At 59.6% G+C, this 115,343-nt stretch carries 94 protein-coding genes, 3 tRNA genes and 1 pseudogene (1 of these 98 only partly in view); 20 read left to right on the top strand and 78 right to left on the bottom strand.

Annotation, left to right across the window (positions count from 1 at the left end; genetic code table 11):
- The 3 genes from RVM27_RS13205 to dctP all read right to left on the bottom strand — a co-directional run.
- On the bottom strand, nt 1-1,232 hold the 5' portion of the coding sequence (locus tag RVM27_RS13205) for a TRAP transporter large permease (protein WP_498274562.1). Its footprint begins 79 nt before the window's first position; 1,232 of the gene's 1,311 nt are visible here — the first part of the coding sequence; the start codon lies at nt 1,230-1,232; its stop codon lies off the left edge, out of view.
- On the bottom strand, nt 1,225-1,725 hold the full coding sequence (locus RVM27_RS13200; RefSeq protein ID WP_498274563.1) for a TRAP transporter small permease: 501 nt from the start codon (nt 1,723-1,725) through the stop codon (nt 1,225-1,227). The genes RVM27_RS13205 and RVM27_RS13200 overlap by 8 nt, the downstream gene beginning before the upstream one ends.
- A gap of 72 nt (nt 1,726-1,797) precedes the next feature.
- Nucleotides 1,798-2,400, bottom strand: coding sequence for a TRAP transporter substrate-binding protein DctP (gene dctP, locus RVM27_RS13195; RefSeq protein ID WP_498957779.1), 603 nt, complete (start codon nt 2,398-2,400; stop codon nt 1,798-1,800).
- 218 nt (nt 2,401-2,618) lie between these two features.
- On the opposite strand from dctP, the gene RVM27_RS13190 reads away from it, so the two are divergent.
- A complete protein-coding gene (locus RVM27_RS13190) occupies nt 2,619-3,980 on the top strand; it encodes an IS1380 family transposase (RefSeq protein WP_498956793.1) in 1,362 nt (453 codons plus the stop codon).
- A 171-nt stretch (nt 3,981-4,151) separates the two neighbouring features.
- Here RVM27_RS13190 and RVM27_RS13185 read toward each other — a convergent pair whose 3' ends face one another.
- The 10 genes and pseudogenes from RVM27_RS13185 to RVM27_RS13140 form a co-directional block, all read right to left on the bottom strand.
- Nucleotides 4,152-4,586 (bottom strand): type 2 periplasmic-binding domain-containing protein, encoded by a 435-nt coding sequence (locus RVM27_RS13185; RefSeq protein WP_498956792.1) that lies wholly within the window; start codon nt 4,584-4,586, stop codon nt 4,152-4,154.
- Nucleotides 4,587-4,938: 352 nt separating this feature from the next.
- Nucleotides 4,939-6,298: pseudogene (locus RVM27_RS13180) on the bottom strand (IS1380 family transposase).
- 159 nt (nt 6,299-6,457) lie between these two features.
- Nucleotides 6,458-7,024 (bottom strand): LuxR C-terminal-related transcriptional regulator, encoded by a 567-nt coding sequence (locus RVM27_RS13175; RefSeq protein ID WP_193460866.1) that lies wholly within the window; start codon nt 7,022-7,024, stop codon nt 6,458-6,460.
- Nucleotides 7,025-7,075: 51 nt separating this feature from the next.
- Nucleotides 7,076-7,879: a Rossmann-fold NAD(P)-binding domain-containing protein gene (locus tag RVM27_RS13170; protein WP_498956791.1), complete on the bottom strand. Its 804-nt coding sequence runs from the start codon at nt 7,877-7,879 to the stop codon at nt 7,076-7,078.
- Nucleotides 7,872-8,975, bottom strand: coding sequence for a thiolase domain-containing protein (locus RVM27_RS13165; protein WP_498956790.1), 1,104 nt, complete (start codon nt 8,973-8,975; stop codon nt 7,872-7,874). Before RVM27_RS13165 ends, RVM27_RS13170 begins: the two co-directional genes overlap by 8 nt.
- A gap of 71 nt (nt 8,976-9,046) precedes the next feature.
- Nucleotides 9,047-10,603 (bottom strand): acyl-CoA synthetase family protein, encoded by a 1,557-nt coding sequence (locus RVM27_RS13160; protein WP_498956789.1) that lies wholly within the window; start codon nt 10,601-10,603, stop codon nt 9,047-9,049.
- A gap of 159 nt (nt 10,604-10,762) precedes the next feature.
- A complete protein-coding gene (locus RVM27_RS13155) occupies nt 10,763-12,217 on the bottom strand; it encodes an NAD-dependent succinate-semialdehyde dehydrogenase (protein ID WP_081137385.1) in 1,455 nt (484 codons plus the stop codon).
- Between the two features lie 80 nt (nt 12,218-12,297).
- Nucleotides 12,298-13,920: a sigma 54-interacting transcriptional regulator gene (locus RVM27_RS13150; RefSeq protein WP_081137383.1), complete on the bottom strand. Its 1,623-nt coding sequence runs from the start codon at nt 13,918-13,920 to the stop codon at nt 12,298-12,300.
- A 123-nt stretch (nt 13,921-14,043) separates the two neighbouring features.
- Nucleotides 14,044-15,465, bottom strand: coding sequence for a hypothetical protein (locus tag RVM27_RS13145; RefSeq protein WP_498956788.1), 1,422 nt, complete (start codon nt 15,463-15,465; stop codon nt 14,044-14,046).
- 52 nt (nt 15,466-15,517) lie between these two features.
- Complete coding sequence (locus RVM27_RS13140; RefSeq protein WP_498938646.1) at nt 15,518-16,681, bottom strand: iron-containing alcohol dehydrogenase; 1,164 nt, start codon at nt 16,679-16,681, stop codon at nt 15,518-15,520.
- Between the two features lie 540 nt (nt 16,682-17,221).
- Between RVM27_RS13140 and cml the strand changes: the two genes are divergently transcribed.
- A complete protein-coding gene (gene cml / locus RVM27_RS13135; protein ID WP_498957778.1) occupies nt 17,222-18,415 on the top strand; it encodes a CmlA/FloR family chloramphenicol efflux MFS transporter in 1,194 nt (397 codons plus the stop codon).
- Between the two features lie 276 nt (nt 18,416-18,691).
- On the opposite strand, the gene RVM27_RS13130 is transcribed toward cml, so the two are convergent.
- From RVM27_RS13130 to RVM27_RS13080, 11 genes are all read right to left on the bottom strand, one after another.
- Nucleotides 18,692-19,555 carry a GIY-YIG nuclease family protein gene (locus RVM27_RS13130; RefSeq protein WP_498956787.1) on the bottom strand — a complete coding sequence of 288 codons (864 nt, stop codon included), beginning with the start codon at nt 19,553-19,555 and terminating at the stop codon, nt 18,692-18,694.
- A gap of 18 nt (nt 19,556-19,573) precedes the next feature.
- Nucleotides 19,574-21,181, bottom strand: a complete 1,608-nt coding sequence (locus RVM27_RS13125) for a type I restriction-modification system subunit M (RefSeq protein WP_498956786.1) — start codon at nt 21,179-21,181, stop codon at nt 19,574-19,576.
- Complete coding sequence (locus RVM27_RS13120; protein ID WP_498956785.1) at nt 21,178-22,299, bottom strand: AAA family ATPase; 1,122 nt, start codon at nt 22,297-22,299, stop codon at nt 21,178-21,180. Before RVM27_RS13120 ends, RVM27_RS13125 begins: the two co-directional genes overlap by 4 nt.
- A 135-nt stretch (nt 22,300-22,434) precedes the next feature.
- Complete coding sequence (locus RVM27_RS13115; RefSeq protein WP_498956784.1) at nt 22,435-24,087, bottom strand: TIGR02391 family protein; 1,653 nt, start codon at nt 24,085-24,087, stop codon at nt 22,435-22,437.
- Complete coding sequence (locus RVM27_RS13110) at nt 24,084-25,133, bottom strand: DNA cytosine methyltransferase (protein WP_498956783.1); 1,050 nt, start codon at nt 25,131-25,133, stop codon at nt 24,084-24,086. Before RVM27_RS13110 ends, RVM27_RS13115 begins: the two co-directional genes overlap by 4 nt.
- A 114-nt stretch (nt 25,134-25,247) precedes the next feature.
- A complete protein-coding gene (locus RVM27_RS13105; protein ID WP_498956782.1) occupies nt 25,248-26,459 on the bottom strand; it encodes a restriction endonuclease subunit S in 1,212 nt (403 codons plus the stop codon).
- A gap of 4 nt (nt 26,460-26,463) precedes the next feature.
- Entirely contained in the window at nt 26,464-29,520 is a 3,057-nt protein-coding gene (locus RVM27_RS13100) for a type I restriction endonuclease subunit R (RefSeq protein WP_498956781.1), read from the bottom strand.
- Nucleotides 29,521-29,689: 169 nt separating this feature from the next.
- Nucleotides 29,690-31,267, bottom strand: coding sequence for a glutamine-hydrolyzing GMP synthase (gene guaA, locus RVM27_RS13095; protein WP_498956780.1), 1,578 nt, complete (start codon nt 31,265-31,267; stop codon nt 29,690-29,692).
- Between the two features lie 88 nt (nt 31,268-31,355).
- Complete coding sequence (guaB, locus tag RVM27_RS13090; protein ID WP_039183498.1) at nt 31,356-32,825, bottom strand: IMP dehydrogenase; 1,470 nt, start codon at nt 32,823-32,825, stop codon at nt 31,356-31,358.
- 162 nt (nt 32,826-32,987) lie between these two features.
- On the bottom strand, nt 32,988-33,674 hold the full coding sequence (locus RVM27_RS13085; RefSeq protein ID WP_498956779.1) for a phosphate signaling complex PhoU family protein: 687 nt from the start codon (nt 33,672-33,674) through the stop codon (nt 32,988-32,990).
- Between the two features lie 26 nt (nt 33,675-33,700).
- On the bottom strand, nt 33,701-34,900 hold the full coding sequence (locus RVM27_RS13080) for a Na/Pi cotransporter family protein (protein ID WP_498956778.1): 1,200 nt from the start codon (nt 34,898-34,900) through the stop codon (nt 33,701-33,703).
- A gap of 228 nt (nt 34,901-35,128) precedes the next feature.
- On the opposite strand from RVM27_RS13080, the gene xseA reads away from it, so the two are divergent.
- The gene (xseA, locus tag RVM27_RS13075) at nt 35,129-36,472 is read left to right on the top strand and encodes an exodeoxyribonuclease VII large subunit (protein WP_498938684.1); all 1,344 of its coding nucleotides are present in this window, start codon (nt 35,129-35,131) and stop codon (nt 36,470-36,472) included.
- Nucleotides 36,473-36,486: 14 nt separating this feature from the next.
- On the opposite strand, the gene RVM27_RS13070 is transcribed toward xseA, so the two are convergent.
- The 8 genes from RVM27_RS13070 to RVM27_RS13035 all read right to left on the bottom strand — a co-directional run bounded on the left by RVM27_RS13070 (nt 36,487) and on the right by RVM27_RS13035 (nt 40,866).
- Nucleotides 36,487-36,621 (bottom strand): hypothetical protein, encoded by a 135-nt coding sequence (locus RVM27_RS13070; protein WP_254893829.1) that lies wholly within the window; start codon nt 36,619-36,621, stop codon nt 36,487-36,489.
- 348 nt (nt 36,622-36,969) lie between these two features.
- The gene (locus RVM27_RS13065; RefSeq protein WP_498956777.1) at nt 36,970-37,605 is read right to left on the bottom strand and encodes an RNA-guided endonuclease InsQ/TnpB family protein; all 636 of its coding nucleotides are present in this window, start codon (nt 37,603-37,605) and stop codon (nt 36,970-36,972) included.
- Entirely contained in the window at nt 37,551-37,868 is a 318-nt protein-coding gene (locus tag RVM27_RS13060) for a helix-turn-helix domain-containing protein (protein ID WP_498956776.1), read from the bottom strand. The genes RVM27_RS13065 and RVM27_RS13060 overlap by 55 nt, the downstream gene beginning before the upstream one ends.
- A gap of 65 nt (nt 37,869-37,933) precedes the next feature.
- Entirely contained in the window at nt 37,934-38,311 is a 378-nt protein-coding gene (locus RVM27_RS13055; protein ID WP_287804294.1) for a DUF2335 domain-containing protein, read from the bottom strand.
- Entirely contained in the window at nt 38,280-38,477 is a 198-nt protein-coding gene (locus RVM27_RS13050; RefSeq protein WP_218313749.1) for a hypothetical protein, read from the bottom strand. Before RVM27_RS13050 ends, RVM27_RS13055 begins: the two co-directional genes overlap by 32 nt.
- 89 nt (nt 38,478-38,566) lie before the next feature.
- Nucleotides 38,567-39,883, bottom strand: coding sequence for an N-acetylglutamate synthase (argA, locus tag RVM27_RS13045; protein WP_498938688.1), 1,317 nt, complete (start codon nt 39,881-39,883; stop codon nt 38,567-38,569).
- Nucleotides 39,884-40,020: 137 nt separating this feature from the next.
- Nucleotides 40,021-40,176 carry a hypothetical protein gene (locus tag RVM27_RS13040; protein ID WP_287804300.1) on the bottom strand — a complete coding sequence of 52 codons (156 nt, stop codon included), beginning with the start codon at nt 40,174-40,176 and terminating at the stop codon, nt 40,021-40,023.
- A gap of 9 nt (nt 40,177-40,185) precedes the next feature.
- Entirely contained in the window at nt 40,186-40,866 is a 681-nt protein-coding gene (locus RVM27_RS13035; protein WP_039183511.1) for a TIGR00153 family protein, read from the bottom strand.
- Between the two features lie 131 nt (nt 40,867-40,997).
- Between RVM27_RS13035 and RVM27_RS13030 the strand changes: the two genes are divergently transcribed.
- Complete coding sequence (locus RVM27_RS13030; protein ID WP_498938690.1) at nt 40,998-41,894, top strand: CYTH domain-containing protein; 897 nt, start codon at nt 40,998-41,000, stop codon at nt 41,892-41,894.
- A gap of 38 nt (nt 41,895-41,932) precedes the next feature.
- The gene (locus RVM27_RS13025; protein ID WP_498938692.1) at nt 41,933-42,835 is read left to right on the top strand and encodes an ion transporter; all 903 of its coding nucleotides are present in this window, start codon (nt 41,933-41,935) and stop codon (nt 42,833-42,835) included.
- Nucleotides 42,836-42,897: 62 nt separating this feature from the next.
- Here RVM27_RS13025 and RVM27_RS13020 read toward each other — a convergent pair whose 3' ends face one another.
- Together RVM27_RS13020 and RVM27_RS13015 are read right to left on the bottom strand one after the other, a co-directional pair.
- Complete coding sequence (locus RVM27_RS13020; protein ID WP_498938693.1) at nt 42,898-43,521, bottom strand: L-threonylcarbamoyladenylate synthase; 624 nt, start codon at nt 43,519-43,521, stop codon at nt 42,898-42,900.
- A gap of 81 nt (nt 43,522-43,602) precedes the next feature.
- The gene (locus RVM27_RS13015) at nt 43,603-44,541 is read right to left on the bottom strand and encodes a PHP domain-containing protein (protein WP_096922384.1); all 939 of its coding nucleotides are present in this window, start codon (nt 44,539-44,541) and stop codon (nt 43,603-43,605) included.
- 145 nt (nt 44,542-44,686) lie between these two features.
- On the opposite strand from RVM27_RS13015, the gene RVM27_RS13010 reads away from it, so the two are divergent.
- Together RVM27_RS13010 and mnmC are read left to right on the top strand one after the other, a co-directional pair.
- Nucleotides 44,687-44,986, top strand: a complete 300-nt coding sequence (locus RVM27_RS13010) for a YciI family protein (RefSeq protein ID WP_016914815.1) — start codon at nt 44,687-44,689, stop codon at nt 44,984-44,986.
- Nucleotides 44,987-45,193: 207 nt separating this feature from the next.
- A complete protein-coding gene (mnmC, locus tag RVM27_RS13005) occupies nt 45,194-47,164 on the top strand; it encodes a bifunctional tRNA (5-methylaminomethyl-2-thiouridine)(34)-methyltransferase MnmD/FAD-dependent 5-carboxymethylaminomethyl-2-thiouridine(34) oxidoreductase MnmC (RefSeq protein ID WP_498941743.1) in 1,971 nt (656 codons plus the stop codon).
- On the opposite strand, the gene RVM27_RS13000 is transcribed toward mnmC, so the two are convergent.
- The 4 genes from RVM27_RS13000 to RVM27_RS12985 form a co-directional block, all read right to left on the bottom strand.
- Nucleotides 47,158-47,430 carry a YheU family protein gene (locus RVM27_RS13000; RefSeq protein WP_016914817.1) on the bottom strand — a complete coding sequence of 91 codons (273 nt, stop codon included), beginning with the start codon at nt 47,428-47,430 and terminating at the stop codon, nt 47,158-47,160. The two genes, mnmC and RVM27_RS13000, sit on opposite strands and share 7 nt — an antisense overlap.
- A complete protein-coding gene (gene ligA / locus RVM27_RS12995) occupies nt 47,427-49,463 on the bottom strand; it encodes an NAD-dependent DNA ligase LigA (protein ID WP_498938697.1) in 2,037 nt (678 codons plus the stop codon). The genes RVM27_RS13000 and ligA overlap by 4 nt, the downstream gene beginning before the upstream one ends.
- Nucleotides 49,464-49,603: 140 nt before the next feature.
- Nucleotides 49,604-51,685, bottom strand: a complete 2,082-nt coding sequence (gene zipA / locus RVM27_RS12990; RefSeq protein WP_498956775.1) for a cell division protein ZipA — start codon at nt 51,683-51,685, stop codon at nt 49,604-49,606.
- 212 nt (nt 51,686-51,897) lie between these two features.
- Entirely contained in the window at nt 51,898-52,806 is a 909-nt protein-coding gene (locus RVM27_RS12985; RefSeq protein ID WP_498938701.1) for a LysR family transcriptional regulator, read from the bottom strand.
- Nucleotides 52,807-52,908: 102 nt separating this feature from the next.
- Between RVM27_RS12985 and RVM27_RS12980 the strand changes: the two genes are divergently transcribed.
- Nucleotides 52,909-54,078 carry a mandelate racemase/muconate lactonizing enzyme family protein gene (locus tag RVM27_RS12980; RefSeq protein WP_498956774.1) on the top strand — a complete coding sequence of 390 codons (1,170 nt, stop codon included), beginning with the start codon at nt 52,909-52,911 and terminating at the stop codon, nt 54,076-54,078.
- Here RVM27_RS12980 and smc read toward each other — a convergent pair.
- Genes smc through ccmA form a run of 10 tightly spaced genes read right to left on the bottom strand, consistent with a single transcriptional unit; the run spans nt 54,075 to nt 64,791 of the window.
- Nucleotides 54,075-57,572 carry a chromosome segregation protein SMC gene (gene smc / locus RVM27_RS12975; protein WP_498956773.1) on the bottom strand — a complete coding sequence of 1,166 codons (3,498 nt, stop codon included), beginning with the start codon at nt 57,570-57,572 and terminating at the stop codon, nt 54,075-54,077. The genes RVM27_RS12980 and smc overlap by 4 nt on opposite strands.
- Before the next feature lie 33 nt (nt 57,573-57,605).
- The gene (ccmI, locus tag RVM27_RS12970; RefSeq protein WP_498956772.1) at nt 57,606-58,853 is read right to left on the bottom strand and encodes a c-type cytochrome biogenesis protein CcmI; all 1,248 of its coding nucleotides are present in this window, start codon (nt 58,851-58,853) and stop codon (nt 57,606-57,608) included.
- On the bottom strand, nt 58,850-59,320 hold the full coding sequence (locus tag RVM27_RS12965) for a cytochrome c-type biogenesis protein (RefSeq protein ID WP_081137339.1): 471 nt from the start codon (nt 59,318-59,320) through the stop codon (nt 58,850-58,852). Before RVM27_RS12965 ends, ccmI begins: the two co-directional genes overlap by 4 nt.
- Entirely contained in the window at nt 59,311-59,838 is a 528-nt protein-coding gene (locus RVM27_RS12960; protein WP_189462789.1) for a DsbE family thiol:disulfide interchange protein, read from the bottom strand. Before RVM27_RS12960 ends, RVM27_RS12965 begins: the two co-directional genes overlap by 10 nt.
- On the bottom strand, nt 59,835-61,841 hold the full coding sequence (locus RVM27_RS12955) for a heme lyase CcmF/NrfE family subunit (RefSeq protein ID WP_498275676.1): 2,007 nt from the start codon (nt 61,839-61,841) through the stop codon (nt 59,835-59,837). The genes RVM27_RS12960 and RVM27_RS12955 overlap by 4 nt, the downstream gene beginning before the upstream one ends.
- 58 nt (nt 61,842-61,899) lie before the next feature.
- The gene (ccmE, locus tag RVM27_RS12950) at nt 61,900-62,409 is read right to left on the bottom strand and encodes a cytochrome c maturation protein CcmE (protein WP_287804210.1); all 510 of its coding nucleotides are present in this window, start codon (nt 62,407-62,409) and stop codon (nt 61,900-61,902) included.
- Complete coding sequence (gene ccmD / locus RVM27_RS12945; protein WP_153842159.1) at nt 62,399-62,653, bottom strand: heme exporter protein CcmD; 255 nt, start codon at nt 62,651-62,653, stop codon at nt 62,399-62,401. The genes ccmE and ccmD overlap by 11 nt, the downstream gene beginning before the upstream one ends.
- Entirely contained in the window at nt 62,653-63,393 is a 741-nt protein-coding gene (locus tag RVM27_RS12940) for a heme ABC transporter permease (protein WP_498956771.1), read from the bottom strand. The genes ccmD and RVM27_RS12940 overlap by 1 nt, the downstream gene beginning before the upstream one ends.
- Nucleotides 63,394-63,407: 14 nt before the next feature.
- Entirely contained in the window at nt 63,408-64,124 is a 717-nt protein-coding gene (gene ccmB, locus RVM27_RS12935) for a heme exporter protein CcmB (RefSeq protein WP_189462842.1), read from the bottom strand.
- Nucleotides 64,125-64,170: 46 nt separating this feature from the next.
- Nucleotides 64,171-64,791 carry a cytochrome c biogenesis heme-transporting ATPase CcmA gene (gene ccmA, locus RVM27_RS12930; protein ID WP_498957777.1) on the bottom strand — a complete coding sequence of 207 codons (621 nt, stop codon included), beginning with the start codon at nt 64,789-64,791 and terminating at the stop codon, nt 64,171-64,173.
- Nucleotides 64,792-65,047: 256 nt separating this feature from the next.
- Between ccmA and RVM27_RS12925 the strand changes: the two genes are divergently transcribed.
- Together RVM27_RS12925 and RVM27_RS12920 are read left to right on the top strand one after the other, a co-directional pair.
- Nucleotides 65,048-65,467 (top strand): S24 family peptidase, encoded by a 420-nt coding sequence (locus RVM27_RS12925; RefSeq protein WP_230478354.1) that lies wholly within the window; start codon nt 65,048-65,050, stop codon nt 65,465-65,467.
- A 29-nt stretch (nt 65,468-65,496) separates the two neighbouring features.
- On the top strand, nt 65,497-66,114 hold the full coding sequence (locus RVM27_RS12920) for an IMPACT family protein (protein WP_144982184.1): 618 nt from the start codon (nt 65,497-65,499) through the stop codon (nt 66,112-66,114).
- Between the two features lie 89 nt (nt 66,115-66,203).
- Here the strand turns inward: RVM27_RS12920 and RVM27_RS12915 are convergent, their stop codons facing one another.
- The 3 genes from RVM27_RS12915 to RVM27_RS12905 form a co-directional block, all read right to left on the bottom strand.
- Nucleotides 66,204-67,526 (bottom strand): sodium ion-translocating decarboxylase subunit beta, encoded by a 1,323-nt coding sequence (locus tag RVM27_RS12915; RefSeq protein WP_193460890.1) that lies wholly within the window; start codon nt 67,524-67,526, stop codon nt 66,204-66,206.
- 10 nt (nt 67,527-67,536) lie between these two features.
- Entirely contained in the window at nt 67,537-69,363 is a 1,827-nt protein-coding gene (gene oadA, locus RVM27_RS12910) for an oxaloacetate decarboxylase subunit alpha (protein WP_498956770.1), read from the bottom strand.
- 92 nt (nt 69,364-69,455) lie between these two features.
- Nucleotides 69,456-69,713 carry an OadG family protein gene (locus RVM27_RS12905; RefSeq protein WP_498956769.1) on the bottom strand — a complete coding sequence of 86 codons (258 nt, stop codon included), beginning with the start codon at nt 69,711-69,713 and terminating at the stop codon, nt 69,456-69,458.
- A gap of 127 nt (nt 69,714-69,840) precedes the next feature.
- Between RVM27_RS12905 and RVM27_RS12900 the strand changes: the two genes are divergently transcribed.
- A complete protein-coding gene (locus RVM27_RS12900) occupies nt 69,841-70,812 on the top strand; it encodes a tRNA dihydrouridine synthase (RefSeq protein ID WP_498956768.1) in 972 nt (323 codons plus the stop codon).
- A 194-nt stretch (nt 70,813-71,006) separates the two neighbouring features.
- Here the strand turns inward: RVM27_RS12900 and RVM27_RS12895 are convergent.
- The 9 genes from RVM27_RS12895 to RVM27_RS12855 form a co-directional block, all read right to left on the bottom strand.
- A tRNA-Arg gene (locus RVM27_RS12895) sits at nt 71,007-71,083 on the bottom strand.
- 67 nt (nt 71,084-71,150) lie between these two features.
- Nucleotides 71,151-71,227, bottom strand: a tRNA-Arg gene (locus RVM27_RS12890).
- A 44-nt stretch (nt 71,228-71,271) separates the two neighbouring features.
- Nucleotides 71,272-71,364 (bottom strand) — tRNA-Ser (locus RVM27_RS12885).
- 126 nt (nt 71,365-71,490) lie between these two features.
- Nucleotides 71,491-71,679, bottom strand: a complete 189-nt coding sequence (gene csrA, locus RVM27_RS12880; RefSeq protein WP_039180068.1) for a carbon storage regulator CsrA — start codon at nt 71,677-71,679, stop codon at nt 71,491-71,493.
- Between the two features lie 192 nt (nt 71,680-71,871).
- A complete protein-coding gene (locus RVM27_RS12875; protein WP_287804218.1) occupies nt 71,872-73,122 on the bottom strand; it encodes an aspartate kinase in 1,251 nt (416 codons plus the stop codon).
- A 106-nt stretch (nt 73,123-73,228) separates the two neighbouring features.
- Entirely contained in the window at nt 73,229-75,841 is a 2,613-nt protein-coding gene (alaS, locus tag RVM27_RS12870) for an alanine--tRNA ligase (RefSeq protein ID WP_498956767.1), read from the bottom strand.
- 267 nt (nt 75,842-76,108) lie between these two features.
- Entirely contained in the window at nt 76,109-76,582 is a 474-nt protein-coding gene (locus RVM27_RS12865; RefSeq protein WP_498938722.1) for a regulatory protein RecX, read from the bottom strand.
- Between the two features lie 35 nt (nt 76,583-76,617).
- Nucleotides 76,618-77,679, bottom strand: a complete 1,062-nt coding sequence (gene recA / locus RVM27_RS12860) for a recombinase RecA (RefSeq protein WP_287804220.1) — start codon at nt 77,677-77,679, stop codon at nt 76,618-76,620.
- An 89-nt stretch (nt 77,680-77,768) separates the two neighbouring features.
- Nucleotides 77,769-78,293, bottom strand: a complete 525-nt coding sequence (locus tag RVM27_RS12855) for a CinA family protein (protein ID WP_498956766.1) — start codon at nt 78,291-78,293, stop codon at nt 77,769-77,771.
- A 123-nt stretch (nt 78,294-78,416) separates the two neighbouring features.
- Here RVM27_RS12855 and mutS point away from each other — a divergent pair, with 123 nt between their 5' ends.
- Nucleotides 78,417-80,984 carry a DNA mismatch repair protein MutS gene (gene mutS / locus RVM27_RS12850; protein ID WP_498956765.1) on the top strand — a complete coding sequence of 856 codons (2,568 nt, stop codon included), beginning with the start codon at nt 78,417-78,419 and terminating at the stop codon, nt 80,982-80,984.
- Nucleotides 80,985-81,135: 151 nt separating this feature from the next.
- Nucleotides 81,136-81,459: a ferredoxin FdxA gene (gene fdxA / locus RVM27_RS12845; protein WP_039180081.1), complete on the top strand. Its 324-nt coding sequence runs from the start codon at nt 81,136-81,138 to the stop codon at nt 81,457-81,459.
- 474 nt (nt 81,460-81,933) lie between these two features.
- Here fdxA and eno read toward each other — a convergent pair whose 3' ends face one another.
- From eno to pilM, 12 genes are all read right to left on the bottom strand, one after another.
- Entirely contained in the window at nt 81,934-83,223 is a 1,290-nt protein-coding gene (gene eno / locus RVM27_RS12840) for a phosphopyruvate hydratase (protein ID WP_287807666.1), read from the bottom strand.
- A 68-nt stretch (nt 83,224-83,291) separates the two neighbouring features.
- Complete coding sequence (kdsA, locus tag RVM27_RS12835; RefSeq protein WP_039180085.1) at nt 83,292-84,155, bottom strand: 3-deoxy-8-phosphooctulonate synthase; 864 nt, start codon at nt 84,153-84,155, stop codon at nt 83,292-83,294.
- 10 nt (nt 84,156-84,165) lie between these two features.
- Nucleotides 84,166-85,821 (bottom strand): CTP synthase, encoded by a 1,656-nt coding sequence (gene pyrG / locus RVM27_RS12830; protein ID WP_039180087.1) that lies wholly within the window; start codon nt 85,819-85,821, stop codon nt 84,166-84,168.
- Nucleotides 85,822-86,055: 234 nt separating this feature from the next.
- Entirely contained in the window at nt 86,056-87,474 is a 1,419-nt protein-coding gene (locus tag RVM27_RS12825; RefSeq protein WP_498956764.1) for an FAD-dependent oxidoreductase, read from the bottom strand.
- 32 nt (nt 87,475-87,506) lie between these two features.
- Complete coding sequence (gltB, locus tag RVM27_RS12820) at nt 87,507-91,949, bottom strand: glutamate synthase large subunit (protein ID WP_498956763.1); 4,443 nt, start codon at nt 91,947-91,949, stop codon at nt 87,507-87,509.
- A gap of 453 nt (nt 91,950-92,402) precedes the next feature.
- Nucleotides 92,403-93,509 carry a 3-dehydroquinate synthase family protein gene (aroB, locus tag RVM27_RS12815; protein WP_498956762.1) on the bottom strand — a complete coding sequence of 369 codons (1,107 nt, stop codon included), beginning with the start codon at nt 93,507-93,509 and terminating at the stop codon, nt 92,403-92,405.
- A complete protein-coding gene (gene aroK / locus RVM27_RS12810) occupies nt 93,506-94,072 on the bottom strand; it encodes a shikimate kinase (protein WP_498956761.1) in 567 nt (188 codons plus the stop codon). Before aroK ends, aroB begins: the two co-directional genes overlap by 4 nt.
- Nucleotides 94,072-96,087: a type IV pilus secretin PilQ gene (locus tag RVM27_RS12805; RefSeq protein WP_498956760.1), complete on the bottom strand. Its 2,016-nt coding sequence runs from the start codon at nt 96,085-96,087 to the stop codon at nt 94,072-94,074. Before RVM27_RS12805 ends, aroK begins: the two co-directional genes overlap by 1 nt.
- 60 nt (nt 96,088-96,147) lie before the next feature.
- Entirely contained in the window at nt 96,148-96,666 is a 519-nt protein-coding gene (locus tag RVM27_RS12800; protein ID WP_167385710.1) for a pilus assembly protein PilP, read from the bottom strand.
- Entirely contained in the window at nt 96,663-97,307 is a 645-nt protein-coding gene (locus RVM27_RS12795; RefSeq protein WP_039180103.1) for a type IV pilus inner membrane component PilO, read from the bottom strand. The genes RVM27_RS12800 and RVM27_RS12795 overlap by 4 nt, the downstream gene beginning before the upstream one ends.
- Entirely contained in the window at nt 97,304-97,864 is a 561-nt protein-coding gene (locus tag RVM27_RS12790; RefSeq protein WP_287807686.1) for a PilN domain-containing protein, read from the bottom strand. The genes RVM27_RS12795 and RVM27_RS12790 overlap by 4 nt, the downstream gene beginning before the upstream one ends.
- Nucleotides 97,861-98,922, bottom strand: coding sequence for a type IV pilus assembly protein PilM (gene pilM, locus RVM27_RS12785; protein WP_498956759.1), 1,062 nt, complete (start codon nt 98,920-98,922; stop codon nt 97,861-97,863). Before pilM ends, RVM27_RS12790 begins: the two co-directional genes overlap by 4 nt.
- Before the next feature lie 191 nt (nt 98,923-99,113).
- Between pilM and RVM27_RS12780 the strand changes: the two genes are divergently transcribed.
- The gene (locus tag RVM27_RS12780) at nt 99,114-101,642 is read left to right on the top strand and encodes a penicillin-binding protein 1A (RefSeq protein WP_498956758.1); all 2,529 of its coding nucleotides are present in this window, start codon (nt 99,114-99,116) and stop codon (nt 101,640-101,642) included.
- A gap of 103 nt (nt 101,643-101,745) precedes the next feature.
- Here RVM27_RS12780 and RVM27_RS12775 read toward each other — a convergent pair whose 3' ends face one another.
- From RVM27_RS12775 to lhgO, 4 genes are all read right to left on the bottom strand, one after another.
- Nucleotides 101,746-103,758: a TRAP transporter permease gene (locus RVM27_RS12775; protein ID WP_498956757.1), complete on the bottom strand. Its 2,013-nt coding sequence runs from the start codon at nt 103,756-103,758 to the stop codon at nt 101,746-101,748.
- A 92-nt stretch (nt 103,759-103,850) separates the two neighbouring features.
- Nucleotides 103,851-104,372, bottom strand: a complete 522-nt coding sequence (locus RVM27_RS12770) for a DUF1850 domain-containing protein (RefSeq protein ID WP_498956755.1) — start codon at nt 104,370-104,372, stop codon at nt 103,851-103,853.
- 13 nt (nt 104,373-104,385) lie between these two features.
- The gene (locus tag RVM27_RS12765; RefSeq protein WP_287807696.1) at nt 104,386-105,345 is read right to left on the bottom strand and encodes a TAXI family TRAP transporter solute-binding subunit; all 960 of its coding nucleotides are present in this window, start codon (nt 105,343-105,345) and stop codon (nt 104,386-104,388) included.
- 132 nt (nt 105,346-105,477) lie between these two features.
- Nucleotides 105,478-106,671: an L-2-hydroxyglutarate dehydrogenase gene (lhgO, locus tag RVM27_RS12760; protein ID WP_287807697.1), complete on the bottom strand. Its 1,194-nt coding sequence runs from the start codon at nt 106,669-106,671 to the stop codon at nt 105,478-105,480.
- A 111-nt stretch (nt 106,672-106,782) separates the two neighbouring features.
- Between lhgO and csiR the strand changes: the two genes are divergently transcribed.
- The 5 genes from csiR (at nt 106,783) to gabT (ending at nt 111,531) form a co-directional block, all read left to right on the top strand.
- Nucleotides 106,783-107,472: a DNA-binding transcriptional regulator CsiR gene (gene csiR / locus RVM27_RS12755; RefSeq protein WP_287807700.1), complete on the top strand. Its 690-nt coding sequence runs from the start codon at nt 106,783-106,785 to the stop codon at nt 107,470-107,472.
- A gap of 99 nt (nt 107,473-107,571) precedes the next feature.
- Entirely contained in the window at nt 107,572-108,750 is a 1,179-nt protein-coding gene (locus RVM27_RS12750) for an acyl-CoA dehydrogenase (RefSeq protein WP_287807702.1), read from the top strand.
- Between the two features lie 27 nt (nt 108,751-108,777).
- Nucleotides 108,778-109,992, top strand: coding sequence for a CaiB/BaiF CoA transferase family protein (locus RVM27_RS12745; RefSeq protein WP_498956754.1), 1,215 nt, complete (start codon nt 108,778-108,780; stop codon nt 109,990-109,992).
- 73 nt (nt 109,993-110,065) lie between these two features.
- Nucleotides 110,066-110,200 carry a diguanylate cyclase domain-containing protein gene (locus RVM27_RS12740; RefSeq protein ID WP_230834512.1) on the top strand — a complete coding sequence of 45 codons (135 nt, stop codon included), beginning with the start codon at nt 110,066-110,068 and terminating at the stop codon, nt 110,198-110,200.
- Between the two features lie 56 nt (nt 110,201-110,256).
- A complete protein-coding gene (gabT, locus tag RVM27_RS12735) occupies nt 110,257-111,531 on the top strand; it encodes an aspartate aminotransferase family protein (protein ID WP_498938750.1) in 1,275 nt (424 codons plus the stop codon).
- Between the two features lie 62 nt (nt 111,532-111,593).
- On the opposite strand, the gene RVM27_RS12730 is transcribed toward gabT, so the two are convergent.
- Both RVM27_RS12730 and ccoG read right to left on the bottom strand, forming a co-directional pair.
- On the bottom strand, nt 111,594-112,241 hold the full coding sequence (locus tag RVM27_RS12730; protein ID WP_498938752.1) for a hypothetical protein: 648 nt from the start codon (nt 112,239-112,241) through the stop codon (nt 111,594-111,596).
- A gap of 32 nt (nt 112,242-112,273) precedes the next feature.
- Nucleotides 112,274-113,704: a CcoG/RdxA/FixG family protein gene (gene ccoG, locus RVM27_RS12725; protein WP_498938754.1), complete on the bottom strand. Its 1,431-nt coding sequence runs from the start codon at nt 113,702-113,704 to the stop codon at nt 112,274-112,276.
- Between the two features lie 206 nt (nt 113,705-113,910).
- On the opposite strand from ccoG, the gene mapR reads away from it, so the two are divergent.
- A complete protein-coding gene (gene mapR / locus RVM27_RS12720; RefSeq protein ID WP_498956753.1) occupies nt 113,911-115,320 on the top strand; it encodes an aminotransferase-like domain-containing protein in 1,410 nt (469 codons plus the stop codon).
- Nucleotides 115,321-115,343: the final 23 nt, after the last annotated feature.

Here is a 115,343-nt window from a genome sequence, read left to right as displayed (position 1 = left end):
AACCAGTTGGCTCCCGCGAAAACATCCGTCAAGGTCGTATCCTTATCCAACCCAGCAATCACATACACATTCAAACCGATTGGGGGAGAAATCAGCCCGATCTCACACATCTTGATGGCCAGAATGCCAAACCAGATAGGATCAAACCCAAGGCTTGTCACCACTGGAAAAAGGATAGGGAGCGTAATGACCAACATAGAAAACGCATCCAAAAACATCCCCATTGGCACATAAAGCAGTAAAATCAGGGCAATAATGACAATAGCAGGCAAGGGCAGATCGATCACCCAGCCGGACACCAGTTGCGGCACACGAATCAGGCTAAGAAAAAAACTATAAATACCGGCTCCGAGCATGGTCATCATGATCATCACGGTAGTATTAACGGCATCTCTTGAAGAGATACCAATTGCTTTTACTTTGCTCGCCCGATCCTGGCGAGAAAAAAGCAAGAATAAAACAGCGGCCATTGCCCCCAAAGACGCGGCTTCAGTCGGCGTGGCCCAGCCAGTATAAATACTCCCCAAGACCACCACGATCAGTAGCATGAGCTGCCAAGCCTTGCGCAATGAAGTAAAACGCTTCTTCCAACCAATGCGCTCACCTTTGGGACACATCTCTGGTTTGATCAGCGCAATGATCGAAACACCCGCAACAAAGACGCCCACGGAAAGAATGCCAGGCAGTATGCCGGCCATCAGCATTTTGCCCGCCGAAACCTCTGTCAAGGCAGCATAGAAAACCAGCAAGACACTAGGGGGGATCAACACCCCCAACACTCCTCCCGCAGCCACACACCCAGCCGAAAGACGTTTATCGTAGCCAGCTTGCTTCATTTCGGGTAACGAAATGGAACCCACGGTTGCCGCCGTGGCCACACTTGAGCCCGAGGTGGCAGAAAAACCAGCACATGTAAAAATCGTCGAGATAGCTAGCCCGCCGGGCAAATGCCCACACCATCGTTTGGCCACATGGAAAAGCGATTTCCCCACTCCAGCATGAAGCGCGAAATTACCCATAATGATGAAGAGTGGAATCACTGTCAGCAAGTAAGCCGCTGTTTTATTAAACGCAAAGTTCTGCAATACATTATAAATATAGGTCACATCTTGCACTAACAAGATACCGACCATCCCAGACAGACCCAGCGCCGCAAAAACGGGCACCCCTAATCCCATCAATACGAATATCAACCCAACGGACAACAAACCTAGCCATACGGGATCAGTCATGAGCGCCACCAAAAGCAGAGTAAACAGAAATGACAAAATGCAAAAACATTTGAATGAATGCCAACAACAAGCTTACCGCCACGATGATTTTCACCCACCAAATTGGCATTTGCATGATCCCCCAGCGAAACTCCCGGTCCATCGTTGACACATAGGCGCCTTCAATACTTGGAAGGGCAATCGCAATCAAAAAGACGGCACCAAACAACCACGCCACACTTTCCCAAGCTAGCCGTACACGGGGCGAGCAACGCTCACTTATCAAGGTAACGCGTATATGCTTACGGTCATGTTGCGCCCATAACAAGCCAAGATACACAATGATTGCCATGGACACTTCCGAGAACTCATAAACGCCTGGAAGGGGAAAATTGAAAAAGCTACGAGAAGTTGCATCCAGTGCCGTTGACACCATCATGAACAACAGTGCCATTGAAGCACCACATCCCATCAAAAATGCCAACCCGGATTCCATTTTTTTTAAACCACGCATTCAGATACCCTCACATCAGGCATTATTTAAAGGGCTGCCGAGCAGCAGCCCAAACCGTCATGTGCAATGACGTCATGAAATGCGTTGATAAATCTCATAGGGTGTTTCCAGGTCCCCACTGGCATCATGCTCTGCGATGGCATCATCGATGACTTGTTGCATTTCATCGCCATCAATACCCGCATTCCTGGCCACGGTATTCACCCATTGATTTACCTGTTCAGGCTGGACCATATCTCTAGCGGTTTCGATTTGTTGCTGATCCCAGGTAGAGAACTGAGCGCCTTCCGCCATCGCTTTACGCACCCGATCCTCCGCTATGGAGGCATAGATTTCACGGTACTTGCCTGAATAGATTTCATCTGCCAATGTTTGCATGACCTGCTTGATATCATCCGGCAGACGGTTCCAGACATCGATACCGATGACCGTTGCAGACGGGCCATGAGGTCCAGCGCCAATCTCGGTGATATAAGGAGCCGCCTCATGTAGTGCATAGCTGATGGCAGTGATGAAATCAAAGCCATAAGCCCCATCCAGCACACCACGCTCCAATGCTGAATAAACTTCTGGCGCCGCCATGGGAATAGCTCTTCCCCCCAGGCTTTCAACCACATCCGTCCCCACGCCATATCCCCGGATCCGCTTGCCACGCAAATCTTCAATCGATTGAATAGGCTCTCGCGTTATCAGAGGGCAATAGTACCAATTGGTCCAATAGAGAACTTTGGATTTATGACGACTTTCCCATTCCTGCCGTAGTGGCTCATAACGCTGGTAGACGTCTCGGCATACTTTTAACCTGAATCCGTGAGACCGGCCCCCGGAAGCACTTCTAACCCACTGACCTGCATGGCAATATAGCCATTATCGCCATTCACCCAGACAGTGCCATGCCCAACATAAAGTTCCGCGCCAGTTGCCGCACCCTCACCAGCCACGCCGGGCTGTCCATCATCGGGCAATGCTTCGAGATCGCTGGCGTCGACAGCATCGACAGCCGCTTCCCCACCACGCTGGGCATGCGCACCAGTGACGTGATCAAGAGCTACCTGGGCCTGCTGTGTCTGGGCATGAGCGACTATGACGCTGTCGAGAACTTCCGCCGCGACAAGCCCTTCCAACAACTGCTGACCCTGCAGAAGGTGCCGAGCGCGGCGACACTGCGACAGCGGCTGGAAAAACTTGCCGCCAACGACCTGCAGGCGCGCACCGCCACCTGGTCCACGACCCTGCTGTCACTGATCGAAGCACCGATCACCGCCGAGACGACGCACGTCTGCCTGGACATCGACACCTTCGTCATGGACAACAGCAACTCGAAGAAGGAAGGCGTCTCGCGGACCTACCAGAAGGTCGATGGCTACACCCCGATCGCCGCCTATCTGGGCAACGAAGGGTGGTGCCTGGGTCTGGAACTGCGGCCTGGCAAGCAGCACACCATGAAGGAGAGCAACGCCTTCCTGGAGCGGGTACTGCCTCGCGCCCAATGCTTGACCAAGCAACCGATCCTGTTACGCGAGGACAGCGGCTTCGACAGCCAGGCGCACCTGGCGCTTCTCGAACAGCAACGCCAGGTCTTTGCCGACGAGGGGCGCCGGCTCGACTATGTCGTCAAATGGAACCCGCGTGGCTCGGCCACGGCTGATCGAGATACCTGGCTGGCGGTGGCGGCGGACTACTGGGAAGAGCTGCGTCCTGGCAAGCGCCAGGCGCTGTGGTCGCAGACCGTCTCGATCCACGACGACAACAAGACCGAATACGTCGTCCAACGCGTGATGCGCCTGGTAGAGCGCACCGCCGATCGCGATGGCCAGTTGCTGCTCGAACCGGACTATGAGTTGGAAGGCTGGTGGACCAGCCTGGACGAGGCGCCGGAGGCGGTGATCAAACGCTACCAGGCGCATGCCACCCATGAGCAGTTTCACAGCGAGATCAAGACCGATCTCGACCTGGAGCGCTTGCCGTCCGGCAAGTTCGCCACCAACGATCTGATCCTGCATCTCGCCCAGTTGGCCTACAACATCCTGCGCCTGATGGGACAGCTGGGCATGACCGGCGAGCTGAGCCCGGTTCGCCACCCGGCCAAGCGGCGCCGGCTGCGCACCGTGCTACAAGAGCTGGTGCACCGTGCGGCTCTCGTGATTCACAAGGCACGGCAGATCATCCTCGACTTCGGGCAGGATATCGGGCGCATGACGGTGCTCAAGACGCTGCGGAGCCGAGTGCGTTATCCACGAGGAACGCCATGCTGACCGTCAATCGGCGACACTCTATCCACAAGCAGTTCCAAGCGACACGCGATCGCCAGATATGTCGTGCCTGGCGGGTGGAAAGGCATGACAAAACGGGCCGTCAGCACCGATCAGCACGGTGGGTTTTGGCAATAACGGGCTTGCGAAAGCCAACTTGCACGGGGCGAATGATCAAAAAGTGCTCGCTGGCGGTGATAGGGAAAGTGTCGGCGCCGGCTTCACGGATTCAGGTTTTAACAGAGCATCCGCTCTATTCATTTTGTAATACCACTCCAGTCCTCGTGTCACGGGCAGGTCACTTTGATAGTATCCTGGGGAAATCAGCGACACTTCTGAAATGCCATTTCTGATCGCATTCAAATGAGCTCCCGCCTGGTTCAAAGATTGTGCCCAGTAGAAATCAACTTCAATGGCTCCGTTGGTTCGCTTCACCAGCTCATCTAAAAACCATTTATCCAACACGGATGGAGAAGCATGTTCCGTTACATATGAGTCATATTTCAACCGTACAGGCGACTGACCCAAAGCCATGCCAGGCAGGGTGGTCAGGGTAAGAGTTCCACCGACGGAAATGGCACTCAACTTCAGAAAATCTCTTCTTTTCATCATTAACTCCTCGCACTGTCAACGCTTATTGGCTTTATTATAACTGTCGTCATCTGACTCAGCTATTGAGGACACTAATCTGATAATTATTGTTTAAAAAGCATGCTATCCTGACTATCTACCTGAATCCGTGAAGCCGGCGCCGACACTTTCCCTATCACCGCCAGCGAGCACTTTTTGATCATTCGCCCCGTGCAAGTTGGCTTTCGCAAGCCCGTTATTGCCAAAACCCACCGTGCTGATCGGTGCTGACGGCCCGTTTTGTCATGCCTTTCCACCCGCCAGGCACGACATATCTGGCGATCGCGTGTCGCTTGGAACTGCTTGTGGATAGAGTGTCGCCGATTGACGGTCAGCATGGCGTTCCTCGTGGATAACGCACTCGGCTCCGCAGCGTCTTGAGCACCGTCATGCGCCCGATATCCTGCCCGAAGTCGAGGATGATCTGCCGTGCCTTGTGAATCACGAGAGCCGCACGGTGCACCAGCTCTTGTAGCACGGTGCGCAGCCGGCGCCGCTTGGCGGTGGCGAACCGGGCTCAGCTCGCCGGTCATGCCCAGCTGTCCCATCAGGCGCAGGATGTTGTAGGCCAACTGGGCGAGATGCAGGATCAGATCGTTGGTGGCGAACTTGCCGGACGGCAAGCGCTCCAGGTCGAGATCGGTCTTGATCTCGCTGTGAAACTGCTCATGGGTGGCATGCGCCTGGTAGCGTTTGATCACCGCCTCCGGCGCCTCGTCCAGGCTGGTCCACCAGCCTTCCAACTCATAGTCCGGTTCGAGCAGCAACTGGCCATCGCGATCGGCGGTGCGCTCTACCAGGCGCATCACGCGTTGGACGACGTATTCGGTCTTGTTGTCGTCGTGGATCGAGACGGTCTGCGACCACAGCGCCTGGCGCTTGCCAGGACGCAGCTCTTCCCAGTAGTCCGCCGCCACCGCCAGCCAGGTATCTCGATCAGCCGTGGCCGAGCCACGCGGGTTCCATTTGACGACATAGTCGAGCCGGCGCCCCTCGTCGGCAAAGACCTGGCGTTGCTGTTCGAGAAGCGCCAGGTGCGCCTGGCTGTCGAAGCCGCTGTCCTCGCGTAACAGGATCGGTTGCTTGGTCAAGCATTGGGCGCGAGGCAGTACCCGCTCCAGGAAGGCGTTGCTCTCCTTCATGGTGTGCTGCTTGCCAGGCCGCAGTTCCAGACCCAGGCACCACCCTTCGTTGCCCAGATAGGCGGCGATCGGGGTGTAGCCATCGACCTTCTGGTAGGTCCGCGAGACGCCTTCCTTCTTCGAGTTGCTGTTGTCCATGACGAAGGTGTCGATGTCCAGGCAGACGTGCGTCGTCTCGGCGGTGATCGGTGCTTCGATCAGTGACAGCAGGGTCGTGGACCAGGTGGCGGTGCGCGCCTGCAGGTCGTTGGCGGCAAGTTTTTCCAGCCGCTGTCGCAGTGTCGCCGCGCTCGGCACCTTCTGCAGGGTCAGCAGTTGTTGGAAGGGCTTGTCGCGGCGGAAGTTCTCGACAGCGTCATAGTCGCTCATGCCCAGACACAGCAGGCCCAGGTAGCTCTTGATCACGTCACTGGTGCGCATGCCCAGCGTGGTGGGGAAGCGGCTGTCGATGCTGTCGACGCCAGCGATCTCGAAGCATTGCCCGATGATGGACAGCCCGGCGTGGCTGGTGAGGGTGCGGCAACTGGCGCGGAACTTTATGTTGGGCATGGCACTGTCTGGGTGAATGGCGATAATGGCTATATTGCCATGCAGGTCAGTGGGTTAGAAGTGCTTCCGGGGGCCGGTCTCACGGATTCAGGTATCTACGTAGCGGTATACGTACAACTACGTATACCCATAGGGCACCTCCTTTACCTTTCACCAAGGCTAATCCTCTAACTGAATAATTTTGGAAACCAGTTCAGCAGTATTCCGACATCCTAGCTTTTTCATGATTTTGGCGCGATGCGCTTCAACCGTCCTATGTGATATTTGCAGCAGCCTACCTATTTCCTTGCACGTATGACCATTCGCGATGTAGCCCGATATCTCCAACTCTCGCATGGTAAGGTGATTAGATTTATCCTGGCCAACTTTGATTTTTGTAAAAGACCATACCGCCAGTTCAAAAGGGGCGGAGGGTGTCAATGTTTTTCCGACTGTTTTTGTCCAAAACACCTCTCCTCGACTGTTACACATGAACCGCTCATCAATACACTTATGGTTTTTCAAAAGATCTTGATAGCGCAGTTCACCAATTGACTTGAAATCGGCATAAGAGGGGTACATTTTCAACATGAGCTGGCCAATCAGGGTACTGCGCTCGTAACCAAACAGTTCACAAAACGCTCGATTACACTCAAGCACACGACGATTTTTAGTCACCACGATGGCACATGGCGCATGCTCGAACGCTATAAAAAGCAGATCATTCCCGATGACGCTGGCGTTCATAGTTCCCCCCTAAAAGCATTCAATGTCTACAGAGGTTTTACCGGAAAACACTTATTGGCATGTCCAGCCACCATCCATGGGTATTACGGTACCGGTCATTGATGCCGCCTCCGAACTAGAGAGAAAGCCCACCAAGGCAGCGACCTGCTCTGGGAGTACAAACGCTTTGGTGGGCTGCTTCTCACCCACCAGATGGCGAATGGCCTCGTCACGCCCACGGTTCAACGCTTGCATACGCTGTGCGATTTGCGGCTCCAGGATGGGCGTTTCCGTCCAGCCTGGGGCAATCGCATTGACAGTAATACGTTGCTCGGCCGTTTCCAGCGCCAGCACTTTTGTCAGGCCTACCACCCCATGCTTGGCTGCCACATAAGCTGACTTGTATGGCGAACCTACCAAACCGTGGACAGAGGCAAGATTGACAATACGTCCCCCACCTTGCCTGCGCATGTCCGCCAGAGCCAATTGGCTGCACCGATATACCGCGGTCAAATTAATGGCGATGATATCGTTCCAGTCCGTCAGCTCGAAGTTTTCGACCGGAGCAGTGAGCTGGATACCCGCGTTATTGACCAATACATCCAAGGACACGCCTGCTTCCCGAAGGGCAGCAAATAGACCATCGATTTGCTCGGTAGAACGAAGGTCTGCCTGAAAATAGCGTGTCGATGCCGCTCCCTTTTCTCTGAGCATGTCCTGGCAAGCCTGTACGTTAGCCTGTTCGGGAGGCAAACGATCATGCAACACGATATGAGCCCCTTCTCCAGCGAAATGCTGGCAAACCGCTCGCCCAATCCCACCTAGTGCCCCTGTTACCAATACGCTACGAGGAGCCCGGCTGCCAGCGTTAGTCATGATCGGCCACCCTTTGAAGTACACTGGCATAGTTGGCAACGGCCAAACCGCCCATATTGAATACGGCAGCCGTGTGTGCATCACTGACCTGACACCCTTCTGCCAACCCCATTAGCTGACGTGCCGCCATGACATGCATGGACACCCCCGTCGCACCAACCGGATGCCCTTTTGCCTTCAAGCCACCAGAAGGGTTGATGGGCAGTCTGCCGTCTTTCATCACCCACCCTTCATGTATGGCGCGAGCCCCTTCGCCTAAAGCAGTCAGGCCGATACTTTCATAAATCATCAGCTCTGCGATGGTAAAGCAGTCATGCACTTCGGCGAGCGACAGGTCAGCCAGCGTCATCCCCGCCTGGGTCAAGGCATCGTTCCAGGCGTGAGTCACTCCCTCAAAGACCAAAGGATCACGTTTTGCCATCGGCATGAAATCCGTGGACTGGGCACAAGACAAGAACTTCACCGAGTACGGTGACCCCCGCGCCACATCCGCACTGGAGAGAATCAAAGCGGCCGCACCATCAGAGACTGGAGAGCAATCAGTCCTTTTCAGAGGGCCTGCGACGACCGGATTGCGGTCTGATTCATGAAAGCAAAAATCGACATCGACAGCCTTGCGAAGATGGGCCAGAGGGTTATGCATACCATTACCATGGTTTTTAGCCGCAATACGTGCCAACGCCTCAGAGTGGTCACCATAAGCCTCGAAATACCGAGTGGCCACATCGGCAAACACCCCCGCAAAACCAGCGCGCTGGCCAGCAGTTTCAGGTTGGTAGCTGGCCCCCAGCAGGCCTTTGCCAACCCTGGCAGCATCTGCATCGGTCATCTTTTCAGTACCGATGACCAGCACATTCCGCGCCAGCTTACCCTCGATCAGATTGATGCCCTGATGCAAGGCCGCCGAGCCACTGGCACACGCATTCTCCACTCGTGTGGTGGGTTTAAAGCGCAAGTCAGGAAAACCATTCAATACCAGCGACGCAGGAAACTCCTGGTCACACATACCGCTGTTAAAGTTACCGACATAGACGGCATCGATATCGCTGGCGCACATCTCGGCAGTTTCCAGCGCCTCTGTCACGGCCTCCGTCATCAACTGCTCCAGAGACCCTTCCAGCTTGCCAAAACGAGTATGTCCACCTCTACCGATCATGTACGTGCGCATCAGCGTTGCTCCTCTAATTCGCTCGATACCAGCATCGAACGCAAGGTTGTTTTTAGAATTTTCCCATAGGCATTCTTCGGCAAATCATCCAGCAAATGATACGTTTTCGGGCGCTTAAAACGTGCCATGTGGTTCAGGCAAAACGTATCCAGTGCCTGAATATCCAAAGGAGCGCTGCATGCAACGAACGCCACCACGATCTCTCCCCACTCGCTGTCAGGCTGGCCTACCACCGACACCTCCCTGACACCGGGATACTGCAGTAACACCTCCTCCACCTCGCGGGGATAGATATTGCTGCCACCACTGATGATTACATCCTTCAAGCGGTCCGTGAGATACAGATAGCCCTGCACATCGAGATACCCCACATCGCCGGTTCTCAGCCAGCCTTCACGCAAGGTTTCTCGGCTGGCATCCGGGTTAGCCCAATAACCACTCATGACAGTATCCCCCCTAACGCAGACCTCCCCTTCACTACCCACAGGCATGCAACTGCCGTATTGATCCTGAATAGCAATTTCAAGTTGCGGGTGAGACTGCCCCACCGGCACCAGCCGAGTCTTGTCCGTCAACCCCTGTTGCTGGTAAAGCTCATATAACTGTTGATGCTGCTGCTTATCCAGAAAGGTAATGGTCATGGGGCTTTCCCCCTGACCGTATATTTGAACCAGTCGGAACCCCATGACCTCCAACGCTTCCAATAGGTCGCGCGCGTACATGGGGCTGCCGCCATAGGTAATGGTGTGAATATCTGCAGGATTGAACGGGCCGGGGTAAGTCGCCAGGAAGTCCAGCACGCGGCGTATCATGGTAGGTGCCAGAAACATAGAAGCATGGCCATGCGCGCCAAGCGTTTCAACGAACAGTTCGCCCGAAAACTTACTTGATGACGGAATCACCTGTGCCCCACCGACCATCAGATAAGGCACCATATACAGCCCTGACCCATGCGACATGGGTGCAAAGTGAACCAAACGATTATGAGGGCCGATGGTTTCAATGTTGGCCACATAGCATGCCGACATGGTGGCCAGGCACAGATGCGTGAGTGTCGCCCCTTTCGGCTTACCCGTGGTACCGCTGGTATAAAAAATCCAGGCCGGTTCATGGCTCGCCCGAAACACTGGCTGGCTCACTCGCCCACTCGGTAATGCAAAGCCACTCGGAGCGATCAAGGGTACCGACACCCAAGACACCATGTCATCGTGCTCAGTGAACAGTACCCGGCAATCAGCATCGTCAACGATATAAGCGACTTCTGCCGCCGTTAATTTTGCATTGATCGGCACCACGACCAGCCCGGCATACCAAGCGCCACAAAGCAGCTCGATATAACAGACCGAATTAGCCAAGAAGAGCGCAACTCGCTCACCCTCAGCCAGCCCAACCTCATCGGTCAGATACGTTGCCCACCGACTGGCAGCCTGGGCCAACCCCGCATAACTGAGCGCCGGATGCTCGCCTGCAAATATCGCCGTCCGTTCGGGAAAGCGCTGCGCATTGACTGCTAGATAATTAGCCACATTCAAAGTGGGTAGTCTCCATGTTGTCATTGTTGTCACCTAATCAGGCTAGGCGGAGAAGCTACTGATACCTATACGTAGTAATACGCAGCTCACTAACCTAAACGTCTAGTAAGGGCCAAAAAAAACCCCGCAGTGAGAGCACTCACCCGGGGCCTTGGAACTAAAAACAGGCTGCTAAAGTGAAGGCTACTCCGCCTGCTTGATACCCAGGCAGAGGTACTTCATCTCGGTATATTCATCGATCCCGTAACGCGAGCCTTCGCGGCCGATGCCTGAAGACTTGACCCCACCGAACGGAGCTGCCGCCGTTGAAATCAAACCGGTATTGATGCCCACCATGCCGTACTCCAGCGCCTCGGAAACGCGCCAGATGCGCGAGACACTTTCAGCATAGAAATAGGCCGCCAGCCCGAACTCCGTATCGTTTGCCAGGCGAATTACTTCAGCCTCGTCTTCGAAGCGGAATACCGGTGCCAGAGGGCCGAATGTCTCCTCGCGGGCACATGCCATGTCCGCTGTCGCCTCGGCCACCACCGTGGGTGCGTACCAGGTCCCCCCTAGCGCATGGCGCTGCCCTCCAGCCAGCACTCGCCCTCCTTTGGCCAAGGCATCCTGAAGGTGCTCTTCCACCTTGGCCACCGCCTTCTCGGAAATCAGCGGCCCGATATCCACCCCCTCCTCGCTGCCAGCGCCCACCTTCAAGGCCTGAGTTCGCTGCGCCAGCCGCTCCACAAAGGTGTCGTAAACACCACTTTGCACATAGATACGGTTCGCGCATACGCAAGTCTGCCCGGCATTGCGGAACTTGCTATCGATTGCCCCGGCCACCGCCTCGTCGATATCGGCATCATCGAACACAATGAACGGGGCATTGCCTCCCAGCTCCAGCGACACTTTCTTCACCGTCGGCGCACAGGCTGCCATCAGCTTGGCACCCACCGCCGTAGAACCGGTGAAACTCAGCTTGCGCACTACTGGGCTTTCGGTCAGCACCTGGCCAATGGTCTGTGCATCCCCAGTGACGATATTGATCACCCCGGCAGGTACTCCCGCCTGCTCGGCCAGTGCCGCCAAGGCCAGCGCGGTCAGCGGCGTCTCCATGGCAGGTTTCACCACGATGGTACAGCCTGCGGCCAGCGCAGGAGCCACCTTGCGAGTAATCATCGCCGCCGGAAAATTCCACGGCGTAATGGCCGCACAGACCCCCACCGGCTCACGGGTGACAATGATGCGCTTATCTGCCGCGTGGCCCGGAATGGTATCGCCATAAATCCGCTTGGCCTCCTCGGCAAACCACTCGATAAAACTGGCGGCATAGCCGATTTCACCCCGCGCCTCCCTCAGCGGCTTGCCCTGTTCCAGCGTCATCAGCTCGCCCAGCACCGCCTCGTTCTCCATGATCAGCGCATGCCAGCGGCTCAAAACAGCCGCCCGCTGCGCAGCGGTTTTGCTCTTCCAGGCGGGCAGCGCCACGTTGGCCGCCTCGATGGCACTTGCCACTTGCTGGGCGCTCAGGGCAGGCACATGCCCAAGCGTCGCACCGTCTGCCGGGTTGGTCACCGCCACCTGCTCGCCACTCTCCGACGTCACCCACTCGCCGTTGATATAAGCCGCCTCATGAATCCACGACTGAATCTGCATCACCTACTCCTGTATTGTCATTGATAGAATTGAAACCGTGGGATAGGACCTGGCGTAGAACCTGGCGTGTCAGCGCTGCCTTACCCCAACGGTGAATCGCGCCAGCGGCGCTGCTTTTTCACTAACGTGGATTGGTCCACGCCCAATACTGCCGCTGCCGCGCGAGTAGACCCGTGCAAGGCCAGCGCATGCTCGATCACTTGCCGCTCGAATCGGCTCACCTGATGGCGCAAGGAATGTTGCTCGCAAAGTGCACGCGGCCCTTCCGGTGCCGCGGCTTGGCCGGGGCTGGGAAATAGCTCACGGGGCAAATCTGCCGAGGTCACCTCTTCCTGTTCCAGGGTCACGACCAGGCGCTCGGTGAGGTTCATCAGCTCGCGTATATTGCCCGGCCACGCATACCCCGCCAGCAGCTCCAACGCCTCGGGTGACCAGCGGTGCGACATACCGTGCAACTGATTGAAGTGCACTAAATAATGCTGCAGCAAAGGAATCACTTCCTCGCGCCGCTCCCGCAACGGTGGCAACCGCAGCGGCACCACACTCAGCCGATAGAAGAGATCCTCTCGAAAAGCCCCTTGTTGTACACGCTCCAACAACTCCTGATGCGTCGCCGTAATCAACCGCACGTTGGCTTGCCGAAACGCGGTATCACCCACAGGCAAATAGCGGTTTTCTTCCACCACCTTCAATAGCTTTACCTGCAAGGCCATGGGCAAGTCACCGATCTCATCCAGAAACAGCGTTCCCCCATGGGCCACATCCAGCAGCCCCTGCTTACCCTTGGGCGCAGCACCGGTAAATGCCCCGGCGGCATAGCCAAACAGCTCGGCCTCCAGTAGCCCTTCCGGAAACGCCGTACAGTTCAACTCCATGAACGGGCCATCCGAACGGTCACTGTGCTGATGGATATAACGCGCCAACAAGGTCTTTCCGGTACCGGTTTCGCCCTGAATCAGAACCTTGGCCGTCGATTTTGCCACCCGGCGCGCCAGGTCGAAGCAAGGCTCCGTGCTCGGGCTGGTAATCACCCCGGGAGCACTCAGCGCCGATACTTCTCGCACCTGATACGCCTCACGGATACGCTCGATCTGCTCAAGCTGCTCCTGGGCATGCTTGGCCAGCAGCAGCTCCGTGATATCGCGAACGCTGGTCACCACATAGGCTAACCTGCCGTCCTGACCAAACAGCGGGGTCCCCGTGACCACAATCTTGCGGCTACCATGGATCGTCTGCGCCAGCGTGATCGGGCGCAGCTCACGAATCACCTCCAGCGACGCCGATTTGGAAATGAACCCCGCCTTGACCAGATCCGCCATGTGGAAGCCCACCACCTCCTCCCGCTGAATACCGGTGATGCGCTCATAAGCCTGATTGATTGTCACCGTGATACCGTTGGCATCGGTGATATAGACCCCATCGTGCAAGGCATCCAGCAAAGAACGCATGGGCTCCTCATCGAACCCGAACGCCTCCACCTCTGCCGCCTCAAGGGCTGGCTTCGCACCGGTGACCCGGTAGCGCAAATGTGCCTCCACCGGCTGGTCGAGTGCCCCTTCCCGCTGAGCCTGCTCGATATCGGTACGGGTCAACACCCCAATCACCTGGCCCTGGCGATGAAACACCTCCACCGCATCCGTACCGTGCTGCTCAAACAAGGGCAATGCCGCCGCCAATGAAAGGCACGCCTCTATTCGCTGCATGATCTCCCTCCAGGGATAACTGCGAACCATCCCGCCATGGCTGGCCGAACCGCACGATTGGCCAGCACACGGCGCCGAACCCCAGCGTAACCCGGCGGCTCGGCCTGCACAGCGTCATGTCGACTACTTTTGCAGCGGGACCCGAGGTTCAGGGTCAGCAGAAGGCACGGACGCTTCCTCCCAATCCTTCACGAAGGTCTTGTCCACCTCGCCCGAGAAGAAACGGCGACCGTAAATCAGCGCGCACAGCAGAATCCCCACGGCAAAGGCCCAGGTAGCGCCCTTGATGACCAGCATTGCCGCAATAATTCCGGCAATGCCCAGATCACGCTGGCTACGCGCCTCCATGATGCCGATGCGTACGCTGACATAGCCCTGAATCAATAGCGTCAGCGCCAGCGCAATGCCCAGAATAGGCTCTACCAGACTCACGATGGGCAGCAGCAGCAACCCCGTGTTGGTTCCCCAACGGAACGACCCAGAACCCCCGAAGATAGAGTTCATCGCCGCCTTGCCCTGCTTGTAACGCTCAACCGTGACCACATGCATTGCCGCCCACAGCGGGCCACACATCACCACGTCCGGACCAAAAATACTCATGCCGAAATTACGGCCACCAAAGATCATGTGGGCACGGTTGGGGTTATAGTCGATCTTCTCGTCGCGGCGCTTCTCATCGGCCTCCTCCAGCAGCGCCTTGCTCTGCAACACATCGCCAAACAACACGATATACGCCGCCAACACCGTAGGAATCGCCGTCAGAAACATCATCAGCGGCGGCATGCCCACGCCGAACACCGTGTACTCGCTGAACATCAACGCGAAGTCAGGCTGGCTGAACCCCCATTCCACATCGGGCCATGGCGCTTCCCCAAACAGCGGAGCCACCACGATAGCCAGCACGATGATCGGAAAGATCCCCAGTTTGCCTACCGCCCCCCACACACCACCCTGGGCTTTCAGCTTATTGAAATGGCGGGAAAAAATAAGATAAAAGGCCACACCCACGGCAATCGTGATGGTAAAGGGGTACTGCTCGAAGCGGCCACCCTCATCGAATACCACCACGACGGCCGCCAGACCAGCGCCCATGATCACCCCCGCCTTGATGGCCGAAGGAATCAGCCGCACCACCTTGCTGGCCATGCCCGTGACCCCCAGGCCGATGGCCAGCACCCCCAGCATCATCTGGAAAGCAATCAACGCATGCACCCTATCGACCCCCTCGGGGAAGGTCGCCACATACGCCATCAACAGCGGAATGGCCGGCGTAATCCAGCCAGGGATCACCGGGTCCCCCAGCAGATGGTGCAGCAGATACAGCAAACCGTTCAAAATCACGATGGCCAGCGCCGCCTCGAAAGGCATCCCCAGCAACTGCATCATGAGCGGAATCGCCGCCAGATCGACGGCACACATCAATAGCCCCTGCAAATAGTCAGGCAGCTCGAAGCGATAGTGATAGAAAGGCAAGCGAAGCTTGAACGGACCTAACGGCGTGTACGGGCTCTCCTCACCGTCAACGCGATGTTTCCAAGCGCTCATGGCATGAACTCCTGATCGATTTTATTGGTATTGTTAGTAACGCGTCACCGCGTCAGTAGGCGGCACGATAGATGGCTTCGATATCCTCCAGGCTCAAGACCCTGGGATTATTGCGCAGCAGCCGCTCCACCTTGATAGCCTCGGCAGCCAGCTCGGGAATCGCTGACTCGGGGATATCGAACGAGCGCAAGCCAGACGGAATTTCCACCTCGGCACACAAGCGATGCATACGCGCAATCACGGCATCGGCCACCGCATGGTCGGAAAGCCCCGCCACCGGCTCGCCAAAAGCCTCGGCGATGCCCCGGAAACGCTCCACACACGCCAGCTTGTTCCACTCCATCACGAAGGGCAGCAGCAGCGCATTGGTCACCCCATGGGCCAACTGATAACGCCCGCCCAACGGATACGCCAACGCATGCACTGCCCCGACCCCCGCATTGCCGAACGCCAGCCCCGCCAGCAGGCTACCGGTCGCCATGTCCTCGCGGGCCTGAAGATGCTGAGGATTGGCAAACGCCTTCGGCAACGCCGAAACGATCAACCCCATGGCCTTGACCGCCAAGGCGTCCGTGATAGGCGTCGCAAAATTGGAAAGATACGCCTCCACCGCGTGCACCAGCGCGTCCACACCGCTGGCAGCCGTAACGCTGCGCGGGCAGCTCAGCGTCAGCTCGGGCGCCACGATCGCCACATCCGGCAGCAGGCAATCGCTCACGATGCCCTTCTTCATCTGCTGGACCTTGTCGGACAGAATGGCGATGTTAGTCACCTCCGACCCAGTCCCTGCGGTAGTGGGCATGGCAATCAAGGGCACCTCACGCTGGCGCACCTGCTGCTCGCCAAACAGCGCTTCCAGCGGCCCCTCATGGCGCGCATACACCGCCACGCATTTGGCGATATCCATGGCACTGCCGCCGCCCACGGCAATCACGCTATCGTGCTGGCCCGACACGAACACCTCCGTGCAGGTTTCCACGATAGCCACTTCCGGCTCTGGGGTTACACCATCGAACACACCACAGGAAAGCCCCAAGGCCTGCAACTGCCTGGTAACCCCCTCCAGCGTGCCCGAGGCCACCACCCCGGCATCCGTCACGATCAAGGGATTCTGCATGCCCAGTGCCTGCACATGCAGGCCCAACTGTTCACTGGCCCCCTGCCCGGTAATCAACTTACCCGCACTCTTGAAACTGCTCACCCGATTCAACTGCATAACGTGCTTCCTATTCTCTATTGTTAATTGTTGGAACGCGCCAAAGCGCCTTGGCTATCGTTTACGCATTGGCACGCTATCTTTAGCGCACTACTTGTAGCTAACCACGCTTACGGCAGAACACTTGTAGCAAACCATGTAGCAAACCGCGTGCCAACAACAAAAAACCCCGCAAGCACATGAATTAAAAGGGATATAGAAAACCTAAAGAAGACCAACGTTCGTTTTTAGCAAAGTCGCCAGGAAAAAAATCATCGCCATACAGCTAGCACGATGAATTTTGTCATCGAGAAAAATCCAACACCAATATCCGATACACAACGGGCATGGCCTGGTCTGCGCTTTTTGTCTCTGATACGCTGACAACGCCAAAGGCACCGCAACGTCACCTCCCGGAAAGCACCCATGGGTTCCAAAAAAGCAGACCGCTAGGCCGCAACAACCCTGCTTCACTCGTTGTTGCGGCAGCCTGACCATCACATCGATGCCCAGCAGGCCGCCGTCGAATACGCTGATTCGTACGGAGCTTTTCCTGTGCCTATTCAAAACCCAAGCCCTTGGGCTTATCGCCTCCCCCTGGCGCTGGCGTTGCTGGCCCCTTTCAACTTGCTTGCCTCACTCGGCATGGATATCTACCTGCCGGTGGTGCCCGCCATGCCGGGCATTCTCGATACCACGCCCGAGGTCGTTCAGCTTACGCTGACGCTCTACATGATCATGCTGGGCGTGGGCCAGATCCTCTTTGGCCCGCTTTCGGACCGCCTGGGCCGTCGCCCCATCCTGACCGGCGGCACCCTCGTTTTTGCGGCGGCCTCCTTCTTCCTGGCGTTCACCACGGAAGCCTGGCTATTCGTGGGGCTCAGGCTGGTGCAAGCCATGGGGGCCGCCGCCATGCTGGTCGCGATGTTCGCCACGGTGCGCGATGTGTACGCCAACACGCCGGAAAGCGCGGTCATCTACAGCCTGATGAATGCCATGCTGGCGGTGGTGCCTGCGCTGGGGCCCACCGCGGGCGCGCTGATAGCCCGCTACCTGGGCTGGAGCGCCCTGTTCATCACCCTGGGCATTCTGGCTCTGCTGACCCTCGGCTACGCCTTCCCGAGATGGCATGAAACACGCAAGGCATACGCCCCCACCCGCCTGGCGGATATGGGGCGCGTGCTCAACAGCGCGCATTTCTGGGTTTATACGGTCGCGTTCGGGACCGCCATGGGGGCGTTTTTCGTGTTCTTCTCGACGGCCCCCCGAGTGCTCATCGAAGGGGCGGGCTTTAGCGAGTTGGGGTTCAGCGTGGCCTTTGCGACGGTGGCCCTGGTCATGATCGTGACGGCGCGCTTTGCCAAACGTTTCGTCACGCGCTGGGGCATTCCCGGCTGCGCCCTGCGTGGCGCGCTGATTCTGCTGGCCAGCGCAGGCCTGCTGGGGCTGGGGGAAGTGCTCTTCACGCCAAGCCTGTGGTCGTTTGTCTTACCGATGTGGCTCGCTGCCGTGGGCATCGTGTTGATCACCTCCGTGACCGCCAACGGCGCGCTGCACGCCTTCAGCGATATGGCTGGCACCGCCGTGGCGCTGCACTTCTGTGTGCAGAGCCTGATCGTGGGTGGCGTGGGCACTGCGGTGGTGGTCATGCTGGATGGCAGCACGGCCTGGCCGCTGATCGCCTACACCGGCGGCATGGCAGCGCTCACGTTGGGGCTGCTCACCGGCTTAGCCCAGCGGAGGCGGCAACGATAGGGTAATGCGTGTGCAGGGGGTGGCTGCGCTCAATCGCGCGTCGTAAAGCGCTGGGCCCTTCTCCGCCGAGTGGCCACCACGGCCACAATCGCGACGCAAAGCACGGCGCCCCCCCTGCCAACACCACATGGGAAAGGCTGCTCAGGCGCTCAAACAGTGGCGCGAGCGCCTGACCAAACAGATAACCGAGCGTGACCCAGGCGGCCGACCAGATCAGCGCCGACAGCGCATTGAGCACGATGAAACGGGGCCAGGGAAATTTGGTCGTGCCAATGGTCACCGCACCGGCCATGCGCAGCCCGTAAAGGAACCGCAAGGAGAACGCGAACGTATTCGGGAAAAGCGAAAGTCCTGGGTGAATATCAACCTTCCACTTTGTGGTGCTAATACGCCACGCGCTTGCAGAAGTTGGCGCTGCTCGCGCATGTAGTCATGGATGGAAAGCGTCTCCTCAGCACGTGCCAATGAGCCTTTGAGTACCACAAAGCCATCGGCCACTTCTCTACCCGTGCCTTCGGCCCCACGTTCGTTGAGATAAAGCGTCAGCGGCGGCACGATTTGCTCGGTAGATGGCGCAGCGGCTTGATGGCTCGCTGCTTCGAATGCATCGATACCCAACAGCGGAAAAATCACCAACATCTCGGCTAAAAACCACTCGGCGTCGGCACGGTCAGCTTCATTGAGCGGAGGTGCGGAGGGATACGCCGTATTATCCACCGCCCACTGATTAGCCGTCTTCGCCATGTCCAGCAGCCGCGACTCTAGGTAGCGCACGTTGGCCTTATTCAACCCTTCGTTGGTGCTGGTAAAGGCGATGGCCCGCGTCCAAAACTCCTTACCCGACACATGCTGCTTGATACGGTCTCCGAGCGAATCGGCTTCGCCTACATACAACTTGGCCGCACCCTCTTCCGTTTGCCCCGTGAGCACATACACGCCCGGCTGCGCCATTTCGCTTCTGGCCAGTGCACGCTCAAGCTGTGAGCGGTTAGCCACCACCGCCCTGCCCGTCCAGTTAGATTTCTCCACGATGCGCAGGCCCTCGGGCGTGCCGTCGGCGAGGAAGATGCGGATGGAGGTTGGGCGACTGTTTTCATTCATCACATTTAATTTAGCATCACGCACTTTACTTTTCTTCAAAACGATGTCACTCGAAAGTTACGACAATTCCTTAAGCCCTATATCCTTCAAGTAACGGTTATGCTTATCACGCGCATCTTTAATTCTGCTCTCAATCTGATCTAACTGTAAGCTAACCAACCCAAGGTCGACTTCTGCTTCAGGTTTCATTGTACTTACATAACGGGAGATATTAAGGTTGTAATCATTCTCCTCAATCTCCTCCATTCCCACCCGGCGGGCGTAGCGTTCTTCTTCCCGGCGGTGCTGGTAAGTCTCGACAATTTTGTCGATATGTTCGGGCAATAACTGGTTCTGACGTTTTCCCTTTTCAAAATACTCGGCGGCGTTGATGAAGAGAACATCATCGGGCTTTTTGCACTTTTTCAGTACCAAGATGCACACCGGGATGCCGGTGGAGAAGAACAGGTTACTCGGCAGGCCAATGACCGTGTCGATATGGCCGTCCTTGAGCAGCTTAGTACGGATACGGCTCTCCACGCCGCCCCGGAACAGCACGCCGTGGGGTAGAATGATGGCCATGGTGCCTTCGTCGCCCAGGAAGTGGAATCCGTGCAGCAGAAAGGCGAAATCCGCAGCTGACTTGGGCGCCAGGCCATAGTTCTTGAAACGAAAGTCCTCGCCCAGCGCTTCGTTGGGCTGCCAGCGATAACTGAAGGGTGGGTTGGCCACCACGGCATCGCACTGGAGTTTTTTGGCCGGGTTCATCTCGTTGAGCAGCTCCCAATCATTGGTCAGGGAGTCGCCGTGGTGAATCTCGAACTCACTATCCTTGACCCCGTGCAGCAGCATGTTCATGCGCGCTAGGTTGTAGGTAGTGATGTTCTTTTCCTGGCCGTAGATCTTGCCGATGCCGTGCGGCCCCATCTGATTGCGCACATTTAGCAGCAGGGAGCCGGAGCCGCAGGCGAAGTCCAGCACATTGTTGAGCTTTTTCTTCTTGCCGGTGGCAGGCTCCTGACTGTCCAGCGTGACGATGCGCGACAGGATGGTGGAGACGGTCTGCGGGGTGTAGAACTCCCCGGCCTTCTTGCCGGAGCCGGCAGCAAACTGTCCAATCAGGTACTCGTAGGCATCGCCCAAAATGTCGCTGTCGGTGGAGAACTGTGCGATTCCCTCAGCGATCTTGGTGATGATGGCGCAAAGCTTATCGTTGCGCGCCTTGTGTGTCCGGCCTAGCTTTTCCGAGTTGAGGTTGATCTCGGAAAACAGCCCTTGGAAGGTGCTGGCGAAAGACTCGTTCTCGATGTAATCGAATCCCCGCTCCAAGATTTGCAGCAACTCGGCGCCCTGGGTACGGGCGCGTTCGTAAATGCTGCTCCACAGGTAATCCGGGTGAATCACATAGTGCATCTTGCGCCGCATCTGCTTCTCAAAAGCAGGCACATCCCCGGCGTTATCCGAGTACCAGACCGCGAGTGGCGGGCGGCGGTCGTCCGCGTCTAGCTTGGGATAGTCCGGCCCCAGCTCCTTTTTTGCCGCCGCTTCGAAGTTATCAGAGAGGTAGCGCAAAAACAGGAACGACAGCATATAGTCGCGGAAGTCGTCGGCGTTCATCGCCCCGCGCAGATCGTCGGCGATGGCCCAGAGGGTCTTGCCCAGTTGGCTGAGTTGCTCTTTGGTCATGCGTTGGCGCTCTCTTGCGTGGGTTCCGGAAATAGTTCCGGGTTAAAACGGTAGTTGTTCATAAAGTCCCACAGGATCTTACGGAAATACTCTTTGTTCTCCGGCAACATTTCCTGTGGCTCATACAGGGAGTAGTTGCCGTGACTGAGGACATTCACAAGCCGGGCGTGGAGGATGCCGTCAGGGTCGTCGCTATCCTGCTTGATGCAAGCGGAGAAATTGCGAAACCCGTGGAAGGTGGCCGTCTTTTCCAGTATGTTGCGCAGGATATTGAAGTGGTAAGTGTAGACCTCGCCCGACTCCGCCACCTCGTGCAGATGTTTCAGCAGGGCCACATGGTGGTATCGCGGTGTTTCGCCGGTATCCGCCAGCCGGAAATGGTCGGCCTCCTTGCTCAGGAAGCCTTTGACCGCGTTGCTTAGCTCGTTGCACATCACATTGAAAAACAGATGATGGTGCGTGGAGATCACTGTTCTGATCTTCCCATTAGCATCTTTCAGCAGTTGCGCCAGGTGGCTGGCCACGGCGATGGCGTTGTTGTCATCTAACGATGAGATGGGATCGTCGATATACAGGTACTTCACCCAGGCATAGGGCGATCCTTCTTCCTGATCCACTGCCAACTCAGCGACGGCAAGGAAAAAACACCAGACAAAGATATTCTCCTCGCCACGCGAGACCTTGATGGGGATGGGCGCGCCCTCGGCATCTTTGTCCCGGAAAAAGGTGATCTCCCAAGTCTCGTAGTCAATCAGGAAGTCGAAGTCCGCATAGCGGGCCAGCAGCGGGCCGATGCGGTTTTCCATCTCCAGCTCTTGCAAGCCGTCGAAGAAATGGGAATCACGGTTCAGGCGAAGCACCCGCTTGGCGTCATTCTCTAGATCGTTATCCCAGTAGAATAAATCTTCGGTGAAAGCATTGAAATAGAGAGTGTCTCGTGTTTCTTCTTTGCTTTCGCTTTCGACTTGTTTGCCTAGCTCCTTGAATGCCATGGACAGGCGCGTCTTGCCTGTGCCATTGAAGGCGAACAGTAGGATGTACTTCTTCTGCTCTAGCCTTTCGCGCAGATGGGATGCAACACTGTTAGGGCTGTCGAAAGAGCAGGCAGTATTATTCATGTGTCCACCACCTCCACGTCTGCATCGACTTCACTCCCCACAGCATAGCTTCAGGGCTCACCATGCGTTTTTCACGCTCACTTTCGATGGTGCAGTGGTCGAGCACAGGAATAAGGTTGATCGGAATTTTTAGGTTCATTCTATATCTTCAGAGTCAGCCTCAGCACCTCTATCTACATAATCCAACCTAGTTGTTAAATATGAAACAAGGCTAAGTATATTAAGACAATCCAGACGAGAGAAAGTGCCAGGAACAAGGATATCGAAAGGCTGATGATTCATCGGATTCCTGAATCCAGCCATGAGCCCTCTTGTCATATGGCCTTGGCCTTCTTGTATATTCCACCCACTATCTGTACTTATATCTGCAACCTGAATACAGGGAGCAGCAGGATTCTGTTTGCTACCTGCTGAAAAAATATTTGCTAAAGCAGTTCCATCTTCCTGTCTACCACTAAGCTCACGAATAACTTGAGCATAAATCTTTGTCCCTTGGTCTGCGGCCTCTGCAAACTGCTCATTCTCGTAATAGCTTTTAATTCTTTCTTTAACTTTCTCATGTAGGTGTCGCCAATGAAGCTCCGGGTATTCCGGGATTATTTCATGTAGCGCCATGACCACAGGATTGAAAGATTCATCAACCCCTTCATCCTTAGATAGGGTTCCAATAATTTTTTCAGCTGCGCCTTTGACCTCTTTGGGAAGAGTTGCCATCCATTTTTCTTTGTCTATCCCAGTTCTGTCTTCAAAGTCTTTGTCTTTCTTTTCCTTCCTCTTTCTGCTCCAATCGGATTTCACCTTGGCAATCAAATCCTGAAGCCATGCTCTAAACGCAAGCATTTCTTCATGCTCCCAGTTAAGAGATTGCCTGTTAGTAGAAATAACATCTTCATCTAGAAGATCAATGAAATCGGCCTTAATCCAACCCGTAAGGTACTGAAAAACGTGGCTAGACGTACTATCTGAAAAGAACTCAGGGGCGTTAACCAGCTTCCCCCTTGAGAAAATGGTTATCCCACGCAGACCCGAGTTTGGCTTTATCGGCTTTTCACTGGTAATAAACTGAAATTCAACATCTTCAGAATGCTCATAGCCACCAACTTCTAGGTCAGCTTTTTCCCAAGAAAACTGTTTATCTATCTGCCCATAACGGCGACTGCTATCAACATCGATGACTTCATTTTCTAGCCCTCCCGTTTTAACCAGTCGTATTTTGAAATTATCCTCTGTAATAAAAATTCTCGCCAAGCCATCAGCTATTGACTCTATATCAAATTTAGTTTTTCTTTTTAGCTTTTTGAGCTGAATAACCGTCCCATCACCCCTGCCGGCAATCTCATTCGCAACCTCGACCCTGGGGTTATATTGGCCTTCAGATGAATACAAAGTATCCCAGTCCAAAATAAAGCGATTTCTCTTACCGTCCTTAACAGTATCAATCGTGATTTCTCTAGCAATACCGAAGAGAGCGAGCTTCCCCAACCCTTTTTTTCCTGTAGGAAGTCTGCCGTATTTAGGGGATGGTATATCACCATCCTTTTCCCTCCGATCCCGCCCAATGGAAAGAAACTTATTTTGAATATCTTCAAAGCTCATCCCGCAGCCGTTATCCTTAACGGTAATTGAAACAGGAGCCCCAGCTTGCTCGTGAAATTTTACCTCAACTTGGCTTGCATCGGCGTCGTAAGAATTTGAAATAAGCTCCGCCAATGCAGGAGGAAGGGTTGAATACATCTTGACACCAAGATGTTCAATAGTTTTTGGCTCAAACTTTAAGACCAACGTCATTGCTTACTCCCCATTTCCCTCAAGTGCTTAATTAGCACAGCTGCTTGACTTTTAATAAATTTAGGCGGCAAGGCATTTCCAATCATAAGGGCAATTGCATCCTTGCCTTTTAATGTCGAAAATTTATAATTTTTTGGGAATGTTTGAAGTATAGCAGCTTCTCTCAGGGTGATTGCACGATCTAGTTCGGGGTGGACAAAGCGTCCTTTTGACGGATTGTGACAGCCGCCCGTAATGGTTGGAGCAACATCATCCCATGACATGCGACCGTATACATCTTTGTAGCTTCCAGGATTCCTTTTATGACAATCCAACCAGTACTCTTCTGGTATATCAGAACGAGAGCCACCATCTTTAGGCACTAAGGAAATAATTTTCTGAACTTTTTCGCTTCGCCTGGTTTCCCAATCATGAAGAATGTCACCACTCTTTCCTACTTCCGGAAGATTTTCAAGAACGTCTCGGACTTTTTTGATGGAACTAGATTTCTTAGGCTCATCAATAGAGCCGAGCCTTGATGCCATCATTATCATTCGACTTCTTCTTTGGGGAACTCCGTAATCAGCGGCATTACGGATAGCCAAAGAGTGCTCTTCAAAAACATATCCCAGGACTTTCAGACTCTCAACAACCTTTTGAATTCTTTCATCTTTATAGAGACCAGGAACATTCTCCATCATAATAGTTTTTGGCAGCATCGCCTCAACAAACCGCACGAACTCAAAAACCAAATCATTTCTTCCATCTTCAACTGAAACACTTTTATTCCTTGTTCTATGTGTAGAAAACCCTTGGCATGGCGGACAACCTGCCAACAAATCAAGGCCACCTTTTTTAATACCTAAGTCACTCATGACCTTTTTCGGCGACAGGCTTCTAATATCGCCATCATAGAGCTGATGATTTTCATGGTTCAGCCTATAGGTCTCAATAGCCACAGGATTTAATTCAACCCCAGCAATTACCTCAAACCCTGCTTTTTGCAGCCCTACCGTCAAACCGCCAGCACCGCAAAACAAATCAATAGCTTTGAACTTATCTTTCATTCTCTACCCTTTCCCCAAATAACGTCTCCCTAATGGGAATGCCGTCAGCATATTTTCGAAAACGATATTTAGTCAAATTTGATTGTCTTTTTATCTTCTCCAAAAACTTCATTTTCACGTCGCCTCCGGGCAGGGGAAAAGCTTTTGCATCAAGCCTTTCTTAAGTTCCTTAAGCGCATCAAGCTTTTCCGTGTAGGCGGCGATCAGCGCATCGAGGGATGAGAGGCACTCGGCGATTTTTTGTTGTTCTTTCTCATCTCTTGGGATTGAGCAAGGAACTTTATCAAGAACCTCTACAGAAAGACCCGGCTGGGCCTGACCAGTGGCAAACCTATTGAGATTAAGAAGGGTAAGATTATAGAAAAGCCAGTCCGTACTAACCCCTGACTTAGGCGTTGTTACGACGGCATGTTCGGTCGCGTAGAAATCCCCTTCGACTAAATTTACATTACCGCAAAGCGCACCTTGTCGCCCAATAAGCGAATATCGACCGGATTGATTATACGTCTTTGTATAGCCACGCAGACCATTCCCACCAAAGCAAGGAAACATACCTTCTTCAAAGCTCGATGAAATTTCTGCTGCAGCGATAAATTTTCCAGATTGCATGTCGCAAACATCATCAAGAAACGCCTCTATCCACTCCCCCGCATCCCGAAACTCGGGAAAACGCAGGCGGGGGACGGTTTCGCCTTCGCGGGGGAAGAGCTGCTGCATCAGGCCTTTTTTATGGGTCTTGAGGGCGTCGATCTTGTCTGCCTGGGCGGAAATCAGCGCATCGAGGGACGAGAGGCAATCGGCGATTTTTTGTTGTTCTTGCACTTTCGGTATCGCAAGCTTTAATGCTTCCAAGTTGCTTTTATATAAGTGAACGACCGTGTCGCCCTGAGCAACCTTGGCAATTTCATGCTTTAACGAACCATTCAGATAGTAACTTAGGAACACGCCGTTCTGCTCTGAGCGAATTACGTTCAGATCGCCACCCAGGGCAATATTCTCTCGGAGCACACAAGCTGCCGTGGCAATATCAATTTTTGTTTCACCTGACGATGGAATAATCACATCGCCTTCCCGGCTCATGAATAAGTCGTCCGGCGGAACATCCGTTTTAGAAACCACTTCGCTGATTACGTCACCATAAACAGTATATAACTCACCATATCGTACACATGGCTGACTTCCTGTCTCCTTTATATCTGCTTTAGATATTCCTTTGCCCTTGTGAAGAGTTGCTATGTCAGCCAACTGATTTTCTTGCCACTGCCCCGCATCCCGAAACTCGGGAAAACGCAACCGGGGCACCAATGCCTGCTTGTCGTTCTTCATCGTCTTACTCATACGCCGTCAACCCCGATATCTCGCGTCCGCTGGCCTGCTTCTTCAAAAACGGCACCAGTTCTTCCATCAATGCCAGCTCGGCCTTGCTGCGCGCCTTCCAGCCCAGTTCCAGCGGCTCGAACAGGTCACTTAACTGCTCGCCGTCGAAGATCATGCGGTCCAGAATGCCGTCCACGAAGGCTTGCAGGGCGTCGCGGTTCAGCCCGTGGCGGTCGGCCAGGGCGGTGATTTCGTTGTGGGCCTTTTTTGCCTTGAAGGCTTGGTAGCCGTCGCGAATGGCGGCCTCACTCAGGCCCTTGCCGGCTTCAAGTGTGTTGATGTAGGCGATGATGTCCTCGCGCTCGTCCATCAGATTGCTGCTAGCGGCCAGCAGGTTGATGAGCTGGTCGCGGCGCAGGGTCTTTTTGCCGGGCTTGTCCTGACTGAAGCGGGCGATCAGGCCCATGATGTAGTCGTAGTCGATCAGTGCCGAAGAGAAGAGCACGAACTCGAAATCCAATTGCTCAATGATGTCCTGCTCTGACGAGGCCTGCTCGCCGGTTTTGCCCTGCTGCTCCTTGAGGCGCTGGGCGGTCTCCAGGTAGGCGCCGCGCAAGGAACGCAGATCATCCTCGGGCAGCACGCTGTTGATGCGTGCTTTCTGTTCTTCGTCCAGGTCGGTGTACTGGTCGAGCTGGGTCTTTAGGCGCTGCACTTCCTTGAAGCGGTTGACAAACTCGATGCGCGCGGTATCGCCCTTGAGGTTGTAGACGCCCTTGGGTTCGGCCACCACATCCTTTTCGGTGAGGAAGTGCCCGATGGCGGCGACGGCTTGTTCGTATTTTTCGATCACCGTAGGGGCCGGGTCCACCAGCCAGATTTCGCGGGAGCGGTTGATGTCCTCACCGGAGAAGAGCGCAATGGCATCATCCACGGCTTGCTCCTGACCGCGAAAGTCGAGGATGTTGCCATAGGGCTTGGTGTCGTTGAGTACCCTGTTGGTGCGCGAGAAGGCCTGAATCAGGCCGTGGTGCTTGAGGTTTTTGTCCACGTACAGGGTGTTGAGGTACTTGGCGTCGAAGCCAGTGAGCAGCATGTCCACCACGATGGTGATGTCGATCTTGTGTTTATGCGGCAAGTCGCTGTTGGGGTATTGCTGGTCCTTGATGCGCTGCTGTACGTCCTGGTAGTAGCGGTCGAACTCGCTGACGCTATGGCCGGTGCCGTAATGAGCATTGTAATCGGCAATGATCTCTTGCAGGGCAGCCTTTTTCTGCTCCGGCTCCTGCTGGTTGTCGGCCTTCTCCTGGGGCAGGTCTTCCTGGAGCTGCTTCACATCCTTGTCGCCGTTGGCCGGTGGCGAGAAGACGCAGGCAATGTTGAGCGGCGTATAATCCGGGTCTTCGGCCTGGTACTCGGTCTGAACGTCCTTGAACAGCCGGTAATAGGCGATGGCCTCGTTGATGGAGGCGGTGGCCAGCAGGGCGTTGAAGCGGCGATGGTTGGTGGCGGCCTCATGCTTGGCAAGGATGGCGTTTACCACCGCCCGCTGGGCCAGCGCCTGATCGGGCTTAGCCTTTGATTTGCTCTTTGCCAGCTCGCCAGTGGCTTTTGCCTTTGCGGCCTCTGGCTTGCTTTCGTGCTTGAAGTAATCGATATGAAAGCGCAACACATTGCGGTCATCAATGGCGTGGGTGATGGTGTAGGCGTGCAGCCGCTTTTCAAAAATGTCTTGGGTAGTGCGATAGCTGCCTACGGTGCCGTCGATCTGCTTGTAGCTGGCGTTGTCGTCAAAGATGGGCGTTCCAGTAAAGCCGAAGAGTTGCGCTTTAGGGAAAAAGGCCTTGATGGCCTGATGGTTGTCGCCAAACTGGGAACGGTGGCACTCGTCGAAGATAATGACGACGCGTTTGTCGCGCAGGGGGGCCAGGCGCTCCTTGTAGGTCTGCCTACCCTTGTCCTTGTGCTGCTGGGCTTTCTTGCTAGTTTCATCCAGCGCCAGGCCGAGCTTCTGGATGGTAGTGACAATCACCTTGTCAGCGTAGTCTTCGGAGAGCAGGCGGCGCACCAAGGTTTCGGTATTGGTGTTTTCCTCCACGCAGCCTTCCTGAAAGCGGTTGAATTCCTCACGGGTCTGGCGATCCAAATCCTTGCGGTCCACCACGAACAGGCATTTTTCAATATCCGGGTTGTCCTTGAGCAGGGTGGACGCCTTGAAAGAGGTGAGCGTCTTGCCGCTGCCGGTGGTGTGCCAGATATAGCCGTTGCCCCGGTTCTGGTGAATGCAATCGACAATGGCCTTGACCGCATAGATCTGGTACGGGCGCATGATCATCAGCTTCTGCTCACTGGCCACCAGCACCATGTAGCGGCTGATCATCCGGCCCAGGGTGCATTTGGCCAGAAAAGCGTCGGCGAAGTCGTCCAGGTAGGTGATTTTGCGGTTGTCTTCATCAGCCCATTGGTAGATGGGCAAAAAGCGCTCATCGGCGTTGAAGGCGAAATGCTGGCTCTGGTTGTTGGCGAAGTACCAAGTGTGATCGCGATTGCTGACGATAAACAACTGCATAAAGCACAGCAGCGTGTTGGTGTAGCCGTTGCCGGGCTCATTGCGGTACTCGACGATCTGCTCCATAGCCCGGCGCGGATTGATGCCCAGCGTCTTAAGCTCGATTTGCACCAGCGGCAAGCCGTTGATGAGCAAAATCACATCGTAGCGGTGGTGGCTGTTGTCGGTATTGATGCGCAGCTGGTTGATGACTTCGAAGTCGTTTTTGCACCAGTCCTTGAGGTTAACCAGCATGTAGTGCAGCGGTGTGCCGTCTTCGCGCTGGAAGTAACCGTACTCGCGGAGGGTTTTGGCGGCCTGGAAGACATCGGCGTTGATGATTTCATCGCGCAGGCGGGCAAACTCGGCATCGGTAAGACGGACGCGGTTCAGCGCCTCGAACTTGTCGCGGAAATTTCGTTCAAGCGCGACCTTGTCGCGGATGTCTGGGCGGTAGGTATACTTGAGTTCTTCAAACTTCCGTATCAGCCCCTGCTCTATCAGTAATTCCGTGGACGCCATTTTATAAACCCATCAATAAGTTACCGGTCCCCCAACAGCTTTTGTTAGCTTATGTCTTACAGAGCTGTATCGCCATTTGGTACGAGCTACTAAAACATGACGAGACCATCAGCAATTGCTTGCCAATGGTCTCTAAAACTAACGCTATTTAGCTTTTCTTTATTAAGCCTCACTCCCACTCAATAGTAGCAGGCGGCTTACTACTAACATCATAAGTCACCCGCGACACCCCTTCCAACTCATTGATAATGCGGTTGGACACCTTCTCCAGCAGCTCGTAGGGCAGGTGGGCCCAGCGGGCGGTCATGAAGTCGATGGTTTCGACGGCGCGGAGCGCGATGACCCATTCGTAGCGGCGGCCGTCGCCGACCACGCCTACCGATTTCACCGGCAGGAACACGGCGAAGGCCTGGCTGGTTTTTTCGTACCAACCGGCGGCACGCAGTTCTTCGATGTAGATGGCGTCGGCATCGCGCAGGATGTCGGCGTACTCTTTCTTCACTTCACCCAGAATGCGCACGCCCAGGCCGGGGCCGGGGAACGGGTGGCGGTAGACCATGTCGTAGGGCAGGCCGAGTTCGAGGCCGAGTTTGCGCACTTCGTCTTTGAACAGTTCGCGTAGCGGCTCTACCAGCTTGAGCTTCATGGTTTCCGGCAGGCCACCCACGTTGTGGTGGGATTTGATTACGTGCGCTTTGCCGGTTTTCGAGGCGGCAGACTCGATCACGTCCGGGTAGATGGTGCCCTGGGCCAGGAAGTCGACGCCTTCGATTTTGCTGGCTTCTTCATCGAACACGTCGATAAAGGTGTTGCCGATGATTTTGCGCTTGGCTTCCGGGTCGTTTTCGCCTTTCAGCTTCTCCAGGAACAGCTCTTCGGCGTCCACGCGGATCACTTTCACGCCCATGTGCTTGGCGAAGGTTTCCATGACCTGGTCGCCTTCGTTCTTGCGCAGCAGGCCATTATCGACGAACACGCAGGTGAGCTGATCGCCAATGGCCTTGTGCAGCAGCGCGGCTACCACGGAGGAGTCTACGCCGCCGGAAAGACCCAGCAGTACGTGGCGGTCGCCGACTTGCTCGCGTACGCGCTGTACCTGGTCTTCGATGATTTGGGCAGGGGTCCACAGTTTCTCGGCTTTACAGATATCCAGCACGAAGTGCTCGAGAATCCGCTGGCCCTGTAGGGTGTGGGTCACTTCCGGGTGGAACTGTACGCCGTAGAACTGCTTCTCTTCCCAGGCCATGGCGGCAATCGGGCAGCTCGGGGTAGAGGCAGTCACTGTGAAGGTGTCGGGGGCTTTGGCGACTTTATCGCCGTGGCTCATCCATACATCCAGCAGCGCGTTGCCGGTCTCGGCGTCGACGTGGTCTTTGATGTCTTTGAACAGCGCGCTTTCCGCGTCCAGGCGAATCTGGGCGTAGCCGAACTCACGCTGGTTGGAGCCTTCCACCTTGCCGCCCAGCTGCTCGGCCATGGTTTGCATGCCGTAGCAGATACCAAACACCGGCAGGCCCATTTCGAACACGCACTCGGGGGCGCGGGGGGAGTCCAGCTCGGTGACGGATTCCGGGCCACCGGCCAGGATGATGCCGTTGGGGTTGTATTCGCGGATCTCTTCTTCGGTGATGTCGAAGGCGCGAATTTCAGAGAATACGCCGATCTCGCGCACGCGGCGGGCAATCAGTTGGGTGTACTGGGAGCCGAAGTCGAGAATCAGAATCTTGTGGGCGTGAATGTCACTCATGGCGAAGCCTCTATAACGCGGAACGGCCGCATTGGCTAAAAAGCAAGCGGCGGGGCAATGCCCGCCGCCGTGTCACTAACTGCGCTGGTTAGCTCACCCGGTAGTTGGGTGCTTCCTTGGTGATCTGCACGTCGTGAACGTGAGACTCGTTGAAGCCAGCGCCGGTAATCTGTACGAACTCGGGCTTGGTGCGCATTTCCTGAATGTCGCGGCAGCCGGTGTAACCCATGGAGGCGCGCAGGCCGCCCATCAACTGGTGAACGATGGCGCTCATCATGCCCTTGTAGGGTACGCGGCCTTCGATGCCTTCCGGCACCAGCTTTTCGGCTCCGGCATCCTTGTCCTGGAAGTAGCGGTCGGCGCTGCCTTGGCTCTGTGACATGGCACCCATGGAGCCCATGCCACGGTAGGCTTTGTAGGTACGGCCTTGGTAAAGCTCCACTTCACCCGGTGCTTCTTCGGTACCGGCCAGCAGGCCACCTACCATCACGGCGCTTGCGCCAGCGGCAATGGCCTTGGCCAAATCGCCGGAGAAGCGCACGCCGCCGTCGGCAATCAGCGGAATGTCGAAGGGCTTCAGCGCTTCGGCCACGTTGGCCACGGCACTGATCTGCGGCACACCCACGCCAGCCACGATACGCGTAGTGCAGATGGAGCCGGGGCCAATGCCCACTTTCACGGCATCGGCACCCGCTTCGGCCAGCGCAGTGGCGGCGGCGGCGGTGGCGATGTTGCCGCCGATCACTTGAATCTGCGGGAAGTGTTCCTTGATCCAGCGGACGCGGTCGATGACGCCCTTGGAGTGGCCGTGGGCGGTGTCGACGATGATCACGTCAACGCCTGCTTCGGCCAGTGCCGCGACACGGTCCGGAGTTTCCGGGCCGGTGCCCACCGCAGCGCCCACCAGCAGGCGGCCATCGCTGTCTTTGGCGGCCATGGGGTAGGTGCGGGCTTTTTCGATATCCTGGAAGGTCACCAGGCCGCGCAGGTGGAAAGCGTCATCGACGATGAGCATTTTTTCGATGCGGTGTTCGCGCATCTTGGCCTTGCTGACTTCAAGCTCGGTGCCTTCCGGTACGGTGACCAGGCGCTCGCGGGGCGTCATGATGTCGGCCACGCTGTCGCCCACGTTGGGCTGGAAGCGCATGTCACGCTCGGTGACGATGCCCACCAGGGTCTCGCCTTCCACCACCGGGAAGCCGGAGAAGCCATATTCGCGGGCCATGGCCAGCAGGTCTTCCAGCTTGGCCTTGGGGCTCACGGTGACCGGGTCTTTGACGATCACGCTTTCGTGCTTCTTCACCTTGCGCACTTCCGCGGCCTGCTGGGCCATGGTCATGTTCTTGTGGATGATGCCGATGCCGCCTTCCTGGGCCATTGCAATTGCCAGACGCGCTTCGGTCACGGTGTCCATGGCGGCAGACAGCAGGGGAATATTCAGCGAGAGGTTACGAGTCAGGCGGGTTTTGAGGCTGACATCCTTGGGCAGAATGTCGGAGAAGCCAGGAACGAGAAGTACGTCATCGAACGTAAGCGCTTCTTGGGCCATACGTAGCATAGCGGCAACACCCAATGTAAAGTGGGAAGATGGGGCGTGAAAGGTTAATCGCCCATTATAACGTTTCGAGGGCCACCCCAGCAAACCATCCTGCGATGATCTGCTGAAGGTGGCCCTCTGCGTTGGCCTGGGCGAAGCCCACTGCGGTGTGGCGCGGGCGGTTTAGTCCAGCGCGCGGTCGTCGGCTTCGCTGGGGAAGTCGAGGTCTTCCAGGCGGCCCGTCACCGCCGTGGCGATGTTGGCCAGGTGCGAGGCCACACGCTTGTAGTGGCGCGCCAGCAGCGAGTAGGCCACGGCTTCGTGGAACTCGATGCTGTCCTCTTCCCGCAGCAGGGATTCGATCAGCTCGTCGCTGATGTGACGAATCTCCCGGGTGGCGGTGATGATGCCGTGGGCCTTTTGCTCATCGGAGTTGCGCGTGGCCGCAATCAGCTCGCTGAACAGCCCCCGCAAGCGCTCGGAGATGCTGTCCAGGGGCTTCTGGTAACGGTCTACATGGAAGCCTTCGGTGTAGAACACGCCTACCTCGAAGACGTTCTTGCAGTAGTCGCCGATACGCTCGGCGTCCTTGGCCACGCTCATCAACGCCAGGCAAATGGCCACGTCGTGGCCGGGGTTGACGGTCAGGTGGCGCAGCACCTTGCGGCGAATCGAGCGCTCCAGCTCGTTGACCGCCACGTCGCGCTCGTACAGGGGCGTGCGTACGTCCTCGGCGGCCACGGTGCTGTACAGCACCTCGTTGGCCCGTGAGAACATCCAGGCGCCATGCTCCAGCATTTGGGTCAGGTCCGCGTAGGCCTGGTCGATGCTGGTTTCCGAGGTAAGCGCACTAAAAAGCTGTTTGAACATGGGGGAAACCTCTCAACTGGCCGCGCTTAGCGCAGGCGGATAAAGAATTCGGTCAGCGTGATGCCCACCAGCGGCACGATCAGGAACACACCGATCAGGAACAGGAACGCATAGCGAATGTGCTGCCCTGCCAGGCGTCCATACCAGGTGGCAATGCGCAGCGGAATGACCCGCAGCGGCCACCAGATCGCGGTGCCGGTAAGGTTGAAGATAACGTGAAACAGCGCCACCGTCATCGCCGCCGCCATCGGGTTGGCAGTCGCCGCCAGCACGCTGGTCACGGTGGTACCCAGGTTGGCCCCCATCATGAACGGCAGCACGCGGCGCAGGCGCACCACCCCTGCCCCCGCCAGCGGCACCATCAGGCTACTGGTGATCGAGCTGGACTGCACCAGCACGGTCGAGATCACGCCCACGCCGTAGGCCCGCGCATCGGTACGGAAGAAGTAGGTACGGAACAGGCCATCCATATGGCGCAGCAGCGCACCGCGCAGGTTCTGCACCATGAACACCAGGGCGGCGAACATCAGCAGCAGGCCGATGCCAGCCACCATCAGCCCAGCGGCGGCGGTGGTGGGCATCAGCGCCGCGCCCAGCCAGTTGGCGGCATCCACCACCGGGGCGGTAATGGTTTTGATGGGGCTGTTGGGGCGGGCGACTTCTTCCAGGCCAATCAGATCCGCCAGCCATGCGGCCAGGCGGGTGAAGATGCCGTAGCCACGCTCGTGAAACATGCCGGTCAGCCACTCCACCGGGAAGATCAGCAGCACCGTGAGGATGTTGAACAGGTCGTGCATCAGCGCAGCGGTGAACGAGCGGCGGAAGTTACGCTTGATACGCACGTTGGCCAACGCCACGATGACGCCCGTGACGGCCGTGCCGATATTGGCCCCCATGATGGCGAACACCGCCGTGCCCAGGGTCATTTCGCCACTGGCCACCAGGGTCACGATCAGCGCCGTGGTGAACGAGGAGCTTTGCACGACCATGGTGACCAGCACGCCCGCCATCAAGGCGATGAAGGGGTTCTGGCCATAGGCGAAGGCGCGGGTCAGAACATCGCTGTCGCTGCCGAAGGTGCCTAACCCCGCACCCAGAACGTTCAGAGCAGCCAGGAACAGATACAAGCACAAGCCAGCGTAGATACCTCTTAGCCAGGCGGGCACTTCGTGAGGCGCTTGGCGAGCCAGCGCAGGACGATCTTGTGAAGGTCCGAGATTCGACATGAGCAATCTGCCCTGTTGGTGAACATCTATTGTGACGCTTTCGTGACACTTCTGTGTCGGCGGGCACCCTAGCATGGTTTTATGACACTTTGATGACGTTTATCTTGCAGCGCCGCCTTCTGCGCGCATGGTACGCCAGAGAACCCGTCAGGGCCATTGCTGTGCGCCCTGCACGTATTGTCTAATGAGCGGCCGCATCCTTGCTTTCACCCGCGACTGGAAACTCCCATGAGCGCTCCCAACGCCCCCCTGCTATCGGTCAGTCAACTCAACCTCAAGGCGCGCAAGGCGCTGGAGAACGACCTGGGCGATGTGTGGGTGGAAGGCGAGCTTTCCAATGTGTCGCGCCCGGCGTCCGGGCACATCTACTTCACGCTGAAAGATGACCGCGCCCAGGTGCGCTGCGCGCTGTTTCGCCAGCGGGCACGGTTCGTATCGGCCCCCATGCGCGATGGCGACCAGGTCAAGCTGCGCGGCCGGGTCTCGCTGTTCGAGCCCCGCGGCGATTACCAGCTGATCGCCGATGCCGTGCAGGCGGCGGGGCTGGGCGAGCTGCTGGCGGCCTACGAGCGCTTGAAGGCGCAGCTGGAAGGCGAAGGGGTATTTGCCAACGCCCGCCCGCTGCCCTTTCCGCCCCGCAAGCTGCTGATTCTGAGCTCCGCCAGCGGCGCCGCCATCCGCGATGTGCTGGCGGTGCTGGCAGCGCGCTGGCCATTGGCCGACGTGACGCTGATCCCCGTGCCGGTACAGGGCGCAGAGGCGGCCCCGGCAATGATCTCTGCCCTAGCGCTGCTCAACCGCCAGACGCGGCTCGACCCCGCCCAGGATGCGGTGCTGATCACCCGAGGCGGCGGCAGCCTGGAAGACCTGTGGGCGTTCAACAACGAGCACTTGGCCCGGGCCATCTTCCACTCCCGTTTGCCGGTGATGTCTGCCGTGGGCCATGAGGTGGATGTCACGCTGGCGGATTTTGCCGCCGACATGCGCGCCCCTACCCCTTCCGCCGCCGCCGAGCGGCTGGTGCCCGACCAGCACGCCCTCAAGCGCCAACTCCAACAGGCCGAACAGCGCCTGCAGCGCGCCCTGCAAACCCGCCTGGAGCGCGATAGCCAGCGGCTGGACGCCCTGCGCGCTCGGCTCCGCCACCCGGGAGAGCGGCTGGCCCACCAGCGCCAGCACCTGCAAGCCCTCGCCCAGCGGCTAGCGCGCGCCATGCAGTTCACGCTGAGCCAGCAGCAGCGCCAGCTGGGCCAGCTCGGCCGTCGGCTGGCCAGCCAGGACATGGCCCGGCTGCACCGGGCAGAAAGCGAGCGCATCGAACGCCTGCAACGCCGCCTGGCCAGCGCCATGCAGCGCCAGCTGGAAGCGCGCCAGGCACGCCTGCACAGCGCCGCCCGGGCACTCAACGCGGTCAGCCCGCTGGCGGTACTAGGCCGTGGCTATGCCATCGCCCAGGACGAACAAGGCCAGATCGTGCGCCGCGCCCAGGATACTCAGCCGGGCCAGCTGCTCAAATTGAAGCTGGGTGAGGGGCGATTGAACGTGGAAGTAAAACGGCGCTATCAGAAATAGCGCCGCACGGGTGATTACTTTTTGTCCGATGACTCGTCCGGAGAAGGATTGACGTGATGGGTATCCGGCATCGGGTTGGCGTCGTCGTGATGATCGTCGCGCTGGTCTTTTTTCTGTTCTTGCTTCTGGTCGTGTTTATCCGGGGACATGCTACCTCCTGATCCTTGGTGGTGTGTGTTGCCTCACTCACTATAGCCGCTCCCCACCCGCTTGCCATGAAGGCCGCACCGCAGGGCCGTGCAATGCCCTGCCTGGTTTTCAGGATTCTCTTTCCAAAGCAGCGAGTTACCTCCTTCCCGGCCCGTTTGGCACCCACTCATGCAGTGTTTAAATAGCATTTATTAATTGTCGCTATCGGAAGTGAATGGCCTTCTTCGGCATTTGCCCCGGCCTGCGCCTTTGGTCTACGTTCTGACACTCCCCGCCCGCCGCGCTTCGCGCTTTGGGCGAGGGTTCTGAGATCACCCCCAGAACCTTCCTGCTTCCACACGCCTTCACTAGACAGCAGCTAGGCCGCTGCCCTCCGCTCCGGTCGCTCCACAGGCTAACCCCGCCAGCCCGGCGGTTTGTATATTCCTGGCCGCGTTGATGTCGCGGTCAATGGGGTAGCCGCAGCTTTCGCAGTGCCAGTGACGTTGCGACAGCGGCAGTTTCTCAACCTTGTAGCCACAGCCATGACACCGCTTGCTGCTGGGGAACCACTGGCTCACTTTCACCAGTTGGCGCCCCGCCCAGGCGGCCTTGTATTCCAGTTGCCGGACGAACTCACCCCACCCGGCATCGCTAATGGATCTAGAAAGCCGTCTATTCTTGATCATACCAATGATATTAAGTGACTCGACGCACAGGACTTGGTTTTCGTTAATGAGTGCGCGGGTCGCTTTGTGGGTAGCGTCACGGCGACAGTCGGCGATCTTGGCATGTAGCCGTGCCACTTTCCGGCGGTGTTTGTTGCGGTTGTTTGAACCTGTCTGTTTTTTCGCCAACCGGCGCTGCAAGCAGGCCAGCTTCGCCTCGTAGCGTTTCAGATGACGCGGATTGCCCGATTTTGCGCCGTCACTGGTAATGAACAAATCGCTCAAGCCGAGGTCAATGCCGACCGTTTTGCGCGTGACCGGAAGCGCTTTTGGCACGAAATCACACAGGCAACTGATGAAGTAGCGTCCAGCACGATCGCGCTGGAAACATCCCGCAACCACGGAAACTCCGCCTTTAAGCCCACCAGTCGCTTTTCCGCCGATGAGTGCGAGACCGATTCACCGCGCTGCTGATACGCCTCGGTGCGATAGGCCAGGGTATTATTCCAGACAAAACGGGCACACCCGAACGACTGCGCCAGCAGCTCAGCCTGTTCGGAGGTGGGGTAGAACCGTTCTTTGTAGGCACGCTTTGTCATGCTGTATAAATATCAGGGTGATGAGGCGAAGTCAATCTGGCACCGCTACGCGGTGCGGGCTTGTATCACCGCCCGACTGGGCGATGCTTTACGCGCTGTTTGGTAATACCCAGAAAGATAAGGCCAAGGCTGTAGGCCATCCACTGCCCGCGCTTGATCTCGCTGATACTGGCATCCTGCGAGCGTATATTGGACTCAGCAATACGAGAGTTGACGGCGTTTTCTTTCTCTTCTTGCGCGTGGCGATGCGCTTGCTCCTTCTCGGCCATGGCTAAAATACGATCTGCTGCGCCAGGGCTGATGCGCTCGTATTTTTCCATTTCCGCAGAAGGCGGCAAGGGACCTGAGTAGGTCAATTGTTGAGCAATAATGCTCTGATTGTTAGAAGAGGTTGGTGATTGCTGCGATGAATCACGAGTGTGAGAGCTTGGGGAGTCGGTCATATTGCTCCATCGCCTTTTGCATATCTTTTCCAACCTTCAGAAAATCGCTGCTCAATGCCTCTGCATCGCTCTCGTGCACGACAAACTCGACAGGTTGGATTGCCTGCCGCTTTTGCGGAAAGATCGTAGTGACACTGGCAATGTGTGCGACACGTTTGAGGTTCATTGCGGCATCCCTCGGTTAGTTTCTTTTACCATAGCGCAAAGTGACTCTCGTTAGGTAGTCGATAGCGCGCATGGTGCCGGTTTTCCCCACTAACCCGCCAGATTCTTCACCAACACCTTGGATTTACGGGCGTGGTTGTAGGCCTCGCGTTTGAGGGGGGGCAGGTCTTCCAGGCTGGCGGCGCGGAAGCCGCGCTCCACGAACCAGTGGGCGGTATGGGTGGTGAGCACGAACATATCGGAAAGCCCCCGCTGGCGGGCGCGTCGCTCCAGCGCTTCGACCAGGCGCTCGCCGCGCTCGCCGCCCCGGTAGTTGCCATGCACGGCCACGCAGGCCAGCTCGCCCACGGTGGTCTCGGGGAAGACGTGCAGCGCCGCGCAGCCGATCACCATGCCGTCGCGCTCGATGACCATGTAGTCGTCGATTTCATGCTCCAGGCGCTCCCGGGAGCGAGCCACCAGCATGCCGCGCCGCTCCAGAGGTTCCAGCAGCTCCAGCAGGCCCGCCACGTCATTGAGCGTGGCCGGGCGCAGCTGCTCGTAGCGGTGCTGGGTGATCATGGTGCCCACGCCGTCGCGGGTGAACAGCTCCCCCAGCAGCGCATCATGGTTGCGCCAGGAGAGCAGGTGCGTGCGGGCCACGCCTTCCCGGGCGGCGGTGCAGGCGGCGTTGAGATGGCGCGCCAGCTCGCTGCCGGGCACGGCCTGCTGCAAGCGCGGTTCGGCTTCGAAAGGTGAAAGCTGGCGCAACAGCGCGCCCTGCTCGTCCTCCAACCCTTCCGACTCGCCCAGCAGAATCAGCTTGTCTGCCTTGAGCGCCACGGCGGCGTGCTGGGCCACTTCCGAGGCGTCTAAATCGAACACTTCACCCGTGCTGGAGAATCCCAGCGGCGGCAGCAGCACCAGCGAGCCCTTCTCCAGCAGCCCTTCGATGGCGCTGGCGCGCACCCGGCGCACCTCACCGCTGTGATCGAAGTCCACGCCTTCGCGCACGCCCAGCGGCTTGGCGGTGACCAGATTGCCGGAAATCACGCTCAGCTCCACGCCGTGCAGCGGCGTGCTGGGCAGGCCAAGGGAAAGCCGGGCTTCCAGCCATAGCCGCTGGTGCGCCGCTACCTGCTCAACGTGGGCCATCACCGCGCGATTGGCCACCCAGCGGCCATCCACCCGAGTGGGCTCCACGCCTGCGGCCGTCAACGCCTCATGCACCTGAGGGCGAATGCCGAACACCACCACCAGGCGCACGCCCAGCGTGTGCAGCAAGGCCAGGTCCTGAATCAGCTGCTCTCCTCGGCCCGACGCCATGGCTTCGCCTTCAATCAGGATGACAAAGGTTCGCCCCCGGTGGGCATTGATGTACGGGGAGGCATTACGAAACCAGTCGACAAAGGGGAAACGTGTGTCCAAGGGCCGCTCTCCGGCAGCAGGTGAATGAAAGTGATCACGCTTACTTTAACAGAGCATAAAAAACAGCGGCACCTTCTATTGCAGCGATCTCCTGTCGAGACCGGCTGTCGAAGGTGCCGCCGTATACCCGCCAAGCGTTAGCCTGGGGAGAGGTGTATCAGCCGAACATGCCTGAAGAAGAACACGATGGCCAACCCCGCCCCGGCGGGCAGGGTAATCAGCCAGGACAGGAAGAAGCCAAACAGGCAGGCCAGAATGATAAAGATGTCGCCGTGCTGAGCAATAATCTGCATGGGAGCCCCTTAGCGTGCGGTCAGGATCTGCAGGCGGCTGCCCACGCGTTCGGCGCGGTCGGAAACTTCGCCGACCCAGTCGATGATCTTGTAGAGAAAGATCACATCCACGGGGGGAAGCTGGCTTTCCAGCTCGAAAAGACGGCGGCGAATCGCCACCTGCTGATCATCCGCCTGGTGCTCCAGCACGTGCAGCTCGCGGATCATGTTCTGCATCACGTCCGAGACGTTGCGCCCAAAGCCGGATTCCAGCAGGTCCTTCAACTCTTCCAGCGCCTGGCGCGCCTGGGCCACGCAAGCCACACTGGTGGCCATGTACTCGCGCATCAAATCGGCCAGCTCGTCGGGCACGCGCATTTTACGGCCCAGCATGATGCCGGTAATGTCACGCACCTTGTTGGCGATCTTGTCCTGTACGCTGATCAAGTCGAGCAGGTCCGAGCGCGAGACCGGCAGGAACATGCTGTTGGGCAGGTTGAGCCGCAGCTCGGTCTTGAGGGTGTCGGCTTCGTGCTCCAGAGAAGTCACCTGCTCGCGCAGCTCGGCGGCGGCGTCCCAGTCACCGGCAAGGGTCGCTTCGAAGAACGGCAGGAGGAGGTCGGCGCATTCATTGGCCTTGACGATGTGGGCCAGCAGCGGCTGGAATGGCGAGCGGCCAAACATCGCGGAAAAAGGGTTGGAGGTTACCATAGAGCCTTTAGCCTGTTTTCGGGGAGCCTGGAAATGGCGGGCGACAGTATAAAGAGCGCGCTCGGCTTCGTCATAAAAAGTTCATTCAATCGTCATCAATAAGCAACATAGACCACTTGGCAGGAAGCGTCATGACCCAACACCCTCATCCGGCAGCCCCTCAGGAAGTCGAACTGAAGCTAGCCCTGGGGCCCGGCGCGCTCGACGCGCTGCTGGCCCATCCGCTCTTGGCAGAGCCGCCCCAGCAGCAGGCCTTGGCCAACACCTATTTCGATACTCCCCAGGGCCATCTGGCCGCAGGCCGGGTCGCCGTTCGGCTGCGCCGACTGGGCCCGCGCGTGCTGCAAACGGTCAAGACCGCAGGCCAGGGCGGCGGCGGGCTATCGCGTCGTGAAGAGTGGGAGTGGCCGCTGGACGAGCACGCTCTCGACCAGGCCGGGCTGGCCGAGCTGCCGCCGTTTCAAGGGCCGTTGGCCGAACAGATAGCGGCGCTGCAACCCACGCTGAGCACCGATTTCCACCGCCGTACCTGGCAGTTGGCATGGCAAGGCAGCGCCATCGAGCTGGTGGTGGACGAAGGGGAAATCGTGGCGGGTAGCGCCCGCGCCCCTATTGGCGAGGTCGAACTGGAGCTGAAAGAGGGCAGCGCCGATGCGCTATGGGGATTGGCCCTGGCACTGGCAGAGCAGGTAGCACTGCGCCCTTCCGACAGCAGCAAGGCCGCCCGAGGCAATGCCCTGGGCCAGCAGCAGTGGACACTGCCCGAGGCCAGCACCCCCAGCGCATGGCTGCACCGTGCCACCGTGGCGCTAGATGCCTTCCATGACAGTGGCCACCCCGAGCACCTAGCGGCGGCCCAACAGGCGCTGAGTGAACTGGCCCAGCACCCGGCGCTGGATGACGCCGCACGGCGCGAGGCCCTCACGCTGACGGCCGAGCTGGGCACCACCGGCCAGCCCACAGCGGCGTACGGCGTTGCAGCGTTGACGCTGGCCCGTCGCCTTGGTCAGCAAACCGCGCTACGCTGAAACGCATCCCCCTTGGCCGCTTATTTCAGGACGAAACCATGAGCATTGACCTCAGCCCCGGTGCCGAAGGATTGCGCACGCGGTTATTCCACGTGATTTTCGAGTCGGATACCCCGGGGGCCAAAGCGTTCGATATCGCCTTGATCATCGCCATCCTGCTGAGCGTGGCGGTGATTTTGCTCGATAGCGTTGAGATCTATGCCGAGCGTTATGGGCATATTTTCTTCTACATCGAATGGGCCTTTACACTGCTGTTTAGCCTGGAACTGCTGGCACGGCTTTACTGCCTTGAACGCCCCACTGTGTATTTAAAAAGCTTTTACGGCGTGGTGGATGTGATTGCAATTATCCCCACTTGGCTAGTGCTACTAGTGCCTGGCGCGCATGCGCTGGTGATGGTGCGGATTTTGCGCGTGCTGCGCATCTTCCGCATTTTGCGACTGATGGAGTTTGTGGGGGAAGGCAGGCTACTGCTGGATGCGCTTAAACGTAGCCTGCGCCAGATTTTGCTATTTTTCAGTAGCATTCTCATGGTGGTCACACTGTTTGCCGCGCTGATGTACACCATCGAGTCCCCTGAGTCGGGCTTTACCAGCATTCCGATGTCGATATATTGGGCCATCGTGAGCATCACCACCGTCGGGTATGGGGATATTGTGCCCGCCACTTCGCTGGGCAAAGCCATCACGGTGATTCTGATGCTGATTGGCTACTCGATTATTGCCGTGCCCACCGGGGTGTTTTCTGCCCAAGTGATCCGCTCGATTCGTGAAGACCGCTACTCAGAAGAAGCCTGCCCTGGCTGCGGCCACGACCGCCACGAAAAGCGCGCCCGCTACTGCCTGCGCTGCGGCACTTGGCTGGATGAGAACAGCGAGGACCCGCGCAAAAAAGCGCACAAAGAGAGCAGCGACGATGAGACGCCAAGCGAGGATAAATAGCCCCTCGCCGATACGAAAACGGGGACGCTAAGCGCCCCCGTTTTAATAGTGCTCAGCGACCACTACTCTTGAAACGGCGTTATATCGCCACGCCCTTCCCGCACGATTTTGGGCGGCAGTTCGCGAAGATCAATCACACTCGTTGGGTCAAGGTGGCAGGCACCGCCATCGATAATCAAATCCAGATGGGCACCAAAGCGGTCGCGGATCTCCTCGGGGTCGCTCATCGGCAGCGCTTCGCCTACCGGAATCAGCGTCACGCTCATTAGCGGCTCACCCAGCGCCTCTAGCAGCGCGTGGGTGATGCGGTGATCGGGCACCCGCACACCAATTGAGCGGCGCTTGGGGTGCAGCAGCAAGCGCGGCACTTCGGTAGTGGCATCCAGAATGTAGGTGTAGGGGCCGGGCGTGTGAGCCTTCAGCAGCCTGAACACGGCGTTATCCACTTTAGCGTAAGTGCCAATTTCGGAAAGATCCGAGCACACCAGAGTAAAGTTATGCTTGTCATCCAGCGAGCGCAGCCATTTGATCTTCTCGATGGCCTTTTTTTCGCCTAAATGGCAGCCCAGCGCGTAGCCTGAGTCCGTTGGGTAAGCGACTACTCCACCCTTACGAATAATCTCGGTGGCTTGGTCAATCAGCCGCTTTTGCGGGTTCTCGGGGTGAATCTGGAAATATTGGCTCATCGCTTGCTCCTGCCGTTCGGCGGTCCGTTCGTTGCACATTCGTTGGCGCGATACCTACAGCTTAGCCGATACGGCGCGTGATCACCCAGCCACCAGCATGCCCGGCGCGGCATCGCGCATGTGCGCCAGCCGGGGGTGTTCCCAGATGGGCGGCGCGGCGGTACGTGGCACCACGCTCATGCTGCCGGGGGCGGCGTGGCTGCCGGGAAAGTGAAAATCGCTGCCCAGCGAGGCGTACAGCGAGCGCTCCACCAGCTGACGCGCCAGGTCACGGGTGCTGTCCGGGTTTTGCTGGCCGCTGACCAGCTCGACCGCCTCGCCCCCTGCGGCGGTGAAAGCATCCAGCAACAGGCCGCGCTTGCGCCGGGTCAGCCCGTAGCGCAGCGGGTGGGCCAGCACCGCGACGCCGCCGGATGCCACCACCCAGCCAACGGCATCGGCAATTTCGGGCCAGTGGGCTTTCACATCGCCCTTCTTGCCGCTGCCCAGGTAGCGCTTGAAGGCTCCGGCCCAGTCGGCCACCACGCCTTCCGCCACCAAGGCACGGGCAAAATCCGGGCGCCCCAGCGGGCGGTCGCTGCCGGCCTGGGCGCGGGCCTTGGCCAACGCATCGGGCAGACCCATTTTCTCCAGCCGCTCGGCAATCACTTCAGCCCGCTGGATACGCGCCTGGCGCTGCTGCTCCAGGCCCTCCACCAGCGCTCCCTGCAAGCCGCCCGGCATCAACGCCACCACGTGAATATTGATGCCCTGCCAGCGCGTGGATAACTCGCAGCCGGGCACCAGGCACAGGCCCGCCTGCTCGGCGGCCAGGCTGGCTTCTGCCGTGCCGTCCATGGTGTCGTGGTCGGTGAGGGCAATGTGCGTCATGCCCCGGGCGGCACACAGCGCCACCAGCTCGTCAGGCGGCAGCGACCCATCCGAGGCGGTAGAGTGCATGTGCAAATCGACCGGGTAGCGCTGATCGGCATCGAACACACGGGGCAGTGCAGGGGGAAAAGCTTCAGGAAGTCGTGGCATTAGCATGACGCCGTGTGGCGAGTTTGTCAGAATAGGCGTGTGGTACAACAACAGCTCGCCATGGTGCGCGTTAACCAGCACGCGGTCAATGCCGGGAGCGATAGCAAGGCTTCCCCAACCGCACTGCCTTCAAGGAGTTATCCCCATGCTGTATGCAATTATCAGTGAAGATGTGGCCAATAGCCTGGAGCGCCGACTGGCCGCCCGCCCGGACCATCTGGCACGGCTGGAAGCGCTGCGTGACGAAGGCCGTCTGGTATTGGCTGGCCCCCACCCGGCCATCGACACCGACAACCCCGGCGAAGCGGGCTTTAGCGGCAGCCTTGTAGTGGCCGAATTCGACAGCCTGGAAGCGGCCAAGGCGTGGGCGGATGCCGACCCTTACATCATTGCCGGGGTCTATGCCAAGGTAATTGTTAAGCCGTTCAAGAAAGTTTTGCCTTGACCCACAAGGGCGACTGTGGAGGGTCCGCCTGCTTTTTCACAGAGCCTGTGGAAAACTCTGTGAAAACACGGCGGACGCTTTTCTATAAGCCAGAGATAGCGCCCTGCTGAACAAATTGATCATTTTTTGACCACCTTCGTTCACCCTTCGACCACCACGGATATTCGCGTGACCCAGCGCCCCACTGACCTGCCCCCGCTGGCGGCCATGACCGCCCCGACGCTCTCCTGGAACGACGATGCCCCGCACTCTGATGCCTTCGGTGACGTCTATTTTTCCCGGGAGGACGGTCGCGCGGAAACCGAACACGTCTTCCTGGCGGCCAACCACCTGCCCCAGCGGTTTGCCGAGTGGCAGGCACCCCGAGCATTCGTGATTGGAGAAACCGGCTTTGGCACCGGGCTGAACATGCTGTGTGCCTGGGCCTGCTTCGAACGCCACGCCCCGCCAGGGGCACGGCTGCACCTGCTCTCTACCGAAAAATTCCCGTTGGGCCACACTGCCCTGGCGCGAGCCCTGAGCGCCTGGCCATCGTTGGCCAGTTATTCACAGGCGCTCTGCGCCCTGTGGCCCGATCCCGTCAGCGGCGTTCACCGTTTGCACCTGAGCGAACGCGTCACCCTGGACCTGCACTTTGGCGACACCACCGAACGGCTGGAAGCCTTGCAAGGCCAGGTGGATGCCTGGTTCCTGGATGGCTTTGCCCCTTCCAAAAACCCGGAGATGTGGCAGCCCGAGCTGTTTGCTGCCATGGCGGCCCGTTCGCGGCCCGGGGCCACCTTTGCCACCTTCACCTGCGCGGGGATCGTCAAGCGCGGCCTGAAAGCCGCAGGCTTCGCCTGGCAGAAGGTGCCTGGCTTCGGTCGCAAGCGGGAAATGCTGGCCGGCAGTATTGCCACACCGCCTGTGGACAACCGCCGCCAGCGGACGCCGTGGTTTACGCCACCGCCCACCCTCCGCTCACAGCACATCGTGGTGATTGGCGCAGGCATGGCCGGGAGCAGCGTGGCGGCCGCCCTGGCACGGCGCGGCCGCCAGGTAACGGTGCTGGAGCGTGAGCAGCCCGGCGCGGGCGGGTCGGGTAATCGACAGGGGGCGCTGTACGTGAAGCTTGCGGTGGAAACCAACCTGCAGAGCCGCTTCTACCTGGCGGGGCTGCTCTACAGCCAGCGCTGGCTGGGTCAACTCGCGGCCGCGAGGCCACAGCAGCCGCCGCTCTGGCAGCCCTGCGGCGTGGTGCAGCTGGCCTTGAGCGAGAAAGAGGCCAGCCGCCAGCAGCGCTTCATGGCCCACCACCCGCTGCCGGAAACGCTGGTCGCGGCCAGCGAGGCCCCCGACGCGCTGGCCGGGGTGCCCACGGCAGCGGCACAGGGCCTTTTTTACCCACAGGCGGGATGGGTACAGCCCAAACGGCTCTGTGAGCAACTGCTGCAACACCCCGGCATCACCCTGCGCCACGGGGAGGCCACGGCGCTGCACCCCACGCCAGCGGGCTGGCAGATCACCTTGGCCAACGGCGACACCCTGGCCGCCGACCAGGTGGTGATTGCCACGGCGTCATTGGCCAACGGTTTCGCCCAGACGGCGGAGCTGCCGCTGCAGCAGGTGCGTGGCCAGGTAAGCGAGCTGCCGCTGCCGGAGGGCACGGCGGCTCCGCAGCGCGTGGTGTGTGCGGGGGGCTATGTGTCGCCGCCGCTGGAGGGCGTGCTCACCTTCGGCGCCAGCTTCGTGCCCAACGATGCCACCACCCACACCGCCGACGCAGACCATCAGCGCAATATCGACGAGTTGCGCCAGGCCTTGCCTGACTGGGTCACGGCGCTGGAGGCCGCCACAGGGCCGCTGACGCCCAGCACCTTGACGGGCCGAGCCGCCGTGCGCGCCGCCAGCCCCGACAAGACACCCTATGCCGGGCCAGTGCCCGACGCGGCGGCGTGGCGCACGGCCTACGCGGCGCTGGCCAAGGATGCCTCGAAGGTGCCGGAGACCCCAGGCCAACACCATGGCGGGCTGTGGATATCCACTGCCCACGGTTCTCGTGGGCTGGCCAGCGCGCCGCTGTGCGCCGAAGTGCTGGCTTCCAGCCTGTGTGATGAGCCGCTTCCTCTGGAGCAGCCGCTGGTGGACCACCTGCACCCGGGAAGGCGCCTGATCAGTGCGCTGATCCGCGCTCAGTAATCGCCCTCTTCCTCGTCATCGGCCAGCTCTCGCCCAAAGGCACGCCATTGGGCGAGCGTCATCACTTCGGTCATTTCCAGCTCCAGGTCATGAGCGATGATCAGCTCGTGACGCTCCAGCTGCCGCTTGACCTCGGCGACCCAGCCGCGCATGCCTTCGCCGGTATCGGTGGTATCGTAGCCCTGGCGGGTCACGAACGCTTCCAGCAGCGCATCCAGCGTCTCGGGCGGCAGCATGCGGGCGGGTACTTCTATGAAACGGCTCATTCGCTCTGCTCCCACGCGCTCAAACGCTCGATAAAGGTGGCTTCGTCGATCACTTCGACGCCCAGTTCCTCGGCTTTGGTGAGCTTGCTGCCCGCAGCCTCACCGGCCACCAGGCAGGTGGTCTTTTTGGACACGCTGCCCGCCACTTTGGCCCCCAGCGCCTGCAAACGTGCCTTGCCTTCGTCACGGGTCATGCTCTCCATGGCGCCGGTCAGTACCCAGGACTGGCCTTCCAGCGGCGTGGGCCCCTGGGCCACCTCGGTTTCCTGCCAGACGACCCCCGCCGCAATCAGCGCTTCCAGGGTGTCGAGGTTGTGCGGCTGCCGGAAAAAGGTATGGATGTGTTTCGCCACGATGGGCCCCACGTCGTTGACCGCTTCCAGCGCGGACGTGTCGGCCTCCTGAAGGGCTTGCAGAGTGCCAAAATGGTTGGCCACGTTGGCAGCGGTGGCTTCGCCCACTTCACGAATGCCCAGTGCGTAAATGAACCGTGGCAGCGTGGTCTGCTTGGCTTTTTCCAGCGCATTGACCAGATTGGTGGCGGACTTTTCACCCATGCGCGGCAGGCTTTTGAGCTGCTCGACGGTCAGGTGGAACAGCTCGGCGGGGGTCTTGACCCAGTCCTGCTCGACCAGTTGCTCGATCAGTTTCTCCCCCAGGCCATCGATGTCCATGGCCTTGCGGCTGGCAAAGTGCTTGAGCGCTTCCTTGCGCTGGGCCGCGCAGTAGAGGCCGCCGGAGCAGCGGGCCACCGCCTCGCCTTCCAGGCGCTCTACTTCTGAGCCACACACCGGGCACTGGTCAGGGAATACAATGGCGCGGGCTTCGGCTGGGCGCTTCTCGACATCGACACGTACCACCTGGGGAATCACGTCCCCCGCCCGCCGAATGGCCACGGTGTCGCCAATCATGACGCCCAGCCGCTCGATCTCGTCGGCATTGTGCAGCGTGGCGTTGGACACGGTCACCCCGGCCACCGTGACCGGCTCCAGCCGTGCCACCGGGGTAATCGCGCCGGTACGGCCGACCTGAAACTCCACGTCGTTGAGCAGCGTGACTTCTTCCTGGGCAGGGAACTTGAAGGCCACCGCCCAGCGTGGCGCGCGGGCCACGAAACCCAGCTCCCGCTGGTGGCGCAGGTCGTTGACCTTGATCACCACGCCGTCGATGTCGTAGCCCAGCTGATCACGCTTTTCGCCCAGCCGTTCACAGTAGTCGGCCACGGCGTCTGGCCCCTGCAACACGCTCAGCTCGGCGCTGGTTTTGAACCCCAGTTGGGAGAGCCTGGCCATCAAGGCGCTGTGGGTGGTATCGCCCATATCGGGCTCCAATCGCGCCGCCTGATAGGCGTGGAACTCCAGCGGTCGCGTTGCGGTGATGCGCGGGTCGAGTTGGCGCAGGCTGCCTGCTGCCGCGTTACGCGGGTTGGCAAACACCTTGCTGCCCTCGTCTCGGGCACGCTGGTTCAGCGCTTCGAACCCGGCGTGGCGCATGATGACCTCGCCACGTACCTCCACCAGCTCGGGCAACGTGCCTCCCATCAGCTTCAGCGGCACCGAGCGCAAGGTACGCAGGTTGGAGGTAATACCCTCGCCCGTACGCCCATCGCCGCGCGTTGCACCGCTGACCAGCACACCCTGTTCGTACACCAGCGAGACCGCTGCGCCATCCAGCTTGGGTTCGCAGCTGAATTCGATCTCCTCGGGCTGGCACTCCAGACGTTCGGCCACCCGCTGGGCGAAGGCGATGATGTCTTCACGGCTGAAGGCGTTGTCCAGCGACAGCATGGGAATGGCATGGGCCACTTCCGGAAAGCCTTCCGCCGGGGCCGCGCCCACTCGCTGGGTGGGCGAGTCTGGCGATATCAGGTCAGGGTGTTCTGCCTCGATCTGCTGCAAACGTTGCAGCTTGCGGTCGTAGTCGGCATCGGTCAGCGTGGGCTCGTCCAGCACGTAGTAGCGATAATTGGCGTCATCCAGATCAGCGCGCAATTGGCCAATCTCTTCTAGCAGGGCGGGGTCTAGCGAACTCATGCGGGCATTCCGAAACAGATGAAAAAAGGGGTCAGTGCGACATGAAAATGGACAGTATTAAAAACGCGCAGCAATCGAAACGGCAATAACAAAAACACCCGCCTTCGGGTAGAAGGCGGGTGTGGGCATGACAGAAACGTTTAGCGTGCCTGCAACTGGCGATGCAGTCGATGGCGACGCTCGAACTCGCGCACCCGCTGGCGGGCAAACTCGATGGTTTGCGCCGTCATGACGCTGCGGTTCTCGTCTTTCAATTCACCGCCCATGTGACGCACCACCACCATGGCGGTTTCCACCATGGCCTCGAAGGCGGCGGCGCTATCCAGCGCACCGGGCAACGGCATCAGGAAGGTGATGCCCGGGGTGACGAACTCGTCCATCTCTTCGATGGGGAAAGTGCCGGGCTTCAGCACGTTCACCATGGAGAACTGCAGCTCGCTCTCGGCGCTTTCGGTTTCGAACCGATGGAAGACACCCATGGTACGGCTGTAACGCAGGCCACACGCCATCATCAGTTCCAGAAGCTTGCTGCCGTCGAACCCTTCCAGGTCGCGAGACAACACGCTGATGACGATCATCTCTTCGGCATCGGCCAGGGTTTCTCGTGCGTGTTCGCCGTTGACGTCGTGGCGCAGCGCTTTCTCCAGCGTCGGATGAGCGCGTACCACGCTTTCGCGTGCCTCATAGGCAGGCTCTTCATAGGCACCATCGAATTCTGCGTAGGCATCATCGTAGTCGGCAGCATCGGTGCGACCCGCATCATAAGCTGCATAGCGGTCATCATGATGGGAAGCACCATCGTCATAGGCACCGCGGGCAGCGGCGGGGGCTGCGTAGCGGTCGGCGTCATCGTAGCTGTCCAGCGCCGGGGCCTTGCCACGCGAGGTGCGTTTGGCAGCAGCGTCCGTCGCCGCCAGCTCGCGAGCCTGGGCTTTTTCCTGAGCAATGCGCGCCTTCTCTGCTTCTGCCGCTTCCTTGGCCACGCGGCGCTGCTCGGCCTCCAGGGCTTTGCGCTCGGCTTTCTGCTTGGCCAGCGCTTCGGCACGCTTGGCTTTTTCGGCTTTCTTGATCGCTTTCTGTTTTCGGCGTTCGATGATACGGCGCTTGAAGGAGCGGCCAATACCTTCGAAGTCGACCAGGCGGTAGCGGTCTACCTCGTCGTCATCCAGCTCGTCCACGTCGCCTGCGATATCCGAACGCAGCTGCCGACGCCTGGGCGTCTCGGAGGACTTGGCAAAGACGGCATCTTCCGGCTCGGCGCGCAGCACCGGCTCGGCATCGGGCTCCGGCTCTACGGCGCTCAGCGGCGTGCTTTCCGGCGTGTCCGTGGCGGACAGAACAGACTCGACGCTCTCAGCGGCAGCGTCCGCCGTGGCTTTGTGGTCGTCTTCGGCAGCCGCTGCGGTGGATACGGGCTCAACCGCAGGCTCGGACACCGTGGGAGCAGCCGTTTCTGGAGAAGGCTGCTGCTGGACGGCTGACTCGACGGGAACCGGAGCAGCAGACGCCACGGCGATAGTTTCTGAGGCCTCAGCTTCTGGGGCTGCAGTTTCTTCTGACACCAGAGATTCTGGCGTCTTGGCTTTTGAAGCGATGGCTTCTGAAACAGTGGCTTCTGGAGTTACAGCTTCATGCTGAGACGTCGGCTCACCCGCAAACAGGCTGGGCTCACGGCGGGGCTCGCTATGGGCGGCTTCTCGGGAAGCAGCGGACGCTGCCTCGGGCATGACACTGTTTGCAACAGGTGTTGAGACGGGCGACGGGGACATCGACGGTTCGGCACGCGATGGAGCCGCCTTCGGGGGCTCGCTGCGCTTGGCGGTCTCACCGTTCGCTGCTGCCGACTGGGCCACGGCAGGTTTGGAAGACTTCGAAGTAAACGACTTTGCGTTTGCGGTCACGGATTGAGCAAACGAGCGGCGGAACTCAGAAAGGACTTTGGAAGGCCCGGGGTGGTCCTGACGCTTCAACTTTGGCTTTTGGCCCAGGCCACTGTAATCGGCGGGTTTGACGACCCGAGCACCGCCATTGGGCAGTTCCCAGTTGATTTCCGCTTCCTTGGCCTCGTCACTCAACTCTTCCGGCTTGACGGCGGGCAGATCCTTGCCAGCCTGATCCAGCTGCGGGACACGACGTTGACGCTGAAGCCTTCGCGCACCATCAACGACGATGAGCGACACCAGAGCCAGTCCTAGAATGATTAACCACTCTCTTAATTCCATGTCGAGCATTCCATGGGTCAACTAACCGGTTACCAGATGCAGCGCGTGCGCGGCACCCAAATATGGGGGACCTTCTTATCAAGATACGTTTAATGCCAAGCATAGCGCGATTATTACAAAAAGGGCCACTTTTTGCAGGAATTTGCACTTTTAAACTTGCATATACGCTTTTTAGGCCAATCTAAAGACCTTATCAAGCCCATAAAGTGCCGCTATCGAGTGGTCACTTTCTGATCTCTCTGAGTAGCCACCAGCGTTTGCCAAAACGCGCTGGCGAAAGGGCTGGCCAACTGGCGCGGCCGTGTCAGCTGAATGGCCACCGGCACGTCCCACTCCGGGGGCAGCGCGCGCACCAGGCGCCCTTCCGCAACTTCTTGTTCGGAAAGACTTTCAGGCAGCCAGGCCAACCCCTTGTTCTCGATGGCCATGGACATCAGCACGGCGGCCAGATGGCTGCTGAAATGGGCCTGGGAAGAGAGTGTGACTGGCTGCCGCTGACCCAGACGATGGCGCAAGATGCGCCCTAGCCCCGAGGCGTCAGTGTACGCTAAATAAGGAAAAAAAGTGGAAGCCGCACCAAGCCCCAGCTCGCGCCCCACCAGAGGAATCAATCGATCCTGACCGACGGTGAGACTCTCGAAGTGTTCCGCTTCCAGAGGCGAGTCGACGGCGGGGTCTCGATGGCTCAATAAAAACTGTGCCGTTCCGCGCAGTAAGAGCTGCTCGCAGTTGGCCATGGTATCGGAGTGAAGTTGTACGGCATGCAGCGCGGCACTTTGCTCTTGTTGGCGTATCCAGCGCGGAAAGAAAGTAAACGAGAGTGAATGAGTGGCCGCAAACTGGAGCGCCGCCGTCGCGCGCTGGGCAACTTCCTGGGCTTCACTGCGTAAACGATAGAGTCGCCCTGCAGCATCGATGACACTGGCCTGAATATGCAGGCCCGCCTCGGTCAACGTGGTGCCTTGGGGCGTGCGCACGAAAAGGGCCACACCCATCCACTGCTCCAGCGCTCTGATCCGGCGGCTGAACGCGGGTTGCGTCACATGGCGCGCCTGGGCGGCACGGATGAAACTGCCGTGTTCGGCCAGGGCATTGAAGTCTTCCAACCAGTTCAGTTCCATCGCGGGCAATGCCATTTCAGCATGGGGTAGCTGACTAATAGCATTAGTCAGCCGCCACTGTCACCCCCTATGGTGAGGCGACCACTGTTTGAGGAGCCTGCCATGCGTATTGTGGAAATTCGTGAGAAAACCGTCTCTATCGCCTCCCCCATCGCCAATGCATACATCGACTTTTCCAAGATGACCTGTTCGGTGGTGGCGGTCGTCACCGACGTCATCCGTGACGGTAAGCCTGTGATTGGCTACGGATTCAACTCCAACGGACGCTATGGCCAGGGTGCTCTGATGCGCGACCGTTTCCTGGATCGCATCAAGGAGGCCGACCCGGACAGCCTGATCGACCATGCGAACGACAACCTGGACCCGTTCGCGATCTGGAAAACCTTGATGATCAACGAGAAGCCAGGCGGTCACGGCGAGCGTTCCGTGGCGGTAGGCACGATCGACATGGCCATCTGGGATGCCGTCGCGAAAATCGAGGGCAAGCCGCTGTATCGCCTGCTGGCCGACCGGTATCGCGGCGGGCAGGCCGACGACAAGGTGTGGGTCTATGCGGCAGGAGGCTATTACTACCCCGGCAAAGACCATTCCAAGCTGCAGGATGAGATGCGTAGCTACCTGGACCGCGGTTACGAGGTAGTGAAGATGAAAATTGGCGCGGCCTCTCTGGATGAAGACCTGCGCCGTATCGAGGCCGTGCTGGAGGTGGTGGGCGATGGCAGCCGCTTGGCGGTCGATGCCAACGGGCGGTTCGACCAGCAAACGGCCATTGCCTACGCCGAGGCAATGAAGCCTTACCGCCTGTTCTGGTACGAAGAGGCCGGAGACCCGCTGGATTACGCGCTGCAGGCGGAACTGGCCAACCATTACAGCCTGCCCATGGCCACCGGCGAAAACCTGTTCTCCCATCAGGATGCGCGCAACCTGCTCCGTCATGGCGGCATGCGCCCAGACCGAGATTTCGTGCAGTTCGACTGCGCGCTTTCTTATGGCCTGGTGGAGTACATGCGCACGCTGCAAGTCATGGATGAGCTTGGCTGGTCCTCACGCCGCGTGGTGCCTCATGGTGGCCACCAAATGTCGCCGAATATCGCGGCGGGGCTGCACCTGGGAGGCAACGAGTCCTACCCGGATGTTTTCCAGCCCTTCGGTGGCTTTGCCGATGGCATTCGCGTCGAGAATGGCTACGTGGGGTTACCGGACATTCCCGGCGTGGGCTTCGAAGCGAAATCGGCGCTGTACGCGGTGATGCGAGAGCTGGGCGAAGGCTAATCCACCAGCGCGGCGGCTTCGTCGATGCCCACCGACACCAGCCGCGAGACGCCGGGCTCTTGCATGGTCACCCCCATCAGGCGCTCGGCGGCTTCCATGGCAATCTTGTTGTGGGTGATGTAGATGAACTGGACGTTCTCCGACATCTCCTTGACCAGCTTGGCATAGCGCCCCACGTTGGCATCGTCCAGCGGCGCGTCCACCTCGTCGAGCATACAGAACGGCGCGGGGTTGAGCTGGAAGATGGCAAACACCAGCGACAGCGCCGTGAGCGCTTTTTCGCCACCGGACAGCAGGTGAATGGTGCTGTTCTTCTTGCCCGGCGGGCGTGCCATGATCGCCACACCGGTTTCCAGCAGGTCGTCTCCCGTGAGGGTCAGCCAGGCAGCCCCGCCACCGAACACTCGGGGGAACAGGGTTTGCAGCCCGGTATTGACCTGTTCGAAGGTTTCCTTGAAGCGCACCCGGGTTTCCTGGTCGATGCGCTTGATGGCGCGCTCCAGAGTTTCCAGCGCTTCGCTGAGCTCTGCATGCTGAGCTTCCAGGTAGTTACGCCGCTCCGCCTGCTGGTCATACTCTTCGATGGCCGCCAGGTTGATGGCGCCCAGGCGACGAATCTTCTCGGAGGTATTCTCCAGCCGCTCCTGCCAGGTGGGTTCGCTGGCGTCCTGGGGCAACGTTTCGGCCAGTTCATCGGCATTGTGTCCCAGCTCTGCCAGCTGCTCGTCCTGGGTGGCCGCCTTGAGCGCCAGCGCCTGCACATCCATGCGCCGCTGCTGTAGCTGTTCGCGACTCTGCTCCAGATTGCGCTCGTGCTGTTGACGGGCCAGCTCGTCATTGCGCAGCTGCTCGGCCAGGGCCTGGGCCTGCTGGCGCGTCTCGTTCAGGCGGCGCTCCTGCTGCTCGCGCTGATGCAGCAGCTCTTCCAGCTCTTCGCTGGCGAGTTCATCCGGCTCTACCAGCATTTCCCGAGACTCTTCCAGCTCGGCAATGCGCAGGGTCAGCCGCGCCTCGCTATCGCTGGAGCGGGATTGCTGGGCTTGAAGGCTGTCACGCTCCGCCTTCAACCTTTCCCGCTCCAGCGCCAGCGCCTGTTGCCGTGCCTTGAGCGGGGCGTGCTGCTGATTGAGCCGCTCGCGCTGCTCACGCTGTTGATGGCGCTGCTCGGCGCTGGTTTCTCGGGCTTCGGAGGCGGCTTCCAGCTGCTCCATGGCGGTGTGCCAGCGGGCGCGCTGCTCTTCCAAAGTAAGCGTTAACTCCGCCTCATCCTCTTGCAGCTGGGCCAGCTCATCGTCCAGCTCGGCGGCACGGCCTTGCAGATGCTCCAGCCGCTGGGCCAGGCGCTGCTCCTGGATGGCCAGCTGTTGGCGGGCGCTGGCGTGATCACGCTCCTGCTCGGCCTGCTGCTCACGCTGCTCCTCCAGCGCGTCCAGCGCCTCGCTGGCCGCATCGCACTGCGCATCGAGCAGCGCCAGCGCCTCTTCGGCCTGGGCGCGCTGCTCGGCAAGCTCGGTGAAGCGGCGGCGGGTCACCAGCAGAGCATCCACGCCTTCGCCGTTGGCCTGCTGATGCAGCCACCCCCGCCCACGCCAGACACCATCGCGGCTGACCACGCTTTCACCCTTGGCCAGGCTGGGCAGCAGCGCCTCAATGTTATCCGCGCTGTCGACGAAGTGAATGCTCGCCAACCACTCGCTCAAGGCCCCCGCCCCGGTGACCAGTGCGTGCAGCCGCTGGCCAGTATTGGGCAGCCCGGCGGGCAGCGCCTGGTCGATCAGGCACCAGTCGGTGGCCAACGCCTCGGGTAGTGCCTGCAACTGATGGGTAGCCACCAGCCGCGCGTTGAGCCAGGGGGCCAACAGCCAGGAGATCACTTGTTCCCAGCCCGCCGACACGTCGATGGCCTCGCCCAGCCGCGGTGCCTCGGCCAAGCCATGTGCTGCCAGCGCCTCGCTGGATTGAGGGTCGTGGTCCGCCAGGGCAGCATCGATCAATGCTTGCAGCGATGCCAGCTCGCCCTGCTGCTGGCTGAGCGCCTGACGCTGCTGGTCTCGCGCTTCCTGGGCCTGCTGATAAGCCGCCTTGGCATCGCTGAAGCGCTGCTGCCACTGCTCGCGCTGGGTCTGGAACGTGGCGGCGCGCTGGTCGGCCTCGGACAACCGAGCGTGATGCTCGGCGTGCTCCTGGCGCAAGGCGGCCATGTCGGCCAGCTCACCGCGCTGTTGGCGGCGGCGCTGGCCTTCGGCCTGGAGGCGGGCAATTCGCTGCTCCAGATCACGCAGCTGATCCTGGCAGCGGTCGGCATCGCGGCTGGCTTCGCGCCAGCGATTCTCGGCATCGCTCCACTGCTGCTCGGCGGCCTCCAGGGCGGGGCTGGCCGAGGCCAGGGTTTCTTCCAGCCCCGTCAGCTGCTCTTCCAGGGCTTCGTATTCGGGCAGAACGTCTTCCAACCGCTCGTCGATGGCGAACAGTCGCTCGCGGTCGCCTTCGCTGACCAGCCGCTGCTCATCCAGGTCGCGGCGGGCCGTGGCGATGTCGCTGGCCAGCTGCGCTTCACGGCTGCGACGGTGAGCCTGGTCCTGTTCCAGCCGGGCGATGCGCGTGGTGGTCTCGAAAAACTGCTGCTGATGACGATCCAGCACGTCGGCCAGCTCGTCATGCTGTTCGCGGGCCTGCTCCAGCCGGGTCTCGCACTGGCGCACACCGAACACGTCTTTCTCGACGGCAATTTCCAGCTCACGCACCCGGCTTTCCTGATGCGACTGTTCGGCACGCAGGGTACGCCCACGCAGCAGCGCCAGCTCGCCTTTGAGGCGATACTCCAGCTGCTTGAGCTCCTGGTAGCGTTTGGCAGCTTCGGCCTGGCGTTTGAGGCGCTCCAGCTGCTTGTCCAGCTCGTCGCGGATGTCGTCCAGGCGCTCCAGGTTCTCCTGGGTGCGGCGCATGCGGTTTTCGGTTTCCCGGCGGCGCTCCTTGTACTTGGAGATACCGGCGGCCTCTTCGAGGGTGGCACGCAGGTCGTCGGGGCGCGCTTCGATGAGCCGCGAAATCATGCCCTGGCCGATGATGGCATACGAACGCGGGCCAAGGCCGGTACCCATGAACAGGTCGGCGATGTCCCGGCGGCGGCACTTCTGGCCGTTGAAGAAGTAGTTGGACTGCCCGTCTCGGGTGACCAGGCGCTTGACGGCAATTTCAGCGTACTGGGCATAGACACCGCCCATGCCACCGTCGCGGTTGTCGAACTTGAGTTCGATAGAGGCCTGCCCGACGGGCTTGCGCCCCGTCGAGCCGTTGAAGATCACGTCGGCCATGGATTCGCCGCGCAAGGTCTTGGCAGACGACTCGCCCATGACCCAGCGCACGGCGTCGATGATATTGGACTTGCCGCACCCGTTGGGCCCCACGATGGCGGTCATGTTGCCATCGAAGGGTACGGTGACCGGATCGACAAAGGACTTGAACCCGACAAGACGAATGGAGGTTAAGCGCATTGTGATCCTTTCCTGCAGCGAAAGTCGCGGAGGTTACTCAAAAACGCGGTTGATGACCACCTCGGCCGCTTCATCGTCCGTGATCGGGCCTACCGTGACACTCTCCAGGTCACCGAACAGGTCCCCGGGTTGCGGCGTGGCCTGACCCGAAGGCGACACACGCACCATCAGGCGCGCTTCACGCACCTGTGAGATCTGGGCATCCGCCGACATCGCCGCCGCATCGTCCAGCACTACCGTCATCGGCAGCTCTGAAACCTGGGCACGAATCACCGCCAGGGGCGGTAGCTCACCGTCCATGTCACGGGCGGTGATGAACACCGTGGCGTCGTCACTGACGCTGCCTTCCAGCTCGGCGTCCAGCGAAACATTCACCCGAATTCCCTGGCTTTGTGCGGCCGCAGCATCGGCATTTTCCGGTACGACACCCATCCGCTCCTGAGCCACACGGATACCGTCGCGCAGGGAGGCCGCCGTTTCCGGATTTTCGATGTTGGCCACGGCCCGGCGCCAGCGGTCGATGGCCGTTTCGTAATCGCCACTATCGAAGGCGTGAATGCCCAGCAGGCCGAGTACCGTGGGCTGACGCGGGTCTAGCTCCAGCGTCTCGTCTACCAGCGCCTGCACTTTTGGCGTCAACTGACGCTCGGCCATGAAGAACTGCAGCTGTGCCATTTGCGCCAGCAGGGGCGGGATACGCCCTTCGATGGCCAGCAAACGCTCCAGCGCTTCCTCGGCCTTCTCGGGCTGGCCGGTGTCGCGATAAATGGGAAACAGCGCGCTCCACACGTTGGGGTTGTTGGGCTGGCGCTCGGCTTCGGCTTCCATCCGCTCGGTGAACATGCTCAGCGAGCCTTCAGGGTGCTGACGCACTTCCTGCTGGATGGCGTACAGCGTCAGGTCACCTTCGGCACCATACTGCTGGTACCAGAACGTGCTGGCACCGACCACGGTCACCATCACCAGCGGCACCATCAAGCGGCCAGCACTGGCTGATTTCAGCGGCCGACGGGTCTCGACGACGGTGTCTTCCAGCAGGCTACGCTCCAGTTCCAGGCGATCTTCCTGGTAGCGTGCGTCGTCGATGTCTCCCCGATCCCGGGCGGCCTCCAGCGAGGCCAGACGGCGCTGAAAAATCGCCACGTTCTGCTCGGCCGTGGTGTCGTTGGCCTCGAAGGTTTCCAACTGGTCACGCAGCGTGCGAGCGCCGCGCATGGGTGCCACCAGCAGCCACAGCGCAGGTATCAGCAGTAAAGCAATCGCAATCCAGACCGGTGTCATGACGACCTCTCGCGGTTAATCAGGGCATTCAGGCGGGCGCGTTCTTCTGCGCTCAGGGCCTTGGCAGAGGCGTTGCGGCGGGCACGCACCACCATGATGACGACCACCAGGCCAATCAACACCAGAACGATGGGCAACCCCCACAGCAGATAGGTGCGGTTCTCCAGACGCGGGTTGTAGAGAATGTAGTCACCGAAACGCTGCACCATGTGGTTGATGATTTCGATATCGGCGTAGCCTTCGTTCAGCAGCACGTAGACGCGCTCGCGCATGTCCGCCGAAATGGGCGCATCGGAGTCGTCGATGGCCTGGTTTTCACACAGCGGGCAGCGCATGGAGGCGGTCAGGTCGCGGTAGCGCTTCTCCAGTACCGGATCATCGAACTCGCGCACTTCGATTCCGCCTGCCATGACGCTACCGGCGGTGGCCAGCAGCATGGCCGTCACTATCCAACGAATTATCGCCATTTTTCTACCTCCGGCAGGATACGGTCACGGACATCTTCCGGGGAGACATAGCCCTTGTGGTGATAGCGAATCACGCCCTCGGCATCCACCAGAAAGGTTTCCGGCGCGCCGTACACGCCCAGGTCGAAACCGAGGCTGCCATCCGGGTCAAAGATGTTGATCTCGAAGGGGTCGCCGAATTCGGTCAAAAACTCCAGGCCTTTCTCGCGGGTATCCCGATAGTTGATGCCCACCATGCGGATACCCTGATCCGCCAGTGACAGCAGCTGCGGCATCTCCTGTTTGCAGGCCGGGCACCACTCGCCCCAGACGTTGACCAGCGTCACTTCGCCGGTGAGCAGCGACTGGTCTACCTGGCGTTCGGCGTCACGCAAGGTAGTGGCCTGAAACTCGGGAAACTCCCGCGCCATGAGGGCCGAATCCCGCTGGGAAGGGTCCTGCCCCAACCCTTGATAGAGAAACAGCGCGATGCCCACAAAACCGATGGGTAAAAGAAGCAGCAGCAGGCGGCGTGTCATACCGTGGCCTCCTGTGACGGAGATTGATCAATACGTGAGGATGCAGGTTGGCGCGCGGCTGCGCGGCGGTAGCGCTTATCCGCTACGGCCAAGATGCCGCCGAAGGCCATGAGCAGGCCACCCAACCATAGCCAACGTACGAAGGGCTTGTATTGCACGCGCATGGCGTAGCTGCCATCGCCCAGGTCTTCGCCCATGGCCACGTAGAGGTCACGGAAGAAACCGGGGCGCAGCGCTACCTGGGTCATGGGCATGCCGGTGGCCAGGTAGAGGCGTTTTTCCGGTCGCATGACGAAGCTGCGTCCTTCTTCACCGCGCTGAACCTGAATGATCGAGGTATCCGCCAGGAAGTTGGGGCCACGACGATTGGTCAGTTCGGTCATGGTGAACTGGTATCCGGCAACTTCCACCGTCGTACCCGGCGACATACGCACGTTACGCTCGATGTTGTAGTTCGACACCACGGCCACGCCCACGATGGTGACCGCCACGCCCAGGTGGCCCAGCACCATGCCCCAATAGGAGAGCGACAGCTTGCGCAGGCCCGCCACGAACGAACTGGCGTGGCGTGTCTTGTCGAACAGGTCGCGCACCATGGGCAGCACGATCCACAGCGCCGAAATGATGCCCAGCGCTACCCACAGGTTCCATTCACGGCCATACACCAGCGGCATGGCGATGCCCAGCGCCAGCGAAGCAGCGCCCGCCAGCCACAGTTTGCGCCACAGTTCCTTGCCGCTCATGCTCTTCCAGCGGGCCAGCGGGCCAAGGCCCATGAAGATACACATCACCACGGTCAGCGGAACGAACAGGGCATTGAAGTAGGGAGGCCCGACGCTGATCTTGCCCAGCCCCAGCGAATCCAGAATCAGCGGATACACGGTGCCCAGCAGTACCGTCACGGTCATGATGACCAGCAGGACATTGTTGATCAGCAGCAGGGAGTCACGAGAGAGCCAGTTGAAGCCCACCTTGTGGCTGACCCGCGGAGCACGCAGGGCAAATACCAGCAGCGACAGGGTGACCGTGATGGCCAGCAGCATCAGGATGAAGAAGCCACGGGACGGGTCGTTGGCAAACGCGTGGACCGAGGTGAGCACGCCCGAACGCACCAGGAACGTACCCAGCAAGGAGAGCGAGAAAGTCGAGATGGCCAGCAGTACGGTCCAGCTCTTGAACGAGCCGCGCTTCTCGGTCACCGCCAGCGAGTGCACCAGCGCCGTGCCCGTCAGCCAAGGCAGCAGCGAAGCGTTCTCCACCGGGTCCCAGAACCACCAGCCGCCCCAGCCAAGCTCGTAGTAGGCCCACCAGCTACCCAGCGCGATACCCACGGTCAGAAACGCCCAGGCAATGTTGGTCCAGGGGCGCGCCCAGCGGGTCCAGGCAGCATCCAGGCGGCCACCCAGCAGCGCCGCAATGGCAAACGCAAACACCACCGAGAAGCCCACGTAGCCCATGTAGAGCATCGGCGGGTGGACGATCAGCCCGAAGTCCTGCAGCAGCGGATTCAGGTCAGCGCCGTCGGCGGGCATGTTGGGCAGCAGCCGCTCGAAGGGGTTGGAGGTCATCAGGATGAACAGCAGGAAGCCGACACACACCATGCCCATGACGCTCTGCACCCGGGCCACCATGTCTCGAGGCAACTCCTTGGAGAACACCGAGGCCGCATAGCCCCAGCCTGCCAGCATCAGGCTCCAGAGCAGGACCGAACCTTCATGGTTGCCCCAGACGGCGCTGAACTTGTAGTACCAGGGCAGCAGGGAATTGGAGTTGTTGGCCACGTTGGCCACGCTGAAATCATCCAGCATGTAGCTGGTGGTCAAGCACAGGTAGGCAATGGCCACGAACAGGAACTGGCCGGTTGCCATGGGGTAGCCATAGGCCATCCAGAGGGGGCGGCGGGTGGCGGCTCCCAGCAGTGGCATCACGGCCTGCACGATCGCCATCAATAGCGCGATGACCAGCGCAAAGTGGCCAATTTCAGGAATCATTTTAATCAGCATGAGCGCTCCGCATTGGCATTAGGCATTAGGCATTACCGAATGGTGCAGGGGTAAGCCGTTAGTAATCGCTTGCTTGTGGAACGCCCTGCTGCTCCAGGCGCTTACCCACTTCGGCGGCCTTGGCCTGGAAATCAGCGGGCGAGTAGCCAGCCTCTTCCAGTGCCTGGGCGACTTCCGGCGGCATGTAGTTTTCGTCGTGACGCGCCAGCACTTTATCGGCGTAGAGTCGACCATCGGCCTGCAGCTGGCCCACCACCACCACGCCCTGCCCTTCACGGAACAGGTCGGGCAGGATGCCGCTGTAGTAGACCTCGACGTCGTCCACGTAGTCGGTCACCGTGAACGCTACGTCGAGGCTGTCGGGGTCACGCAGTACCGAGCCTTCTCTGACCATGCCACCGGCACGAATCTGGCGGTCCAGAGGGGCATCCCCCTGGGCGATCTGTACCGGGCTGAAGAACAGATTGATGTTGGCGCGCAGCGCATACAGGGTGAGCCCCACCGCAATGGCGGTGAGCGACAATAGCCCTAAGATAACAAACAGCTTCTGTTTACGTTTAGGCATCATAGTGAACGTCCTTCTGAGCAGAGTTAACTGGCTCTTGCAGGGGCTGCGCGTGCGATGGCTGAGCGTTGCGCTGGGCATTTTCACGACGCGCCCGGCGCTTTACCACGTTGAGTAGCTGGCGGCGCTCCTGACGTGCGTGCCATACGATCATTAGCATCAACAGCGCAGTGACTCCCCAGGCAGCCCACACGTAAACCGCGTGACCGCCCATGGCAAAAAATTCGTTTAGCGAGGAAAAGGCCATTAGTTCGTCTCCTCGGCAAGCTCGCGCACCCAGCGCTTGTTGGCTTCCCTGCGCAGAATTTCACTGCGGGTACGCATCAAGGCAAGCGCAATAAAAAAGCTGTAGAAGCCCAGCACCATGATCAGCAGCGGCGCCCACATTTCCATCGGCATGGCCGCGCGCCCGGTGATGGTGAACGTGGCCGGCTGGTGCAGGGTGTACCACCAATCGACGGAGTACTTGATGATCGGGATATTGATGACGCCCACCATGGCCAGCACGGAAGCCGCCCGCGACCCGCTGTCACGACTGGTGAAGGCGCCACGCAGAGCGATGACCCCCAGATAGAGGAACAGCAGGATCAGCATCGAGGTGAGCCGAGCATCCCACATCCACCAGGTGCCCCAGGTGGGCACGCCCCAGACGGCGCCCGAAAACAGCGCGATGAAGGTCATGGCGGCGCCCAGCGGGGCAATCACGGTGGCCAGCATGTCGGCGACCTTGATTTTCCAGACCATGAACACCAGCCCGGAAATGGCCATGGAGACAAAGATGGACTGGGCCAGAAACGCAGCAGGCACATGCACATAGATGATGCGAAAACTGTTGCCCTGCTGGTAGTCGGCGGGTGCGAACACCAGCCCCCATACGGCGCCCACGGCCAGCAACAGCGCGGCTGCCACCCAGAACCAGGGTTGCAGCTTGGCACTGATCGCATAAAACCACTTGGGAGATCGCAGTTTGTTTATAAAGCCCCACATGGTTTTCCCATCCTTTAACCGTTAATGCTGATGCGTAGCGACGCGGCAATCGCCCAGGGTGCCAGCATGAGCGACACCGCCAGCAGCGCTCCCAGTATGGCCAGGTGAGCGGCCATCCCATCGCCCAGAATGGCGGCCTGCACCGCGCCTGCCCCAAAAATCAGAACCGGGATATACAGCGGCAGTACCAGCAGGGACAGCAGTACCCCGCCCTTGGCCAGCCCCACGGTCAGCGCTGCGCCAATGGCCCCTATCAGGCTCAGGCTCGCGGTGCCCAGCGCCAACGACAGCGCCAGCACCCCGTAGCTGCCTGCTGGCAGCGACAGCATGATGCCCAGCACCGGCGCCATCAGCGCCAGCGGCAGCCCGGTCAACAGCCAGTGCACGGCCACCTTGGCAAGCCCCAGCGCCGCCAGCGGCTGGGGGGCCAGCAGCAGCTGCTCCAGGCTGCCGTCTTCGTAATCGCTGCGAAACAGGCTATCCAGCGACAGCAGGGCCGCCAGCAGCGCCGCTACCCACAGCAGTCCTGGCGCGATGCTGGCCAGCAAGACAGGGTCAGGCGAAATGCCAATGGGAAACAGCGTGATGACCAGTGCAAAAAACACCAGCGGATTGAGCACCTCACCCTTGCGCCGCAGCATCAGCGTCAGGTCGCGCTTGAGCGTGGCATGAATGGCCACTCCAAGCCCCCCCTGCGGTGTATGCAGGACCACCTCAGGAGCACTCGACAGGGCGTGTGAAGATAGGGCGTGTGAACGTTGCAACGCTGACTCCTTTTTACCCCAGCTGAATACGTCTCAGCACCGATGATTCGGTCAGTGCATGGTGGGTCGTCACCAGGACACAGCCGCCAGACTGGGCATGTGCGACCAGCTGCGCTTCCAACGCCATGACACCGTGGCGGTCAATCGCCGTGAAAGGCTCATCCAGGACCCATAGCGCGCGCGGCGTCAGCGTCAGCCTGGCCAGGGCAATACGGCGCTGCTGACCAGCGGAAAGCTGCCCTGCCGGGACATCTTCAAAGCCCGCAAGACCAACCTCGGACAGCGCTTGTTCGCGCTGTTTATCGCTGCCTTTTTCGCCATTGAGCGCTTGATACCACGCCAGATTTTCCAACGGCGTGAGACCCGCTTTAACGCCGGGGGCATGCCCTAGATAGAGTAGGTTTGCGAGAAAATGTTCACGGGTCTGGTGCATGGGGGCACCGTTCCAGAATAGCTCGCCACGGTAGTCGGTCAGTTGGCCGGAGAGAATCTTCAACAACGTGGTTTTACCACTGCCGTTGGGGCCTTCGATGCGGACGATCTCGCCGTCCTTGATGTCGAGGTCAAGTCCTTCAAACAGCCAACGATCATCGCGTTCACAGGCCAGTTGTCGGGCTTGCAGGCACAGGCTCAAAAGACTCTCCAGACGCATTAATTTTGGGTCGAACTCTACACGGAAAGGCGCTTTCTCGCCAGTCACCCTCTGCGGCCTGGGGTCGCAGCATGACACAGCTCAAGCTCTCGCCATAAAAGCGACGCGTCAAACAGTACTAGCACTGTATGCAAAAACAGGCTTATACTGTAACCACTGTATGAATAGACACCCATCAAACCCCGTTTGTCCATTCACTCGACCGCCTTGGCACAGGCGCTGCATGGGAGAACACACAATGACGATCTGCCTCGCCCCTCAGGTAACGTCTCACGTACCTTCTCAACCGCTGCCACCGTCCAACGTGCGCCAGCGCCTTGCCCCTCACCCCCGCCAGGCAAACCAGGACGGTCAAGTGACCCGGCACAACACTTATGCCCTGCGCATTCGCGGCGACCGCCTGCAGGCCAGCCAGCTCTTCGACGGTGATCTGGTCATTATCCACCGGCATCAGCACGACACCCAGCAGGAAACGGCGACCCTGACCATCAACGATCGCCAGCTTCCCTTGAGCCATTTATCGATTACCCGCCTGGGGGTGCACTTGTGCCCCGAAGATACAGCAGTGCCCGCGCTATTCCTGCATAATGGCGACATCCAGGTGCTGGGCATGGTCATGGGCGTGGCGCACCACACCCGGCAGACTCGGCACCACTGATTCGCGCTTATGTTGGCCAGGAGTCCTGCTTGCGTTACCACGTTCCCGACATTGCCCCCGAGGCGTGGCACTCCACCGAGACCGAGGTAGAGAAAAGCCAGTTTCTGACCTGGCTATGCCACGCCCCCAGCCCCAGCGCCTTCGACGCCTTGCTGCAGGCCGCCAGACTGGCCCACCCCAATGCCAGCCACCACTGCACCGCCTTTATCGCCGGCCCACCAGGGGAGCAGACCCGCATTGGCTTTTCGGATGACGGCGAACCGGGTGGCACGGCGGGACGGCCCATGTTCCAGGCGCTGCAAGGCAGCCAGTTAGGAGAAGTGGGCTGCGTGGTGATTCGCTACTTTGGCGGCACCAAGCTGGGCACCGGCGGCCTGGCCAGAGCCTACGCCCAGGCCGTCAATGCAGGGCTGGAAACCCTGCCCACTCGGGAAGTGATCGAACGCGACAGCTATCGGTTACGCGTAGGCTTCGCCCATGAAGCGCAGGCCCGAGCCTGGTGTGAAGAGCAGGCACTGCCTGTGGAACAGGCTGAATACGATGGGCATGGCGTGTGCCTGACCATCGGCTGGCCCAGCGATGTAGCGCTGGATATCGGCAGCCTGGAGAATCGCCTGAAAACGACCGTGGCGTTCGAAGCGCTGTAAGTAAGTTCACGGCCTGCCGATGAAAGCTCGGCAAGCCGTGCAAGGGCTCAGACTCGGGCTCAGCCCAGTTTTATCGCCAAGTACCAGTTCTATCCCAGGTACTTGATCATGACCCCGGCAGCCACCGCCGAGCCGATCACCCCGGCCACGTTCGGACCCATGGCATGCATCAGCAGGAAGTTATGCGGGTTTGCCTCCAGCCCCACCTTGTTGGCAACCCGCGCCGCCATCGGCACCGCCGAGACGCCAGCCGCGCCAATCAACGGGTTGATGGGCATCTTGCTGACCATGTTCATGAGCTTCGCCATCAATACACCCGCCGCCGTCCCGATACCAAAGGCAACGATGCCCAGGCCCAGAATCCCTAACGTCTCGAACGTCAGGAAACTGTCGGCCATCAGCTTGGAGCCCACGGACAAGCCCAGAATGATGGTCACGATATTGATCAACGCATTCTGCGCGGTGTCCGACAGCCGCTCCACCACGCCACACTCACGCATCAGGTTGCCAAAGCAGAACATGCCCAGCAGCGGCGCCGCATCCGGCAAGAACAGCGCGACGGCAATCAGCAGCATCAGCGGGAAGATCACCTTCTCAAGCTTGGAGACCGGACGCAGCTGCGTCATGGTGATCTTGCGCTCTTTCTCGGTGGTCAACAGCCGCATGATCGGCGGCTGAATGAGTGGCACCAACGCCATGTAGGCATAGGCCGCGACGGCAATGGCCCCCAGCAACTCTGGCGCCAGGACGCTGGACACATAGATCGACGTAGGCCCGTCCGCCCCACCGATGATGCCGATGGCGGCCGCCTGATTGAGCGAAAAGTCCATGACGCCCAGAGAGGTAAGCAGCACTGCACCAAACAACGTGGCAAAAATCCCGAACTGGGCGGCCGCCCCCAGAAACAGCGTACGCGGGTTGGCCAGCAGAGGACCAAAGTCGGTCATCGCACCTACGCCCATGAAGATCAGCAGTGGTGCAATGCCCGAGGCAATGGCAACACGATAGAAGCTGTAGAGCATGCCATCGCTGTAGCCCGCGCCCAGAGCAATGTCCTTGGCCACACGTAGCTGATCGTAGGCCGCCGTATCGTGAGCGACAGCTTTCAGCACCTCACGCCATCCCTCGACACCCGCCAAAGGGTCCAGGGTAACGCCCAACGCAGCCGCCATCTGTTGCAGCACGGCAGGCTTGGCCACCTCGATGGCCTGATCGAGCGCCGAAATGGCCAGCCCGGCTTCCGGAATATTGGCCAGGATGCCACCGAAACCAATCGGCACCAGCAGCAGCGGCTCGAATTTCTTGTAGATCGCCAGGTACAAAAGCCCCAGCCCTACCAGAATCATGACCGCCTGGCCAAGCTCCAGGTTATAGAGCCCGGAGCCTTCCCATAAGGTGATTAGTTTGTCCATGCGGGTGCCCTTAAAGCTCGATCAGCGCATCGCCAACGGCGACGCTATCGCCCTCGCTGACATTGACCTTGGATACCGTTCCAGCGCTGCTGGCACGCACTTCGGTCTCCATTTTCATGGCTTCGAGGATGATGACCACGTCGCCTTCGGCCACTTGGTCGCCGGGGCGTACGTTGACCTTGAAGATATTGCCTGCCAGCGGCGCATCGATACTTTCGCCGCTACCTCCAGCGCTTTCTGCCGCACCCGCTCCAGCACTAGCGCCTCCACTGGCGGCAGCCTGCTCCTTGATCTCGCCAATATCGCCACCCGGAGATACCTCGACCACATAGGCTTTGCCGTTGAGCTTGACGGTATAGGTTTCCGGACCGCTGTTGACCACAGCAGCAGGTGCAGCCGATTCTGCCTTGGCAGGCACGGCTGCCTTTGTTTCTACTTGTGGCGCGGGCTCGAAGGCTTCCTTGTCGTCACGGTTCTTGAGGAACTTGAGGCCAATTTGCGGGAAGAGTGCGTAGGTCAGCACGTCATCCACCTGCCGCTCGCCTTCTGCCAGGCGCAGCTTGTCGGCACTGGCTTTCTCTTTCAGCTCCGTGGCCAAGCGCTCCATTTCCGGTGACAGGTTGTCCGCAGGACGGCAGGTGATTGGCTCACCGCCTTCCAGCACGCGCTTTTGCAGTTCCGCATTGAAGGGGGCAGGTGCCGAGCCGTATTCGCCTTTCAACAGCGCCTGGACCTCCTTGGAAATCGACTTGTAGCGCTCGCCCATCATGACGTTCATCACTGCCTGGGTGCCGACGATCTGCGAGGTCGGCGTCACCAGCGGGATGAAGCCCAGGTCTTCACGTACGCGCGGAATTTCACCCAGCACGTCGTCCAGCTTGTCGCCAGCGCCCTGCTCTTTCAGCTGGCTCTCCATGTTGGTCAGCATGCCGCCCGGCACTTGCGCCACCAGAATGCGTGAGTCGATACCCCGCAGCGAGCCCTCGAACGCTGCATACTTCTTGCGTACCTCACGGAAGTAACCGGCGATGTCTTCCAGCAGCTCCAGGTCCAGACCCGTGTCACGGTCCGTGTCCTTGAGCATCGCCACCACGGATTCGGTGGGGCTGTGTCCATAGGTCATCGACATCGATGAGATGGCCGTATCCACGTTATCGATGCCAGCCTCCACGGCCTTCAAAATGGTGGACGTCGAGAGCCCTGTGGTCGCGTGGCAGTGCAGGTGGACGGGAATGGAGAGTTCTTTCTTCAGGCGCGTCACCAGGTCGAACGCCGTGTAAGGCGTCAACAGTCCCGCCATATCCTTGATAGCCAGAGAATCTGCGCCCATGTTGGCAATGGTCTTCGCAAGATCTACCCAGCTATCCAGGGTATGTACCGGACTGACGGTATAGGAAATGGTCCCCTGGGCATGACCACCCACGGCACGCACTGCCTTGATGGCACGCTCCAGATTACGCGGGTCATTCATGGCGTCGAACACGCGGAACACATCGACCCCGTTGGTCTTGGCTCGCTCCACGAACTTGTCGACCACGTCGTCGGCATAGTGACGGTAGCCCAGCAGGTTCTGCCCGCGCAGCAACATCGCCTGCGGCGTGTTGGGCATCGCCTCTTTCAGGGCGCGAATGCGCTCCCAGGGGTCTTCACCCAGATAGCGAATGCAGGCATCGAAGGTGGCGCCGCCCCAGGTCTCCAGCGACCAGTACCCGACCTTGTCGAGCTTTTCGGCGATAGGCAGCATGTCATCGAGCCGCAGCCGAGTCGCGAATAGCGACTGGTGGGCATCGCGCAGCACAACATCAGTGATTCCTAACGGGCGTTTTACGTCGTTCATGGTCGTGACTCACCGTTTAGCATTATTGATTTGTAGTAAATTTAACAAAATTTATTTTTGAAACGCCGCCATGGCGCCTTCTGTATCCGTACTCAGCGGCGCTGGGCGGCTCGATAACGATGCACTGCAGCACTGATCACGGCCACGACCTCGTCGTCAGGCCCGGCCTGAGCAGTGGCCGGACGTTTTTTTCGGCCAGAAGCGGGAGCCGCCACTGCCGGTTGAAAACGCCCTACCAGTTTCGACATCAGCGTTACGCTGACCACCAAAACCGTAAGAAAAACAAAAACAAACCCCATGCCGAGCCCCATCAGGGCGAGCCCCTCCTGGAGTAACTCCGACCCTTGCATAGCGTGCTCTCCTTGTTGTTTAAGGTGGTTGGCACACCAAACGCCCTCAGAGGCGCTTGGCGGAGTAAGGGTAATACACTAACCTGCCACATCCAGAATAGAATGCAATCGCGCCATAGTGGAAGTCATGGTTGTTAATTTACTACATAAAGGCAAGATCGGCCTTGCGCCAATGGAAGGGGTCATCGACGCGCTCACCCGCGACCTGCTCACCCGCCAGCCTGGTTTCGACTGGACGGTGACAGAGTTCGTACGGGTGGTGGATACCCGCCTTCCCCCCAGGGTGTTTTACAAGCACTGCCCTGAGCTCCAACAGCGCCCTGTGGCTACTCCCAGTGGCATCCCGGTGCACCTGCAGCTACTCGGCTCCGACCCCAGCGCGCTGGCCGAGAATGCCCGTCAGGCGCTAGCACTGGGCGCCATCAGCGTCGACCTCAACTTTGGCTGCCCGGCCAAGCTGGTCAACCGTCACGATGGCGGCGCCTCCCTGCTGCGCCAGCCCGAGCGGGTCTACCAGGCTGTCAGGGCGGTTGCTGATGCCTTGGCCGGTGAGATTCCGGTCACCGCCAAGATACGTCTGGGCTTCGCCAATCGACGCATGGCGGTAACCTGCGCCCAGGCGACCCAGGCAGGCGGCGCCGCGCGGCTGGTGGTACATGGCCGAACCCGCGATGAGGGCTACCGCCCGCCCGCGCACTGGGAGTGGATCGGCAGGGTTCGTCATCACGTGGACATCCCCGTGGTGGCCAATGGCGATATATGGACGCTGGAGGACTACTGGAAGGCGCGCACGCTGTCGGGCTGCCGTGACGTCATGCTGGGCCGCAGCGCCCTGGCAGACCCCTGGCTGGCACCCCGCATTCGCCACTGGCAGGAAACCGGCGAGCGGCTGCCAGAAACCACCTGGGCAATGCGCGCCAGCGTGCTACAAGAGTACGCCGAGCATCAGCGTCAGCAGCTACCGGATCGCGTCGTGGTTTCTCTGGTGAAACAGTGGCTGGCACAAATGCGCCAAGGCAATGCCGAAGCCGAGCAGCACTTTCAGCGCCTGAAGCGGGTCACGGACCTGGACATACTGCTCGACAGCCTGGTGCCGTAACGCTTCGCCCTCTGGCACAGAACCCAACGCTTACGAACCAGAAGCTATCGAACCATAAACTACCGAGCAAAAAAAAGCGCCCTTCCGCAAGATGCGGGGGCGCTTTACACGATCGCAAGATCAACGCGCGAGCCACGTCGATCAGGCTAGAAGCAGAAAACCCGCCCTCTGATAAGAGAGCGGGTTTTGGAATCTGGCGCGCCCGGGAGGATTCGAACCTCCGACCACCTGATTCGTAGTCAGGTACTCTATCCAGCTGAGCTACGGGCGCTTGACAGTCATGCTTTTCTCGAAAAGCAATGAAACCACTGTAACATCAAAACCTTACGTTTGCAACTTGGCGCGCCCGGGAGGATTCGAACCTCCGACCACCTGATTCGTAGTCAGGTACTCTATCCAGCTGAGCTACGGGCGCGTATCGAACGATGCTACGTATCAAACAATGCTACATGGTGCGGCTGGCGGAGAGGGAGGGATTCGAACCCTCGATAGGGCTATAAACCCTATACTCCCTTAGCAGGGGAGCGCCTTCAGCCACTCGGCCACCTCTCCTCAACAGCACGGCGCGAATGTTACCGATTATGAGGGCTGGTGTCCACCCCTGTGCCGATTTTTTTTTCACGCCGCCCTGATAGTTACCGCTACAGCGCCCTTTTTGAGCGCAACACTGGCGGCCATTTATTCCGCTTCGCTTTCGCTATTGCGTTCACGCTGAATGCGCTGATAGATCTCTTCACGGTGTACCGCGACATCTTTTGGTGCGTTGACACCAATGCGCACTTGATTACCTTTCACACCTAACACTGTGACGGTGATTTCATCACCGATCATCAGCGTTTCGCCAACGCGGCGGGTTAGGATGAGCATGGCTGATCTCCTTCTCAGACGTTTTTATACAACGGGATGTGTCCGCCGGTAGCGTCACCACGCCATTATGCGGCATGGTGACCCCTGCTACCAATGGCTTTAACCCTATGACACCTTAACCTCCCGTTGAATGGAAGCCCACCACCACTCGGTAGCGAGTACCTTCAGCGTAGAAGGTTTGAGGGACAATTGTTATTCAGATTCGATATCGGCCTTGTCCAAGCCGAATGCCTTGTGCAAGGCATTGACCGCAAGTTCCATGTGTTTTTCGTCGATCACCACGGAAATCTTGATCTCAGACGTCGATACCATGCGAATATTCACGTTCTCTTCGGCCAGCACGCGGAACATTTTCGATGCCACGCCAGCATGCGAGCGCATACCTACGCCCACCAGCGACACCTTGGCAATGTTGTCGTCGCCGCGCAGTTCGCCGCCGCCGAGATCGGGAATGACGGTCTCTTCCAGCAGCTTCTTGGTGGCCTTGTAGTCACCTTTTGCTACCGTGAAAGTGAAATCGGTGTAGTCACCGGCCGGTGCCACATTTTGGACGATCATGTCCACTTCGATGTTGGCGTCGGCAATGGGGCCCAGGATTCGAGAGGCAACGCCGGGCACATCGGGCGTGTGCAGTAGGGTCAGCTTGGCTTCGTTCTTGGTAAACGCGATACCGGAGATTAGCGGTTCTTCCATAGAGTCCTCGTCTTGGTCAGAGTCTGCAACAATCAGGGTGCCAGGGCCATCTTCAAAGCTAGACAGTACCCGCAGCGGCACGTTGTATTTACCGGCGAATTCCACCGCGCGAATTTGCAGCACTTTGGAGCCCAAACTAGCGAGTTCGAGCATTTCTTCTACGGTGATGCTTTCAAGGCGCTGCGCTTTGGAACATACACGGGGGTCCGTGGTGTAAACACCGTCTACGTCGGTATAGATTTGGCACTCATCAGCCCCCAAGGCGGCAGCAAGCGCCACGCCGGTGGTATCAGAGCCGCCACGCCCCAGCGTGGTGATATTGCCGTCTTCGTCTACGCCTTGGAAACCGGCGACCACCACGACCTTGCCAGCATCCAGATCGGCTTTCAGGTCATCGGTTTCGATACGCTGGATACGCGCTTTGGTATACGCGCTATCGGTATGAATGCCTACCTGTGCGCCGGTATGGGACGTTGCCGAGACGCCAATGTGCTGCAGCGCCATGGCCAGCAGAGAGATGGTGACCTGCTCGCCTGTCGAGAGCAGCATATCCATTTCACGCGGGGCGGGGTCTTCGTTCAGGGCATGCGCCATATCGGTCAGGCGGTTGGTTTCGCCACTCATCGCAGAGACGACGACGACGACCTGGTGCCCCTGGTCACGAAAGCCTTTGACCTTTTCCGCCACGGCTTTGATACGGTCGACAGAGCCCACCGAAGTGCCGCCGAACTTCTGTACGTATAGTGCCATATGCCGTTTTTCCTTTACGCTCGGGAATGGAGGGTGAATGTTGTTATTGCCAATTTTCCTGACGAACAAAAAGGCCGGCAGCAAATAATGCCACCGGCCTTCCTTTTTAGCTAAGCGTGTTTTCCAACCAGGCCGGAACGCTATTCAACGCTCCTGGCAGCGCATCGGGCTGGCTACCGCCCGCTTGAGCCATATCGGCACGACCGCCCCCTTTACCGCCGACCTGGGAGGCCACATGGTTGACCAGCTCGCCAGCCTTCACACGGCCAGTCAGATCGTCCGTGACGCCCGCAATCAGGCTGACCTTGCCAGCATCGGCATCGGCCACGCCCAGCATGATGACGCCCGAGCCCAGCTTGTTCTTGAGCTGATCCAGCACGCCGCGCAAGTCCTTGCCTGAGACGCCTTCGAGCTGAGTGACCAGCAGCTTCACGCCAGCCACTTCTTGAACCTGGCTGAGCATGTCGCTGCCTGCCGCGCTGGCCAGCTTGGCCTTCAGTTGCTCCAGCTCTTTCTCCAGGCTGCGGTTGCGCTCGAACAGCGATTCCACGCGCGCTTCTACCTGCTCGGGCTTGGTTTTCAGACGCTCGCCCAGGCGCTGTACTCGGGCCTCCTGCTCGCGGAAGTACGCCAGCGCGTTTTCTCCGGTGATCGCCTCGATGCGGCGTACGCCGGAGGCAATACCCACTTCGCTGACCACATGGCAGCAGCCGATGTCGCCACTGCGGCTTACGTGAGTACCGCCACACAGCTCGATGGAGAAATCGTCGGCACCAATGGTCAGTACGCGCACGTTGTCGGCGTATTTCGCCTCGAACAGCGCCGCTGCGCCTTTGGCCTTGGCCTCGGCCAGGCTCATCTGCTCGATCTTCGTCGGGGCATTGGCCAAGATTTGCTCGTTGACGATGCGCTCGACCTCAGCAAGCTGCTCTGCGGTCATCGGTTCGAAGTGGCTAAAGTCAAAACGCAGACGCTCTGCGTTGACCAACGAGCCCTTCTGCTGAACGTGATCGCCCAGCACCATACGCAGTGCTTTGTGCAGCAGGTGGGTCGCGGAGTGGTTACGAATGGTCGCGCTACGCAGGCTGGCATCGACTTCACCGCGCACGTTGGCGCCGACACTCAGACTCCCTTCGACCATTACCCCCTGGTGAAGGTGGTGGCCACTCTGTTTCTGGGTATCGTTCACCTGAAAACGACCGCCATCGACGTGCAAGTAGCCAGTATCGCCCACCTGGCCGCCGGACTCGCCGTAGAATGGCGTGCGGTCCAGCACCACAGTGCCCTTCTGGCCCGCTTCCAGAGCCGCCAGAGCATTGCCTTCGCTGTCCACGAGCGCAGTAACGGTGGCTTGGTCAGCCAGCAGCTCATAGCCGGTGAACTGGGTTTCACCTTCTAGATCAATCGAGGCGGTGTAGTCGGCACCAAACTGGCTGGCGGCACGCGCGCGTTCACGCTGCGCTTCCAGTTCACGCTGGAAGCCTTCTTCATCCAGGGTGACTTCCCGCTCGCGGCACACGTCGGCGGTCAAATCGAAGGGGAAACCGTAGGTATCGTACAGCTTGAACACGGTCTCACCGGGCAGCACGTCGCCTTGCAACTCTTCCAGCGCAGCATTCAGCAGCCCCATGCCATGATCCAGCGTACGGGCGAACTGCTCTTCCTCTTTCAGCAGCACGCGAGCAATCTGCTCGCTGGCCTCACGCAGCTCGGGGTAGGCATCGCCCATTTCGGCATCCAGCGCACTCACCAGCTTGTGGAAGAACGGCTCGGCCGCGCCCAGCTTGTGGCCATGGCGAATGGCGCGACGGATGATACGACGCAGTACGTAGCCGCGCCCTTCGTTGGAAGGCAGCACGCCGTCGGCAATCAGGAAGGCGCACGAGCGAATATGGTCGGCAATCACGCGCAGCGATGGCGTCGTCGTGTCCTGATGCCCGGTCGCCTTGGCCGCGGCTTGCAGCAGGTTCTGGAACAGGTCGATCTCGTAGTTGGAGTGTACGCCCTGCATCACCGCCGCCACGCGCTCCAGCCCCATGCCGGTATCGATCGACGGCTTGGGCAGCGGGTGCAGCGTGCCATCGGCTGAACGGTCGTACTGCATGAAGACCAGGTTCCAGATTTCGATGAAACGGTCACCGTCTTCCTCAGGCGTTCCGGGCGGGCCACCCCAGACTTCCGGGCCGTGATCGAAGAAGATCTCGGAGCATGGGCCACAGGGGCCGGTGTCGCCCATCTGCCAGAAGTTGTCCTTGGCACCAATGCGCGCAATGCGTTCGCGTGGCACACCAATCTCATCGGCCCAGATGGCGTAGGCCTCGTCATCTTCGGTGAACACCGTGACCCACAGTTTTTCGGCGGGCAGCCCCAGACGCTCGGTCAGGAACGTCCAGGCAAAGCGAATGGCATCACGCTTGAAATAGTCGCCAAAGCTGAAATTGCCCAGCATTTCGAAGAAAGTGTGGTGGCGCGCGGTGTAGCCGACGTTATCCAGATCGTTGTGCTTGCCGCCAGCACGCACGCAGCGCTGCGCAGATGCCGCACGAACGTAGGGTCGCGGATCTCGGCCTAGGAACACGTCCTTGAAGGGCACCATGCCCGCATTGGTGAAGAGCAGCGTCGCGTCGTTGCCCGGCACCAGGGAGCCGGTGGGCACGACGGTGTGCCCCTGCTGTTCGAAATAATCGAGAAAGGCCTGTCTGAGTTCTGCGCTTTTCATAGGGTATCCGTGACAAGAAAGCGTGATGCCCCAGGGCGCTGTCGCCGCTACCCGCTGGGGTCGCAAAACGCCCATTATAACTCAGTTGTCAAACGACTAAAGCCGCAGATAGTGGCAGAGCCCCTAATGACACAATAAATAGAGGGCGGGTGGCACGATAATATAGAGGGAGGGAACCGCGTGGTGAACAGCCCTGAGCGGGGTTATAGACAGCCCTGAGCGGGGTTATAGACAGCCCTGAGCAGGCAGATGAAACCCCTGAACGGGTTAAGAAGAGGGCGACAAACAGGAGATTGCATAGCGGATTTGCTCGAAATCGAAGCCACGCCCGGCCAGAAAACGTTCTCGCTTGGCGCGCTCCTTGGGCGTCTCGCCCGGCGAGCTGAAGCGTCGCTCCAACGTTTGACGGGCCAGCTCGAACCAGTCCACGGCTTCGCGCGCTTCCACCGCTACCAGCGCAGCGGCACAGGTTTGCGCATCGACACCGCGCTGGCGCAGCTCTCCCTTGATGCGAATCACTCCCTGTCCACGGGCGATGCGTGAACGGATAAAGCTTTCGGCAAAACGCTCGTCCGACTGCAGCGCCTGCTCGGCCAGCGCATCGAGGCAGGCGCTGATCTCATCATCTTCGAAGGCCTTTTGCTCGAGCTTGCGGGCCAGCTCGGCGCGGGAGTACTCGCGCCGAGCCAGCCACTGAATGGCCCACTCCCTGGGCGAAGCATCGGCTTTAGCAGAAAACATTCACGTCTCCTGCCAGGCAACGCCAACAGCCTGGTTCAAAGCAGATCGTCATCACCCTCGGCTGCCACATCTGCTGCAGGGGCTTCTTCTTTCTTCGGCTCTACCTTGGCCAGCAGTTGCTCACGGATTTGAGATTCGATCTCTTCCATGATCTCGGGATGCTCTTCCAGGTACTGCGCCGCATTGGCTTTACCCTGGCCGATCTTGTTGCCTTTATAGCTGTACCAAGCGCCTGCTTTGTCCACTAGGCTGCACTGCACGCCAAGATCGATAACCTCACCCGCGTGGTAGATACCTTTGCCGTAAAGGATCTGGAACTCAGCTTGCCGGAACGGCGGTGCCACCTTGTTTTTGACGACTTTCACGCGGGTTTCGTTACCGGTGACTTCGTCGCCTGACTTCACCGAACCGGTGCGGCGAATATCCAAGCGCACGCTGGAGTAGAACTTCAGCGCGTTACCGCCGGTCGTGGTCTCGGGGCTACCGAACATCACGCCAATCTTCATACGAATCTGGTTGATGAAGATCACCAAGCAGTTGGCGTTTTTGATGTTACCGGTGATTTTACGCAGCGCCTGGGACATCAAGCGCGCCTGCAGGCCCACGTGGGAGTCGCCCATTTCGCCTTCGATTTCCGCACGCGGAGTCAGCGCAGCCACGGAGTCGATGATAATCACATCCACACCGCCGGAGCGGACCAGCATATCGGTGATTTCCAGCGCCTGTTCACCGGTGTCCGGCTGGGAAACCAGCAGGTCGTCCAGGTTGACGCCCAGCTTCTCAGCGTAGCTGGGGTCCAGCGCGTGCTCGGCGTCCACGAAGGCACACACTTTGCCCTGCTTTTGCGCCTGGGCAATGACTGACAGGGTCAGCGTGGTTTTACCGGATGACTCTGGGCCAAAGATTTCGACGACACGACCAAACGGCAGCCCGCCGATGCCGAGCGCAATGTCCAGCCCCAGCGAACCGGTGGAGACAGACGGCATGACGACGCGAGGCGCATCGCCCAGGCGCATGACGGTGCCCTTGCCGAACTGACGATCGATCTGGCTGAGTGCCGCGTTCAGCGCTTTTGTGCGGTTGTCTTCCTGAGCCATGCAGAGATTCCTCATAACAAGCTGTATAATTAGCCAGTAGTATGCCAAAGATCAGCGATGAAACAAATCCTCGGCGGCAACTTTAACGATTATTTCTTGGCGGCCTGGGCAGAAAGCCGAGCGACCAACCCTGCCAGAGCTTCACGGACCGCCTGCTCGCGCACCGCCTGGCGGTCACCTGGAAAATGAAAACGCTCTGCCTGCTGGCTCTCGCCATCGCCCCAGGCCAGCCACACGGTGCCCACCGGTTTCTCCTCGCTACCGCCTTCCGGCCCGGCAACCCCGCTGACCGCTACGGCCAGGTCGGCACCGCTGTCACGACAGGCGCCCACTACCATGGCCCGCACGACCGATTCACTGACCGCGCCATGGGCTTCCAGCAACGCAGGCTCGACCCCCAGCAGGCGAGTCTTGGCAGCGTTGGAGTAGGTCACATAGCCTGCGCTGAAGTAAGCCGAGCTACCGGCCGTGGAGGTAATGGCGCTGGCAATGCCACCTCCCGTGCACGACTCGGCGGTGGTCACTTCGACGTGCAGTTGCTGGCAAAGCCGCCCAAGTCGTTGAGCCAACAGTGATAAATCGAGATTCTTGAGACTGGAAACACTGGGGGCCATGGTGACTCCTTCATGTAAGACCTTAGGGTAGCGTAGAATACTGCGTTTAGCTTTCTCAACGAAATTGCCCAACGAACATGCCGCATGCCGTTCAGGTCTGCGCCACGCTCAATCAGGACGCTCATGTCACAGGCCAGCCCCGCCCATACGCCGATGATGGCGCAGTATTTGAAAATCAAACGCGAGCACCCCGAGGTATTGCTGTTCTACCGCATGGGGGACTTCTACGAACTGTTTTTTGACGACGCCAAACGGGCGGCAGCGCTGCTGGATATCACCTTGACCCAGCGCGGTCAGTCGGGCGGCAAGCCGATCCCCATGGCAGGCGTGCCTTATCACAGCGCCGAGGGCTACCTTGCCAGGCTGGTAGCGGGTGGCGAATCGGTGGCCATTTGCGAGCAAATTGGCGACCCCGCCACCAGCAAAGGCCCTGTCGAGCGCCAAGTGGTGCGCATCGTGACCCCCGGTACGCTGCACGACGAGGCGCTGCTGGATGCCCGCCGCGACAACGTGCTGGTGGCCGTGGCCCCGGGCAAGGAAGGCTGGGGGGTTGCCTGGCTGGAGCTTTCCAGCGGGCGCTTCAACGTGCTGGAGGTAGAGAGCGAGGCAGAAATGCTGGCCGAGCTGACCCGCCTTTCACCTGCCGAACTGCTGGTGCCTGAAAGCCTTTCGCTGCCCGACGCCTGGTCGCAAAAGCGCAGCCTGCGCCGCCAGGGTGAATGGCTATTCGATCTGGAAAGCGCCACGCGCAGCCTGTGCGACCAGTTCGAAGTGAGCGACTTGCGCGGGTTTGGCTGTGCGCATCTCTCTACCGCTTTGGTGGCCGCAGGCGTCTTGATCGACTATGCCCGGGACACCCAGCGCTCGCGGCTGCCCCATGTCACGTCCATCAGCGTAGAGAATCGCGACGACGCGGTGGTGATCGACGCGGCCAGTCGCCGCAATCTTGAAATCGACATCAACCTCGGCGGCAACGGCGACAACACCCTGGCCAGCGTACTGGATACCTGCGCCACCGCCATGGGCTCACGGTTGCTCAAACGCTGGTTGAACCGCCCCCTGCGCCAACGAGACATCGTCGAAGGACGCCAGGCGGGCGTTGCCCTGCTCTCCATCGATGCCGCTTACATGAGCCTGCGCGAGACGCTGAACGATGTAGGCGACGTGGAGCGGATTCTCGCCCGGGTTGCCCTGTACAGCGCTCGCCCACGTGACCTGGCAAGACTGCGTGACGCCCTCGCCACGCTGCCTACCCTGGAAGCGCTGCTGGCCGATATCGATACCGGTAGCGCTCTGGACGGCCTGACACCGAACATCCGCCCCTACCCGACGCTGGCCGATACGCTGAGCCGAGCCCTGGTCGACAACCCACCGGTGGTGATTCGTGACGGCGGCGTGATTGCCGATGGCTTCGATGCCGAGCTGGATGAACACCGGGGCATGGCCGAGAACGCGGGCGATTACCTGGTCCAGCTCGAACTGCGCGAACGCGAGCGCACCGGCCTGGCCAACCTCAAAGTGGGTTACAACCGCGTCCATGGCTACTTCATCGAGCTGCCCCGCTCCCAGGCCCAGCAGGCGCCCGCAGACTACATTCGTCGCCAGACGCTGAAAAACGCCGAACGCTTCATCATTCCCGAGCTGAAAGAGTTCGAAGACAAGGCACTGTCCGCCAAGTCACGCGCACTGACCCGAGAGAAATGGCTCTACGACCAGCTGTTGGCCACCCTGAATGAGCAGCTGCATGCCCTGCAAGCCACCTCGCGGGCCTTGGCCGAGCTGGACGTGCTGTGCGCCTTTGCCGAACGCGCCGAGGCGCTCAACTGGGTGCGCCCACAGTTGGTCGCGACCACGGGCATTACCATTACCGCAGGCCGCCACCCGGTCGTGGAGCAGGTCAGCGACAAACCGTTCGTGCCCAACGACGTCATGCTGACGCCTGAACAGCACATGCTGATCATTACCGGCCCCAACATGGGGGGTAAATCGACCTACATGCGCCAGACGGCACTCATTGCCCTCCTGGCACACAGCGGCAGTTTCGTGCCTGCCGATGCCGCCGAGGTTGGCCCAGTCGATCGCATCTTTACCCGTATCGGCTCCTCCGATGACCTGGCAGGCGGGCGCTCCACCTTCATGGTGGAAATGACCGAAACCGCCAATATCCTGCACAATGCCACCGAGCACAGCCTGGTACTGATGGACGAGATCGGGCGCGGCACCAGCACCTTCGACGGCTTGTCGCTGGCCTGGGCCAGCGCCGAACATTTGGCCCGGGCCCGCGCACTGACGCTGTTCGCGACGCACTACTTCGAAATGACTGCGCTGCCCGAACAGGCCGAGGGGGTGGCCAACATTCACCTGACGGCCACCGAGCACGGGGATGGCATCGTCTTCATGCACCGCATCGAAGCCGGCCCCGCCAGCCAGAGCTACGGGCTACAGGTCGCTCAACTGGCCGGGGTGCCGGGGCCGGTGATTCGGCGCGCACGGGAGAAGCTGATGACACTGGAACAGCGCGACGTGGACACTCAGCAGCGGCCCTTGTCAGGCTCCCAGGCGCCTCAGCAGAACGACCTGTTTGCCAGCGCGCCACATCCGGTGGTGGACGCACTGACCAGCACCGACATCGACGATTTATCACCGCGCGAGGCGCTGGATCTGCTCTACCAGTGGCGCTCGATGCTGTAAACACGGGTGAGATTGATGCCTGGCGCTTGCCGCCGTGGGGCAGCACTACTAAAATGGCGCCACATTTAGCTTATAAAAAACGGCTAATCTATAACCATTCGCGATTAAACACGACCGGAGAACGCTCCGGTCCCGCAAGAGGGATAGTGAGATGACGTTTGTCGTTACCGAGAACTGCATCCAATGCAAGTACACCGACTGCGTGGAAGTTTGCCCGGTCGACTGTTTTTATGAAGGCCCCAACTTCCTGGTCATCCACCCGGATGAGTGCATCGATTGCGCCCTCTGCGAGCCGGAGTGCCCCGCCGAAGCCATTTTCTCGGAAGACGAGATACCGGATGGGCAAGAGCAGTTCATCGAGATCAACGCCGAGCTGGCCGACGTGTGGCCCAACATTGCCGAGAAGAAAGACCCGCTACCCGATGCCGAAGAGTGGGACGGCAAGCCCGGCAAGCTCGAAAAGCTGGAGCGCTGATCACAGCGACACGGTATTTCCTGAGAACCAGCGTTCGCGCTGGTTTTTTTTGGCCTGACTGATGCGCACGCAAAAAAAAGGCGGCCCGTAGGCCGCCCGCTCCAAGCACTTCCTCTGACCACTCCCTGGGTCAACCTCCTCAGGTGACTTCCTTGCCAAGGCTCACATCACTGTGTCACCCAGCGCACCTGCATACATCCCGTTGCATCCTGCCTGAAGCATCCTTGCCTCCCCTTATCCTGAATGCATTGTGGCAGAACAGCGCAACTTCTCAAGCGGACCCAATACGCAAAAGGCGAGCCCAAGGGGCCCGCCTTTCTTCCATAAAACCCAAACAAGACAATCACTTAAAGTTGGATTAGTGAAAAATCTCGCTTTTTCTTACAAGGTTTCGAGCGAATTTCGTCGGCATTTGTAAGAGATCTCTTACAAATTTTTGAGAGATCTCTTACACGCGAACGCTATGTTTTTAACCTACTGGCCTTTGATGGCTTTCAAACCGGGGTAGCTCACATCCCCCAGCTCGGCTTCGATCACCAGCAGGCGGTTGTACTTCGCGACACGGTCAGAACGACACAGCGATCCGGTCTTGATTTGTCCCGCACAGGTGCCTACGGCCAGATCAGCAATGGTAGTATCTTCGGTTTCACCACTACGGTGGGAGATGACCGCCGTAAAGCCCGCATCTTGGGCCATTTTAATCGCGTCGAGGGTTTCGGAGAGCGAGCCAATCTGGTTGAACTTGATCAGGATCGAGTTACCGATCTGCTCGTCGATGCCACGCTTGAGGATCTTGGTGTTGGTCACGAACAGGTCATCGCCCACCAGCTGCACCTTGTCGCCCAGCTTGTCGGTCAAGGCTTTCCAACCCGCCCAGTCGGACTCGTCCATGCCGTCTTCGATAGACACGATGGGGTAGTCGGCACACAGGCCCGCCAGGTAGTCGGCAAACCCTTCGGAGTCGTAACGCTTGCCTTCTCCGGCCAGGTCGTACTGACCTTCCTTATAGAATTCGGAGGCAGCACAGTCCAGCGCCAGGGTGACATCGCTGCCCAGGGTATAACCGGCATCGGCCACCGCCTGCTTGATGACGGCAAGTGCCTCGGCGTTGGATGTCAGGTTGGGCGCAAAGCCACCCTCATCCCCTACCGAGGTAGACAGCCCCTTGGCAGACAGCACTTTCTTCAGCGCGTGGAAAATTTCCGCGCCCATGCGCAGGCCTTCACGGAAGTTGGCAGCGCCGACCGGCTGCACCATGAACTCCTGAATATCCACGTTATTGTCGGCGTGCTCACCGCCGTTGAGGATGTTCATCATCGGTACCGGCATGCTGTACTGGCCTGGCTGACCGTAAAGCTCGGCAATATGCGCATAAAGCGGTACGCCCTTGGCGTTGGCAGCGGCTTTGGCAGCGGCCAGCGATACGGCCAGAATGGCGTTGGCGCCCAGGGTGGCCTTGTTGTCGGTACCGTCCAGCGCCAGCATGGCGTCATCCAGACCGCGCTGGTCCCGTGCATCCATCCCCAACAACGCATCACGGATCTTGCCATTCACGGCGTCCACGGCTTTCAACACGCCTTTGCCGAGGTAACGCGCCTTGTCGCCATCACGCAGCTCGAGTGCTTCGCGGGAGCCGGTAGAGGCACCGCTGGGCGCGCAGGCGCTGCCTACGGCACCGCTTTCCAGACGCACGGTTGCCTGAACGGTCGGGTTGCCGCGCGAATCGAGCACTTCCAGCGCACTGATTTCAACAATTTTGGTCATGACAGTGTCCTTTGGTTGTCGGTCTGATGGAGGTTAGGTCCAATGTATACCACGGTTTATCGCAGCGATTAACGGATGGTCAATGGGTCGAAGCCTTTCACCAAGGCATCCAACTGCGCCAGCTGCGTCAGGAAGGGCTCCAACTGGTCCAGCGGCAGCGCACACGGGCCGTCGCATTTGGCGTTGTCCGGGTCCGGGTGGGCTTCCAGAAACAGCCCCGCCAGGCCTACCGCCACGCCCGCACGGGCCAGCTCGGCCACCTGGGCACGGCGGCCGTCGGCGCTGTCGGCACGGCCACCGGGGCGCTGCAGAGCGTGGGTCACGTCGAAAAACACCGGATAGCCGGTGTGCTTCATATCGCCAAAGCCCAGCATGTCCACCACCAGGTTGTTGTAGCCAAAGCTGGTGCCGCGCTCGCAGAGCATCAGGCGGTCATTGCCCGCTTCCTGAAACTTGCTGAGGATATGGCGCATTTCATGGGGTGCCAGAAACTGAGGCTTCTTGATGTTGATGGCAGCGCCCGTCTTGGCCATGGCCACCACCAGATCGGTCTGGCGCGCCAGGAAAGCCGGAAGCTGGATGATATCGGCTACCTCGGCCGCAGGCGCAGCCTGCCAGGGCTCGTGCACATCGGTAATGATGGGCACATTATAGCGCGCCTTGATATCGGCCAGTATCTGCAGCCCTTTCTCCATCCCAGGGCCACGATATGAGTGAATCGAGCTGCGGTTGGCCTTGTCGAAACTGGCCTTGAAAACATACGGCATGCCCAGCTTTTGCGTCACGGCCACGTAAGCCTGCGCGACTTCATCGGCCAGTTCCGCCGACTCCAGCACGTTCATGCCGCCCAGCAGCATGAGTGGCAAAGAATTGCCGGCGGTTAAGCCGGCAACGTGGATGTGATGCTCTGGGAATTGGGATTGAGAAGACATGCTTCCCCCTTTATTCCTGAGGTGTGGCGTGGGCACGGGTACGTGCCGTCTTGTACTCGAGCGCGGCGTTGACGAACCCGGAGAACAGCGGATGGCCATCACGCGGCGTGGAGGTGAATTCCGGATGGAACTGACACGCCACGTACCAGGGGTGGTCGGCAAGCTCGACCATCTCCACCAGCGACTGGTCCACGCTCTTGCCTGAAATCACCAGGCCTGCACGCTCCAGCTCGTCGATGAACTGGTTGTTGACTTCAAAGCGATGGCGATGACGCTCGACGATCTCGTCAGCGCCGTACGCCTCGCGCGCCTTGCTGCCTGACGTCAAGTGACACACCTGGCCACCCAGACGCATGGTGCCGCCCAGATCAGAGGCCGCATCGCGCAGCTCGATCTTGCCTTCGGCGTTGATCCACTCAGTGATCAAACCCACCACCGGGTGTTTGGTGTCGTGGGTGAACTCAGTGGAGTTGGCGTCTTTCCAGCCTGCCACGTTACGTGCAAACTCGATCACCGCCACCTGCATGCCCAGGCAGATACCCAGGTAGGGGATGTTGTTTTCACGGGCGAACTGGGCGGTCAGAATCTTGCCTTCGACGCCACGTTCACCGAAGCCGCCCGGCACCAGAATGGCGTCTTTGCCAGCCAGGCGCTCGGTACCGTGACGCTCGATATCTTCGGAGTCGATGTAGTCCACGTTGACCTTGATACGCCCCTGGATACCGGCGTGGATCAGCGCTTCGTTCAGCGACTTGTAGGCATCCAGCAGCTCCATGTACTTACCGACCATGGCGATGCTGATGGATTTCAGCGGGTTGAGCTTGGCATCGAGTACCTTGATCCACTCGGAAAGATCGGCCGGTGCCGCTTCCAGGCGCAGCTTGTCGCAGACGATATCGTCCAGACCGTGCTCGTGGAGCATCAGCGGAATGCGGTAGATGGTGTCGGCGTCTTGCAGCGGCACGACCGCACGCTCTTCCACGTTGGTGAACAGCGCGATCTTGCGACGCTCGCTCTCCTCAAGCTCCACTTCGCTGCGGCAAATCAGAATGTCCGGCTGGATACCGATGGAGCGCAGCTCCTTGACGCTGTGCTGGGTCGGCTTGGTCTTGGTTTCGCCAGCGGTCTTGATATAGGGCACCAGGGTCAGGTGCATATAGATGGCGCGGCTGGCGCCCAACTCGCTGCGAATCTGACGAATGGATTCCAGGAAGGGCAGCGACTCGATATCGCCGACCGTGCCACCGATCTCCACCAGCGCCACGTCGAAGCCTTCGCCGCCAGCGTAGACACGCTGCTTGATCTCATCGGTGATATGGGGAATGACCTGTACCGTGCCGCCCAGGTAGTCACCACGGCGCTCCTTGCGCAGCACGTGCTCGTACACTCGGCCGGTGGTGAAGTTGTTGCGCTGGGTCATCTTGGTACGGATGAAGCGCTCGTAGTGCCCCAGGTCCAGATCCGTCTCGGCGCCATCCTCGGTGACGAACACCTCGCCGTGCTGGAAAGGACTCATGGTGCCCGGGTCCACGTTGATGTACGGGTCGAGCTTGAGCATGGTGACCTTAAGGCCGCGAGCCTCGAGAATCGCCGCCAGCGAGGCCGACGCGATGCCCTTGCCAAGAGAGGACACAACGCCGCCGGTCACGAAGATATATCGTGTCATGGAAAACCTGTCGAAACGTGATCAAAAGGCGTAACAGAAAGCCACACCAGGATGGGACGACAGAATAGCAGATTACACCCTTCGGCTCAATTTGAACTGAAATGGCCCCCGTGCCGGGTCGCGAGCTAAAGCTGCCTCCCACACTAACCACTGGTTACCCATAAGCAGTGGGAGGCTGATTTATCAGGCAAAGGGGTGCCCCAGGCACCCCTTATCAGCCACCTCGTTACACGCTTAAACGCCCAGGTAGTCCAGAATGCCTTCGGCGGCCTGGCGGCCTTCATAAATGGCCGTGACCACGAGGTCCGAACCGCGCACCATATCGCCACCGGCAAAGATTTTCTCGTTGCTGGTCTGGAATGCATACTGGCCATGCTCGGGTGCCTTGACCAGATCCCAGTCGTTGACCTCGATATTGGCGCTTTTGAACCATGGGGCCGGGCTTGCCTGGAAGCCAAAGGCCACCACCACCGCATCGGCGGCAATGATCTCTTCGGAGCCGGGCACCACTTCCGGGCGACGGCGACCATTTTCATCCGGCTCGCCCAAGCGCGTCCGCACGACCTTCACGCCCTCGACCTTATCTTCACCAACTACCGCGACCGGCTGGCGGTTGAACAGAAACTCGACGCCCTCTTCCCGGGCGTTGGCCACTTCACGGCGCGAACCCGGCATGTTCTCTTCGTCGCGGCGATAGGCACAGGTCACGCTGGCAGCACGCTGACGAATCGAGGTGCGGTTACAGTCCATGGCGGTATCGCCACCACCCAGCACCACGACCCGCTTGCCTTCCATGGAGATGAAGTCGCTCGGGTCTTTTTCGAAGCCCAGGCGGCGGTTGACGTTGGCAATCAGGAAGTCCAGCGCCTTGTAGACACCGGGCAGGTCTTCGCCGGGGAAGCCACCCTGCATGTACTTGTAGGTGCCCATGCCCAGGAACACCGCATCGTACTCCTGCAGCAGCGTTTCGAACTCGATGTCGGTGCCGATTTCGGTATTCAGGCGGAACTCGACGCCCATCTCTTCGAAGACCGCGCGGCGGCGCTCCATGACGCTCTTTTCCAGCTTGAACTCCGGGATACCGAAGGTCAGCAGGCCACCAATTTCCGGGTACTTGTCGAACACCACGGGTTTGACGCCGTTACGCGCCAGAATGTCGGCACAGCCGAGGCCCGCAGGCCCCGCCCCTACAATGGCGACCTTCTTGTCGGTCCAGACCACCTTGGACATGTCCGGGCGCCAGCCCATGGCAAAGGCGGTATCGGTAATGTACTTCTCTACGGAGCCGATGGTGACGGCACCAAAGCCATCGTTCAGGGTGCAGTCGCCCTCGCACAGGCGATCCTGCGGGCACACGCGGCCACACACTTCCGGCAGCGAGTTGGTCTTGTGGGACAGCTCGGCGGCTTCGATGATGTTGCCTTCCACCACCAGCTGTAGCCAGTTGGGAATATAGTTATGTACCGGGCACTTCCATTCGCAGTACGGGTTGCCACAGTGCAAGCAGCGATGCGCCTGACTGGCCGCATCGGTTGGCTTGAAGGGTTCGTAGATTTCCGCGAACTCTTTGGCACGGGTATGTGCCGGTTTTTTCTCGGGGTCTTTACGACCCACGTCGACGAACTGAAAATCGTTATTCAAACGGTTGGCCATGATCTCTCTCCTCGAAGCGTAGGCGCGGACGGTTATTGCGGCTGACGCCGGGATTGATCCAGCAGACTCCCCAGGCTGGCGGCCTTGGGCTTCACCAGCCAGAAGTGGCGTGCGTAGTCGCTGAAGTCTTCCAGAATCGCCGCACCACGCGCAGAGCCGGTCGCCGCCACGTAGGCTTCGATCATTTCGCGCAGGTGACGACGATAGGCTTCCATCGCTTCGGTATTCACCCGGTGGATTTCGACCAGCTCGTGGTTGTACTTGTCCACGAAGGTACGATCTTCATCCAGTACGTAGGCAAAACCACCGGTCATGCCTGCCCCAAAGTTGACACCCGTCTCACCCAGCACACAGACCAGACCGCCGGTCATGTATTCGCAGCAGTGGTCCCCGGCGCCTTCGATCACCGCCGTGGCGCCAGAGTTACGCACGCCAAAGCGCTCGCCTGCCGTACCCGCCGCAAACAGCGTGCCGCCGGTGGCACCATAGAGGCAGGTGTTACCGATGATGGCAGTCTTGTGGCTTTCGAACTGACTGACCTTGGGCGGCACGATCACGATGTTGCCACCGTTCATCCCCTTGCCCACGTAGTCGTTGGCGTCGCCTTCCAGGTAGAGATTCAAACCACGCGCGTTCCAGACACCAAAGCTCTGGCCCGCCACCCCCTTGAAGCGCGCGGTGACCGGCGCCGCTTCCAGGCCATCCTCGCCGTAGCGCTTGGCAATCGCCCCCGAAGTGAGCGCGCCCACGCTGCGGTCGCAGTTGGTGATGGTGAAATCGAAGGTGCCGCCGGACTGGGTGTCGATGGCCTCTTTCAGCGCCGCCAGCACTTCCTGGTTCTTGGCACCGGGGTCGTGGGGCACGTTGCGGCTGACCACGCAGAACTGCGGCGCGTCGGCGGGCACGAAATCGTTGGCCAGCAGCGGCGTCAAGTCCAGCTTGCGCTGCGACGCGGTGTTGCCTTCCAGCACTTCCAGCAGGTCGGTACGACCAATCAGGTCGGTGAGTTTGCTCACGCCCAGCATGGCCATCAGCTCGCGCACTTCCTCGGCAATGAAGCGGAAGTAGTTCTTCACCATGTCCACGGTGCCGCGGAAATGCTCGCCGCGCAGGAAGTCATCCTGAGTAGCGACACCGGTAGCACAGTTGTTGAGATGGCAAATGCGCAGGAACTTGCAGCCCAGCGCCACCATGGGCGCCGTGCCAAAGCCGAAGCTTTCGGCCCCCAGAATGGCCGCCTTGACGACATCCAGCCCGGTTTTCAAGCCGCCGTCGGTCTGGAGACGAATCTTGTCGCGCAGGCCATTGATCCGCAGTGCCTGATGCACTTCCGGCAGGCCCAGCTCCCAGGGGGAACCGGCGTGCTTGATGGAGGTGAGCGGGCTCGCCGCCGTGCCGCCATCGTAGCCCGAGACGGTGATCAGGTCCGCGTAGGCCTTGGCAACGCCGGTGGCAATGGTACCGATGCCAGGCTCGGAGACCAGCTTCACCGACACCTGGGCATCAGGGTTGACCTGCTTCAGGTCGAAGATCAGCTGCGCCAGGTCTTCGATGGAGTAGATGTCGTGGTGCGGCGGCGGCGAAATGAGCGTCACGCCGGGCACGGAGTAACGCAGACGGGCAATCAGTTGATTGACCTTGCCACCTGGCAGCTGGCCGCCTTCGCCGGGCTTGGCCCCTTGGGCAACCTTGATCTGCAATACGTCTGCATTGACCAGATAGGCAGGCGTCACGCCGAAACGGCCAGAGGCGATCTGCTTGATCTTGGAGCTGCGGATGGTGCCGTAACGGGCAGGGTCTTCGCCGCCTTCCCCGGAGTTGGAGCGACCTCCGGCCTCGTTCATGGCCTGGGCCAGCGCCTCATGGGCCTCAGGGGAGAGTGCGCCCAGCGACATGCCTGCGCTGTCGAAGCGTGGAATCAGCGCTTCGATGGGCTCGACCTCTTCCAGCGGAATCGGCGTGGCCGCAGGCTTGAGTTTCAGCAGGTCACGAATGGTGGCCACGGGGCGCTCGTTCACCAGCTGCGCGAACTTCTTCCACTTGGTGTAGCTGCCCTCTTGCACCGCCGCTTGCAGCGCTTTGACCACATCCGGGTTATAGGCGTGGTACTCGTGGCCGTGCACGTACTTGAGCATACCGCCCTGGGAAATGCCCTTGCGGGGAATCCAGGCGTCCTTGGCCAGCAGCTCCTGCTGCAGCTGCAGCTCGGCAAAGCCGGTGCCCTGAATGCGCGACGCCATGCCGACGAAACAGGTATCCATCACTTCATCGGCCAGGCCCACGGCTTCGAACAGCATGGAGCCACGGTAGGACGCCAGCGTCGAGATACCCATCTTCGAAAGAATCTTGAACAGCCCCTTCTGCAGTCCCTTGCGGTAGTTCTCGCGGGCATCTGCCGGGTTACCGGTGAGTTCGCCAGTGCGGTGCATGTCGGCCATCACCTGATAGGCCAGCCACGGGTAGACCGCCGTGGCGCCCACGCCGAACAGTACGGCCATCTGGTGGGCGTCGCGGGCATAGCCGGTCTCGACCACGATGTTGGCATTCGGGCGCAGCGCCAGACGCCCCAGGTGCGAGTGCACAGCACCCACGGCCAGGGCTGCCTGGATGGGCAGTTGGCCCTTGGGCAGTTCGGCATCGCTCAGTACCAGAATTACCTTGCCCGCCTTGACCTGCGCTTCGGCTTCCTGGCACAGCGCCACGATGGCTTGCTGGAGGCTGGTGCTTTCCGGGTCGTAGCCCAGCGGCAGCAAATGGCTGGCAAATGCCGGGTCGTCCTGACTCACCAGCGCAGTGAACTTGCGTGGCGACAGCACCGGCGTGGTCAGGATCAAGCGGTGCGCGTGCTCCGGCGTGGCCTTGAAAACGTTCAGCTCGGCACCGCAGCAGGTTTCCAGCGACATGACGATCGCTTCGCGCAGCGGGTCGATGGGCGGGTTGGTGACCTGAGCAAACTTCTGACGGAAGAAGTCGGTCAGCAGGCGCGGACGGCTCGACAGGACCGCCATGGGCGTATCGTCGCCCATGGATCCGACGGCTTCCTGGCCGCTTTCTGCTAGCGGACGCAGCACCTGGTCACGCTCTTCAAAGGTCACCTGGAACATCTTCTGCTGCACGTTCAGGGCGTCGGTATCCATGGTCTGGAATCGCGCCAGCTCGGTCAGCGCCGACTCCAGGTAGCTGGCTTCCTGCTTCAGCCAACGCTTGTAGGGGTATGCGGACTTCAGGCGATTATCGATGTCCTGGGTGTGCAGCACTTCGCCGGTGTGGGTATCCACGGCCAGCATCTGACCGGGGCCGACTCGACCTTTTGCCACCACGTCTTCCGGCTGGTAGCCGTAAGTGCCAATTTCAGACGCCAGGGTGATGTAGCCGTTCTTGGTAATCACCCAGCGCGCCGGGCGCAGCCCGTTACGGTCGAGCATACACACGGCCTGACGGCCGTCGGTCATGACCACGCCAGCGGGGCCATCCCACGGCTCCATGTGCATGGAGTTGTACTCGTAGAACGCCCGCAGCTCGGCATCCATGGTCTCCACGTTCTGCCAGGCAGGTGGCACCATCATGCGCACGGCGCGGTGCAGCTCCATCCCCCCGGTCAGCAGTACTTCCAGCATGTTGTCCATGCTGGAGGAGTCGGAGCCAGTGGTGTTGACGATGTCATCCAGCTTGGCGATATCGGGCAGACGCTCGTTGACGAAGTTCGCCTTGCGCGAGTTCGCCCAGCCGCGGTTGGCTTCGATGGTGTTGATTTCACCGTTATGAGCCAGCAGGCGGAACGGCTGCGCCAGCGGCCAGCGCGGCGCCGTGTTGGTCGAGAAGCGCTGGTGGAAAACACAAATGGCGGTTTCCAGGCGCGGGTCGTTCAGGTCCTTGTAAAAAGCTGGCAGGTCTTCCGGCATCACCAGGCCTTTATAGGAGACCACTTCGCTGGAAAGCGACGCCACGTAGAAGTCTTCATCACTGCGCAGGGCCTGCTCGGCATAGCGGCGCGCCATGAACAGGTCGACATCGAAGTTGTCGCTGCTGCCGGGCGCCACGAACAGCTGTTCGATACGCGGCAGGCAGTCCAGTGCCATGGGACCACAGACACTGGAGTCGGTGGGCACGACTCGCCAGCCCAGCACGTCCAGGCCGCGGGCGCTCAGCTCGCCAACCAGGGTTTCTCTGGCCTTGCTGGCACGCGCATCGTCGTCAGGCAGGAATACCACGCCCACGGCAAAGCGCTCGCCCAGCGCCACACCGAGCGCCTCTTGAGCTGCCGCACGCATGAACTGCGCTGGCATCTTGAGCAGCAGACCACAACCGTCGCCGGTTTTGCCGTCTGCCGCGATACCACCGCGATGCGTCATGCAGGTAAGTGATTCAATGGCCGTTTTCAGCAAGTCGTGACTGGCCTGCCCTTCCATATGGGCAATCAGGCCAAAACCACAGTTATCGCGAAACTCGCCAGGCTGGTGAAGACCTCTATTCATTGGGCGTGCCTCTAGTCAGCGTATTTTACCAGCAGCGTTTTTATGGTATTATTTCGGTTTTTTCTTTTTTTATGGCTCTTATTACCCGCCTGAAATAAGGGCTTTCCCGCATCCGCTGCTGCAAGAAAATGGTTGCTCAGCATAGCGATTTGCAGCCGCGTAGCGCAATCACCCAGAACTCGCCAACTGCAAAAAAACCTTGTCAAATCCTGTAGTTGCATGCTCAAACTACAAAAAAATACATACACTTCAAGCACTTGCACAGTCATTGCACGATTTTTAAACGCTGCCTACAAAGCATTAGACTTTGGTCTAAAATAAAGCAAAAAACCCATGCCGATAGCGCATAAGCCATGCTGATTGGATACTGACAGCCAATAAAAAGCCCGCCGTGGCTGGGCGGGCTTTGCCAATGTAATGACTGACGCATGGTCAGCATCCGACGCTACCTCGCTAGGCGCGAGGGTAGCCGGTCAGCAGCTCGGCTAGCAGTTCCGGGGGCGTGGCATCGCTGACGCAGGCATCCCCCAGCGCCTTGAGCAGCACCAGCCGCAGGCGCGCATCGACGTTTTTCTTGTCCAGGCGCATGCGCACCAGAAAGTCGTCTGCGCTCATATCGCGCGGCGCGGCCAGCGGCAGTCCGGCACTTTCGATCACCGACCGAGTGCGCGCCAGCGCATCCTCAGTGATCCAGCCCAGCTGGCATGACAGCGTGGCCGCCATGGCCATGCCCGCCCCCACCGCCTCACCGTGCAGCCAGTTGCCATACCCCTGATGCGCTTCGATGGCATGGCCAAAGGTATGCCCCAGGTTCAACAGTGCGCGAACCCCCTGCTCGGTTTCGTCTTCGGCCACGATGTCGGCCTTGATCTGGCAGCTTCTGGCAATCGCCTCGGCCACGATGCCTGGCTCCACCTGACGCAGGGCATCCATGTGCGCTTCCAACCAGCCCAAAAAGTCTTCGTCACGAATGAAGCCATACTTCACGACTTCGGCCAGGCCCGCCGACAGCTCCCGGGGCGGCAGCGTGACCAGGGTATCGATATCGACGATGACGGCTTTGGGCTGCCAGAAAGCGCCAATCATGTTCTTGCCCAGCGGATGGTTCACCCCGGTCTTCCCGCCCACCGAGGAGTCCACCTGCGAGAGCAGGGTGGTGGGCACTTGAATGAACGCGACGCCACGCTGATAGGAGGCCGCCGCATAGCCCACCATGTCGCCAATCACTCCACCGCCCAGCGCAATGAGCGTACAGCGGCGGTTGAACCCCGCCTCCAGCAAGGCATCCCAGATACGGCTGACCTGTTCGATGCTTTTGTACTGCTCGCCATCGGGCAGCACCAGCGTGCGTACGTCAAGGTGCTCGGGCAAGCTTTGGCACAGCGCGTCGAGATAGTGTGGCGCAACGGTCTCGTTGGTGATCACCATGACCTGCTCACCCGCCAGGTAAGGCACGAACCGCTCAGGGCGATTCAACAACCCCACGCCGATATGAATGGGGTAGCTTCGCTCACCCAGATCCACGTTCAGAGTGCGTTCTATGCCTGAGGGCTGTGTCATGACGATACCTTTGTTTGCGTTGTGCCTGTTGCTTCCAGCGGGTCGACCAGCCGGTGGACCCGGCGCAGAATTTCATTGACCACGGCACGCGGACTGCGTCGATCCGTACGTACGGTAATATCGGACGTGGCGCGATAGAGGGGGTCACGGGTGGCGAACATGTCGTTGAGCACCTGCTCCCGATCGGCACACTGGAGCAGCGGACGATTACGGTCCTTGGCCGTGCGCTTGAGCTGTTGCTCTACGGTGGTCATCAGGTATACCACGGTACCGCGTTCACGCAGTGCACGGCGGTTCTCTTCTCGCAGCACCGCGCCACCGCCGGTGGCGACCACGACATCCGTGAGCTGGGTGAGCTCGTCAATCATCTGAATTTCACGCTGACGAAAGCCGGGCTCACCTTCCACGTCGAAAATCCACGGGATATCGGCACCGCAACGATCCTGTATGGCATGGTCGCTATCATGAAAGGAGCGCGACAGCTCCGCCGCCAACAGGCGACCTATCGTGCTCTTGCCAGCCCCCATGGGGCCGATCAAAAAAATATTGGGTAAATCCTGCATCAGCGAACCGCCAAACCATCATCAAGTAATCGGGGAGTGATAAAGACCAGTAACTCTACCTTTTCATTGCTCTCTTCGGTATAGCGGAACAGCCGACCGATAAAGGGCAGATCACCCAGCAGCGGCGTCTTGGCCATCTGGCTCAGCTGCTCGGTGGTCAGGATTCCGCCCAGCACCACCGTCTGACCGTTATCGACCAGCACCTGGGTTTCGATCTGATTGGTGTCGATGGGCGGCTCGCCGCCAAACTCGCTTTCACGGAAACTGTCGTTCTTGATTACCAGATCCATGATGATGCGATTGTCCGGGGTAATTTGCGGCGTGACTTCCAGCGACAGCTCCGCCTCCTTGAACTCGGTATCGGGGTTACCTTGGGCATCGACGCTCTGGAAGGCCCGCTCTTCGCCTTGGCGGATGGTGGCCGTACGCTGGTTGGCGGTAATCACGCGTGGCTGCGAAATGGTCTGGCTCTTGCCTTCGCTTTCCAGGGCGCGCAGCTCCAGGTCGAGCAGAATATCCCCCGAGAGATAACCAAAGCTGAAGCCCGTGCTGGCCGCGGCGGTAGAGCCCAGGTCAACGGCCAGCCCACCCTGGGCACGGTTGAGGCCGCCAGGATTGATGTTGCGCGGCACGAACTGCCCGGCTTCGTTTTCCAGGAAGCCTCGGGTGCTGGAGACGCCCCAGTTCACGCCCAGCTCCCGGGAAGCGGTATCTCGGGCAATCACGATACGTGCCTCGATCTGCACCTGGCGCACCGCCACATCCAGCCTGTCCAGGGTACGCATGATGTCGCGCACTTGCTCCGCCGTGTCTTGAATGAGCAGCGTATTGGTACGCTGATCGACGCTGACGCGGCCACGGTCGGTCAACAAGCCAAACCCGTCACCACCGCGCAGCAGCTGCGCCAGATCTTCTGCCCGCGCGTATTTGACCTCGACGAACTCGGTGATCAGCGGGGCAAGGGTCTGCTGCTGATTGCGCGCCTCGATCTCCTGCCGCTCCAGGTCAGCCAGCTCGCTGGCGGGGGCCACCACGATGACATTGCCCTGCTCGCGACTGGAGAGCCCCTGGCTTTGCAGAATCAATGCCAGCGCCTGGTCCCAAGGGACTTCGTTCAGGTTCAAGGTGACGCGCCCTGTCACGCTGTCGCTGGCCACCAGGTTCAGGCCAGTAAACTCGGCCAGCGTCGCCAGCACGGCACGCACTTCGATATCCTGAAAGTTGAGACTCAGGCGATCACCCGTGAACGACTGCCCTTCGCGCTCGCGCTGCTGCTGCGGTGCCTGGCTCACCGGCTGGACCTCGATGGTCAACGTGCGGCCACTCTGCGAGGACAACATGGCGTAAGGGCCTTCCGTTTGCAGCTCCAGCAGCGTGTCACGCTGCCCGGAACGGGGCGTGATGCGGGTAATCGGCGTAGCAAAATCGGTGACATCGTAAATCTGGTTCAAGGCATCGGGGATGTCCACGTCTCGCAATTCGGCAATCACGCGCCCCCCACTGCCTTCACGCACCTGAGTGACGACACCGTCACGGTCGAAGGTCACCAACAGGCGCCCCGAGCCATCCGTACCGCGACGGAAGTCGATATCACTGACCTGGGGGCCTTGCGACGTTTCCAGACCTCCCTGAGGCGAGGCATCAGGCGAGAGCGTAATCCTCAACCGGTCGCCGTCGACCCGCGAGGTGTATTCCAACGGCTGGCTCAGGTCGACCACCAACCGCGTTCGGCCATTGCCCTCCAGCGCCGTGATGCGTTCGACGCCTGCACTGCCGACATTGATGCGACGCTGTGCCAGGCCGCTTTGCGTATCGGCCAAGTCCAGCGCCAGACGCGGCGGCGCATCCAGACGATAGCCGCTCAGCTCCGCCACGCCACCGCTGAACTGCAGCAGCAGCTCCACATCGCCACGCGAGGTTTCTCGAACGTCCAGCGCAGTGAGCACGGAGCCCCAGGCCAGCGCAGGCATCATGGCAAACAAGGAAAGCGTTATTTGGCGGAGCGTGATGGCCATAAAAAGTCATCCAGTAACTGAAAAAGGTCGAAACACGTTATGTGGCAAGGCGCTTGCGGCTTACTCCAACGTCAGCGCCGCCGGGCGCTCCTGCCAGCCTTGCTGCTGATTGAAAATGCGCTCGGTCAGCCGCACCTGCTGCGGTTCAATGGCCGTGATGCGCCCATGGTCGGTACCCAGATAGTTGCCCACCCTGACGCTGGTCACACTGCCATCCGGCGCGGCAATCATACCCACCTGCTGACCGCCCATGCGCAGCGTGCCCACCAGGCGCAGCGATGGCAACGGAAACTGCTCCAACGGCTCGGGAGGGCGCTGCTGGTCCGGGGCAAGGGCACTTTCCAGCAAGGCCGACGAGGCCTGCGTACGAATGCTCTCGGGTGCCAAAAAGGGGCTACGTGCATCACTATAACGATAATCGACCACTCGGTAATCGGGAATCGTCGGTATTTCTATCGGCGGCTGCCCCGCTGGGCTACGCCGAATGTCATTGAGCTGTTCGTCCAACTGAGCCAGGTTGGCATCCCCACAGCCAGCCAGCAGTAACAGGCACCCTACCAGGACGGGCCAACGCTTCATGGAGTGCCCCCCTGCTCTGCATCATCTATATAGCTATAGGTGCGCGCCAGCAGCGACATGCGCAGCGTATCACTGCCCTGCTCAATAGGCACCAGAGTGACATCCTGCTGGGTGATGATCCGCGCCTGCTGGCTAATATCCGCCACGAAGCGTGCCAGCTCATGAAAGCCGCCCCTCACCTGGATATCGAAGGGGTGCTCGACATAGTGGGTATTGAGTACCGTGGGGCGAAGGCGAATGGTCTCGATGGTCAGATTGTTGCTCACCGCAGCATCGCTGATACCGTCCAGCAGCGTGGGGATCTCGGCGCTGGTGGGGAGCATGGCACGCATCGAGGAAATCTGCTCTTCCAACAGCGTCAACTGGTCGCGTACCTCCGGCAAGAAAGCCGCTTCACCCACCTTGCCACGGTACTCACCCAGCAAACGCACTTCCTGGCGCTGCGCCGCTTCCAGCGCAATGCGCTTCTCGCCGACCAGCCACCAGCTCAGACCGCCGAACACGATGACAAATGCCAGCAAGCAGCACAGGCCTTTTAACAAGGTGGGCCACTCGCCCGCCTCTTTTACATCCAGCGCTTGCCAATCGACGCTCTGCAGACGCTGCCACTCGTCACGCCACCGCTGTCGGCTCCAGATCATGGCGCTGACTCCTCGCTACCGGGCAGCACTTGCACCACCTCGAACTGAAAAACCCGGCTGGTGCCATCCTGGCCGCTGGCGACTTCCGACAACAGCGGCACTCCCAAGCCTGGCATGTCGGCGATTTGACGAAGCTGCTCGGATACCTGCCGCTCGTTACCGGCCATGGCCGAAATACTGATACGGTCACCACTGCGCGCCAGACGCTGATACACCACGCCATCGACCACGCTGGCGGCGATGTCATTGAACAACTTGACCGTACTGGCCCGCTCGCCCTGCAGCGTTTGAAACAGCGTCAATTGCTCACCCAGGCGAGCTACCGAGGCCTGATAGCGCTGCACATCGGCAATTTCACTGTTCAAACGCTCGAGCTGTTGCGTGATGTACGCATTGCGCTGCTGCTGCGCCGCCAGCTTCTGCTGATAAAGTTGCGAAGCGCCCAGTCCAAGCCCCACGCCCAGCAGCAACATCAGGATGACCAGCTGCGCGAAGCGTCGCGTGCGTCGCTGCCGTCGCGCCTCACGCCAGGGCAGCAGGTTGATGGTGATGCTCATAGCCCGGCCCTCATGGCCAGCCCGCCCGCGGTCAGCATGGCCGGTGCATCGTTGGTAAGCCCTTCGATATTGAGACGCTTGTTGATCCGCATACGTTGAAACGGATTGGCAATGGTCACCGTCATGCCGCTATCTTCGGAGATACGCTCTGCCAAGCTGGGTATCACGCTCGACCCGCCGGCCAGAACGATATGCTGCACTTCATGCTGGCGGCCAGCGGTGTAATAAAGCTGCAAGGAGCGCCCCACCTGTTGGACGACCGTGTCAAGAAAGGGATTGAGCACTTTCTCCTGATAGTCATCGGGCAAGCCACCGCGTTTCTTGGCAAACCCGGCTTCTTCGATACTGAGCGAATAGTAGTCACGGATGGCATCGGTCAGCTGTCGGCCACCAAACACCGTGTCGCGGCTGTAGACGATATGACCACCGCGCACTACATGGAAGGCATTCATGTTGGCCCCGACATCCACCAGGCCGACGCAGGCGTTGGGGTCGCTATCCACCTTCAGCTGGCGGCGCAGCTCGGCCAACGAGCGCTCCATGGCGAAGGTTTCCACGTCGACGGCAGCGGGTTCGAGCCCTGCACGCTCCAGGGTTTCGGTCAATTGGGAGACATCCTGCTGACGGCAAGCCACCAGAATGACCTGCTGCTGCTCTTCATCGAAAGGCGCAGGGCCCAGGCAGTGAAAATCGAACGCCACTTCACTGAACGGAAAGGGGATATGGCGGTCAGACTCGGCGATGATCCGTTCTTCTATCTCGTCTTCGCTGAGCGAGACGGGAAACTGCAGCGTTTTGGTAATCGCAGCGCTGGCGGGAACGGCGACGGCGGCCTTGCGGGTCGAAGGCTTGGCATGCTCCACTGCCCGACTCAACACGTTGGCCACATCGTTGATATCTCGGATGCGTCGCTCGACCACTGCGCCTTCACGCAGGGGGCGCACGGCGTAGCTTTCTACCTGAAAATTGTCATTGCACTGCTTGAGTTCGAGCAGCTTGACGGTCGCCGAGGTAATATCGACACCAATCAACCCTTTACTGGGTGCTAGTAAGCGCATGTTGAGTCCGGCTCCGCCTGCCTATCGTGCAAGTTTCGAGGTTACATGATTTTTGCTTAAGGCACACGCCAATGCCTCTACGCCATATCAACACTGGTGGCCGCTGCTTCCCCTTCCTATAATGGCAGCCATTGCGCGCTATGGCGGTTACACCACCATACCTACTCTCTTTTCATGGGTGCCCACTGTTCATGACGTTTTTACGAACTCTAGTGCTGTCGCTATTTTCGCTGGTCGTTGCGCTGATGGGCGCCACGGTACTGGCGGTCATCGGCGCGGCGATCTACTTCTCTCCGGGTTTGCCCGACGTTCGGCAACTGCAGGATTTCGAGCTGCACACGCCGCTCCGTATCTACACCAATGACGGCAAGCTGATTGGCGAATTTGGCGAAGAGCGCCGCATGGCGATCGACTTCGATGACATCCCGGACAACATGGTCAACGCGCTGATTGCCGCCGAGGATGCCAGCTTCTTCAACCATGCCGGCGTCGACCCGCGCGGCCTGGCCCGAGCAGCGGTGGAGCTAGTACAGAGCGGTGGCACCATTCAGTCGGGCGGCTCGACCATTACCATGCAGGTGGCGCGTAACTACATGCTGACCCTGGACCAGACGTTCACGCGTAAAATACGCGAGATCCTGCTGGCCCTGCAGATGGAAAAAGTGCTCAGCAAAGAGGAAATCTTCGAGCTCTACGTCAACAAGATCTTCCTTGGCAACCGCGCCTACGGTATTGCCGCAGCGGCGGAGACCTACTACAACAAACCGCTGGCCGAGCTGAGCCTGGCCGAAACTGCCATGATTGCAGGCCTGCCCAAGGCGCCGTCTGCCTTCAACCCGCTGGCCAACTCCGAGCGCTCGCTGATTCGTCGTAACTGGATCCTGTTCCGCATGCGCGAACTGGGCTACATCGACAACGAGGCTTACCAAGCCTCGGTGCAGGACCCGGTCACCGCTCGTCGCCACTTCACCCAAACCGAGGTGGATGCGGCCTATGTCTCTGAAATGGCCCGTCAGTACGCCATCGAGCGCTTTGGCGATGCGGCCTATACCGGCGGCTACCGCATTTACACCACCATCGACAGCACCATGCAGCCTTTCGCCCGCCAGGCATTGGCCAACGGTTTGATTGCCTATGACCTGCGTCACGGCTGGCGCGGTGCCGAACAGCGTGAAATCGCCCCTAGCCTGGTCGAAGCCCAGGAGCAGACCAATACCCAGGGCCTCGAAGAAGAGCTCTCGGAGTCACCTGAAATTCGCCAGACCGCTCGTCAGGCCGCCCAGCGCAGCCAGACGGAAGTGGAAGGTGTCGATGGCGACGTGAGCAACTGGCTGCAGGTACTCGAACGCACGCCCAACTATGGCCTGCTGCGTCCCGCCATCGTGGTCGAAAGCAGTGGCCGCGAAATGCAGGTACTCACCCGTGGCGGTGAACTGCACACCATCGCCTGGAGCGGCTTGAGCTGGGCGCGCCCCTACCTCAGCCCGCGCAGCCGAGGGGCCGAACCCAGCAGCGCCAGCCAAATTGCCGAGCGTGGCGACCTGATTCGTGTCATTGAGAATGACGACGGCTCCCTGCGTCTCTCTCAACGCCCGGATGCCGAAGGCTCGCTGGTGGCGCAAGACCCGCGCACCGGCGCCATTCTGGCGCTGCAGGGCGGCTTCGACTTCAACGCCAGCAAGTTCAACCGCGCCGTACAGGCTCAGCGTCAGTCCGGCTCGATCTTCAAGCCGTTCATCTATCTGGCGGCACTGGAAGATGGCGAAATGAACGCCGCCAGCGTGGTCAATGATGCCCCCGTAGTGCTGGACGACGGCAGCAACGCCCTGTGGCGCCCGGTGAACGCCAGCCGTGACTTCCAGGGCCCCATGCGCTTGCGCCCTGCGCTGGCTCGCTCTCGCAACCTGGTCACCATTCGTGTGCTGCAGACCATGGGGTTGGATCACACCATCCAGTACCTGGAAGGGTTCGGGTTTGCACCCCAGCGCCTGCCACGTGGCCTGTCGCTGGCGCTGGGCAGTGCCGACCTGACGCCGCTGGAAATGACCAATGCCTACGCCGTGATTGCCAACGGCGGCTTCCAGGTCTCCCCCTGGTTCATCGACCGGATTACCCGCGATGACGACAACGAGTTGATCGACGAAGCCACCCCGCAAGTGGCCTGTGCCAGCTGTGCCGAAGGCCAGGAAACCGTGGAAATCGATGGCAAGACCTACCCCGTTGCTCCCCGCGTAGCCGATGCGGCGGCGGTGTATATCCTGCGTGACATGCTGCGCGACGTCATCACCTCGGGCACTGGCCGTGCAGCGCTCAGCCTGAACCGCGATGACATCGTGGGCAAAACGGGCACCACCAACGGCCAACGGGATGCCTGGTTCGCAGGCTTCAACAGCGCGCTGGTGACCACCGTTTGGGTGGGCAAGGACAACAATGAAACCATCGCCGAGTACGGTGCCAATGCCGCCCTGCCCATCTGGATAGAGTTCATGGGGGATGCCCTGGCAGGCTCGCCCTCAGCGATCCCGGAGCGGCCTTCCACGGTCATATCGGCACGCGTGGACGCCTCCACGGGGCGACGCCTGCACGATGACCAGCCTGGCGGTATTTCCGAGCTGTTCCACCGTGACCACTTGCCGGGCTATCAGGCCCGAGGCATCAGCCAGGAACTGGAAGAAGCCAGCGGCTCGCAGGGGTCAGGCGCGGCAGAGTCGATCTTCTAACTGCCCGTCAGGATCGCGCTGCGGGATGGCCTGGCCTGAACCACAGGCATGAAAAAGCCCGGGAACCTCTCAAGGTTTCCGGGCTTTCTTTTGGGGATGGCCGTTAGCTCGGTACGCTCAGATTTTCACGACGGCTGGCCTGCCAGTTGACTGCGATGACCACGCTCATGACCACCACGCCTGCGATTTCTGTCCACAGGCTGGGGTAGAACACTGCGAAGATCGCGCCGCCAATGGCCAGACGCGACAACCACGACATGCGCGTAAACAGATAGCCCTCCAGCGACGCAGCAAACGCCCCCAGCGCCAGAATGGCGATGACCCCGTTCCAGATCACCACCGGTACCGGCCCGCCCACGATGATTTCCGGGTTGAACACCATGAACAGCGGAATCAGGTAGAGCCCCTTGGCAAACTTCCACGCCTGCACGCCGGTTTCCATGGGTTTACTGCCCGCAATCGCTGCCCCGGCAAAGCCTGCCAAGGCGATGGGAGGCGTCACGTTGGAGTCCTGGGAGTACCAGAACACCACCAGGTGAGCGATCAGCAGCGGCACGCCGAACTCGGCAGTCAAGGCTGGGCCGACCAGCACGATCAATACGATATAGCTGGCCGTCACGGGCAGCCCCATGCCCAGAATCAGACTCGCCAACAGAACCATCAACAGTGCCAGCACCAGGTTACCGCCAGAGAAGGCCAGCATCATGGAGGAGAACTTGAGCCCCAGGCCAGTCAGCCCCACGACGCCCACGATGATCCCTGCCACGGCACAGGCCATCGAGACCGCCACGGCGTTGCGCGCGCCCAGCTCCAGCCCCTGAACCAGCTTCACCAGCCCGGCCCACAGCACCCCCTTGGTGCGCTCGAAGGTCACGGGTTGGCCCTGCTTGGGAGCCACGAAGAAGTACCACAGCGCATAGCGGATCACCGCCACGGCGACCATGGTCACCACCGCGTAGTAGCCCACCCGCATGGGCGACATGCTCATGGCCAGCAGCCATACCAGCACCGCCAGCGGCAGCAGGAAATGCCAGCCATCCTTCATTACCTGGCGCATCTGCGGCAGCTCGCTCTTGGCCATGCCCTGCATGCCTTGCTTCAAGGCGATGATGTGGACGAAGAGATACACCGTGGCAAAGTACATGATGGCCGGCAGAATACTGATCTTGACGATTTCCAGGTACGGCGTATTGGTGTACTCGGCAATCAGGAACGCCCCGGCCCCCATCAGCGGCGGCATGATCTGCCCACCGGTAGAAGCCGCCGCCTCGATGCCTCCCGCCTGCTTCGGCTTGTAGCCCAGCTTCTTCATCAGCGGAATGGTGAACGCTCCGGTGGTCACCACGTTGGCGATGGCACTGCCAGAAATCGACCCCATGCCCGCCGATGCCAGCACCGCCGCCTTCGCCGGGCCACCACGCTGCCTGCCCGTGGCTGCGTAAGCCATGTCGATGAAGAACTTGCCTGCGCCCGTGCTTTCCAGAAACGCCCCAAACAGGACGAAAATGAAGACATAAGTGGCGGCCACGCCCAGCGGCAGGCCGAAGATGCCTTCTTGCCCCAGGTAGAGCTGACCCGCCACGCGGTCGAGGCTGTAGCCACGGTGGGCCATGATGCCGGGCATCCACTCGCCCAGCCAGGGCAGCTCGCCCCGCGGCCCGGCAAAGGCATAGATGATCGCCAGCAGGCCAATGATCGTCATGCCCAGGCCCACCGCACGGCGGCTGGCTTCCAGTACGGTCACCGTGGCAATACAGGCCACCAGAATGTCCGTCTCGTTCCAGAATCCGGCGCGGCTGAAAATGGCGTCCAGGTTGAGCACCAGGTACCCCCCGGTGATCAGCGCCCCGGCGAAGAAGATAAAATCGATCCCCCAGCCCAGCACACCGCGTTTACGGTGAGGGCCAAAAGCCGGAAACATCAGAAACGCCAACAGCATGATCAGCGCAAGGTGGATACTGCGCTGATAGAAGAGACCCAGGGGTTGAATACCCGCAGAATAGAGTTGGAATAACGAAAGCCCCACGGCAACAATGGTGATACACCACAGCACAATGCGGGGTTGAATCGCATTCCCGCCCGGCATGATGACCGGCGGTGGAGTGGATTCGTTCATGAAGTCCTCGGAAGCGTTAGCTAACTTATACGTTATGTAATAGCGCCAGGCGTGGTACACCCGGCTTTATGTGATGTGCTTGGCAACAGCTTTCATTGACAGATATCGTCATGGGGCAAGACGTCGCGAGCCTCCATCAGTTGAATCGTGACACGCTGCCCGGCCACCCGCTCGCTCAGGCTGCACGCGGCATGCTCACCATCGGGCCAGACCACCTGATGGTTTACCGCGAGAGCCCCCACCCGTAGTGCGTAGCGGTTATTGGGCACCGATTCGTTAATCTCATTGATCCAGTAGCCACCCTCCCCATCCGACACTTGCTCGCCACGGCCCAGGACATGCCCGAGCCCAGCGGCAAAATCCGGCTGATGGCTACGCTCCAGCTGCAGCGTTCCTGCCGCATTGCGGTAGCAGTCCAGGACCGTGAAATGCTTCACCGAGTGCTGCCACTGGATGCACCAGCGGCTGCCGCTGGGTGCCGCGACATTCAGCAGCGCCTGATGCTCTTGCGTCGTGACGACCAGACGCTGCGACGCCGAAGCAGGGGCAGCCCCCGCTTCGGCGCACATGCCGCTCATCGAGAAAAGCGCCACCAGTGGAAAACACCACCGCATAGCGGCTTCGCGATTACGGGCGCAGGTTGTCAGGGATATCCGCACCGACTTCTTCGAAGTAGCGAAGCGCGCCCGGATGCAGCGGTACCGGCGTAGAGTTCATGGTGAACTCGATGGTGGTGTCGTTAGCCGCTGGGTGAACGGCAATCAGCTCATCGGTGTTTTCGAACAGCAGCTGAGTCAACTGGTAGGCCAGCTCTTCATCCATATCGGCGTTGACGACCAGCACGTTAGGGATACCGATGGTCTGTACCGCCTCGTCCATGCCGTCGTACATGCCCGCGGCCAGTTCATAAGGCGCAAACACCGCTTCCACTTCCTGAGCGTTGGCAATCTCTTCATCGGACAGGCCGATCAGGCGAATATCGCGGGTGGCAGCAAGGTTGAGAATCGAGCTGGTGGGCGGGCCAACGCTCCAGAAACCGGCATCGATATCGCCATCACGAATCGCGTCAGCGGTTTCGTTGAAGTTCAGGCGCTGGGGAGTGAAATCTTCATAGCTGACGCCGTTGGCTTCTAGCAGAGCACGGGCGTTCAGCTCGGTGCCGCTACCCGGTGCGCCTACAGAGACACGCTTACCGGCTAGGTCGGCAATGCTCTGAATGTCAGACTCTGCCAGGGTGACCAACTGCACAGCATTGGGATACACAGACGCGAGCGCGCGGGTGTTCTCGATCTGGCGGCCTTCGAAATCGCCGGTGCCGGTATAGGCTTGGTAGACCGTATCGGCCAACGCCAGCGCCATATCGGCATCGCCACGCATGATCAAGCCCATGTTCTCGACCGAGGCACCGGTCACTTCAGCCGTCGCTTGAGCACCTTCGATATGGTTGTTGATCATTTCGGCAAAGCCACCACCGATGGGGTAGTAAACGCCGCCGGTACCGCCGGTCGCGATGGAGAGCTGCTGAGCGCTGGCGGGCAGAGCAGCCGCCATCATGGTCGCTGCAACGGTATATTTTAGTTTTTTCATTGGAATTGCCTCCGTCCTGCTTGGACTTATTGATTATGGTTGACGTAAAGGGAGGTAAGGAGCCAGTTTCTCGCCGCCGTCAGCGGCGCCGAGAACGGTATTTAAACGTTAGCACGGCAGTCGCGTTAGATACTAATCCAACAACGTTTTCACCTGCTCCACGATATGCGCACCAATGGGTAGCGCCGAGGTCGCCGCAGGCGATGGCGCATTGCCCACGTTGACCGTGCGCGGAGTATTCACGAACAGGAAGTCATCCACCAGCCGACCATCGTTGGAGACCGCCTGAGCACGTACGCCCGCCGGGTAAGGGGTCAAATCCTCCAGGGTCAGGCTCGGGCAGTACTTGCGAACCAGCTCCAGATAGCCGCGCTTGTAGAGCGAGTTTCTCATTTCCACCAGCCCAGGCTTGAGATGCTTGCCCAGCACTTTCAGGATGCCTGGGTGGCTGAACATCTGCCCCATATCGCGTAGCGACATGTCCTGCTTGCGGTAGCCCTCGCGTTTTAACGCCAGCACCGCGTTCGGCCCCACGGTGACCGTGCCATCGATCATCCGCGTCAGATGAACGCCCAAGAACGGCATGGCGGGATCGGGAATGGGGTAAATCAGATGGTTGACGATTTGATTGTGGCGCTCGGGAAGCAGGTAGTATTCGCCACGGAAGGGGCAGATCGTAAAACCTGGGTCTTTGCCCAGCATGCGGATGACGCGATCGGCCATCAGTCCCGAGCAAGAGACGAGGTAACGACCGGTGAAAGCGCCCTTTTGGGTCGTCACCACTACCTCGTTGGTACGCTCTTCCAACCCGGTCACGCGGTGGTCAAAGCGGATCTCACCGCCAAGGCGCGTGAACTCTGCCGCCATGGCGCGGGTGACTTCAGCGTAATTCACAATACCGCTAGAGGGCACGAAAATACCCGCTACGCCGGTGATATTGGGCTCGCGCTCCTTGAGTGCCTCGGCCTCTAGCCATTCACGCTCCAGACCGTTGGCCGCCGTGCGCTCCCAGAGCGCTTCCATACGCTGCTTTTCCAGCGGATTGGTGGCCACCAGCAGCTTGCCGCAGATGTCGTAACGCACGCCATGCTGGTCACAGAACTCGCGGGTCGCACGGTTACCCTCCAGGCAAAACTTCGCTTTCAGGCTTCCCGGCGTGTAATACACCCCGGCATGAATCACGCCGCTGTTATGGCCGGTTTGATGCTGAGCGGGGCCTGCTTCCTTTTCCAACACCAGCAAGCGTTTGTCCGGGTAGGCCTGTTGCAGCTGCATGGCGGTGGAAAAACCCAGTATGCCGCCGCCGACAATAATGAAATCCCACATAAATGTCGTTACCTGTGCCAAATTTTCAAAATTTATTGATAATAGCCGTTATTCTACGTTGACCGCCATACCCCTACATTGGTCTAAGCCACACTGATCCAAGGAGTCCCTATGGAGCACGATGCACCGCGCCAGAACCTAGCGATTAGCGCTTACCACGCGCTCAAGCAGGACATCATTCGTGGCCGCTATGCCCCCGAAGAGAAGCTCTTGATGAGCCGTTTGAAAGAGTATTACGGCGTGAGCACCGGGCCGCTGCGTGAAGCGCTGTCACAGCTGGTCGCCGACCGGCTGGTCGTGGCCATCAGCCAACGGGGCTACCGGGTGGCCGCCATGTCGCTGGCCGAACTGAACGATATCTACGACGCTCGCGCCCAGTTGGAAGGGCTGATTTTGCGCCTCGCCATCGAACGTGGCGACGACGACTGGGAAGCCAACGTGCTGGCCACGGCACACCGCCTGGCCAAAGTCACCGACGTCAGCTCCCCCGACGAACTGCTGGACGGCTGGGATTTACGCCACAAGGCGTTCCATACCGCCATTGCCAGCGGCTGCAACTCCCCCCACCTGCTGCAGATGCGCGACACCCTCTTCGATCAGGTAGAGCGCTATCGCCACCTGTGGCTGCAAGAGACCGTCATGTCGCCCCAGGCGCTGGACATCAAGCGCCAGGAGCACGCTGCGCTGGTGGACGTCATTCTCGCCCGCAATGCCGAGCAGGCCGCTAACCTGATGCGCGACCACCTGATGACCCCGGTGCCTATCATCACACGGGTACTCCAAGCCCGTGGCATCGATTGAATGCCGGGTGATTAAATTCTGCGTTTTAAAAAAATGTAGAAATTTTTAAATAACGGCGATACATTGAACTCAACACGATCATCTTTCGGAGTTCACGCCATGACACGCTTCAACTGGGACGACCCGCTGCTTCTCGAATACCAGCTCACCGACGAAGAGCGCCAGATCCGCGATGCGGCCCACGACTACTGCCAGGAAAACCTGCAGCCACGTGTGCTGAGCGCCTTCCGCGAAGAGCGTTTCGACCGCGAGATCATGTCCGAGATGGGCGAGCTGGGTCTGCTAGGTGCCACGGTTTCCCCGGAATACGGCGGCGCGGGCGTCAACCACGTGGCTTATGGCCTGATCGCCCGTGAAGTGGAGCGTGTCGATTCCGGCTACCGCTCGGCCATGAGCGTGCAGTCATCGCTGGTAATGTACCCCATCGAAGCGTATGGCTCCGAAGAGCAGAAACAGAAATACCTGCCTAAGCTTGCTAGCGGCAAGATGGTCGGCTGCTTCGGCCTGACCGAACCCGACCATGGCTCCGACCCAGGCTCCATGATTACCCGTGCGGAAAAGGTCGATGGCGGCTACCGCCTGACCGGCGCGAAAATGTGGATCACCAACAGCCCGATTGCCGATATCGCGGTGGTCTGGGCCAAGTCCGCTGCCCACGATAATCAGATCAAAGGCTTCATCGTCGAGCGTGGCACCGAAGGCTTCTCCACCCCGAAAATCGAAGGCAAGGTCTCTCTGCGTGCATCGATTACCGGCGAAATCGTCCTCGACAACGCCTTCGTTCCCGAAGAGAACCTGCTGCCTAACGTCAGCGGCCTGAAAGGTCCTTTCGGCTGCTTGAACAAAGCCCGCTACGGCATCGCCTGGGGCGTGATGGGCACCGCTGAATTCTGCTGGCACGCCGCCCGCCAATACACTCTGGACCGCAAGCAGTTTGGCCGCCCGCTGGCCGCCAACCAGCTCATCCAGAAGAAGTTGGCCGATATGCAGACGGAGATCACCCTGGGGCTGCAAGCCGCCCTGCAGGTGGGTCGCCTGATGGACAGCGGTAACTGGGCACCGGAAATGATCTCGCTGATCAAGCGCAACAACTGCGGTAAAGCGCTGGATATCGCCCGTGTTTCCCGCGACATGCACGGCGGTAACGGCGTGTCTGACGAGTATGGCGTCATTCGTCACATGGTGAACCTGGAGTCCGTGAATACCTACGAAGGTACCCACGATGTGCACGCCCTGATTCTGGGCCGCGCACAAACCGGCATTCAGTCGTTCTTCTAACGTCGTCATCACTCAGCGAGGCACCCCATGAGCACAGTCGCAAAGCCCCTGGCAGGCATCAAGGTACTCGATATCTCTCGGGTACTGGCAGGCCCCTGGTGCGGGCAGATGCTGGCCGACATGGGTGCCGAGGTGATCAAGGTAGAGCGCCCCCAAAGCGGCGATGACACGCGCCACTGGGGGCCACCCTGGCTCTCCGGCAGCGCTGAATCGGCCTACTACCTGTGCGCCAATCGCGGAAAACGCTCGGTGACGGTCGATATGGCCAAGCCCGAAGGCCAGGCACTGATCAAGCAGTTGGCGGCCCAATCGGACGTGGTGCTGGAAAACTTCAAGGTCGGCGGGCTGAAAAAATACGGCCTGGACTACGCGAGCCTGAAAGCGCTCAATCCCGGCTTGGTCTACTGCTCCATCACCGGCTTTGGCCAACAAAGCCCTTACGCCCACCGGGCGGGCTACGACTTCATGATCCAGGCCATGGGCGGCCTCATGAGCCTGACCGGTAAACCGGACAGTGAACCCGGTGGCGGCCCGGTCAAGGTGGGGGTCGCCATTACCGATATTTTTACCGGCTTGTATGCGGCCAACGCGGTGCTGGCGGCCCTCTACCAACGCCGCGACAGTGGCGAAGGCTGCCATATCGATCTGGCACTCATGGATGTGCAGGTGGGCGTGTTGGCCAATCAGGCGCTGAACTACCTGACGTCTGGCCAGGTGCCCCAACGTCTGGGTAATGCACACCCCAACATCGTGCCCTACCAAGCCTTTGCCACGGCCGATGGACATATGATCGTGGCGGTCGGTAATGACGAGCAGTTCAGACGCTTCTGCCAGGTAATCGACCAGCCGCAGCTCGCTCAAGACGAGCGCTTTGCCACCAACGGCAGCCGTGTTCAGCATCGCGACACCTTGATACCGCTTCTGGAATTGGCACTTGGTGCACAACCTACCGATACTTGGCTTTCGGCCTTCGAGGCCGTGGGCGTGCCCTGCGGGCCGATCAATACCCTGGATTGCGTGTTCGACGACCCCCATGTCAAAGCACGCGGATTGAAACAAACGTTGCCCCATACCCAAGCAGGTGAGGTCAACCTTGTAGCCAACCCGATCCGCATCAACGGCGAATCCATCAGTGCCACTACCGCACCCCCTACGCTTGGCGAGCACACCGACAGCGTGCTGGATGCCATCGGCATCACCGATGAACAGCGCCTAGCACTGCGCCAAGCGGGCATAATCTAATCAGACGCTATTGGCGGCAAACGAGCCTACCACCCCGCTTCTCAAAACGCCCTACACTCAGCATCAGCTGACCGTGACACTTTCAGCAGGCATCGCGTGTTACATTGAAACGTCGAGTACTCGAATGCTTGATCGCGCCGATAAAGCGATGTATCAGGCCAAACAAGCCGGGCGCAACCGGATTGTCATCGCATCGTCATCAGTGTGATCAACGCTATTGCGCACTATGCTAGAGCTACACCCTATCCTTTAAGGAGCTGAGTCATGAGCAATGCCGAGCTTAACGAACTAAAGCAGAAATACGTCGCGGCGGGCGCTGCAAGCCCCGCCACCGCCTTTGCGGACCGCGCCGAAAACGCTGAGATCTGGGACGCCGACGGCAACCGCTTCATCGACTTCGCAGGCGGTATCGGCGTCTTGAACGTGGGGCATCGCCACCCCAAAGTCGTGGCCGCTGTGAAAGCCCAGTTGGATAAGGTGATGCACACCTGCCAAACGGTTATGCCCTACGAGGGCTACGTTAAAGTCGCCGAGAAGCTGAGCCATATCGTCCCTGTACGTGGTCACGCCAAAGTCATGCTGGCGAATTCCGGTGCTGAAGCGCTGGAAAACGCGGTGAAGATCGCCCGCGCCGCTACCGGTCGCTCCAACGTGATCTGTTTCGATGGCGGCTACCATGGCCGTACCTTCTACACCATGGCCATGAACGGCAAGGTCGCGCCCTACCAGACCGATTTCGGCCCGATGCCCGGCACCGTATTCCGCGCGCCCTACCCGGTGCCCTACCACGGCGTCAGCGAAGACGAAGCGATTCGCGGCCTGAAGATGACGCTGAAAACCGACGCCAACCCCAAAGACACTGCCGCCATCATTCTTGAGCCAGTACTGGGTGAAGGCGGCTTCTACCCCGCCCCGACCAGCTTCCTGAAGAAGATTCGCGAAATTTGCGATGAGCACGGCATGCTGATGATCATCGACGAAGTGCAGTCAGGCTTTGGCCGCACCGGCAAGATGTTCGCCATCGAGCACAGCGGCGTCGAGCCGGACATGATGACCATGGCCAAGAGCATGGCCGACGGCATGCCGATCTCTGCCATCGTGGGCACTGACAAAGTGATGGACGCCTCTGGCCCGAACTCCCTGGGCGGCACCTACACCGGTAGCCCTACCGCCTGCGCAGCCGCGCTGGCGGTGATGGAAGTCTTCGAAGAGGAAAATATCCTTGAGAAGAGCCAGGCGCTGGGCGAGAAGCTGGCCACGCGCTTCAACGAGTGGCAAGGCAAGTTTGATTGCATCGACCACGTGCGCAACATGGGCGCCATGGCTGCCTTCGAACTGGTCAACAACAAAACCGACCGCACCCCGAACCCGGAGCTGGCGGCGGCGCTGTGCAAAAAAGCCCGTGAAGAGGGTCTGATCCTGCTCTCCTGCGGCATGTATGGCAACACCATCCGCTTCCTGATGCCCGTCACCATCGAAGACGACGTGCTGAACGAAGGCCTGGACATCATCGAGTCCTGCCTGGAATCGCTGATCTGAGTATGTTGCACTACCCACAACGCCGCCCATGAGGCGGCGTTGTCGTTTCACACGGCTTATTTTTAGTTGAACAGGGGCGTTAGCTGATTCAACTGTCTCGCCTGATAAAGATCATGAAGATAGGTATCGAGCTTGAAGATCAGGATATTCAAGACCACCACACCCCATATCGCCGATAGGATCATCACCGGTTGATTGACCCACGCAAATGCCGATACGTCCACAGAGTAGTGAATGGTATACACACTCATTGCCGCCAATAGCTGTACGATTCCGCAGTTCGCGATGACCGCCAGTATGCATCCCTTCCTGACATCGATAGAGGGCAACCTCGTCTTGAACAGCCGCAGATGGCGAGCGCGAATATCTCCCTCTTCTGCCGGACACATCGGACCGCTCATGAGCACTCTCTTACGTCGCAGAAGTGGTACACCATAGCGGTTGCGCCCTTCCTGAGAGAACGCAATACGCAGGGCTTCCAGGTTGACCCCAGGTCCAAAGATACGCGTCGCCGCCTCATCAAATCGTGGAGTATCCACCTCATCCGATGACCGCTCGAGAGCTGCCGTGAGCGTATCCATCTGCCTGTTTTTATTGCCCGAGAGCGCCGTTTCGTCAGGGGTATTGATCTTGAAATGCATTTGGTAAATCTGGTACCAAGCGGCTGTTATGCCCACGAATATCATCAAAAAAATCAGCATGGTCATCATGTATCGTTCCTCATTACTGCCTGACCTCACGCTTACTGACGAGTCGGTCCTAAAAACCGCGTTTCCTTGCTATAGTAAATCGCGGGCTCATCCAACACAGTGATATGCAGCACCACCGGGTGGCTCGGCTGGGTCAACGCTGACGCGTCAGCATTGAGCGCCACGCGTAACTGTCTCGTTTCATTAGCGGCCAAGACGAATGTATCAGCTCCTTGTAAACGCAGGCCGGGCAAACCGGTGGCAGATAGCGCGTATTGGTGCTCCTTCGTATCTTGATTGCGCAGCGTCACAGTGTAGTAGTTAATAATGCGCCCCTCGGCCGTGCTTTCAAACAGCGTCTGACGATCTCGGGCGACCTCTACATCCATAGGCACCCGGGCGTTCAAGAAACCGATCAACAAAACCACCATAGAAAACAGTGCCGCCATATAAGCCAACAGCTGAGGTCGCCAAAACCGCGTAGGTTTGCCCTCTAGCGCGCGCTCGGTGGTGTAGCGAATCAGGCCCAGCGGCTTATCGATACGCGCCATCACGCTATCGCAGGCATCGATACACGCCGCGCAGCCAATACACTCATACTGCAGGCCATCACGAATATCGATCCCCGTGGGGCACACCTGAACGCACAGTTCGCAATCAATACAGTCCCCAGCAGCCGCTTCCGCGACCTCTTTGCGATGACCACGGCGGGGCTCACCACGGGCGGCATCGTAAGAAACAATCAGCGTATGGCTATCAAACATGGCCGACTGAAAGCGTGCATAGGGGCACATGTGCAGACACACCTGATGGCGCAACCAGCCAGCGTTCAGGTAGGTAAACAGAGTAAAAAAACCGATCCAAAAAAGCGCCCAAGGGTGCGCCTCTAGGCTGAATAGATCCCTTACGAGCCCACCCACCGGCGTAAAATATCCCACGAAGGTGACGCCCGTTACCAACGCAATCAGTAGCCAAGCGGTATGTTTAGCGCCTTTTCGCCATAACGACCCCAGCGTGTTAGATGCGTTGTCGCGGCGTATCCGACGGTGTCTTGGCCCCTCCAGGCGGTGCTCGAACCAAATAAACAAAAACGTCCAGACGCTCTGCGGGCAGCTATAGCCACACCACACTCGCCCCGCCGCCACCGTGATCAAGAATAATCCAAACGCACACAGCACCAGTATCCAAGTCAGCAAGATAAAGTCTTGAGGGTAAAACGTCGCTGCAAAAAGGTGAAACTCCTGGGCAGAGAGGTCAAACCACACCATGGGGCGGTCACCCCACTGAAGCCATGGCAAGCCCACATAGAGCGCTATCAGCAGCCAGTTGGAATAACGCCTTATGCGCTGAAAAAAGCCCTGTATCTCTCGCACATAGATATGCCCAGACGTGGATGGCGAGCGACCCGTAGTTTTCTCCTGAGGCGAATGGTGTTCAACGGCTGCATCGCTGGTTAGGTCTTGCAGTGGAATGCGTTGCGTCATACCGATATCCAGAAAAGAGGGAGTGGCGATCTATACGGTCGAGGGGCGTCACCGAATGAACCGCTACTATGCTCTCCCAGCCAACCACTAAAACAGATGCAGTTTTAGAGAAAAAAGCCATATCAGTTTTGATATGCTTTTGATTGAGAGTATCGATTCTGTTGATCCCACTAAGCACCCGCGCCAAGCACCAGCGAGTTTATGCCATGAAACGCTATGAACAGTTTGCCGACGAAATAGCCACGCTGATTCGCCAGGGCGTACTGGGCCCTGGCGAGCGCATACCGTCCGTGCGCCAGGCGAGCCGCCATCACGGCATTAGCCCGTCGACAGTGTTTCAGGCGTACTACTTACTGGAAAACCAGGGGCTTATCAGCGCTCGGGCGCGCTCGGGCTACTTTGTTCGTGAACACGCACGGCGCTTGATCAACGAACCCCGCGTCACGCTACAACCCACCGACCCAGCGGAGGTGCAGGTCAGCGAGCTGGTGTTCTCGGTGCTGGACTCACTGCAGGATGATCAAACGATGCCCTTTGGCTCGGCTTTCCCTAGCCCTGAGCTGTTCCCACTCTCTCGCTTGAGTATCAGCATGACACGCGGCTTGCGGGCGCTTTCGCCCCAACAGGTGGTGGCTGATATGACCACCGGACATACCGACCTGTGTCGGCAGATTGCTCTACGCTACATGCTGGGCGGCATTCAACTGCCGATGGACGAACTGGTGATTACCAATGGCGCAATGGAGGCGCTCAATCTAGCCCTACAGTGCGTGACCCAGCCGGGGGACTTGGTAGCAGTTGAGTCGCCTGCTTTTTATGCAAGCCTGCAGGTGTTGGAGCGGCTCAAACTGCGCGCGGTGGAAATTCCGGTTCACCCTCGGGAAGGGGTTGACCTAGACGTGCTGGCAGAGCGATTAGCGACGCTGCCCATCAAAGCCTGCTGGTTTATGAGCCACCTGCAGAACCCCATCGGCGCCAGCCTAAGCAACGAGCGCAAACAGGTGCTTTACCAGTTATTAAAGCAGCACCAAGTGCCCATGCTAGAGGATGACGTGTATGCCGAGCTCTATTTTGGCAGCACGCCGCCCGCCCCCGTTAAGGCCTTTGATGATGAGGGCTTAGTGATTCACTGCAGCTCTTTCTCGAAGTGCTTGGCACCCGGCTATCGGGTGGGCTGGGTAGCGGGCGGCCGTTATGCCCAAGAGATCTCGCGGCTAAAACTAATGACCACCATTTCCCCCTCTATCCCCGCCCAGGCCGCCATTGCTGACTACTTACAACACGGCGGCTACGACCGCCATTTGCGCAAGCTTCGCCATGCCTTAGAAGCTCAACAAACCAGTATGCTGGCGGCGGCAGATCGCTACTTCCCAGCGCATACGCGCATCACCCGACCTGCGGGCGGTTATTTCCTTTGGGTGGAGTTTCCCGAACACGTGGATTCGCTGCAGCTATTTCGCACAGCGCTCGACCATGGCGTTAGCCTCGCGCCAGGCCCCATTTTCTCCGCGACCCAACAGTTTCGCCACTGCATCCGCTTAAGCTATGGCCACCCCTGGACCCAGCGCAGCGAACGGGGGATGGAAACGCTGGGCACGTTATTGAGCCTTGTTTAGCACTATGAAGAACATCACGCGCG

Source organism: Halomonas sp. KM007 (assembly GCF_050709225.1).
Lineage (GTDB): Bacteria > Pseudomonadota > Gammaproteobacteria > Pseudomonadales > Halomonadaceae > Vreelandella > Vreelandella hamiltonii.
This window is presented reverse-complemented; position numbering and strand designations above follow the sequence as displayed.

Bases quoted from the DNA above. Each gene is read 5' to 3' on its own strand.
- RVM27_RS13200 (WP_498274563.1), bottom strand. From the start codon at position 1,725: ATGCGTGGTTTAAAAAAAATGGAATCCGGGTTGGCATTTTTGATGGGA.
- RVM27_RS13190 (WP_498956793.1), top strand. From the start codon at position 2,619: ATGCCCAACATAAAGTTCCGCGCCAGTTGCCGCACCCTCACCAGCCAC.
- RVM27_RS13185 (WP_498956792.1), bottom strand. From the start codon at position 4,586: ATGAAAAGAAGAGATTTTCTGAAGTTGAGTGCCATTTCCGTCGGTGGA.
- RVM27_RS13175 (WP_193460866.1), bottom strand. From the start codon at position 7,024: ATGAACGCCAGCGTCATCGGGAATGATCTGCTTTTTATAGCGTTCGAG.
- RVM27_RS13170 (WP_498956791.1), bottom strand. From the start codon at position 7,879: ATGACTAACGCTGGCAGCCGGGCTCCTCGTAGCGTATTGGTAACAGGG.
- RVM27_RS13165 (WP_498956790.1), bottom strand. From the start codon at position 8,975: ATGACGGAGGCCGTGACAGAGGCGCTGGAAACTGCCGAGATGTGCGCC.
- RVM27_RS13160 (WP_498956789.1), bottom strand. From the start codon at position 10,603: ATGACAACATGGAGACTACCCACTTTGAATGTGGCTAATTATCTAGCA.
- RVM27_RS13155 (WP_081137385.1), bottom strand. From the start codon at position 12,217: ATGCAGATTCAGTCGTGGATTCATGAGGCGGCTTATATCAACGGCGAG.
- RVM27_RS13150 (WP_081137383.1), bottom strand. From the start codon at position 13,920: ATGCAGCGAATAGAGGCGTGCCTTTCATTGGCGGCGGCATTGCCCTTG.
- RVM27_RS13145 (WP_498956788.1), bottom strand. From the start codon at position 15,465: ATGAGCGCTTGGAAACATCGCGTTGACGGTGAGGAGAGCCCGTACACG.
- RVM27_RS13140 (WP_498938646.1), bottom strand. From the start codon at position 16,681: ATGCAGTTGAATCGGGTGAGCAGTTTCAAGAGTGCGGGTAAGTTGATT.
- RVM27_RS13125 (WP_498956786.1), bottom strand. From the start codon at position 21,181: ATGACCAAAGAGCAACTCAGCCAACTGGGCAAGACCCTCTGGGCCATC.
- RVM27_RS13120 (WP_498956785.1), bottom strand. From the start codon at position 22,299: ATGAATAATACTGCCTGCTCTTTCGACAGCCCTAACAGTGTTGCATCC.
- RVM27_RS13115 (WP_498956784.1), bottom strand. From the start codon at position 24,087: ATGACGTTGGTCTTAAAGTTTGAGCCAAAAACTATTGAACATCTTGGT.
- RVM27_RS13110 (WP_498956783.1), bottom strand. From the start codon at position 25,133: ATGAAAGATAAGTTCAAAGCTATTGATTTGTTTTGCGGTGCTGGCGGT.
- RVM27_RS13105 (WP_498956782.1), bottom strand. From the start codon at position 26,459: ATGAAGAACGACAAGCAGGCATTGGTGCCCCGGTTGCGTTTTCCCGAG.
- RVM27_RS13100 (WP_498956781.1), bottom strand. From the start codon at position 29,520: ATGGCGTCCACGGAATTACTGATAGAGCAGGGGCTGATACGGAAGTTT.
- guaA (WP_498956780.1), bottom strand. From the start codon at position 31,267: ATGAGTGACATTCACGCCCACAAGATTCTGATTCTCGACTTCGGCTCC.
- guaB (WP_039183498.1), bottom strand. From the start codon at position 32,825: ATGCTACGTATGGCCCAAGAAGCGCTTACGTTCGATGACGTACTTCTC.
- RVM27_RS13085 (WP_498956779.1), bottom strand. From the start codon at position 33,674: ATGTTCAAACAGCTTTTTAGTGCGCTTACCTCGGAAACCAGCATCGAC.
- RVM27_RS13080 (WP_498956778.1), bottom strand. From the start codon at position 34,900: ATGTCGAATCTCGGACCTTCACAAGATCGTCCTGCGCTGGCTCGCCAA.
- xseA (WP_498938684.1), top strand. From the start codon at position 35,129: ATGAGCGCTCCCAACGCCCCCCTGCTATCGGTCAGTCAACTCAACCTC.
- RVM27_RS13070 (WP_254893829.1), bottom strand. From the start codon at position 36,621: ATGTCCCCGGATAAACACGACCAGAAGCAAGAACAGAAAAAAGACCAG.
- RVM27_RS13060 (WP_498956776.1), bottom strand. From the start codon at position 37,868: ATGACAAAGCGTGCCTACAAAGAACGGTTCTACCCCACCTCCGAACAG.
- RVM27_RS13055 (WP_287804294.1), bottom strand. From the start codon at position 38,311: ATGACCGACTCCCCAAGCTCTCACACTCGTGATTCATCGCAGCAATCA.
- RVM27_RS13050 (WP_218313749.1), bottom strand. From the start codon at position 38,477: ATGAACCTCAAACGTGTCGCACACATTGCCAGTGTCACTACGATCTTT.
- RVM27_RS13040 (WP_287804300.1), bottom strand. From the start codon at position 40,176: ATGCAGATTATTGCTCAGCACGGCGACATCTTTATCATTCTGGCCTGC.
- RVM27_RS13035 (WP_039183511.1), bottom strand. From the start codon at position 40,866: ATGGTAACCTCCAACCCTTTTTCCGCGATGTTTGGCCGCTCGCCATTC.
- RVM27_RS13030 (WP_498938690.1), top strand. From the start codon at position 40,998: ATGACCCAACACCCTCATCCGGCAGCCCCTCAGGAAGTCGAACTGAAG.
- RVM27_RS13025 (WP_498938692.1), top strand. From the start codon at position 41,933: ATGAGCATTGACCTCAGCCCCGGTGCCGAAGGATTGCGCACGCGGTTA.
- RVM27_RS13020 (WP_498938693.1), bottom strand. From the start codon at position 43,521: ATGAGCCAATATTTCCAGATTCACCCCGAGAACCCGCAAAAGCGGCTG.
- RVM27_RS13015 (WP_096922384.1), bottom strand. From the start codon at position 44,541: ATGCCACGACTTCCTGAAGCTTTTCCCCCTGCACTGCCCCGTGTGTTC.
- RVM27_RS13010 (WP_016914815.1), top strand. From the start codon at position 44,687: ATGCTGTATGCAATTATCAGTGAAGATGTGGCCAATAGCCTGGAGCGC.
- mnmC (WP_498941743.1), top strand. From the start codon at position 45,194: ATGACCGCCCCGACGCTCTCCTGGAACGACGATGCCCCGCACTCTGAT.
- RVM27_RS13000 (WP_016914817.1), bottom strand. From the start codon at position 47,430: ATGAGCCGTTTCATAGAAGTACCCGCCCGCATGCTGCCGCCCGAGACG.
- ligA (WP_498938697.1), bottom strand. From the start codon at position 49,463: ATGAGTTCGCTAGACCCCGCCCTGCTAGAAGAGATTGGCCAATTGCGC.
- zipA (WP_498956775.1), bottom strand. From the start codon at position 51,685: ATGGAATTAAGAGAGTGGTTAATCATTCTAGGACTGGCTCTGGTGTCG.
- RVM27_RS12985 (WP_498938701.1), bottom strand. From the start codon at position 52,806: ATGGAACTGAACTGGTTGGAAGACTTCAATGCCCTGGCCGAACACGGC.
- RVM27_RS12980 (WP_498956774.1), top strand. From the start codon at position 52,909: ATGCGTATTGTGGAAATTCGTGAGAAAACCGTCTCTATCGCCTCCCCC.
- smc (WP_498956773.1), bottom strand. From the start codon at position 57,572: ATGCGCTTAACCTCCATTCGTCTTGTCGGGTTCAAGTCCTTTGTCGAT.
- ccmI (WP_498956772.1), bottom strand. From the start codon at position 58,853: ATGACACCGGTCTGGATTGCGATTGCTTTACTGCTGATACCTGCGCTG.
- RVM27_RS12965 (WP_081137339.1), bottom strand. From the start codon at position 59,320: ATGGCGATAATTCGTTGGATAGTGACGGCCATGCTGCTGGCCACCGCC.
- RVM27_RS12960 (WP_189462789.1), bottom strand. From the start codon at position 59,838: ATGACACGCCGCCTGCTGCTGCTTCTTTTACCCATCGGTTTTGTGGGC.
- RVM27_RS12955 (WP_498275676.1), bottom strand. From the start codon at position 61,841: ATGCTGATTAAAATGATTCCTGAAATTGGCCACTTTGCGCTGGTCATC.
- ccmE (WP_287804210.1), bottom strand. From the start codon at position 62,409: ATGATGCCTAAACGTAAACAGAAGCTGTTTGTTATCTTAGGGCTATTG.
- ccmD (WP_153842159.1), bottom strand. From the start codon at position 62,653: ATGGCCTTTTCCTCGCTAAACGAATTTTTTGCCATGGGCGGTCACGCG.
- RVM27_RS12940 (WP_498956771.1), bottom strand. From the start codon at position 63,393: ATGTGGGGCTTTATAAACAAACTGCGATCTCCCAAGTGGTTTTATGCG.
- RVM27_RS12925 (WP_230478354.1), top strand. From the start codon at position 65,048: ATGACGATCTGCCTCGCCCCTCAGGTAACGTCTCACGTACCTTCTCAA.
- RVM27_RS12915 (WP_193460890.1), bottom strand. From the start codon at position 67,526: ATGGACAAACTAATCACCTTATGGGAAGGCTCCGGGCTCTATAACCTG.
- oadA (WP_498956770.1), bottom strand. From the start codon at position 69,363: ATGAACGACGTAAAACGCCCGTTAGGAATCACTGATGTTGTGCTGCGC.
- RVM27_RS12905 (WP_498956769.1), bottom strand. From the start codon at position 69,713: ATGCAAGGGTCGGAGTTACTCCAGGAGGGGCTCGCCCTGATGGGGCTC.
- RVM27_RS12900 (WP_498956768.1), top strand. From the start codon at position 69,841: ATGGTTGTTAATTTACTACATAAAGGCAAGATCGGCCTTGCGCCAATG.
- csrA (WP_039180068.1), bottom strand. From the start codon at position 71,679: ATGCTCATCCTAACCCGCCGCGTTGGCGAAACGCTGATGATCGGTGAT.
- RVM27_RS12875 (WP_287804218.1), bottom strand. From the start codon at position 73,122: ATGGCACTATACGTACAGAAGTTCGGCGGCACTTCGGTGGGCTCTGTC.
- alaS (WP_498956767.1), bottom strand. From the start codon at position 75,841: ATGAAAAGCGCAGAACTCAGACAGGCCTTTCTCGATTATTTCGAACAG.
- RVM27_RS12865 (WP_498938722.1), bottom strand. From the start codon at position 76,582: ATGTTTTCTGCTAAAGCCGATGCTTCGCCCAGGGAGTGGGCCATTCAG.
- recA (WP_287804220.1), bottom strand. From the start codon at position 77,679: ATGGCTCAGGAAGACAACCGCACAAAAGCGCTGAACGCGGCACTCAGC.
- RVM27_RS12855 (WP_498956766.1), bottom strand. From the start codon at position 78,293: ATGGCCCCCAGTGTTTCCAGTCTCAAGAATCTCGATTTATCACTGTTG.
- mutS (WP_498956765.1), top strand. From the start codon at position 78,417: ATGTCACAGGCCAGCCCCGCCCATACGCCGATGATGGCGCAGTATTTG.
- fdxA (WP_039180081.1), top strand. From the start codon at position 81,136: ATGACGTTTGTCGTTACCGAGAACTGCATCCAATGCAAGTACACCGAC.
- eno (WP_287807666.1), bottom strand. From the start codon at position 83,223: ATGACCAAAATTGTTGAAATCAGTGCGCTGGAAGTGCTCGATTCGCGC.
- kdsA (WP_039180085.1), bottom strand. From the start codon at position 84,155: ATGTCTTCTCAATCCCAATTCCCAGAGCATCACATCCACGTTGCCGGC.
- pyrG (WP_039180087.1), bottom strand. From the start codon at position 85,821: ATGACACGATATATCTTCGTGACCGGCGGCGTTGTGTCCTCTCTTGGC.
- RVM27_RS12825 (WP_498956764.1), bottom strand. From the start codon at position 87,474: ATGGCCAACCGTTTGAATAACGATTTTCAGTTCGTCGACGTGGGTCGT.
- gltB (WP_498956763.1), bottom strand. From the start codon at position 91,949: ATGAATAGAGGTCTTCACCAGCCTGGCGAGTTTCGCGATAACTGTGGT.
- aroB (WP_498956762.1), bottom strand. From the start codon at position 93,509: ATGACACAGCCCTCAGGCATAGAACGCACTCTGAACGTGGATCTGGGT.
- aroK (WP_498956761.1), bottom strand. From the start codon at position 94,072: ATGCAGGATTTACCCAATATTTTTTTGATCGGCCCCATGGGGGCTGGC.
- RVM27_RS12805 (WP_498956760.1), bottom strand. From the start codon at position 96,087: ATGGCCATCACGCTCCGCCAAATAACGCTTTCCTTGTTTGCCATGATG.
- RVM27_RS12800 (WP_167385710.1), bottom strand. From the start codon at position 96,666: ATGAAGCGTTGGCCCGTCCTGGTAGGGTGCCTGTTACTGCTGGCTGGC.
- RVM27_RS12795 (WP_039180103.1), bottom strand. From the start codon at position 97,307: ATGATCTGGAGCCGACAGCGGTGGCGTGACGAGTGGCAGCGTCTGCAG.
- RVM27_RS12790 (WP_287807686.1), bottom strand. From the start codon at position 97,864: ATGAGCATCACCATCAACCTGCTGCCCTGGCGTGAGGCGCGACGGCAG.
- pilM (WP_498956759.1), bottom strand. From the start codon at position 98,922: ATGCGCTTACTAGCACCCAGTAAAGGGTTGATTGGTGTCGATATTACC.
- RVM27_RS12780 (WP_498956758.1), top strand. From the start codon at position 99,114: ATGACGTTTTTACGAACTCTAGTGCTGTCGCTATTTTCGCTGGTCGTT.
- RVM27_RS12775 (WP_498956757.1), bottom strand. From the start codon at position 103,758: ATGAACGAATCCACTCCACCGCCGGTCATCATGCCGGGCGGGAATGCG.
- RVM27_RS12770 (WP_498956755.1), bottom strand. From the start codon at position 104,372: ATGCGGTGGTGTTTTCCACTGGTGGCGCTTTTCTCGATGAGCGGCATG.
- RVM27_RS12765 (WP_287807696.1), bottom strand. From the start codon at position 105,345: ATGAAAAAACTAAAATATACCGTTGCAGCGACCATGATGGCGGCTGCT.
- lhgO (WP_287807697.1), bottom strand. From the start codon at position 106,671: ATGTGGGATTTCATTATTGTCGGCGGCGGCATACTGGGTTTTTCCACC.
- csiR (WP_287807700.1), top strand. From the start codon at position 106,783: ATGGAGCACGATGCACCGCGCCAGAACCTAGCGATTAGCGCTTACCAC.
- RVM27_RS12750 (WP_287807702.1), top strand. From the start codon at position 107,572: ATGACACGCTTCAACTGGGACGACCCGCTGCTTCTCGAATACCAGCTC.
- RVM27_RS12745 (WP_498956754.1), top strand. From the start codon at position 108,778: ATGAGCACAGTCGCAAAGCCCCTGGCAGGCATCAAGGTACTCGATATC.
- gabT (WP_498938750.1), top strand. From the start codon at position 110,257: ATGAGCAATGCCGAGCTTAACGAACTAAAGCAGAAATACGTCGCGGCG.
- RVM27_RS12730 (WP_498938752.1), bottom strand. From the start codon at position 112,241: ATGATGACCATGCTGATTTTTTTGATGATATTCGTGGGCATAACAGCC.
- ccoG (WP_498938754.1), bottom strand. From the start codon at position 113,704: ATGACGCAACGCATTCCACTGCAAGACCTAACCAGCGATGCAGCCGTT.
- mapR (WP_498956753.1), top strand. From the start codon at position 113,911: ATGAAACGCTATGAACAGTTTGCCGACGAAATAGCCACGCTGATTCGC.